Annotated in this window: 93 protein-coding genes and 1 riboswitch; of the genes, 56 read left to right on the top strand and 37 right to left on the bottom strand. The window is 70.0% G+C overall.

The genetic code is table 11. The features are described from left to right. Positions 1-527 precede the first annotated feature (527 nt). The 8 genes from Aple_RS19710 to kdpF form a co-directional block, all read right to left on the bottom strand. Entirely contained in the window at positions 528-1,187 is a 660-nt protein-coding gene (locus tag Aple_RS19710) for a class I SAM-dependent methyltransferase (RefSeq protein ID WP_170321565.1), read from the bottom strand. 136 nt (positions 1,188-1,323) lie between these two features. Then, on the bottom strand, positions 1,324-1,650 hold the full coding sequence (locus Aple_RS19705) for a hypothetical protein (RefSeq protein WP_155346096.1): 327 nt from the start codon (positions 1,648-1,650) through the stop codon (positions 1,324-1,326). A gap of 252 nt (positions 1,651-1,902) precedes the next feature. Beyond that, positions 1,903-3,729, bottom strand: coding sequence for an APC family permease (locus Aple_RS19700; protein ID WP_155346095.1), 1,827 nt, complete (start codon positions 3,727-3,729; stop codon positions 1,903-1,905). A gap of 277 nt (positions 3,730-4,006) precedes the next feature. Further along, on the bottom strand, positions 4,007-6,571 hold the full coding sequence (locus Aple_RS19695; protein WP_155346094.1) for a DUF4118 domain-containing protein: 2,565 nt from the start codon (positions 6,569-6,571) through the stop codon (positions 4,007-4,009). A gap of 5 nt (positions 6,572-6,576) precedes the next feature. Then, entirely contained in the window at positions 6,577-7,452 is an 876-nt protein-coding gene (locus tag Aple_RS19690) for a potassium-transporting ATPase subunit C (RefSeq protein ID WP_155346093.1), read from the bottom strand. Further along, positions 7,452-9,572 carry a potassium-transporting ATPase subunit KdpB gene (gene kdpB, locus Aple_RS19685; RefSeq protein ID WP_155346092.1) on the bottom strand — a complete coding sequence of 707 codons (2,121 nt, stop codon included), beginning with the start codon at positions 9,570-9,572 and terminating at the stop codon, positions 7,452-7,454. The genes Aple_RS19690 and kdpB overlap by 1 nt, the downstream gene beginning before the upstream one ends. 1 nt (position 9,573) lies before the next feature. Continuing rightward, the gene (kdpA, locus tag Aple_RS19680) at positions 9,574-11,235 is read right to left on the bottom strand and encodes a potassium-transporting ATPase subunit KdpA (RefSeq protein ID WP_155346091.1); all 1,662 of its coding nucleotides are present in this window, start codon (positions 11,233-11,235) and stop codon (positions 9,574-9,576) included. Further along, the gene (gene kdpF, locus Aple_RS19675) at positions 11,235-11,324 is read right to left on the bottom strand and encodes a K(+)-transporting ATPase subunit F (protein ID WP_155346090.1); all 90 of its coding nucleotides are present in this window, start codon (positions 11,322-11,324) and stop codon (positions 11,235-11,237) included. The genes kdpA and kdpF overlap by 1 nt, the downstream gene beginning before the upstream one ends. A gap of 303 nt (positions 11,325-11,627) precedes the next feature. On the opposite strand from kdpF, the gene Aple_RS19670 reads away from it, so the two are divergent. The 6 genes from Aple_RS19670 to Aple_RS56310 all read left to right on the top strand — a co-directional run bounded on the left by Aple_RS19670 (position 11,628) and on the right by Aple_RS56310 (position 22,971). After that, positions 11,628-12,071, top strand: a complete 444-nt coding sequence (locus tag Aple_RS19670) for a CBS domain-containing protein (RefSeq protein WP_155346089.1) — start codon at positions 11,628-11,630, stop codon at positions 12,069-12,071. Next, entirely contained in the window at positions 12,068-13,360 is a 1,293-nt protein-coding gene (locus tag Aple_RS19665) for an ArsB/NhaD family transporter (protein WP_155346088.1), read from the top strand. The genes Aple_RS19670 and Aple_RS19665 overlap by 4 nt, the downstream gene beginning before the upstream one ends. 591 nt (positions 13,361-13,951) lie before the next feature. Then, positions 13,952-21,841 carry a LamG-like jellyroll fold domain-containing protein gene (locus tag Aple_RS55570; RefSeq protein WP_155346087.1) on the top strand — a complete coding sequence of 2,630 codons (7,890 nt, stop codon included), beginning with the start codon at positions 13,952-13,954 and terminating at the stop codon, positions 21,839-21,841. A gap of 8 nt (positions 21,842-21,849) precedes the next feature. Further along, positions 21,850-22,251, top strand: a complete 402-nt coding sequence (locus tag Aple_RS19655; protein ID WP_155346086.1) for a hypothetical protein — start codon at positions 21,850-21,852, stop codon at positions 22,249-22,251. A 178-nt stretch (positions 22,252-22,429) separates the two neighbouring features. Next, complete coding sequence (locus tag Aple_RS55565) at positions 22,430-22,552, top strand: hypothetical protein (RefSeq protein WP_281361581.1); 123 nt, start codon at positions 22,430-22,432, stop codon at positions 22,550-22,552. After that, positions 22,549-22,971 (top strand): hypothetical protein, encoded by a 423-nt coding sequence (locus Aple_RS56310; protein ID WP_155346085.1) that lies wholly within the window; start codon positions 22,549-22,551, stop codon positions 22,969-22,971. The genes Aple_RS55565 and Aple_RS56310 overlap by 4 nt, the downstream gene beginning before the upstream one ends. Here Aple_RS56310 and Aple_RS19645 read toward each other — a convergent pair. Genes Aple_RS19645 through Aple_RS19635 form a run of 3 tightly spaced genes read right to left on the bottom strand, consistent with a single transcriptional unit; the run spans position 22,917 to position 25,503 of the window. Then, positions 22,917-23,768: a metal ABC transporter permease gene (locus tag Aple_RS19645; protein WP_155346084.1), complete on the bottom strand. Its 852-nt coding sequence runs from the start codon at positions 23,766-23,768 to the stop codon at positions 22,917-22,919. The two genes, Aple_RS56310 and Aple_RS19645, sit on opposite strands and share 55 nt — an antisense overlap. Next, positions 23,765-24,574 carry a metal ABC transporter ATP-binding protein gene (locus tag Aple_RS19640; RefSeq protein ID WP_155346083.1) on the bottom strand — a complete coding sequence of 270 codons (810 nt, stop codon included), beginning with the start codon at positions 24,572-24,574 and terminating at the stop codon, positions 23,765-23,767. The genes Aple_RS19645 and Aple_RS19640 overlap by 4 nt, the downstream gene beginning before the upstream one ends. Further along, positions 24,571-25,503, bottom strand: coding sequence for a metal ABC transporter solute-binding protein, Zn/Mn family (locus Aple_RS19635; RefSeq protein ID WP_155346082.1), 933 nt, complete (start codon positions 25,501-25,503; stop codon positions 24,571-24,573). The genes Aple_RS19640 and Aple_RS19635 overlap by 4 nt, the downstream gene beginning before the upstream one ends. A gap of 104 nt (positions 25,504-25,607) precedes the next feature. Between Aple_RS19635 and Aple_RS19630 the strand changes: the two genes are divergently transcribed. Then, positions 25,608-26,042: a Fur family transcriptional regulator gene (locus tag Aple_RS19630; RefSeq protein ID WP_170321564.1), complete on the top strand. Its 435-nt coding sequence runs from the start codon at positions 25,608-25,610 to the stop codon at positions 26,040-26,042. 84 nt (positions 26,043-26,126) lie between these two features. Here the strand turns inward: Aple_RS19630 and Aple_RS19625 are convergent, their stop codons facing one another. The 3 genes from Aple_RS19625 to Aple_RS19615 are packed head-to-tail and all read right to left on the bottom strand — an operon-like array spanning position 26,127 to position 28,550. Further along, positions 26,127-26,912: a MerR family transcriptional regulator gene (locus Aple_RS19625; RefSeq protein ID WP_155346080.1), complete on the bottom strand. Its 786-nt coding sequence runs from the start codon at positions 26,910-26,912 to the stop codon at positions 26,127-26,129. Between the two features lie 45 nt (positions 26,913-26,957). After that, positions 26,958-27,719 (bottom strand): ABC transporter permease, encoded by a 762-nt coding sequence (locus tag Aple_RS19620; protein ID WP_155346079.1) that lies wholly within the window; start codon positions 27,717-27,719, stop codon positions 26,958-26,960. A 9-nt stretch (positions 27,720-27,728) separates the two neighbouring features. Beyond that, entirely contained in the window at positions 27,729-28,550 is an 822-nt protein-coding gene (locus tag Aple_RS19615) for an ABC transporter ATP-binding protein (protein WP_218038416.1), read from the bottom strand. Positions 28,551-28,833: 283 nt separating this feature from the next. Between Aple_RS19615 and Aple_RS19610 the strand changes: the two genes are divergently transcribed. The 5 genes from Aple_RS19610 to Aple_RS19590 all read left to right on the top strand — a co-directional run bounded on the left by Aple_RS19610 (position 28,834) and on the right by Aple_RS19590 (position 34,968). Next, positions 28,834-29,889: a LacI family DNA-binding transcriptional regulator gene (locus Aple_RS19610; protein WP_155346078.1), complete on the top strand. Its 1,056-nt coding sequence runs from the start codon at positions 28,834-28,836 to the stop codon at positions 29,887-29,889. Between the two features lie 155 nt (positions 29,890-30,044). Further along, complete coding sequence (locus tag Aple_RS19605) at positions 30,045-31,007, top strand: ABC transporter substrate-binding protein (RefSeq protein ID WP_218038415.1); 963 nt, start codon at positions 30,045-30,047, stop codon at positions 31,005-31,007. Positions 31,008-31,014: 7 nt separating this feature from the next. Beyond that, positions 31,015-32,544, top strand: coding sequence for a sugar ABC transporter ATP-binding protein (locus Aple_RS19600; RefSeq protein WP_155346077.1), 1,530 nt, complete (start codon positions 31,015-31,017; stop codon positions 32,542-32,544). Continuing rightward, positions 32,537-33,550, top strand: a complete 1,014-nt coding sequence (locus Aple_RS19595) for an ABC transporter permease subunit (protein ID WP_155346076.1) — start codon at positions 32,537-32,539, stop codon at positions 33,548-33,550. The genes Aple_RS19600 and Aple_RS19595 overlap by 8 nt, the downstream gene beginning before the upstream one ends. Positions 33,551-33,597: 47 nt before the next feature. Then, positions 33,598-34,968 (top strand): hypothetical protein, encoded by a 1,371-nt coding sequence (locus tag Aple_RS19590; protein WP_155346075.1) that lies wholly within the window; start codon positions 33,598-33,600, stop codon positions 34,966-34,968. A gap of 6 nt (positions 34,969-34,974) precedes the next feature. Here Aple_RS19590 and Aple_RS19585 read toward each other — a convergent pair whose 3' ends face one another. From Aple_RS19585 to Aple_RS19545, 9 genes are all read right to left on the bottom strand, one after another. Then, positions 34,975-35,736 (bottom strand): carboxymuconolactone decarboxylase family protein, encoded by a 762-nt coding sequence (locus tag Aple_RS19585; protein ID WP_155346074.1) that lies wholly within the window; start codon positions 35,734-35,736, stop codon positions 34,975-34,977. Positions 35,737-35,752: 16 nt separating this feature from the next. After that, positions 35,753-36,541 carry an SDR family NAD(P)-dependent oxidoreductase gene (locus tag Aple_RS19580; RefSeq protein WP_155346073.1) on the bottom strand — a complete coding sequence of 263 codons (789 nt, stop codon included), beginning with the start codon at positions 36,539-36,541 and terminating at the stop codon, positions 35,753-35,755. A gap of 13 nt (positions 36,542-36,554) precedes the next feature. After that, positions 36,555-37,334, bottom strand: a complete 780-nt coding sequence (locus tag Aple_RS19575) for an N-acyl homoserine lactonase family protein (protein WP_155346072.1) — start codon at positions 37,332-37,334, stop codon at positions 36,555-36,557. Further along, complete coding sequence (locus Aple_RS19570; RefSeq protein ID WP_218038414.1) at positions 37,331-38,260, bottom strand: DUF6282 family protein; 930 nt, start codon at positions 38,258-38,260, stop codon at positions 37,331-37,333. The genes Aple_RS19575 and Aple_RS19570 overlap by 4 nt, the downstream gene beginning before the upstream one ends. Next, positions 38,257-39,345 carry an ABC transporter ATP-binding protein gene (locus Aple_RS19565; RefSeq protein ID WP_155346071.1) on the bottom strand — a complete coding sequence of 363 codons (1,089 nt, stop codon included), beginning with the start codon at positions 39,343-39,345 and terminating at the stop codon, positions 38,257-38,259. The genes Aple_RS19570 and Aple_RS19565 overlap by 4 nt, the downstream gene beginning before the upstream one ends. After that, positions 39,342-40,127 carry an ABC transporter permease gene (locus Aple_RS19560; RefSeq protein ID WP_155346070.1) on the bottom strand — a complete coding sequence of 262 codons (786 nt, stop codon included), beginning with the start codon at positions 40,125-40,127 and terminating at the stop codon, positions 39,342-39,344. Before Aple_RS19560 ends, Aple_RS19565 begins: the two co-directional genes overlap by 4 nt. Continuing rightward, positions 40,124-41,023 carry an ABC transporter permease gene (locus Aple_RS19555; protein WP_155346069.1) on the bottom strand — a complete coding sequence of 300 codons (900 nt, stop codon included), beginning with the start codon at positions 41,021-41,023 and terminating at the stop codon, positions 40,124-40,126. Before Aple_RS19555 ends, Aple_RS19560 begins: the two co-directional genes overlap by 4 nt. Before the next feature lie 3 nt (positions 41,024-41,026). After that, positions 41,027-42,079, bottom strand: coding sequence for an extracellular solute-binding protein (locus Aple_RS19550; RefSeq protein ID WP_155346068.1), 1,053 nt, complete (start codon positions 42,077-42,079; stop codon positions 41,027-41,029). An 84-nt stretch (positions 42,080-42,163) separates the two neighbouring features. Next, positions 42,164-42,931: an IclR family transcriptional regulator gene (locus Aple_RS19545; RefSeq protein WP_170321562.1), complete on the bottom strand. Its 768-nt coding sequence runs from the start codon at positions 42,929-42,931 to the stop codon at positions 42,164-42,166. Positions 42,932-43,176: 245 nt separating this feature from the next. Between Aple_RS19545 and Aple_RS19540 the strand changes: the two genes are divergently transcribed. From Aple_RS19540 to Aple_RS19480, 13 genes are all read left to right on the top strand, one after another. Continuing rightward, positions 43,177-43,941, top strand: coding sequence for an HpcH/HpaI aldolase family protein (locus Aple_RS19540; protein WP_155346066.1), 765 nt, complete (start codon positions 43,177-43,179; stop codon positions 43,939-43,941). 31 nt (positions 43,942-43,972) lie between these two features. After that, the gene (locus Aple_RS19535; protein WP_155346065.1) at positions 43,973-44,884 is read left to right on the top strand and encodes a cupin domain-containing protein; all 912 of its coding nucleotides are present in this window, start codon (positions 43,973-43,975) and stop codon (positions 44,882-44,884) included. Next, the gene (locus Aple_RS19530) at positions 44,884-45,453 is read left to right on the top strand and encodes a carboxymuconolactone decarboxylase family protein (RefSeq protein ID WP_155346064.1); all 570 of its coding nucleotides are present in this window, start codon (positions 44,884-44,886) and stop codon (positions 45,451-45,453) included. Before Aple_RS19535 ends, Aple_RS19530 begins: the two co-directional genes overlap by 1 nt. Then, on the top strand, positions 45,443-46,894 hold the full coding sequence (locus tag Aple_RS19525) for a flavin-containing monooxygenase (protein WP_155346063.1): 1,452 nt from the start codon (positions 45,443-45,445) through the stop codon (positions 46,892-46,894). Before Aple_RS19530 ends, Aple_RS19525 begins: the two co-directional genes overlap by 11 nt. Before the next feature lie 4 nt (positions 46,895-46,898). Further along, the gene (locus Aple_RS19520; protein WP_155346062.1) at positions 46,899-47,672 is read left to right on the top strand and encodes an N-acyl homoserine lactonase family protein; all 774 of its coding nucleotides are present in this window, start codon (positions 46,899-46,901) and stop codon (positions 47,670-47,672) included. Between the two features lie 32 nt (positions 47,673-47,704). Further along, positions 47,705-48,547, top strand: a complete 843-nt coding sequence (locus tag Aple_RS19515) for an SDR family NAD(P)-dependent oxidoreductase (RefSeq protein WP_155346061.1) — start codon at positions 47,705-47,707, stop codon at positions 48,545-48,547. Continuing rightward, the gene (locus Aple_RS19510; protein ID WP_155346060.1) at positions 48,544-49,425 is read left to right on the top strand and encodes an NAD(P)-dependent oxidoreductase; all 882 of its coding nucleotides are present in this window, start codon (positions 48,544-48,546) and stop codon (positions 49,423-49,425) included. The genes Aple_RS19515 and Aple_RS19510 overlap by 4 nt, the downstream gene beginning before the upstream one ends. After that, positions 49,422-49,811, top strand: a complete 390-nt coding sequence (locus Aple_RS19505; RefSeq protein ID WP_155346059.1) for a cupin domain-containing protein — start codon at positions 49,422-49,424, stop codon at positions 49,809-49,811. The genes Aple_RS19510 and Aple_RS19505 overlap by 4 nt, the downstream gene beginning before the upstream one ends. Next, complete coding sequence (pcaC, locus tag Aple_RS19500) at positions 49,808-50,203, top strand: 4-carboxymuconolactone decarboxylase (protein WP_155346058.1); 396 nt, start codon at positions 49,808-49,810, stop codon at positions 50,201-50,203. Before Aple_RS19505 ends, pcaC begins: the two co-directional genes overlap by 4 nt. Then, positions 50,200-51,051 carry an NAD(P)-dependent oxidoreductase gene (locus tag Aple_RS19495; RefSeq protein WP_155346057.1) on the top strand — a complete coding sequence of 284 codons (852 nt, stop codon included), beginning with the start codon at positions 50,200-50,202 and terminating at the stop codon, positions 51,049-51,051. Before pcaC ends, Aple_RS19495 begins: the two co-directional genes overlap by 4 nt. A 99-nt stretch (positions 51,052-51,150) precedes the next feature. Next, on the top strand, positions 51,151-54,153 hold the full coding sequence (locus tag Aple_RS19490; protein ID WP_155346056.1) for an AfsR/SARP family transcriptional regulator: 3,003 nt from the start codon (positions 51,151-51,153) through the stop codon (positions 54,151-54,153). 156 nt (positions 54,154-54,309) lie between these two features. Beyond that, positions 54,310-54,951 carry a M15 family metallopeptidase gene (locus Aple_RS19485; RefSeq protein ID WP_155346055.1) on the top strand — a complete coding sequence of 214 codons (642 nt, stop codon included), beginning with the start codon at positions 54,310-54,312 and terminating at the stop codon, positions 54,949-54,951. A gap of 95 nt (positions 54,952-55,046) precedes the next feature. Beyond that, positions 55,047-55,646 (top strand): hypothetical protein, encoded by a 600-nt coding sequence (locus Aple_RS19480; protein WP_174889850.1) that lies wholly within the window; start codon positions 55,047-55,049, stop codon positions 55,644-55,646. On the opposite strand, the gene Aple_RS19475 is transcribed toward Aple_RS19480, so the two are convergent. The 3 genes from Aple_RS19475 to Aple_RS19465 form a co-directional block, all read right to left on the bottom strand. Continuing rightward, positions 55,647-55,970: a DMT family transporter gene (locus Aple_RS19475; protein WP_155346054.1), complete on the bottom strand. Its 324-nt coding sequence runs from the start codon at positions 55,968-55,970 to the stop codon at positions 55,647-55,649. Between the two features lie 16 nt (positions 55,971-55,986). Further along, a riboswitch (guanidine-III (ykkC-III) riboswitch) is annotated at positions 55,987-56,043 on the bottom strand. Between the two features lie 92 nt (positions 56,044-56,135). Next, the gene (locus Aple_RS19470; RefSeq protein ID WP_155346053.1) at positions 56,136-56,927 is read right to left on the bottom strand and encodes a hypothetical protein; all 792 of its coding nucleotides are present in this window, start codon (positions 56,925-56,927) and stop codon (positions 56,136-56,138) included. Positions 56,928-57,024: 97 nt separating this feature from the next. Continuing rightward, complete coding sequence (locus Aple_RS19465) at positions 57,025-59,505, bottom strand: cation-translocating P-type ATPase (protein WP_155346052.1); 2,481 nt, start codon at positions 59,503-59,505, stop codon at positions 57,025-57,027. A gap of 189 nt (positions 59,506-59,694) precedes the next feature. On the opposite strand from Aple_RS19465, the gene pflA reads away from it, so the two are divergent. Together pflA and Aple_RS19455 are read left to right on the top strand one after the other, a co-directional pair. Continuing rightward, complete coding sequence (gene pflA / locus Aple_RS19460) at positions 59,695-60,486, top strand: pyruvate formate-lyase-activating protein (RefSeq protein WP_246264618.1); 792 nt, start codon at positions 59,695-59,697, stop codon at positions 60,484-60,486. Positions 60,487-60,511: 25 nt separating this feature from the next. Beyond that, a complete protein-coding gene (locus Aple_RS19455) occupies positions 60,512-62,176 on the top strand; it encodes a SulP family inorganic anion transporter (protein WP_155346051.1) in 1,665 nt (554 codons plus the stop codon). Here the strand turns inward: Aple_RS19455 and Aple_RS19450 are convergent, their stop codons facing one another. After that, positions 62,177-63,034, bottom strand: a complete 858-nt coding sequence (locus tag Aple_RS19450) for a universal stress protein (protein ID WP_155346050.1) — start codon at positions 63,032-63,034, stop codon at positions 62,177-62,179. It abuts the gene before it with no gap. A 146-nt stretch (positions 63,035-63,180) separates the two neighbouring features. Between Aple_RS19450 and Aple_RS19445 the strand changes: the two genes are divergently transcribed. Next, positions 63,181-63,612: a pyridoxamine 5'-phosphate oxidase family protein gene (locus Aple_RS19445; protein ID WP_155346049.1), complete on the top strand. Its 432-nt coding sequence runs from the start codon at positions 63,181-63,183 to the stop codon at positions 63,610-63,612. A gap of 7 nt (positions 63,613-63,619) precedes the next feature. Then, entirely contained in the window at positions 63,620-65,881 is a 2,262-nt protein-coding gene (pflB, locus tag Aple_RS19440; RefSeq protein WP_155346048.1) for a formate C-acetyltransferase, read from the top strand. A gap of 9 nt (positions 65,882-65,890) precedes the next feature. On the opposite strand, the gene Aple_RS19435 is transcribed toward pflB, so the two are convergent. Both Aple_RS19435 and Aple_RS19430 read right to left on the bottom strand, forming a co-directional pair. Further along, positions 65,891-66,667 (bottom strand): caspase family protein, encoded by a 777-nt coding sequence (locus tag Aple_RS19435; protein ID WP_170321561.1) that lies wholly within the window; start codon positions 66,665-66,667, stop codon positions 65,891-65,893. Further along, on the bottom strand, positions 66,667-70,461 hold the full coding sequence (locus Aple_RS19430) for a caspase family protein (RefSeq protein WP_155346046.1): 3,795 nt from the start codon (positions 70,459-70,461) through the stop codon (positions 66,667-66,669). The genes Aple_RS19435 and Aple_RS19430 overlap by 1 nt, the downstream gene beginning before the upstream one ends. A 125-nt stretch (positions 70,462-70,586) precedes the next feature. Here Aple_RS19430 and Aple_RS19425 point away from each other — a divergent pair, with 125 nt between their 5' ends. The 8 genes from Aple_RS19425 to Aple_RS19390 all read left to right on the top strand — a co-directional run bounded on the left by Aple_RS19425 (position 70,587) and on the right by Aple_RS19390 (position 80,631). Further along, the gene (locus tag Aple_RS19425) at positions 70,587-71,273 is read left to right on the top strand and encodes a vWA domain-containing protein (protein WP_155346045.1); all 687 of its coding nucleotides are present in this window, start codon (positions 70,587-70,589) and stop codon (positions 71,271-71,273) included. Further along, positions 71,270-72,145 carry a protein phosphatase 2C domain-containing protein gene (locus Aple_RS19420; RefSeq protein WP_155346044.1) on the top strand — a complete coding sequence of 292 codons (876 nt, stop codon included), beginning with the start codon at positions 71,270-71,272 and terminating at the stop codon, positions 72,143-72,145. The genes Aple_RS19425 and Aple_RS19420 overlap by 4 nt, the downstream gene beginning before the upstream one ends. A gap of 8 nt (positions 72,146-72,153) precedes the next feature. Then, positions 72,154-73,761: a phosphotransferase gene (locus Aple_RS19415; RefSeq protein ID WP_155346043.1), complete on the top strand. Its 1,608-nt coding sequence runs from the start codon at positions 72,154-72,156 to the stop codon at positions 73,759-73,761. An 84-nt stretch (positions 73,762-73,845) separates the two neighbouring features. Further along, complete coding sequence (locus Aple_RS19410) at positions 73,846-74,664, top strand: glycerophosphodiester phosphodiesterase (RefSeq protein WP_155346042.1); 819 nt, start codon at positions 73,846-73,848, stop codon at positions 74,662-74,664. Between the two features lie 59 nt (positions 74,665-74,723). Continuing rightward, the gene (locus Aple_RS19405) at positions 74,724-75,068 is read left to right on the top strand and encodes a PadR family transcriptional regulator (RefSeq protein WP_155346041.1); all 345 of its coding nucleotides are present in this window, start codon (positions 74,724-74,726) and stop codon (positions 75,066-75,068) included. Next, the gene (locus Aple_RS19400) at positions 75,065-76,261 is read left to right on the top strand and encodes a hypothetical protein (RefSeq protein ID WP_155346040.1); all 1,197 of its coding nucleotides are present in this window, start codon (positions 75,065-75,067) and stop codon (positions 76,259-76,261) included. The genes Aple_RS19405 and Aple_RS19400 overlap by 4 nt, the downstream gene beginning before the upstream one ends. Positions 76,262-76,304: 43 nt before the next feature. Continuing rightward, positions 76,305-79,403, top strand: coding sequence for an ATP-binding protein (locus Aple_RS19395; RefSeq protein ID WP_155346039.1), 3,099 nt, complete (start codon positions 76,305-76,307; stop codon positions 79,401-79,403). A 34-nt stretch (positions 79,404-79,437) separates the two neighbouring features. Beyond that, positions 79,438-80,631 (top strand): FAD-dependent monooxygenase, encoded by a 1,194-nt coding sequence (locus Aple_RS19390; protein ID WP_155346038.1) that lies wholly within the window; start codon positions 79,438-79,440, stop codon positions 80,629-80,631. A gap of 5 nt (positions 80,632-80,636) precedes the next feature. Here the strand turns inward: Aple_RS19390 and Aple_RS19385 are convergent, their stop codons facing one another. Continuing rightward, on the bottom strand, positions 80,637-80,996 hold the full coding sequence (locus Aple_RS19385; protein WP_155346037.1) for a VOC family protein: 360 nt from the start codon (positions 80,994-80,996) through the stop codon (positions 80,637-80,639). A 9-nt stretch (positions 80,997-81,005) separates the two neighbouring features. Next, on the bottom strand, positions 81,006-81,809 hold the full coding sequence (locus Aple_RS19380) for a MerR family transcriptional regulator (RefSeq protein ID WP_155346036.1): 804 nt from the start codon (positions 81,807-81,809) through the stop codon (positions 81,006-81,008). A 166-nt stretch (positions 81,810-81,975) separates the two neighbouring features. Between Aple_RS19380 and Aple_RS19375 the strand changes: the two genes are divergently transcribed. The 3 genes from Aple_RS19375 (at position 81,976) to Aple_RS19365 (ending at position 83,278) form a co-directional block, all read left to right on the top strand. Beyond that, entirely contained in the window at positions 81,976-82,320 is a 345-nt protein-coding gene (locus Aple_RS19375) for a winged helix-turn-helix transcriptional regulator (RefSeq protein ID WP_155346035.1), read from the top strand. A 49-nt stretch (positions 82,321-82,369) separates the two neighbouring features. Then, positions 82,370-83,014, top strand: coding sequence for an NADPH-dependent F420 reductase (locus tag Aple_RS19370; RefSeq protein WP_155346034.1), 645 nt, complete (start codon positions 82,370-82,372; stop codon positions 83,012-83,014). 96 nt (positions 83,015-83,110) lie between these two features. Further along, complete coding sequence (locus tag Aple_RS19365) at positions 83,111-83,278, top strand: hypothetical protein (protein ID WP_155346033.1); 168 nt, start codon at positions 83,111-83,113, stop codon at positions 83,276-83,278. A gap of 35 nt (positions 83,279-83,313) precedes the next feature. On the opposite strand, the gene Aple_RS19360 is transcribed toward Aple_RS19365, so the two are convergent. Both Aple_RS19360 and Aple_RS19355 read right to left on the bottom strand, forming a co-directional pair. Further along, the gene (locus Aple_RS19360) at positions 83,314-84,471 is read right to left on the bottom strand and encodes a thiolase family protein (protein WP_155346032.1); all 1,158 of its coding nucleotides are present in this window, start codon (positions 84,469-84,471) and stop codon (positions 83,314-83,316) included. A gap of 25 nt (positions 84,472-84,496) precedes the next feature. After that, positions 84,497-85,660 (bottom strand): acyl-CoA dehydrogenase family protein, encoded by a 1,164-nt coding sequence (locus tag Aple_RS19355; RefSeq protein ID WP_155346031.1) that lies wholly within the window; start codon positions 85,658-85,660, stop codon positions 84,497-84,499. Positions 85,661-85,730: 70 nt separating this feature from the next. Here Aple_RS19355 and Aple_RS19350 point away from each other — a divergent pair, with 70 nt between their 5' ends. Together Aple_RS19350 and Aple_RS19345 are read left to right on the top strand one after the other, a co-directional pair. Continuing rightward, the gene (locus Aple_RS19350; protein WP_155346030.1) at positions 85,731-86,336 is read left to right on the top strand and encodes a TetR/AcrR family transcriptional regulator; all 606 of its coding nucleotides are present in this window, start codon (positions 85,731-85,733) and stop codon (positions 86,334-86,336) included. 67 nt (positions 86,337-86,403) lie between these two features. Continuing rightward, entirely contained in the window at positions 86,404-87,561 is a 1,158-nt protein-coding gene (locus tag Aple_RS19345; RefSeq protein ID WP_155346029.1) for a CaiB/BaiF CoA transferase family protein, read from the top strand. A 267-nt stretch (positions 87,562-87,828) separates the two neighbouring features. On the opposite strand, the gene Aple_RS19340 is transcribed toward Aple_RS19345, so the two are convergent. The 4 genes from Aple_RS19340 to Aple_RS19325 form a co-directional block, all read right to left on the bottom strand. Further along, positions 87,829-88,785: an LLM class flavin-dependent oxidoreductase gene (locus tag Aple_RS19340; protein WP_155346028.1), complete on the bottom strand. Its 957-nt coding sequence runs from the start codon at positions 88,783-88,785 to the stop codon at positions 87,829-87,831. Then, complete coding sequence (locus Aple_RS19335) at positions 88,782-89,864, bottom strand: CaiB/BaiF CoA transferase family protein (protein WP_170321560.1); 1,083 nt, start codon at positions 89,862-89,864, stop codon at positions 88,782-88,784. The genes Aple_RS19340 and Aple_RS19335 overlap by 4 nt, the downstream gene beginning before the upstream one ends. Before the next feature lie 104 nt (positions 89,865-89,968). Beyond that, complete coding sequence (locus Aple_RS19330; protein WP_155346026.1) at positions 89,969-90,787, bottom strand: enoyl-CoA hydratase/isomerase family protein; 819 nt, start codon at positions 90,785-90,787, stop codon at positions 89,969-89,971. Between the two features lie 31 nt (positions 90,788-90,818). Continuing rightward, complete coding sequence (locus tag Aple_RS19325) at positions 90,819-91,634, bottom strand: FadR/GntR family transcriptional regulator (RefSeq protein ID WP_155346025.1); 816 nt, start codon at positions 91,632-91,634, stop codon at positions 90,819-90,821. Positions 91,635-91,759: 125 nt separating this feature from the next. Between Aple_RS19325 and Aple_RS19320 the strand changes: the two genes are divergently transcribed. From Aple_RS19320 to Aple_RS19255, 14 genes are all read left to right on the top strand, one after another. Then, positions 91,760-93,271 (top strand): class I adenylate-forming enzyme family protein, encoded by a 1,512-nt coding sequence (locus Aple_RS19320; RefSeq protein ID WP_170321559.1) that lies wholly within the window; start codon positions 91,760-91,762, stop codon positions 93,269-93,271. Positions 93,272-93,333: 62 nt separating this feature from the next. Further along, entirely contained in the window at positions 93,334-94,137 is an 804-nt protein-coding gene (locus tag Aple_RS19315; protein WP_170321558.1) for an enoyl-CoA hydratase/isomerase family protein, read from the top strand. Next, positions 94,134-95,330 (top strand): ABC transporter substrate-binding protein, encoded by a 1,197-nt coding sequence (locus Aple_RS19310; RefSeq protein WP_155346022.1) that lies wholly within the window; start codon positions 94,134-94,136, stop codon positions 95,328-95,330. The genes Aple_RS19315 and Aple_RS19310 overlap by 4 nt, the downstream gene beginning before the upstream one ends. Positions 95,331-95,361: 31 nt before the next feature. Continuing rightward, positions 95,362-96,231 carry a branched-chain amino acid ABC transporter permease gene (locus Aple_RS19305; protein ID WP_155346021.1) on the top strand — a complete coding sequence of 290 codons (870 nt, stop codon included), beginning with the start codon at positions 95,362-95,364 and terminating at the stop codon, positions 96,229-96,231. Beyond that, positions 96,228-97,271, top strand: coding sequence for a branched-chain amino acid ABC transporter permease (locus Aple_RS19300; protein WP_155346020.1), 1,044 nt, complete (start codon positions 96,228-96,230; stop codon positions 97,269-97,271). Before Aple_RS19305 ends, Aple_RS19300 begins: the two co-directional genes overlap by 4 nt. Then, the gene (locus Aple_RS19295; protein WP_218038413.1) at positions 97,268-98,008 is read left to right on the top strand and encodes an ABC transporter ATP-binding protein; all 741 of its coding nucleotides are present in this window, start codon (positions 97,268-97,270) and stop codon (positions 98,006-98,008) included. The genes Aple_RS19300 and Aple_RS19295 overlap by 4 nt, the downstream gene beginning before the upstream one ends. 2 nt (positions 98,009-98,010) lie before the next feature. Continuing rightward, a complete protein-coding gene (locus tag Aple_RS19290; RefSeq protein WP_155346104.1) occupies positions 98,011-98,814 on the top strand; it encodes an ABC transporter ATP-binding protein in 804 nt (267 codons plus the stop codon). Next, on the top strand, positions 98,811-100,370 hold the full coding sequence (locus Aple_RS19285; RefSeq protein WP_155346019.1) for an AMP-binding protein: 1,560 nt from the start codon (positions 98,811-98,813) through the stop codon (positions 100,368-100,370). Before Aple_RS19290 ends, Aple_RS19285 begins: the two co-directional genes overlap by 4 nt. Before the next feature lie 9 nt (positions 100,371-100,379). Continuing rightward, positions 100,380-101,171 carry an SDR family NAD(P)-dependent oxidoreductase gene (locus tag Aple_RS19280; RefSeq protein ID WP_155346018.1) on the top strand — a complete coding sequence of 264 codons (792 nt, stop codon included), beginning with the start codon at positions 100,380-100,382 and terminating at the stop codon, positions 101,169-101,171. Then, complete coding sequence (locus Aple_RS19275) at positions 101,158-102,357, top strand: acyl-CoA dehydrogenase family protein (protein WP_155346017.1); 1,200 nt, start codon at positions 101,158-101,160, stop codon at positions 102,355-102,357. The genes Aple_RS19280 and Aple_RS19275 overlap by 14 nt, the downstream gene beginning before the upstream one ends. Continuing rightward, positions 102,354-103,361, top strand: a complete 1,008-nt coding sequence (locus tag Aple_RS19270) for an acyl-CoA dehydrogenase family protein (RefSeq protein ID WP_155346016.1) — start codon at positions 102,354-102,356, stop codon at positions 103,359-103,361. Before Aple_RS19275 ends, Aple_RS19270 begins: the two co-directional genes overlap by 4 nt. After that, complete coding sequence (locus Aple_RS19265; RefSeq protein WP_155346015.1) at positions 103,358-104,530, top strand: acyl-CoA dehydrogenase family protein; 1,173 nt, start codon at positions 103,358-103,360, stop codon at positions 104,528-104,530. The genes Aple_RS19270 and Aple_RS19265 overlap by 4 nt, the downstream gene beginning before the upstream one ends. Then, positions 104,530-105,474: an acyl-CoA dehydrogenase family protein gene (locus Aple_RS19260; RefSeq protein ID WP_155346014.1), complete on the top strand. Its 945-nt coding sequence runs from the start codon at positions 104,530-104,532 to the stop codon at positions 105,472-105,474. The genes Aple_RS19265 and Aple_RS19260 overlap by 1 nt, the downstream gene beginning before the upstream one ends. Positions 105,475-105,606: 132 nt before the next feature. Then, the coding region (locus tag Aple_RS19255) for a thiamine pyrophosphate-binding protein (RefSeq protein WP_246264616.1) at positions 105,607-106,214 on the top strand (608 nt) is incomplete at its 3' end.

The following is a 106,214-nucleotide window of genomic DNA, read 5'->3' as shown; positions in this document are numbered from 1 at the left end:
TCATGGACCCTTTCTCCATTGATCGTGACAGGGCCTCCCGAGAAGGAGAAACGAGGTCATCGACATGGCGAGAGCGTACGCGTGCCCGCTGTGTCCCTTTCTCGCCATACCCACCGCGCACCGGGAGGGCCCTGGGCGCCGTTCACGTATTCGTGATCACGGCGCGGCGCGAGTTGCCGTCACAACGGCACCAGCTCGTCGCCTGAATGAGTTTCCCGAATTTAAGGGAGGCGACATCGAGCGGGCCTGAGAAGAGAAGAATCGCAGCTTCGCATTGTCATTCTTCCTCCTCTCCGGATGCCCTACCCGGTCGATGAATCCACTATGTCGGCTGACGATCCGCACGGCAAGTGGAATTGACGCCGCCCTGACGCGCGAGCATCAATAATCCGTCAAGGTCTGTAGCGCGGCCGTAGGAAACGCGTGCGCCGGCGCATTTCTATTGATTGTTGACGCGCCTGGTTATCGGGGCACATGATGGCGGCCTTCGGTTCACCACCGCGGAGGCTCCACCGCAGGCCCGAGAATTACTCGGGCCTGGCATTTCCAAGGGCATGGGTGACACCGTGGAGAGGGAAACGATCGAGGCGCTCGATGGTGAATCCCGCGCGCTGGATGGCGGCCACGGTGTCACGGGCGAGGCGGCAGCCGCCGCAGACGCGCGACCAGATCGGGGTCATCACCCGCTCGGCCAGGACGAGGACCGGCTTGGGCGACGGCTGGTGCTCGTAGAACCGCAGCTCACCGTTCGGACGCAGGACGCGCCTCACCTCTGCCAGCGTCGTCTCCAGGCGCGGCGAGCAGCACAAGATCAGTGAGCAGACGACCGCGTCGCACGACGCGTCTGGCACCGGTAGCCGCGTGGGGCCGCCGTCGAGGATCCGCACGCTGGTCGCGACATTGGGCGCGGCGAGGCCGGCCGCGGCTCGCAGGAACGGATCCGGCTCAACGAGTGTGATCTCTTCGACACCGGCGGGATAACAGGTGACCTTGACCCCGTCGCCGGCACCGATCTCCAGCACCGAACCCGTGAGGCCGGCCAGCAGTTGATCTCGTTGAGCCGTCGGGCGGAAGTAGCCCCGGCCCCCGACACGCACCGGCCGCGGATGATGGAACTGCTCCATTCCACGACCCAGACGGCCGCTGGTATCCGGGGGTTCGTTGGACTGGGATACGAGCGCCACCATGGTTCCTCCTATGTCGGGAGTTCCACTCTCGGACATCATCGGAGCGGCCGGGGCAATCGATATGAGACTCCTACGCGTTAAGCGCCGATCCGTACGCGTTCTTGACGGCCTCTACAGATCACCGCCGATATGATCTTTATTCTTCCGTGACAGCGAGGGCGATGGCAGCGAAGGCCGCGCGCCGGCGGGCCCGGACCCCATACGCGCCGCCCGTGATCGAGGCCCCGAGAAGTACGGTGAGCCTGATGAAGTCCTGACCCACGAAGGTCAGCAGTCCAGCGGCGTTGACCAGGAAGCCGGTGGCGAAGAACCAGGCCATTACGGCCGTCACCAACGCCGCACCCATGTGCCGTGCCCAAGCTCCGAACAGCCCCACGACCGCCGCTATTACCGCGACACGCGTTCCGATCTCAGTAGCCGGAATCCCCAGCGCAACCGTCGAGCATGCCAGAATCACCACCACGAAACCTATAGTGATCAGGAATCCGAACGGCAGCCGCGAACCTGGCCTACGAGGGAGCATCGCCTTTCCTTCACGTGAATCGTGCCCGTAGCCAATCAAAGCGCACCGAAGTCGACGCATCGCACTTCTATATGCCTTTGCTACGGTTTTACCTCGGGCCTTGATGGATTATTGACGCGCAAACCGGAGGACATCGCGTCAGGGGATCGCCCGCCATCAAGTACGGGAATCATCGGGAAGATGACGCGGCCGTCAGCGCCTTGGCAGGGCCAGGTCCGCCGTACGTGCCGCCACCCGGAAACGCATCCGGCACACGACCACGTCGGTACGGCGGCGCAGCGCGCGAGCCAGGACCGCGCCGCGCTGGTTCTGCAGCACGCGCTGCCAGGCATGCTCCGGCTCGACCTCGGGGATCAGCACGAAAACGTGAGCCTCGGGAACCCGGCTGAGGTAGTCGATGAGGGGTTCGTCCAAACGCCGGTGGGCGTCGAAGAGCTGCACCAGTTCGACGTCAGGCTGCCAGCGCTCCCAGGCTTCGATGAACCGGCGGGCCTCCTGCTCGTCCTCGGGGTGGGTGACGTTGACCGCCACCACCCGGTCGCCGAGGGACAGCGCGGCGGCCAGGGCCTCGCACGTCAGCCGGTTGACCGCGTGCACGGGAACCACCACCAGGGAACGCCGGGACCGGGGCGGAACCGGCGTCCTGCCCAGTTCCAGGCGCTGCCCGATGCGCGCGTAGGACCGGTTCACTCGCTCCATCACCAGCACCATCAGCGGCAGCGTGACCACGATCAGCCAGCCGCCCTCGGTGAACTTGGAGATCGTGACGACGATCGCGGCCAGAAAGGTCAGCAGAGCGCCGAAGCCGTTGAGCGCGGCACGCCACTTCCAGCCCGCCGGACGCGCGGTCACCCAGTGTTTGACCATTCCGCTCTGGGAGAGCGTGAAGCCGACGAAGACGCCGATCGCGAACAGCGGCACGAGGAGGTTCATGTCGCCCTGTGCGAGGACCAGCAGCGCGGCCGAGGTGACGGTGAGGAAGGCGATGCCGTACCGGTGCACGTGCCGGTCGGCGCGCAACGCGAAGAAGTGCGGCAGGTTGTTGTCGGCGGCCAGGAGCTGGGCAAGCACCGGCAAACCGCCGAAGGAGGTGTTGGCCGCCAGCGCGAGCAGGATCACGGTGGAGAACTGGACCAGGTAGAACAGCGGTCCGTCGCCGAGGGAGGCCTGGGTCACCTGCGCCAGGACCGTGACGCCTTCCACCGGCGCGATCGCGAACTTCTCGATCAGCGCGGCGATCCCGACCAGCATCACCGCCAGCAGCGCCCCGAGCGCGACCTCGGCCCGCTGCGCCCGCTTCACCCGCGGCTTCCGGAAGGAGGGCACGGCGTTGGCGATGGCCTCGACGCCGGTCAGCGAAGCGCAGCCATTGGCGAAAGCCTTGAGCAGCAGCAGAACCCCGACGGTCTGCAACCCCGTCACCTGCGCCTGGGTCACCACGGCGGGCCCGGTGCGAACCAGACCCGCGACGATCACCAGCAGGATCGCGCCGACATAAACCGCCGTCGGCACGATGAAAGCGCGGGCACTGCCCGCGATCCCGCGCAGATTGACGCCCGTGACCAGGGCCAGGACCGCCAGACAGAGCCACACCGTGTACGGCAACAGCTCCGGAAACGCCGACGTGAGCGCCGCCACCCCAGCGGCCACCGACACCGCCACATTCAGCACATAGTCGATGATCAAGCTGGCCCCGGCCACCAGCCCGGCCCGCCGGCCGAGATGGGTCTTGGCCACGCCATAAGCGCCGCCCCCTTCGGGGAAGGCGGCGATGACCTGCCGGTAGGAGAAGGTCAGCACCGCCAGCAGGGCGGCGATGGTGAGCGTCACCGGAACGGCGAACCCCAGACCGGCCCCGCCCGCCACGGCCAGCACCAGCACGATCGCCTCGGGACCGTAAGCGACCGACGCCATCGCGTCCAGCGACAGCGCGGCCAGACCGCCGAGCACGCTCAGCCGATGCCTGTCCCGGGTATCCGGGGGCTCCTTGGCCGCAGGGGTGGTGAGCACCGCGGACATTAAGTCCTCCTATAGGGGTAGATGTCCCCATCGTCACCCCATGTCGGCCCCGTCACGGCCCTCCCATACGACACCCATACGGCGGGAACCAGAATCCTTACGCCTTCCTGACGGGCGTGAACCGGTAGCCCCCCTGCCGGGTGTGAAACCGATGGCTTGAACTGGTGGCCCCCTGACGGGCGTTTACCGGTGGCCCTGGGTTTGAACTGATGGCCCGCTGCGGCTCGTGATCAGGTGGGTGGGAGCGCGCGGGCTCGAGTTACTCACGGGGTCCGTGTTATGCCATGTCCTCGGCGGGGACGGCGTGCGCTCGTGAGAAGAGTGGCAGCGTGAGGATCATGGTGAGGCCGCCCCCCGGTGTCTCCTCGGGGAGCAGGGTGCCGCCCATGGCCTCCGCGAGTCCCCGGGAGAGCGCGAGGCCGAGGCCGACCCCCGCGTGGTTGTCTCTGTCGCCGAGCCGCTGGAACGGCATGAAGACCCGCTCGTGCGCCTCGGACGGGATGCCGGGACCCCGGTCGATGATCCGGATCTCCGCCTGGTCGACGTGCCAGCTCGCCGTGATCAGGACCTTCCGGTCCGGCGGGCTGTAGCGGACGGCGTTGGACATCAGGTTGGCCAGGATCCGTTCGAGCAGGGCCGGGTCGGCGACGATGTCGGGAAACTCGGCGGAGATCTCGCCCTCGACGCGGTCCCGGAGCGGCCCAAGATCGTCAATTGCCCGGGGCAGAACGTCGGCCAGAGCGACAAGTTGCGGAGCCGGGCCGAGCACGCCCGACTGCAGGCGGCTCATGTCGAGCAGGTTCTCGACCAGGCGGCCCAGCTTGATCAGGGACTCCGCGGCGGTGGCGAGCAGTTCTTCCCTGTCGTCGACGGACCACACGATGCGGGTGTTGCGCAGGCTTTCGACGGCCGCCCTGGCCGAGGCCAGCGGGGTGCGCAGGTCGTGGCTGACCGCGGCCAGCAGCGCCGTACGCATGCGGTCGGCCTCGGCCAGCGGTTTGGCCTGCTCGGCTTCGTCCCGCAGCCGCTCCTGGCGCAGAGCCACGGCGACCTCGGCCGCGAAGGCCTCCAGCACCCGGCGGTCGGAGGCGTCCAGGAGCCTCCCCCGCGCGACCAGGACGAGCGTCTCGTCGATGACCACGTCGGTGTCGGCGACGGCGGGGCAGGTGCACGGCTCTCCCCCGGCGGTGGCGAGGATGCGCCACGCCCGCGGGTCGGACTGGTCGTCGGGCATCTGCCCGGCCTCGGGCCGCCGCTCCAGGACGGTGACCGAGCGGAAGCCGAAGCTCTCGCGCATCCGGGCCAGCAGGGAGGGCACCGCCGCCTCCCCGCGCAACACGTGGCCGGCCAGCGTGGACAGCAGCTCGGCCTCCGCTCCGGCCCGCGCGGCCTGCCTGGTACGGCGCGCCGCCACATCCACGATCATGCTCACCATGACCGCGACCAGCACGAACACGACCAGGGCGAGAATGTTCTCGGGATCGGAGATCGTCCATTCGTGGATGGGCGGAGCGAAGTAGTAGTTCAGCAGCAGCGACCCGCCGACGGCGGCGGCGATGGCCGGCCACATGCCGCCGATCAGGGCGACGCCGATGACCATCAGCAGGAACAGCAGGGTCTCGCTGGGCAGCGCCAGCGCGTCGCGGGACGGGATGAGCGCGGCGGTCAGCGCGGGCATTCCGGCGACGGCCACCGCCCAGCCGGCCCGCCTGCGCGTGCGGGTCAGCGCCGCCCGGGACCGCGAGGGCCGCCGCCGTCCCCGCTTGGCCTCGTCATGGGTGATCATGTGGACGTCGATGGTCCCGGACATCGCGGTGGTCTCCACGCCGACGCCGCGGGACAGGATCTGGGCGAACTTCCCGCGCCGGGAGGCGCCCAGGACCAGCTGGGTGGCGTTGACGCCGCGGGCGAAGTCGAGCAGCGCCCGCGGGATGTCCTCGCCGATCACCTGGTGGTAGGTGCCGCCCATGCTCTCCACCAGCGTGCGCTGCCTGGCCAGGCTCGCCGGGTCGCCGCCGGCCAGCCCGTCGGCCCTGGTGACGTGGACGGCGAGCAGGTCGGCGCCCTTGGTCCTGGCGGCGATCCTGACCGCCCGCCGTACCAGGGTGTCGCCTTCGGGGCCGCCGGTCAGGGCGACCACGACGCGCTCGCGCGCCTCCCAGGTCGTGGCGATGCCGTGCTCGGCGCGGTAACGGTCGAGCTGGTCGTCGACCTTGCCGGCAACCCACAGCAGGGCCAGCTCGCGCAGGGCGGTCAGGTTTCCGACCCGGAAGTAGTTCGACAAGGCGGCGTCCACCTTCTCCGGCGCGTAGACGTTGCCGTGGGCCAGCCTGCGGCGGAGCGCCTCGGGCGACATGTCGACCAGCTCGACCTGGTCGGCCCGCCGTACCACCTCGTCCGGCACGGTCTCCCGCTGCGGGATGCCGGTGATCTGCTGGACCACGTCGTTGACCGACTCCAGGTGCTGGACGTTCACCGTGGAGACGACGTCGATCCCAGCGGCGAGGATCTCCTCGACGTCCTGCCAGCGCTTGGCGTTGCGCGAGCCGGGCACGTTGCTGTGGGCCAGCTCGTCGATGAGCGCCACCCGGGGGCGGCGGGCGATGACGGCCTCGACGTCGAGTTCGGTGAAGGTGGTCCCCCGGTGGACCATCGTCCGGCGGGGGACCACTTCCATGCCGTCCAGCAGCTCGGCGGTGCGGGGGCGGCCGTGCGTCTCGACGAGACCCACGACCACGTCCCTGCCACGCTCCAGGCCGCGCAGGCCCTCGTTGAGCATCGCGAAGGTCTTGCCGACCCCCGGCGCCGCCCCCAGGTAGACCCTCAGCCGCCCGCGTGGCACGGTTCCTACCCCCGGTCCAGCGCCAGGTTGAGCTGGAGCACGTTCACGGCGGGTTCGCCCATGAAGCCGACCGCGCGTCCGGTGGTGTACTCCTCGATGAGCGCTCGCACCTTGGCCACGTCGACTCCCCGTTCCTTGGCCACGCGGGCCGCCTGGAGGTCGGCGTACGCGACCGAGATGTGCGGGTCCAGGCCGGAGGCACTGGCGGTGACCGCGTCGGCGGGCACCTGGACATCGGTGACCTCACCCCGGACCGGCACGGTACGGCCCGCCGAGTAGTCCTCCCCCGGCTTCCCGCACTCCACCGCGACGCCCTCGTACGCGGCGACGAAGGGAGCGGCGGGGCAGGCCTGGTTGACGCTGACCACCCGGGCGGGAGCGCCGACGGCGGGGAACACCTTCAGCACGGCGCCGACCCCGTCCCCGGTGCAGAACGGGCGGGCCCCGGAGACGCCCTCCAGCTCGCCGACTGCCTTGGACCGCGCGCAGACGGTGGTCAGCAGGCTCTGGCTGCCCTCGTCAGGGTTGCCATCCTCGTCGGTGGCCCCCGGAACCGCGAGGGTGTCCACGACGTCCTCGGGACCGAGGTTGCTCGCCGCGGTGGACAGCAGGTCATACCCGTCGCCCGCCGCGGACGGCCGGCTCTGGAAGTACTGCTTGACCGGGTTTCCGTCGGCGTCGGTGAAGTTCTGGCCGATGAGCGCGCTGCCCACGGTCTTGCCGTCCTTCTCCACCAGCGAGCCATTGGCTTTGGAGTTGAACACGGCCTGGGCCACGCCGGTGGCGGCCAGAGGATAGATGACACCGGTCACCACGGTGAGCACGAGCAGCGCCCGTACGGCGGCGAGATGCTGGCGGAGCCAGCCTGGCAGACGTTCCATTACGACATCCCTGGAAGGAACTGGATGAGAAGGTCGATCAGCTTGATGCCGAGGAAGGGCACGACGATGCCGCCCAGACCGTAGATGTAGAGGTTGCGGCTGAGCAGCTTGGACGCGCCACCCGGCGTGTACCGCACGCCCCGCAGGGCCAGCGGGATGAGCGCGACGATGATGATCGCGTTGAACACGACCGCGGACAGGATGGCCGACTGCGGGCTGGCCAGGCGCATGACGTTGAGCGTGTCCAGGCCCGGGTAGACCGCGGCGAACATGGCCGGGATGATCGCGAAATACTTGGCGATGTCGTTGGCGATGGAGAACGTGGTCAGCGCGCCCCTGGTGATGAGCAGCTGCTTGCCGATCTCGACGATCTCGATGAGCTTGGTGGGGTTGGAGTCGAGGTCGACCATGTTCCCCGCCTCCTTCGCCGCCGACGTGCCGGTGTTCATGGCCACGCCCACGTCGGCCTGCGCGAGCGCGGGGGCGTCGTTGGTGCCGTCGCCGGTCATGGCAACCAGCCGCCCGCCCTCCTGCTCGGTCCGGATCAGGGCAAGCTTGTCCTCCGGCGTGGCCTCGGCCAGGAAGTCGTCCACCCCGGCCTCGTCGGCGATGGCCTTGGCGGTCAGCGGGTTGTCCCCGGTGATCATCACCGTTCTGATGCCCATCCGGCGCATCTCGTCGAATCGTTCGCGCATGCCTTGCTTGACGACGTCCTTCAGGTGGATGACGCCCAGCACGCGGGCCTTGCCGCCGGTGACCTCGCCGACCACCAGCGGGGTGCCGCCCGAGGCGGAGATGCCGTCCACCAGATGGCCGACGCCCTCCGTGGCCTGGCCGCCGTTCTCGCGGACCCACTTCATGACCGCCGTCGCGGCGCCCTTGCGCACCTGGCGGCCGTCCATGTCCACGCCGGACATCCGGGTCTGGGCGGTGAACTGGACCCACGCGGCGTGGGCGAGCTCGCCGGGCTGGCGCTCGCGCAGGCCGTAGGCCTGCTTGGCGTACACGACGATGGAGCGGCCCTCGGGTGTCTCGTCGGCGAGGCTGGCCAGCTGGGCGGCCTCGGCCAGCTCGTCCGGGGAGACACCGGCGGCGGGGACGAACTCCGAGGCCTGCCGGTTGCCGAGCGTGATCGTGCCGGTCTTGTCCAGCAGCAAGGTGCCGACGTCGCCCGCCGCCTCGACCGCCCGCCCGCTCATGGCCAGCACGTTACGCTGCACCAGCCGGTCCATCCCGGCGATGCCGATGGCCGACAGCAGCGCGCCGATCGTGGTCGGGATCAGGCAGACGATGAGCGAGACGAGCACGATTCCGGTGACGCCGTCGCCGGTGAGCGCGATGGAGTTGGGAATCCCGGAGTTGACCTCCTTGGCGAAGATCGCCATCGGCTGCATGGTCGCCGTCGCCACCAGGAAGATGATCGTCAGCGCGGCCAGCAGGATGTTGAGGGCGATCTCGTTGGGCGTCTTCTGCCGGTTCGCGCCCTCGACCAGGGCGATCATCCGGTCGATGAAGCTCTCCCCCGGCTTCTGGGTGATCTGGACGACGATCTGGTCGGACAGCACCCTGGTGCCGCCGGTCACGGCCGAGCGGTCGCCGCCGGACTCGCGGATCACGGGGGCGGACTCGCCGGTGATGGCCGACTCGTCGACGCTGGCGATGCCCTCGACCACGTCGCCGTCACCGGGGATGATCTCCCCGGCCTCGACCACCACGAAGTCGCCCTGCCTGAGCTCGGGAGCGCCGACGACGTCCCAGTCCAGCGAGGTGCGGCTCCGCAGGCGGCGCGCGGTGGTGTCGCGCTTGGCGGCGCGCAGCGTGGCGGCCTGCGCCTTGCCCCGGCCCTCGGCCACGGCCTCCGCCAGGTTGGCGAACACCACCGTCAGCCACAGCCACACCACGATGGCCCAGGCGAAGAACGACGGCTCGGTGATGGCGAGCACGGTGGTGAACAGCGCGCCGATCTCGACGATGAACATGACCGGATTGCGCCAGAGCGTGGCGGGGTTGAGCTTCTTGATCGCGTCGGGCAGCGATCTGATCATCTGCTGCGGGTCGAGGAGGCCGGCGCCGACCTTCTGGGGAGCCCGGCCCGGCGCTTGGAGCACTGGGGTTGACATGTCAGAACAGTCCTTCTGCGATCGGGCCGAGCGCGAGAGCGGGGAGGAACGTCAGGGCGACCAGGATGACCGTCACCCCGACCACCATGCCGACGAATTGCGGCCGGTGCGTGGGCAGCGTGCCGACCGAGGCCGGGACCGGCGACTGCCTGGCCAGGGAGCCGGCCAGCGCCAGCGCCAGGACGATCGGCAGGAAGCGGCCCAGCGCCATGCACAGGCCGAGCGTGGTGTTGTGGAAGTCGGTGTTCACGCTGACCCCGGCGAACGCGGAACCGTTGTTGTTGGAGGCGCTGGTATAGGCGTAGAGGATCTCGGAGAACCCGTGCGGCCCGCTGTTCAGCATGGCCGACCTGCCGGTCTCGGTGGCCATCGCGACCGCGGTGCCGACCAGCACCAGGATCGGCGTGACCAGGAAGTACATCGAGGCCAGCTTCATCTCCCTGGCGCCGATCTTCTTGCCCAGGAACTCGGGGGTGCGGCCGACCATCAGGCCCGCCACGAAGACCGTGATCACGGCCAGGATGAGCATGCCGTACAGGCCGGCGCCGGTGCCGCCGGGGGCGACCTCGCCGAGCAGCATGTTGAAGATCAGCATGCCGCCGCCGAGCGCGGTGTAGGAGTCGTGGAAGGAGTCCACCGAGCCGGTGGAGGTGAGCGTGGTGGAGGAGGCGAACATGGCCGAGTTGGAGACGCCGAAGCGGGCCTCGCGGCCTTCCATCGCCTGGCCGATGGCCTGCGGCACGGTCCCGGCCGAGGACAGCTCGGCCCAGTTGGTCAGTGCGACGCTGAGGGTGAAGATGGTCGCCATCACCGCGACGATCGCGTAGCCCTGCCGGTTGTCGCCGACCATCCGGCCGAACGTGCGCGGCAGGCAGAACGAGATCACCAGCAGGAGCATGATCGTCAGCCAGTTGGTCCAGGCGGCCGGGTTCTCGAACGGGTGCGCCGAGTTGACGTTGAAGATGCCGCCGCCGTTGGTGCCCAGATCCTTGATGGCCTCCTGGGAGGCGACCGCGCCGGGGGTGAAGGTCTGCTCGCCGCCGGTCAGGGTGGTCCACACGTGGTGGTCGCCGAGAGTCTGGATCGCGCCACCGGCGACCAGCAGCAGCGCGGCCACGAACGCGATCGGCAGCAGGATCCGGAGGGTGCCGCGGACCAGGTCCACCCAGAAGTTGCCGAGTTGGTCGGTCTTCTTCCGGGCGAAGCCGCGGACCAGGGCGATGGCCACGGACATGCCGACCGCGGCCGAGACGAAGTTCTGCACGGCCAGGCCGGCGGTCTGCACCAGGTGGCCCATCGTGGCCTCGCCCGAGTAGGCCTGCCAGTTGGTGTTGGTGACGAAGCTGACGGCGGTGTTCCAGGCCAGCGCCGGGGAGACGGAGTCCATGCCCAGGCTGAGGAGCAGGTGGTTCTGGAGGCGCTGCAGGCCGTACAGGAAGAGGATCGAGACGAGGGAGAAGGCCAGCACGCCGCGGGCGTAGACGCCCCAGGTCTGCTCGGCGTCGGGCCGGACGCCGACCAGACGGTAGATCCCCCGCTCGACGCGCGAGTGCCGGGTGCCGCTGTAGACGCGGTACATGTAGTCGCCCAGCGGCTTGTACGCCGCCGCCAAAACGAGCAGGAGGGAACCGATGAACAGGATCCCCGCCAGGGTGGAGGACATCAGAAACGCTCCGGGAAGAGCAGGGCCACGATCACGAAGATCACCAGGCCGGCGGCCAGGACCAGACCGACGGCGTTGACGGCACTCACAGCCGTTCCACCGCCTTGACGGCGAGCCCGAGGATCACGAACACCGCGACCGTCAGGACGACGAAGATGACGTCAGCCATCCCTACTCCTCTTCGGAAACATGCCTCGGGCCACCCAGACGGGCGGCCCGATCAGTAGCAAAGCGCGATATCCGGGGCTTTTTGTCCGCCTTGACGGCTTACCTACGGTTTGGGAGGGAATATTGACGCGATCCATACGGTGCCCGCGCTTGATAGGTTGTCCTCAGGTGCGCCGGGAAGTCTGGTCGGCAGGTTCTGTTGTCGATCATGAAGGCTGGCGGTCATGCGAGCGCGCGATCTGATCACCGATTTCCCGAGGGTCACCCCTGACACCCCCGTCGTCGAGGCGGCGCGGCTCCTCGCCACGCACGATCTGCCCGGCCTGATCGTCGTCGACGAGCACGGTCTGCCGGTCAGCATCCTGCCCGGCACCCAGGTGCTGCGCATGGCGGTGCCCAGCTACTGCCTGGACGACCCGGCGCTGGCCGGCGTCATCGACGAGGAGCACGCCGACGCGTTCCTGCGCACGCTGGCCGGCCAGCCCGTCCGGGACGCGCTGCCGGCGCGGCCGCGGGAACTGCCCGTCACCGACCCGGACGCCACCGTGCTGGAGATCGCGGCGCTGATGGCGCGCACCCACAGCCCGCTGGTCGCCGTCGTCGGCGACGGGCGCCTGCTGGGCGCCGTCACGCTGAAGACGCTCCTGAACCGGGCGCTCCCGCAGTGACCGCACTCGCCTGGCTGTCCCTGGCGGTCTTCCTCGGCGCGTACGCGCTGATCGCGACCGAACGGATCCACCGGGTCGCCGCCGCGCTCGGCGGAGCGGGGATCATGCTGCTGATCCACGCCACCGACGCGGGGGCGGCGTTCTTCGCGGAAGAGACCGGGATCGACTGGAACGTCATCTTCCTGCTGCTCGGGATGATGATCATCGTTGGGGTGCTCAAGCAGACCGGCGTCTTCGAGTACCTGGCCATCTGGGCCGCCAAGCGGGCGCGCGGACGGCCGTACCGGCTGATGGTGCTGCTGGTCGTCCTCACCGCCGTCGCCTCGGCGCTGCTGGACAACGTCACCACCGTGCTGCTGATCGCGCCGGTCACGTTCCTGGTGTGCGAGCGGCTGGCGTTGCCGGTCGTGCCGTACCTGATCGCGGAGGCGATGTCCTCGAACATCGGCGGCGCCGCCACCCTGGTCGGCGACCCGCCCAACATCATCATCGCCAGCCGCGGCGGGCTGTCGTTCAACGACTTCCTGATCCACATGGCGCCGATGATCATCCTCTTGCTGATCGTGTTCCTCGGGATGTGCCGGATCATGTTCCGCAAGTCCTTCACCTACGATCCGGTACGGGCCGCCGAGATCATGCGCCTGGACGAGCGCGAGGCGATCGCCGACCCGCGGCTGCTGCGGCAGAGCCTGGCCGTGCTCGGCCTGGTGACGGCCGCGTTCGTGCTGCACCCGGTGCTGCACTACGAGCCGTCGGTGGTGGCCATCCTGGGCGCCGGGATCCTGGTGGCGGCCACGCCGGTCACCACCGAGCAGGCCCTCGCCGAGGTCGAATGGCCGACGCTGGTGTTCTTCGCCGGCCTGTTCGTGATGGTCGGCGCGCTGGTGGAGACCGGCGTCATCGGCCAGGTCTCGCAGCTGGCCGTGAACGCCACCGAAGGCCGGCTCGGCCTGTCCGCGATGGTCCTGCTGTGGGCGTCGGCCGGGCTGTCGGCGATCGTGGACAACATCCCCTACGTGGCCACTATGAGCCCGATCGTCGCCGACCTGGTCCAGGCCAACGGCGGCAACGAACACGCCCAGGTCCTGTGGTGGGCCCTCGCCTTCGGCGCCGACCTGGGCGGCAACGCCACCGCCGTCGGCGCCGCCGCCAACGTCGTCGTCCTCGGCATCGCCGCCCGCAACCGCCACCCGATCAGCTTCTGGGAATTCACCAAGTACGGCCTGATCGTCACTTTCGTCACCGTGCTGCTGGTAACGCCCTACCTGTGGTTGCGGTACCTGGCCTGACGTCAGCGGCGTCCGAGCAGGTCCTGGCGGGGACGTTGCCCATCGACGTGATCCTGGACTTCGTCCCCGCGCATGGCGTCAGGCGCGCGACTTCTTCCGCTGCTGCCAGCGTTCGATGTATTGACGATATTGACGGCGAAGGGCCAACGGTCACACGGTTGCGGGATGGCGTGGTGGCGGCTTCGCCTCGCGGGTGGCGTCTCGGCGCAATTCGCGGGCCAGGGCCCGCGACGCCTCATCTCGGTGGGACGGTCATTTGGCGGCATCACCGCCCGGCATTCCATTGCCGCGTTTCCCGCTGGCCATCGCTATGCAGGGCTGGTAGCTCGCTGAAGAGCACTGGTAGCACCTCTGCGCTGATGTGCAGGATCGTTCCCCTGGCTAGAGCGCTCAAAGTGGTCTGGTCAGCCTGCCCAAGCCAGCAGGGCTTTGGCCAGGCGGGCGGGAGCAATTTGGCCGATGTATGCACTTTACGAACATTTGTCATATCTGTTAGACATGTGTTGATCGTTCTTATGTTGGCCTTATAACCCCCTGTCGGCGGGCCGCTGCGCTTCAGCTTGCCCTGGTTGTCTTTCTGGAGTGTGCGGCGTGGCCGTTCGGCGTACGCGGATCTTGTTGTGTGCTGCCGTCACCGGGTTGGTGGCGACCCTGTTGATCTCTGGCGTCGGAGTTCCGGCTGGGCTGGTGCCCGAGGCTGCCGGTGCCGCGATCGAACCGGCCAAGGAGCCCTCGATCACCGGGCGTCCGGTTTCGCCTGTAGCGGTCGAGCACGGGGCGGAGGACGTGCAGAAACCACTCGTTCGCCGTCCGGTGGTGTGGCCGAAAGCCGGGTCGGCCCAGGTGAGCCTCCCGCGAAATGCCCAGCGCGTCGCGGCTGGGACGCTGCCGGTCAAGGTCGGGCAGCCCGGGCCGGTGCGAAGCGTGGTGACCTCCCCGGTTCCCGAGGGGACAAGATCAGCTTTCAGCGGCCGACCGCAGGATATCCCGGCTACGGCTCCTGCGGAGGTCACGGTCGACGCCTTCGACGATGCGGTCGCCCGCCGGGCCGGTGGGCTGGGGTTAGCGGTGCTGGTGACCCGCGCCGACGGCGGCACGGCCGCTGGTCAGGCGACGATCACGGTGGATTATTCGGGGTTCCGTGACGCTTACAGCGGCGGGTTCGCATCCCGGTTGACGCTGGTGGAGCAGCCCGCATGTGTGCTTGAGGCCGATCCCTCGCAGGCATGCCTGGCCTTGGCGACGCGGACGCGGCGTCAGGTCCCGGTAGTCAACGACACCGCCGCGGGCACGTTGACGGCGGTCGCCGCGGTCAACCCGGCACCGGCGGGCGCCGCCGGCCCCGCTGCGGCGGGCATGCGGAAACTCGGCACTCGCGAAAGCACGACAGGGTCAGCGGCCGGTGCGGCGGTGGCGTACGTGGTGGCCAGTTCGGCCAGCGCGACCGCCGGCGACTCCACCGGGTCTTTCGAGGTCACCGACCTGAAGCCGTCGGGGACCTGGCAGGTCGGCCTGTCCGGCGGCGGGTTCTCCTATTCCTATCCCATCCCCGTACCGCCCGCCCCATCCGGTGCCGGCCCGGTGTTGTCTTTCGACTATTCCTCCACCTCGGTGGACAGCCTGATGGACGCCACCAACAACCAGGCCTCGGTGATCGGCACGGGCTGGGAACTCAACCAGGGCTTCATCGAGCAGGCTTTCGTCCCGTGTGATGACGGGACCGACCGGTGCTGGGCCTCCAGCAGCGACCCGACCTTCCGTGACCTGACGCTGTCGGTGGGCGGGCGTTCCTCCCACATTGTCAAGGACGCCACCAGCGGGGACTGGAAGACGGTGGAGGACTTCGGCTGGAAGATCGACTTCGTGAGTTCCAGTCCGTCTTCGGGCCAGCCGTACTGGACGATCATCACCCAGGACGGCACCCGCTACCGGCTGGGCTACCAGCGCGACGCCAGCCTGCAGATCCCCTTCCAGGGCGACGACACCGGGGAGCCGTGCCACAACCTGTGGGTGCCGGTGGCGACCGGCGGGGCGACCTCGATGTGCAAGGCGCCCTACCGGTGGCTGCTGGACCAGGAGGTCGACCCCAAGGGCAACGTGATCGACTACACCTACCAGCGCGACACCAACGGCTACTGCTCGATCCGGATGACCTTCGGCACCTGCTGGCAGACCTACGACCGCGGCGCCTACCTCACCCAGGTCTCCTACGGCTCCAACCTGAACGTGGCCGGATCGGAGGCCACCGCGCGGGTGCTGTTCGCCATAGTCGACCGCACGCTGAACGGTCTCAGTGATGTGCCGCTGGACCTGCGCTGCGAGGTGCCCAGCAGCCAGTGTCTGCTGAACGGGCCGGCGTTCTTCATCTCCAAGCGGCTGGCCTCGGTCACCACCCAGACCTTCAACCCGGCCACCTCTGGCTGGGACGATGTGGTGCGGCTGGAGTTGGGGCAGGACTGGCTGGGCGGCCAGTTCTCCGGCGGCGAGACCCAGGGCATGTTGTTGTGGCTGGATTCCATCCGCCGCGTCGGCCTGGCCGGCAACGGCCCCGACATCGCACTGCCGCCAGTTGGGTTCGACGCGATCCTGCTGGACAACCGCAACGACTCCAACGGCAGCGACCGGCCGGAGGCGCTCTTCCCGCGCATCTCGGCGATAACCAACGAGATAGGCGGCCGCACCGAGGTCACCTACGGCCAGCCGTCTGGCTGTGACATCACCGCGGAAACGCGGGCGGTCGACCGGGACAACGAGGGCAGCGACTGCTACTGGCTGTACGCCGACAACTACACCGACGTCAACGGCGTCTTCCACCTGGTCGGCTCGGTCTGGAACAAGTTCATGGTCACCCGGATCGTCGAACGTGACCTGGTGGGCGGATCGCCTGACATGGTCACCGCCTACCAGTATCTAGGCACCCCCGCCTGGGCCCGGTCCGGCGTCTACGGCATCCCCGGCCCGTCCTGCTTCGACCCTCCGGTCCGGCCGCCGCAGCCGCCGTGCGTGAACTGGTTCGGCGACTGGAGTGAGTTCCGCGGCTACGCCAACGTCCGCACGCTGAAGGGCAGTGGCACCGACGCCTCCCAGTACAGCGTCTCCACCGCGACGTTCTTCCGCGGCCTGTATGAGGACAAACTGGCCAACGGCACCCAGAAGAACACCACGGTCACCGACTTCGAGAACAACACCGTCAACGACCTGCGCGTGCTGTCCGGCCGCATCCTGCAGGAGCAGACCTATGCGGTAACCGGTTGGACCACTCCGACTCAGCAGTGCCAGTACAGCCCGTGGTCGGCCTCGATCACCTACTCCTTCGGCGACCAGGTCTCCCGTAACAACCACCACTGGATCTCCATCCGCAACAACAACACCGGCCAGACGCCCTCCAACTCCTCCACCTACTGGGACGACCGCGGCCCTTGCCCGACCATCCCGGCCACCATGATCTTCGACGAACAAGCGGGCACCCGTCACGAGTACGCCAACGTGACTACCGGCAACGGCCCCGGCATCGCCGACCCCCACTTCATCAACCAGACCCGGCAGGTCAGCCGGAACAAGGTGACCTCCGGCTGGCGCTACACCGAGGCCGTCACCACCTACAACTCCGACGGCCTGCCGATCAAGGTCAACGACTACGGGCAGCGAGGCCTGGCCGCCGACAACACCTGCACCGCCACCGCCTACGCACACAACACCGCGAGCGGGGCGTGGATGATCTCCTATCCGGCCAGCGAGGAACGCCGGGCGGGTGACACGTGCACCTCGGGCACCCTCCTGGGCCGCACCGTCACCCTCTACGACGGAGCCACCAGCGAGGCGGCGAACGCGCCTACGCTCGGGAACGCCACCCAGACTCGCACCTACACCAGCGGCAGCGACTACACCACGGTCGTGATCGGCTACGACGGGTACGGGCGCTCGGTCTCCTCCACCGATCCGCTGGGCAAGACGACCACCACCGCCTACACCCCCGCCACCGGCCTGCCCGTGGGTGGCATGGCCGTCACCAACCCCTTAGGTCATGTGGTCACCACCTGGAACGCGCCCTGGGGCGGCGTCGTGGGTACCCGCGATGCCGACAACCGGGACGTCAACATCGACTATGACGCGCTCGGCCGTGCGATCGCGCTGTGGACCCCGGCCCAGCCCAAAACGGGAGGGGTCGCAGCCACGACGATCTCCTACACCATCCCGGTCAACGGCAGTGACGTGGTCACCGGTCCCGTAAGGACCGCCGTCTCCACGCTGCAATCCGGCTCCGCGTACGTGACGACCCACTTTTACGACGACGGCCTGGGCCGGCCGCGTGAAACCCAGGTCGCCTCCCCGGCGGGGGGCAGGATCGTAAAGGCCGTCACCTACGATCCGCGCGGCCTGACCGCTGCCACCGGCGGCCCGGCCCACAACACTGCGGCACCGGGCAGCGGCCTGCTCAATGCCGCCCCCACCAGCTTCCCGCAGTGGACCAAGAACGTGACCGACGGCTTGGGCCGGGTCACCGCCACGGTCGAGATGAGCGCGAGCACCGAACTGCGCCGCACCAGCACCGCCCACTTCGGGGAGCGCACCGAGACGACCCCGCCGACCGGCGGCAAGACGGTTTCCTACACAGACCCCGAGGCACGGGTGACCAAGGTGGAAGAGTGGAAGGACGCCACCACCCACTACGACACCCTGTACGACTACGACCTCAACGGCGCGTTGACGAAACAGACCGACGCCAACGGCAACGTCCGCACCTTCACCTACGACCTGCTCGGCCGCCGCACCGCTGCCCACGACCCGGACGCGGGCGACTCCAGCCAGGCCTACGACGCGGCCGGGCGGCTGCTGTGGGCCATCAACGGCAACGGCGAGAAGACCTCCTTCGTCTACGACGACCTGGATCGCAGGACCGCGCTGTGGGCGGGTGAGGTCGAGACTGGCACCAAACTCGCCGAATGGGTCTATGACACCCTGTCCAAGGGCAAGCTCACCTCGGCGACCCGTTTCACCGACGGCCAGGCCTACGTCGATGCGATGACCGGTTATGACGTGATGGGCCGCCCGACTGGTTCCACCCTGACCGTCCCCTCCAGTGATGGCCTGCTGGGCGGGTCCTACACCTTCACCACCGGCTACAACGCCGCAGGTCAGGTGACCCACTACGGCATGCCCGCCGTAGGTGGCCTAGTGGCCGAGACGGTCACCTCCAGCTACACCTCGCTCGGGCTGCCCGACCAGTTGACCTCCCCGCTGGCCACCTACGTCGACGCCACCGTCTACACCTCCACCGGGCGCCTCTCCCAGCGCGGCTACAGCGCGGGTGGCAAGATCAAACGCACCCTGGACTGGAACCCCTCCACCGGCTGGCTCGACCGCTCCACCGTCCAGACCGCCGCCGATACCTCTACCCCCGCAACCGTCCAAGACGACCGCTTCACCTATGACGCCTCCGGCGAAATCCAGCGCATTCTGGACGCCGCCACCGCGATCGGCGGCAGCCCCGGCCAGTCCGAGTGTTTTAGCTATGACGGGCTGCACCGCCTGTCGGCCGCCTTCACCACCACCGGCGTCAACTGCGCGGCGGGTCCGGACAATCTGGGCATCGACCCCTACCGGCAGACGTTCGCCTACGACGCGGTCGGCAACATCACCACCCAGACCAGCGGCGACCAGACCGCCACCTACGCTTACCCCGCCTCCGGCCCGACCGCCGTCCGCCCGAACGCGGTCACCTCCATCACCCGCACCACCCCCGGCAGCGGCAACCTCACCCAGCAAGGACAGCAGGGACAGGTCCAGCAAGGATCAGGCCAACAGCGCGCAGCCGAGCGAGGCCCTCACCACGCCGCCAAAACCGGCACCGCAACCGCCAAAACCGGTACCACGGAACAGCCGGCCACCCTACCGGCTCCCGCGCGACCACCCGCCGCGCCGCTGACATCCTCCGTCCAGGACGGGCCGCAACTGGTGGCCGCCTACGGCATGAACGAAGGCACTGGCACCACCGTCACCGACAGCTCCGGCCAGGCCAACCACGGCACCACCCTCGACACCACCTGGACCACCGGCAAATACGGCCAGGGCCTCAACTTCAACGGCGACACCAGCTGGGTCACCGTCGCCGACGCCGCCTCCCTCGATCTGACCACCGGCATGACCCTCGAAGCGTGGGTCAAATCCGACGACAACCTCGGCTACCGCACCCTGATCCAGAAAGAAAACGGCGACGACCTCTCCTACGGCGCCTTCACCAGCACCTTCAGCGACCCGCCCAGCGCCTGGATCGTCGACCCCAGCGGCGACTCTACCGGCTCCGCCGCCACCACCAACCTGCCCATCGGCCAGTGGGTGCACCTGGCCGCCACCTTCGACGGCGACAGCCTCGACTTCTACTACAACGGCGTCCTGGCCCACTCCGAACCCACCGACCTGACCATCGACACCGGCACCGGCCCCCTCCGCATCGGCCACAGCGGCATCTGGGACGAACCCTTCGACGGCGTCCTCGACGACATCCGCATCTACAACGGCGCCCTCACCGCCGAGCAGATCCTCGCCGACATGAACACCCCCATCGGCGCGACGCCCTCCCCATCTCCCTCGCCCAGCCCATCGCCCTCGCCCTCGCCGTCTCCTTCGCCCAGCCCGAGCCCATCCCCGTCACCTTCACCGTCGCCGAGTCCGTCCCCCACCCCGCCCGGTGACGGCGTCGACACCTACACCTACAACAACGCTGGCCAACTCGCCACCCGCATCGTCGACGGCAAGGATGGCGACTTCGCCTGGAACGCACTCGGCCAGCTGGAGAAGGCCACCATCGACGGCGACGACACCACGATGATCTACAACGCCGACGGTGAGCGCCTGATCCGCCGCGACCCGGATGGAACCGCCACCCTCTACCTGGGCTCGATGGAAGTCCAGGTCAAGGGTGAAGAGATCACCGCCACCCGCTATTACACCGGCCCTGACGGTGCCGCCGTCGCCATGCGTTCCACCAGCGACGGCCAGACCGGCGGTATCAAATGGCTGACGTCAGGCCTGCATGGCACCACGCAAATAGCCGTCGACGACTCCACGGGGCAGGTCAGCAGAGAGCGCTATCTGCCCTTTGGCCAACGCCGGGGCGCCGATGACCTGCCATTCACCGACCACGGCTTCCTCGGCAGAACCGAAGACGACTCCACTGGCCTGACCTATCTGTCGGCCCGCTACTACGATTCCGGCATCGGCCGGTTCATCTCCACCGACCCTCTCGTCGACTTACGCAATCCTCAATGGGCTCATCCCTATAGCTACGCAGGCAACAACCCCATCGGCCTGTCCGACCCGACGGGCCTGGCACCAGTGCATTCCTGTGAAGATGACAAGAAAAGAGGACTGCGACAGACAAAGGAATGCGTGGAGCGAGAGACATGGGCGGACCTGGATCGCGCAATCTGCGTCGAATTGGATAAATGTGCCAGCCCGGAACTCTCGGAAAGTCAGAAGAAGAAGCTCATGAAATGGGCGGAGGACCATGACTGCATCGGGCTGAAAACGAAATCATGCGAAGCCGCATGGGCTGTACTGCTGAGCGGGGGGAGTTTCACATCCGCAGCCGCAATTCTTAACGATTACTGTAAGTACTTGATCTGCGAGAACGGAAGGGTCGAGCTTCCCTGGGAGAGCAACCGGATCGGATCCGTCCTTGAGGACGCCCTCAGCGCGTGGGGAGGAGCAAAGGGAATAAAAGGTCTGGCCAGGGCGGCGAGACGCTTCTTCGGCGGCTGCGACAGCTTCGTCCCCGGAACTTTAGTTCTGATGGCGGACGGGAGCCACAAGGCCGTTGAGGCCGTCGAGATCGGAGATCGTGTTCTGGCGTCGGATCCGGTGTCCGGCGAAACACGCGACCAGGTAGTGATTGACGTGACCAGCGATTACAGCGAGGAAGAGCTGGTTACCATCACCCTCGATACGAGCCGTTCTGGGAATGGCAAGCCCGGAGTTCTCATCTCCACAGCGAATCATCCGTTCTGGGCGGCACAGGAAAGCCGATGGTTTAACGGCCGAGATCTGCGCGCAGGCATGGCCCTGCTGACGAACGATGGCGGCTTGGCGCGGATAACGGCGCTGGGAAGCCTCCACAAGAGGCAGCAGACACACAATCTCACGATCGCAGAATTCCACACCTACTACGTTGTGACGTCTGGGCTTCCGGTACTTGTTCACAACAGAGACGATGAGGATGATTACTGTGCTCCCGCGCCGCTCGGCCGCGGTCACACAGGACGCTTCACACCACGCTCTGTTATGGAACAAGTCGCCATGGACGAGGCGATGGACGATCCTCGCCAAGGATCTGTGATTCCCGTGGCCGGTGGCATGAAAGATCAGCGATGGCCGGGCAGTTCGGGATGGGTTAAAATGGAAATTATCATCAACGGCGTCGTCATCCACTATGTATATAATCAGGTAACCGGGCAGGTGGATGACTTCAAGTTCAAAGATTAGGGACGAATGTGAAAGCTGTCGCCAAATGCGCGCGTGGCAGTGATCTCTCCGCGAATACCCTCACTCGGCTAGGGGTCACCCCTCGCATTAATTTTCACCTGACCATCGGGCGGGAATATATCGTCTATGCGATGCTGCTATCCAATACTGGGTTGAATTTCCTCGTGATGGAGGACAACGGGCTTCCGCGCTGGAAAGCAATCGAACTATTCGATGTGATCGACGGAAAGATTCCACCCCATTGGGAGTTTCTGAGCCTTGAGGACCAGGGTCAATACCAGCAAGTCTTCGCACTATGGGCCTATCCGGCTATGATTCAAAACCGGGATCATTTCGACGCGCTGGCAGAAGGAGAAGGATGGGCTTTGGCTGAGTTCAAGAACGAGGTGGACAGCAGGCTTGGCACGTAACGGAAGACCGCGGACACGGCCACTGCCGCGACGATCGCAGACAACTCGCTGGCTCTGATGTCTGGGTCGGATACAGGATCCATTCGCCTTCGTACTCGACCTCAAGGAGGCCACCGCATGAAACTCAACTTGCCGTAGCGGTTACGGCCGCTCCGCGGAATTCTGGGAGTATCGGCACATGTCTGAGCGGGTGGCGGTTGGTGCCTCCCAGGAGATTCCGCCTTCGGAGTGGGGGCGGCGAACGGCGGTGGGGCCGTGGATATTCGCCTTGGTCGTCGGGCTGATGGTGGTCCTGCTGTGAACCGGCTGGCGCAGAGCATGATCCTGGTGTTGCTGGGCGGGGCGGTGTTGCGGATCACGACGCTGTCCACCACGTACCTGAACTACGTGAAGCCGGGGTTCCGGCCGTTCCTGATCGCGGCGGGCGCGCTCGGCGCGTTCTCCGCCAAGTCGGAGGAGGCTCCAGCCCAGCCGCCGGTCGCCGAACTCGACGTCTTTAAAGCGCTTCCCGCCGGGAAGGTCAACGACATGACCATCGGCGGCCATTCTGGACGCCGCCATGCCGCCGGAGAACACCTGGGTCGAGGTGACGGGCACCTGGCGGGTGCCCAAATCCGGCAGGCTCTCGGCCGGGACCGTCGCCCCCGAACTGGATGGCATCTCGGTCACCGAGATCCCGCAACCGGTCGAACCCTACGAATGACCCGGCAGCCCAAGTAGAGGGCGAAGGAGATGGTCGTGACGTACGGGCTGATCGGGATGCTGCTGCCCAGGGCGAGCAGGATGCCGCCGACCACCGAGGTGACGGCGAACAGGACGCTGAGCAGCGTGACCAGGACCGGCGCGGCGGTGACCCGCATGGCCGCTGCGGCGGGGGTGACCAGCAGGGCCAGGACCAGTAGGGCGCCGACGACCTGGATGGAGACGGCTACCGAGAGGCCGAGGAGCAGCATGAAGATGGGTGACAGGATGCGGACGGGAACGCCTCTGGCGGCGGCGACCTCGGGGTCGAGGCTGGCGAAGACCAGAGGGCGCCACACCACGGCGAGGCCGAGCAGGACTACGGCGGAGGTGCCGACCAGCCAGCTCATCTGGACGGTGTCCACGGCCACGATCTGGCCGGTGAGCAGGCCGAACTTGTTCGCGGCTCGGCCTTTGTAGAGGGCCAGGAACAGCACGCCGAGACCGAGGCCGAAGGGCATGAGCACTCCGATGACCGAATTGCGATCCCTCGCTCGTACGCCTAACGCGCCGATGATCAGCGCCGCGACGATCGATCCGGCGAGGGAACCCGCGGCGACGTTCACGCCGATCAGGAGTGCCGCCGAGGCGCCCGCGAAGGACAGTTCGGCGATGCCGTGTACGGCGAAGGCGAGGTCGCGCATCATGACGAAGGTGCCGATGACGCCGCCGACCAGCCCCAGGACGGCTCCGGCGATCAGCGAGTTGCGGACCAGGACCAGGAGTTCGCCGTAGTTGTCGAAGTTGAAGAGCTGTTGCCAGATGTCGCCGGTCATGCCGAGGGTTCTCCGCCGTGGTCGTGGGAACCAGGGGCGCCGACGACCACGAGTCTGCCGTTGACGTGGAGCACGTCGACGGGGCTTCCGTACAGGCCGGACAGGCTCGCGGAGGTCATGACCTCCGCCGGGGTGCCGAAACGGAACCGGCCCTCGGCGAGGTAGAGCACGCGGTCCGCCATCTCCAGGATGGGGTTGATCTCGTGGGTGACGAACACCACGGTGGTGCCGTGGGTGAGCCGCCGGTCGTTGACCAGGCCGGCGACCACCTTCTGATGGTGCAGGTCCAGCGACAGCAAGGGCTCGTCGCAGAGCAGGAGGGCGGGGTCGGTGGCCAGGGCCTGCGCGACGCGGAGCCGCTGCAGCTCGCCGCCCGAGAGCAGGGCGAGCGGGCGATCCGCGAACGCCGTGGCGCCTACCGCTTCCAGCAGTTCGTCCACCTGGCGGCGGACGTTTCCGATGGGCAGGCCCCAGCGGTGGCCGTCCAGGCCCAGCCGGATCAGGTCGCGGCCACGCAAGGGAGTTTGCGGAGCTACCGCCCGATGTTGCGGAATGTAGCCGAGCAGCGGACTGCCCCGGCGGGGCGGCCGCCCCTCGATCAGCAGGGTGCCCGCGGTCAGGCTCTGCTGCCCGAGGAGCACGCGCAGGAAGCTGGTCTTGCCCGAGCCGTTCGGGCCGAGGACGGCGATGAACTCGCCCCGGCCCAGCTCCAGGTCCAGGCCCTGCCACAGGATCCGGTCGCCGAAGGCGAGCTCCGCGCCGCTGAGGCTGATCACCGTGTCAGTGCCGAGTGCGGTGGCCGTCATGGGATGAGGGCGGCCTGAAGGGCGTCGAGGGTGGCCGTCATCCAGGCGATGTAGTCCTTGCCTTCCGGCAGGGTCTCGGTGACCGGGACCACCGCGACGCCGTTGTCGGTCGCCGCCTTCTTCAGCTGCTCGGTCTGCGGGCCGCTGGTCTGCTCGTTGTAGACCAGGGCCTCCACCTTCTTGCCGGTGAACAGGGCGATCGTCTCGGCCAGGACCTGCGGGGAGACGTCGTCGCCTTCCTCGATGGCCTCGCTGAACTCCTCGGGGGTGAGGTTCTTGAGCCCGGCGGCCTCCAGCAGGTAGACCGGGACCGGCTCGGTGATCGCCACGGCGGTGCCGCCCGCCTGGGTTGCGATCGTGGCCGTGCGGTCCTCCAGGGGCTTGAGCTTCTGCTTGAACGCCTCGGCGTTTGCGGTGAAGGCGGCGGCGGAGGCGGGGTCGGCCTTGGCCAGGGCGGCAGAGATCTGATCGGCGATCTTGGCCACGGACGGCAGGTCGTACCAGACGTGCTCGTTGAGCTCCCCGCCGGCGGGGGCCGTCCGGCCCGAGACGGTGACGGCGTTGACGACCTCGACGGCGGTGTTGCCGCTGGCCTTGAGCATGGTGTCGACGAAGTCGTCGTAGCCGCCGCCGTTCTCCACCACCACCTTCGCCTTGGAGAGGGCGAGCTGGTTCTGGGTGTTGGCCTCGTAGGAATGCGGGTCCTGACCGGGGTCGGAGATGATCGAGGTCACCTGGACCCTATCCCCGCCCACCTGCTGGACGATGTCGCCGTACACGTTGGTGGAGGCGACGACGGTGATGGGCTCGGCAGACGCGGCGGAGGGCGCGGCGGAGGTTCCGGTCGTGGCCGCCGGAGTGGTGGTGCCGCCGCATGCGGCGAGCAGCAGAGCAAGGGTACAGAGGGCGGCAGAGCGCAGGGGATGCATGCCGGACCTTCCTAGATCAGTAACGGTTTTCATTCCAACCTGGTGCTTTCGTGGACAACCATGTAGAAAACGAAAACCATTGTCAAGCTGTGATGGTGACCGACATGCCCGAAATATTGCGATGGCACGCCCAGCTCAGCGGGGCCGGCGTGCGAGCAACTAGGAAACGCGTGCTGGTACTGGAGGTGCTCATCGCCGAACCCCGCCCGATCACCGCCCGGCAGATACACGCCGAACTGCTCAACCAAGGCGAGCCGATCGGCCTGACCACCGTGTACCGCGCCGTGTCCTCCCTCGTCGACGCCGGCCTCGTACACGCCTTCACCCAGGCCGGCGAGGCGACCTACCGTGTCTGCGGCACCGCCCGCCACCACCATCTGATCTGCCGATCCTGTGGCCTGGTCCTGGAACAGACGGCCGAGCCCCGCACAGACGGCTTCGAGGTCGAGGCGGTGTACGGCGTCTGCGCCCCCTGCGCGCAACGAGCGCTACCGGAGCAGCAGCGCGACCAGCCACACCGTCCCCAGAAGCGCCCCTGACGGGCCAAAGCCGTTGCTGCCGGGGCGGGGTCCGCGAGGCTTGCACGCTTGGCTGTACGCGGCTGTGTACGCCGACGCCGAAGGTTAGCCGGGCGGTTCTGCCTGCCGCTCCGGCCGCCAGATCCAACTGGCCCAGCCGCGCTCGCGCATCAGGTCCAGCAGGCGCTCCACCCGCGGGTCGGACTCGACGGCAAGTGCGTCCAGAAGGTCAAACGGTAGATGGTCGTGCGTCATCTCGCCGAGGTCGGTCTCGCCGGAGGTGGCTGCCTGCTCGGCCAGGCCGGCGGCCATGAGGTCGGCGACTTCCTCCAGACGCGGGTCGTCGCCTGCGTCGCTTTCCGACATCTCCGACAGGACCCGATAGAGCCAGACGACTCGCGGGTCATCGAGCTGCGCGAATTTCCCGGGCATGACCTCGCGGATGGAATCGGGCCAGCGAGCCGCAACCAGGATCCACCCGTCCCGCTCGCCCTCCACCACTCGCTCTGACACCCCGATCTCCCGAAGCCGATCGAGATAGGCGACCACCTCCGGCGGGAGCGCCAGACTGTCTCCGGCAGCGAGCTGCGCGATCTGCTTGCGGCTGGCCTCAAGCCGTTCGATCTCCTCGCCCAGGTGGCTGTCGATCCTTTGGACCGCTTCGGCGAAGGTCGATGCGTCGGCTCCGAGCATCTGACCGATCTGAGACAGCGGCACGCCGGCGTTGGCGAGGGTGCGGATCTTGATGAGGGACACGACTGCCGTCGCGCCATACCGCCGGTACCCCGCAGCATCCCGCTCCGGCTCGGGCAGGAGTCCGATCTGGTGATAGTGCCGGACCGCCCGTACCGTGACGCCGGCATACGCCGCCAGTTGACCGATCGTCAGCATGCTCTGATCCTGCCCTCAACTTGCCCAGACCCTGTCCCACCCGGCTCAGGAGATCCTGCGACGGTAGGAGATGTTGGCGAAGATGTAGGCGACGATGAGGATGCCGACGCACCAGGCGAGGGCGATCCAGATGTCGGTGCCGACCGGCTGCTGGGTGAACAGGTCGCGGAGGGCGTTGACGATGGAGGTCACCGGCTGATGTTCGGCGAAGGCGCGCACGGGGCCGGGCATGGTGTCGGTGGGCACGAAGGCCGAGCTGAGGAACGGCAGGAAGATGAGCGGGTAGGAGAACGCGCTCGCGCCGTCCACGGATTTCGCGGTGAGGCCGGGGATGACGGCGATCCACGTCAACGCCAGGGTGAACAGGATCAGGATGCCGGCGACCGCGAGCCACGCCGGCACTCCCGCCGCCGAGCGGAAGCCCATGAGCAGGGCGACGAGCACGACGACCACGAGCGAGATCAGATTGGCGATTAGCGAGGTCAGCACGTGCGCCCACAGCACGGACGAGCGTGCGATCGGCATGGACTGGAATCGCTCGAAGATCCCGCCCTGCATGTCCGCGAAGAGCCGGAATGCGGTGTAGGAGATGCCCGAGGCGATCGTGATGAGCAGGATGCCGGGCAGCATGTAGTTCACATATGAATCCGACCCTGTGTTGATCGCACCGCCGAACACGTAGACGAACATCAGCATCATGGCGATCGGCGTGATCGCGGTCGTGATGATCGTGTCCAGGCTGCGTGTGACGTGACGCATGGTCCGTCCTGTGAGGACGGCGGTGTCACCTAAGAGATGCGTGGCCATTGTTGTTCCTTACTTCTTGTTCGACCTGGTCGTGCGGTCTTGGCTGCCCTTATCGGCGTCGCCGACGACCGCGAAGAAGACGTCTTCGAGAGAGGGCTGCTTCTCGACGTATTCGACCTTGGCGGGCGGCAGCAGCTGTTTGAGCTCGGCCAGGGTGCCGTTGACGATGATCCGACCCTGGTGGAGGATCGCGATCCGGTCGGCGAGCTGTTCGGCCTCGTCCAGATACTGCGTCGTGAGCAGCGCGGTCGTGCCGCCCTCGGCGAGCTCCTTGACGGCCTGCCACACCTCGATGCGCGCCTCCGGGTCCAGCCCGGCCGTCGGCTCGTCGAGGAAGATGACCGGCGGATTCCCGATGAGACTCATCGCGATGTCCAGGCGGCGGCGCATGCCACCGGAGTACGTCGCTACCCTCCGGGTGCCCGCGTCGGTCAGCGAGAAGCGCCTCAGTAGGTCATCCGCGATCGCGCCCGGGGCCTTGAGGTGCCTCAGCCTGGCGATCAGGACGAGGTTCTCCCGCCCGCTGAGGATCTCGTCGACGGCCGCGAACTGCCCGGTGAGACTGATGGACTCGCGTACGTCGGCGGCCTGCGTGGCGACATCGAAGCCGTTGACTCGGGCAGTCCCCGCGTCGGCTTTGAGCAGCGTGGACAGGATTTTCACGGCCGTGGTCTTGCCCGCCCCGTTGGAGCCGAGCAGGGCGAAGATGCTGCCCCGCGCCACCTCGAAGTCCACGCCGCGCAGCACCCGCAGCTCCTTGTACGACTTCTCCAGGCCCCGCACGTGGATCGCAGGCCCTTGGACCTGATTGGTTGTTGGAGGGATGCTCATGACCGCCAGCATGGAGGGTTGACGCAGCGTCAGGGTCAAGTCCGCAGGGCAGCTTCGACATCGCCACACCGACCCGAGTCCTGCGCACCATGCTGGCCACCCTCGCTCCTGACCGGCACCGCACACGAGGAGTGACCTCTCCTTGTGGCTGGGCGGATTGTGAGGTTGTGGACACGCCCTATTGACGCGCAGGTCACCGGCACCTAGCATCACCCTAATCGTTTAGGAAAGCAGGGCCTGAGCGAGAGCGGTCCCGCGAACCTAATCGTTTAGGAGGTCCTTGGTGGCACGGAAGCCAACTCTTCGTGACGTGAGCCGGGCGGCGGGACTGTCGGTCTACACGGTGTCCCGCGCCCTCAGCAACGGCGACGACGTGTCCGCGGCGAGCCGGGAGCTGGTGCTGAAGGTCGCGCGCGAGCTTGGCTATGTGCCCAACCGGGCGGCGCAGGAGCTGCGCAAGAACACGCGCAGCTCGGTCGCGGTGGTCACCGCCAGCACCTCCAACTACTACTACATCGACCTGATGAAGGGCATCCAGCGCACGTTGCGCCAGTCCGACCGGACCGCGATCGTGGCCGACATCGCGGCCGAGGGCGTCTACACGCCCGAGCTGGAGGACGCGACCATCCAGGACCTGATCCAGTCACGCACCGCCGGAGTGATCGCCACCCTCACGCTCGCTCCGCACAACATGAAACTGCTCGAAGACTGGGACATCCCCGTCGTCTTCGTGGACTCGATCCCGCACGAGTCGGCGACCCGGGTCCCGAGCATCACGACCGACAACTTCTCCGCGAGCATGAAGGTCGGCGCCCACCTGGGTGAGCACCACTACAGCGACTGGCTGTTCCTGGTCTACCCGGCGCGCTGGTCCACCCGCGCGGAGCGCGAGCGCGGCATCCGCGCGGCGGCGCTGAAGTACGGCGCCGATATCGAGGTGTTAGAAAGTGAAAACGATGTTGAGTCCGCCTACGCCACGCTGACGGCCTACCTGGACGCCCCTGGCCGCGCCCTGCCCCGGGCCATCGTCGCGGGCAACAACCCGATGCTGCACGGAGCCCTGCGCGTGCTGCGCGCCAGAGGTGTGCGGATACCGGACGAGGTCGCGGTCGTCGCCTTCGACGAGTTCGCCTGGGCCGAGCTGCTGGATCCCCCGCTGACCGTGCTGAACGAGGACAGCGAGACCATCGGCGTCATCGCGGCGCAGACGCTCACGCGGATCGTCGACGACCAGATCAAGGCCGAGCTGCGGGGTGACCCTTCCGCCCCGGTCTACCGGCCAGAAGACCGCCGCCAGCTCAGCTCCGATCTCGTCGTCAGGAGATCGTGCGGCTGCTGACCCGCACCCCCGGACCGTACGCGATCACCCCCTGACAGTCCGCTCCCCCACCGCGGGGGCGGCTCACGATGCCACCTGCCCTCTCACCATGACCGATGGTGATCATCCCGCTACCGGTCCCGCGCGCCTTTGTCATGCAAGAGGAGAGATTCGAAATGCAGTTCACCCCCCGATGCCGCCACACGCTCGCCGCTACCACCGCCGCCGTCGCGATGCTGGGCCTCACCGCCTGTACGTCCGGCGACACCGAGGCCGGCGAGACCCCGCAGAAGATCGAGCAGATCGGCCTGATGGTCCAGGACATGTCAAACCCGTTCTTCTCCGCCATGGACAAGGGCGCCAAAGAGGCCGCCGCGAAGATCGGGGCCACCGAGAACACCCAGGACGCGCAGCTCGACCTGGCCAACCAGAACAACCAGATCGACGCGTTCATCCAGCAGGGCGTCGACCTGATCGTGATCAGCGCCGTGGACGAGAACGGCATCGAGCCCGCGATCGCCCGCGCCAAGCAGGCCGGCGTCATCGTCATCGCCGTCGACACCCCGGCCAAGGGCGCGGACGCCGTCATCATGACCGACGCCGTGCAGGCAGGCGAGAAGTCGTGCGACTACCTGTTCAAGGAGATGGCCGGCCAGGGCAACGTCCTGCTCGTGGACGGCACGCCGATCCAGACGATCCGCGACCGCATCGCCGGGTGCAAGAACGTGCTGAAGAACTATCCGGGCATCAAGGTCGTGGGCCAGCAGGCGTCCAAGAACGACCGCGCCTCAGGGCTGGCCGTCACCACGGACATGCTGACCGCCTCCCCGGACGTCCAGGGCATCTTCGGCATGAACGACCCCTCCGCGCTGGGCGCCGTCCTGGCGGTGGAGCAGGCGGGCAAGTCCACGCAGGTGAAGGTCACCGGCGTGGACGGCAGCCCGGAGGCCGTGGCCGAGCTGGGCCGCTCGGGCTCGCCCTTCATCGGCACCGCCACCCAGAACCCGGCCGAGATGGTACGCCGTGCCGTGCAGGTGGCGCAGGACATCATCGCCAAGAAGCCGCCGGCGCAGCAGACCATTCTCATCCCGAGCGAGCTCGTCACCCGCGACAACGTCAATGAGTACCAGGGCTGGTAGTGGCGCGATGAGCGTACCCGGCGTACGGCCGCTGCTGCGGCTGGAGGGCGTGACCAAGCGCTTCGGCTCCACGCTCGCGCTCGACGGCGTGGACTTCGACCTGCGCGCCGGCGAGATCCACGCCCTGATGGGCGAGAACGGCGCCGGGAAGTCCACGCTGATGAAGATCCTCGCGGGGAACATCCAGCGCGACTCGGGCCGGATCCTGCTGGACGGCGCGGAGGTCGAGATCCGCGCCCCCGCCGAGGCGAAGGCGCACGGCATCGCGATCATCCACCAGGAGCTGAACACGGTACCGGCGATGACGGTCGCGGAGAACCTGGCGCTCGGCCGGGAACCGCGCAACCGGTACGGCGCCCTCGACCGGCGGGCGATGCTCGATTCCGCCCACGAGAAGCTCGCGCGGATCGGGGCGGGGATCGACCCGCGCCGCAAGCTGGGCGAGCTGAGCGTCGGCATGCAGCAGCTGGTGGAGATCGCCCGCGCGGTCAGCGAGGACGCGCGGATCCTGGTGCTCGACGAGCCCACCGCGGCGCTCTCCCGGGGCGAGGCCCTGCACCTGTATGACGTCATCGAGGAGATGCGCGCGGCGGGCGCCGCCCTGGTCTACATCTCCCACCGGATGGAGGAGGTCTGGCGGCTCGCGGACCGGGTGACCGTCTTCCGTGACGGCAGGTACGTCGCGACCCGGGACCGGGCCGAGATCGCCCCTTCCGACGTCGTGTCCATGATGGTGGGCCGCGACCTCGACGACCTCTACCACCGAGGGCCGCGTACGCCGGGCGAGGTCGTGCTCGACGTACGCGACCTGACCGACGGCGGCCGGGTCGGGCCCGTCAGCCTCCAGGTGCGGGCCGGCGAGGTGGTCTGCCTGGCCGGGCTGGTGGGCGCCGGCCGCACCGAGGTAGCCCGGATGATCTTCGGCGCGGACCGGGCCCTCGGCGGCACGGTGGCCGTCAACGGCGCCCCCGTCACCGCGACCGGCCCCAGGCGGGCGATCGCGGCGGGAATCGCCATGGTCCCCGAGAGCCGCAAGGAGCAGGCGCTGTTCCTCGACCACTCGGTGGAGGACAACATCGCACTCGGCTCGCTGGAGCGCTTCGGCGGTGCCGGCGTGCTCAGGCGCGGCCGCATCCGGGGCGCGGTCAGGGACCAGATGCGCCGGCTCCGGCTGCGCCTGTCCGCCCTGGGCCGGCCGGCCGGGGAGCTGTCCGGCGGCAACCAGCAGAAGGCGGTGCTCGCGCGCTGGCTCCTGCGGGACGCGGACGTGCTGATCCTGGACGAGCCGACCCGGGGCGTCGACATCGGCGCCAAGAGCGAGATCTACGAGATCGTCGCCGAGCTGGCGGCGGCCGGCAAGGCCGTGCTGGTCGTCTCGTCCGACCTGCCGGAGGCCATCGGCATCAGCGACCGGATCCTCGTCATGCGCGAGGGCCGCGTCGTGCGCGAGCTGGACTCGCGCACCGCGACCGAACAGGACGTGATGCTCCACGCCACGGGAACCCTGGCGCGGACGGCTGGAGGACCGAATGACTGATCACACGATCGCCGGCGAGCGCCACGAGAGCGCGTGGCGTGACGGCGGGCCGGAGCGCGGGCCGGGATTCGCGTACTGGTGGGACCGGCTGGGCATCGTCGCCGTCCTGATCGTGCTGGTGGCGCTGATGGCCGTGATCGCCCCCAATTTCGCCACCGTCGACAACCTGCTCAACATCGCGCGGTCGATCTCCATCAACGCGATCCTGGCCGCGGGCATGACCTTCGTCATCCTCACCGCCGGCATCGACCTGTCGGTGGGCTCGATCGTGGCCGTGTCGGGGGTCGTGGCGGTCCTGTCCGCCGTGGCGGACGTCCCGGCGCCGCTCGCCATCGTGGCCGGGGTCCTGGCCGGGGCGGTGGCGGGGCTGCTGAACGGGCTGCTCACGTCGTACCTGGCGCTCGCCGCGTTCATCGTCACCCTGGGCACGATGACCTGCCTGCGCGGGCTGGCGTACACGATGACGGACGGGCAGCCGATTGTGTCCAACACGCTGAACTTCCGCGACATCGGCAACGGCTACATGCTCGGCGTCCCGGTGCCGGTGGTGGTCATGGCCGTCGTCTATCTTGTCGCCTGGTTCCTGCTGGAGCGCACCAGGTACGGCCGGCACGTGTACGCGGTCGGCGGGAACGCCGAGGCCGCCCGGCTCGCGGGGGTGAACGTCCGGCTCGTCACGACCTCGGTGTACGTACTGGCCGGCGCCTGCGCGGGCCTGGCCGGCGTCATCTTCGCCGCGCGCGTGGTGTCGGCGCAACCCACGGCGGGCACCGGATACGAGCTGGACGCCATCGCCGCGGTCGTCCTCGGGGGCACGAGCCTCATGGGCGGGCGCGGCCGGATCCCCGGCACGCTGGTCGGCTCGATCATCCTCGGCGTGCTCAGCACCGGGCTGATCCTGATGAACGTCCCCTTCTTCACCCAGCTGCTCGTCAAGGGCGTCGTCATCATCCTCGCCATCGGGATCGACAGCCTGAAACGGCGCCCGCCGCGCCTGTCCCGATGACCCGCCACTCACCACGTCACCACTCACCAGAAACGAAAGGACGGACCTTGGCTCCGCCTACTGTCGTCGTCAGCGACGTCGTACCAGGTCGCCGCGTGTGCGAACCGGTGATCTTCACCGTCGAGGGAGATCTCGGCGGCGACCTGTGGCTCGCCAGAACCGACGCCGGGGACGAGGTGACCTGCCAGCGGCTCGCCTCCCGGTCCACGCCCGGACGGACCGCCTTCGCCGCCGTCGTCACCTTCGAGAAGCGGGTGGACCTGACCCTGACAGGCCCGGCGGGGGAACCGCGCGGGGGGCAGCGCTACGGCATCCGCGAAGGCCGGACGCGCGAACCGGACGCGTTCGTCCGGCTGGACACGGGCTACTTCGACCTGGAGATGTGCACCGGCACGGCCGGCGGCACCGGCTCCTCCAAGTGGGGGCTGCGCCACTTCGGCGCCGTCGCGGAGGGCGTGGACCTGCTCCCGTCCGGCGACAACGCGATAGGCGGGTTCTACGGGCCGTTCTTCACCCCGGAGAACGGGCTGATCAACCCGCCCGAGCACACCACCGTGGACGTCGAGGTGGTGGAGCGGGGTCCGGTCATGCACCACTACCGGATGCACGGGACCGTGCCCGACGGCCTGCTCGACGAGCTGAAGGGCAAGCGGTTCGCCATCGACTGGATCTTCACGTACGGCACCCCGTACTTCACCCGGGTCTACCACGTGGACGACTTCCAGACCGTAGTCAACGGCAGGTCGATCACCAACAAGATCACGGTCGGCGACGAGTTCGAGGGCGGCAAGGGCGAGCTGCTCTTCGACCGGTTCGCGGCCTATGGCGGCACCCGCTACCGGGCGGGCGACCCGTACGCCGAGGAACTGGTCACCATGGTCGCGGAGACCATGGCAGCCCCCAGGCGCGGCGCCGCGCCGAAGTTCGAGGAGTTCCGGCGGCTGCTGACCGGCGACATGCGGTCCGCGCACTGGGATCTCTACTGGCGCCTGTTCTGCGCCTGGGAGGGGGCGCTGGACGACGAGGAGATCCGGGAGCGTCTCGCCCGCGTACGTGCCGCCGCCCATGTGCGCGCCGACCTGCCGGACCGCGTCTGGACGCTGGCCGGCGAGCCGGTCGAGGTGTCCGCCGTCCCGGACGAGACCATCTTCCCGGGGCCGGCGTCGAAGACGGCGGAGTTCCACACCGGGACGGGCCGGGCGATGGTCTGGTGGACCTCGGCACCGTCGGGCGCCTTCCAGATCGTGCAGCGCCGCCAGTCCGGCTGGGTCAACTGGGGGACCAACGGCGAGAACGAGTGCCCGGAGCTCCCGGTAGGCGTGGAGATCAAGACCGCGTACGGGATGTTCCGCGACACCTGGGCGGACGTCGCCGACCAGCTCGCCACCCCGCCGCAGGTGACACGGGACGCGCGATGATCACCGTCAACTCCCAAAGAACGCGGTGAGTTCCTCGGTGAGGATGGGGGCGGCGACGGTGGCGGCGTGGATGCCGATGACGCTGACGATGGCCAGGACTTCCATGATTTCTTCGGGGGTGGCGCCGTGGCCTAGGGCGTTGCGGATGTGGAGTTTGAGGCCGGGGGCGTACAGGTGGGTGGCGGAGGCGTCGAAGGCGATGTAGACGAATTCTTTGATCTTTGGGGGGAGGGTGCCGGTGGTCCAGGGGACGCTGGAGAAGTCGAGGTAGGCCTCGAAGAGGTCGGGGTCGAGTTCCAGGAGGCCGTCCCAGAAGGTGTGCCAGTAGCCGCGGCGGTCGGTGAAGGACGCCTTCAGTGATTGTCTGCGGTCGTCGAGGGGGGTGGGGGCGGTGCGCAGGCCTTCTTCCTCGAGGACTTCCAGCAGTAGGGGGACGCCGATGTTGGCGGCGTGGATGCCTAGGGTGCTGGTCAGCTCCAGGACTTCCATGATCTCCTCGGCGGTGGCGCCGTGGGAGAGGGCGGCGCGGATGTGCTGGCGAATGCCGGGGGTGTAGAGGTGGGTGGCGGCGGCGTCGGCGGCGATGTAGATGAACTCCTTGACCACGGGGGGCAGGATGTCCCTGCGCCATGGCACGGACGACAGGCGTAGGTAGGACTCCAGGAAGCCGGGGTCGAGCCGCAGGATGCTCTCCCACGCGTCCCCCCATGTGCCCCGAACCCGCGTGAACTCGTCCTTGATCTCCTGCTGGCGTGGCGTGAGCGCCATCGTGTGCCTCTTTCTGTCAGTCCTGTGGTGTCCAGGCGCCGGAGCCGCCGGAGCGGACCACCGTGTTGACGATGAACGCGCCGCCGTCGGCGGACACGACCTCTCCCGTGACGTACGAGGAGTCGTCGCCGAGCAGGAAGGCGACGACGCCGGCGATCTCGTCGGCGGTGCCGAGGCGCCGCATCGGGATGGTGCCGCCGCGCCGCCCCAGGGTGTCGGTCCTGCCGGCGAAGATGGCGGTGGGGATCAGTCCGGGGGCCACGGCGTTCACCCGGATTCCCCGGGGAGCGCCGTACATGGCGGCGCCGTGCACCAGGCCGAGGACGCCGTGCTTGGAGGTCTGGTACGGCAGCTGGTCGTCGGCGCCGCGCAGCGAGGAGATCGACGCGGTGAGGACGACGGCGCCGCCGCTGTCCTGCTCGCGGTAGCGGCGGAAGGCGGCGCGCAGGCCGAGGAAGGGGCCGCGCAGGTTCACCGCGATCACGTGGTCGAAGTCGGCGGGGTCGACGTCGGGCAGGGGCGCCATCGTGCCGAGCACCCCGGCGTTCAGGTGGTGCAGGTCGATCCGGCCGAAGCGGTCCACGGCCGCGCGGATGTAGGACTCCACGCCTTCCTCGGTGGAGACGTCGGCGGCCACCGGTTCCGCCTCCCCCGGCAGCTCGGCCGCCACCCTGGCCGCCGACTCGCCGTCGATGTCGGCCACGACGACGCGCGCCCCCTCCAGGGCGAGCCGCCGCGCGCTCGCGGCGCCTATCCCGCTGCCGCCGCCGGTGACGACGGCGACCTTTCCGGCGAGGTTTCCCATGGCGTGCTCCTTCTCAGGCGATGCGGGCGATCTGGCCGTCCGAAGGGAAGCGGCGCATCACGTCCGGGTCGTGGCCCGCGACGAGCACGCGGCCTGGCTCGGCGGCCAGCTCGCGCAGCAGCTCGTAGGCGCGGTAGGTGCCCTCCAGGTCGGTCAGCCAGGTGAACGGGCGGTCCAGCTCGATCTCCTCGTAGTAGTGGGCGGCGTCGGAGGTGAGGACGGCCTGGCCGGTTTCGGTGGCGATGAGCACGATGAGCTGGCCGGGGGTGTGCCCGCCGACGGGGATCACCTCGATGCCGGGGGCGACGGTCGTTTGCCGGTCCACGAACGTGGCGCGTCCCTGGTCGCGTATCTCGCGCAGGTGGGTCAGGTCGGTGGGCTCCGTCGTGTACGCGAACTGCTGCCGCCGCGCGTACGGCCCGGTCCAGAAGTCGAACTCGGCGCGGCCGATCACGATCTCCGAGTGGGGGAAGCCGGAGAGGTTGCCGATGTGGTCGTAGTGCGCGTGGGTGGCGATGACCTGCGGCGCGCTCTCGGGGAGCACGCCCAGGTCGGCCAGCGCGGCCATCGGCTCGGCGAGTTCGGCGCGCCGTTTCCGTCCGGTACGGCCCGCCGCGCCGTAGCCGGTGTCGATCACGACGGTGTGGTCCTCGTTTCTGGCCACCCAGAAGTAGAAGTCCATGTCGATGGGGGTGTCCGGTTCGCCGTACACGTGGTGGTTGAGGAACATGGCGGCGCGCGAGGTGGTACGGGTGGCGTACCGGATGGCGAGCACCTCGTAGGCGGCGGTCATGGGAAGAGCAGTCCCGCGGCGTTCGCGCCGAGCATGCGGCGGATGTCGCCGGTGGGCAGGCCGGCGTCGAGCAGGCCGCGGGCCCCCCGCCGGAAGAGCGTGACCGGGAGCGGGTTGTGCTTCTGGCCGGAGTCGGAGGACAGCACGGTCCGCTCGGGACCCGCGGCCTTGATGAACGCCAGCAGTTCGGCGAGGTCCCTGCGCCGCTCGGAGCGGCCGAAGTACATCACCAGGCAGTGCTCGATGTGCGCGCCCTGGCGGGCCCACTCCCCGGCCTGCTCGGTGGACGCGCCGACCACGAAACAGGGGTGGTTCACCAGGATGCGGTCCACCCCTTCCTGCTTGGCCGCCGTGATCAGCTTGCTGGTCTCCTCGACGCCCAGGTGGCCGCAGGTCAGCACGGCCCGCTCGCTCGCGATCACCGACAGGATGTCGCGCACCTCGGGCAGCACCGCGCCGTCCTCGCCGAGGATGGAGATCACCTTGTCGGGGCGAAGCGCCATGGTCGGGGTGGGGAAGCCGGTGTCGTGCCCGGCGTGGTGCTCGATGTGCGCGGCCGACGACAGGGTGGGAAACCAGACCACCCGGCCGCCCATGCGCAGGGCCAGCTCGACCGCGTACGGATTGAGACCGCCGACGGAGTTGTTCAGCGCGACGCCGCCGCGCACGACGACGGGCAGCTCGTCCAGCCCGGCCGGACCGAGGGCCAGGATGTCGGTGACCATGCTGTGGTGGTGTGACTTGGCGACGATGGCCTTGAACCCTGCCGCGGCAGCGTCGCGTGCCGCGTCGAGGATGGTCATGCGTCTCGGGAAAGGGCTGGGGCCGGGGTGCTGGTGCAGGTCCACGGCCCCCACGAGCAGGGCGTCGGCCTCCGGGTCGGCGTCGTTCCTGTCGCCGTCCAGCTGGGGGTCGAGCAGGGTCATGCGTTCTCCTCGTTCGGTCTGGTCACCAGGACCTGGTGGGCGGGGTCCCAGTAGGCGGTCACCCCGCTGCCGGGGCGCAGGTCGGCGCCGACGGCGTCGGGCGGGAGCACGGCGCAGCCCGCGGGGCCTTCGCCGTAGTCGAGTTCCACCCGCTGGTGGGTGCCCTGGAAGTAGAGCCCGGCCACGGTGGCGGGCACCTGGTTGGCGTCGGCGGGGACCTCGCCCGGCGTGGTGGCGATGCGCAGCCGCTCGGGGCGTACGACCAGGTCGTACTCCCCCGCGGTGCCGTCGGCGGCCCACTTGTGGCCACCCCACTCGTAGACGCCGCCCGGCAGCGACCGCCCCTCGAAGAGGTTGGACTCGCCCAGGAAGCGGGCCACGAACCGGGTGCCGGGGTTGCGGTAGAGGTCGGCGGGGGTGCCGATCCGCTCGACCCGGCCGTTGTTGAAGACCGCGATGCGGTCGGAGAGCGACATGGCCTCGTCCTGGTCGTGGGTGACGAAGACGAAGGTGAGCTTGAGCTCCTCGTGCAGCCGCTTGATCTCCTGCTGGAGGCTCTGCCTGAGCTTGCGGTCCAGCGCGCTGAGCGGCTCGTCGAGCAGGAGCACGCTGGGCGAGAAGACGACCGCCCTGGCCAGCGCGACGCGCTGCTGCTGCCCGCCGGACAGCTCGTCGGGGCGGCGGCCGCCCATGCCGCTGAGGTCCACCAGCTCGAGCACCTGCTCGACCCGCCGCGCGATCTCGGCTTTGGGCACCTTGCGCTCGCGCAGCGGGAAGGCGATGTTCTGCGTCACCGTCATGTGCGGGAACAGGGCGTAGTTCTGGAAGACCATGCCGAAGTCCCGCTTGTGCGGCGGGAGCGGCGCGATGTCGCGCCCGCCGAGCCGGATGCGGCCCGAGCTGACCTCGGTGAACCCGGCGATCATGTTGAGCGTGGTGGTCTTGCCTGAACCGCTGGGGCCCAGCAGGGTGACGAACTCGCCGGAGGCGATGTCCATGGTCACGTCGTCCACGACGAGCGGGCCTGAGCCGTACCGCTTGGACAGGCCGGTCAGTTCGATCCGGCCGGGGGCGGGAGTGGTCATTTTCCTCTGCTTCCTCGGCGCGCGCCGATCACCTGGGCGAGCAGGATGGGCACGCTGACCACCAGGACCATGAGGCTGGACGCCGCCGAGATGGTCGGGTCGATCTGCACGGTCACGCTGTTGAACATCTGGACGGGGAGGGTGATGGCCGTGGGCGACTGCAGGAACAGCGAGATCACGACCTCGTCGAAGGAGCTGATGAAGGCCAGCACCGCGCCGGAGAGCACGCCCGGCATGGCCAGCGGGAGGGTGATCTTGCGGAAGACCGTGAACGGGGGCGCGCCGAGGCTGCCGCCCGCCTTGCGCAGGGCCGGGTCCATCCCCTGCAGCCGGGCCGTCACCGCGATCACCACGAACGGCAGCGCCAGGGCGGTGTGCGCCAGCGCGATGCCGAACAGGCTGCCGGTCAGGCCGATCCGCAGAAAGGTCGTGAAGATCACCAGGGCGATCAGGATGTTGGGGATGATGATCGGCGACAGCAGGAAGCCGGTGGCGAGCCCCCTGGCGCGCTCGCCCAGCGTGGTCACGCCGATCGCGGCGGCGGTGCCGAGCACGGTGGCGAGCACCGCCGTGATCACCCCCACCTGGAGGGAGTTCACGATCGCGGTGGTCCATTCCGGCGAGGTGAACAGGCGCTCGTACCACTCGAAGGACCAGCCGTCGGGCGGGAACCTGAAGGTCTTGGCCGACGAGAAGCTCATCGGGATGACGACCAGCGTGGGCACGGTCAGGAAGAGCCCGACCAGCACCGCGACGATCTTCAACCAGGGCCGGGCGGTCATCGTTCGTTCCCCCCGACGATCGCGTGGGCCGCGCCGGCCGCGCCGCCTGGCCCGGACAGCCGGCGGCTGGCGGCCAGGACGGCGAGCGTGACGACCAGCATGAAGACGCCCATCGCGCCGCCGCCCCCGAAGTCGAGCAGGTCCCGGGTGCGTACGCTGATCACTTGCGCGATCATGGAACTCTGCGGCGAGCCGAGCAGCGCGGGGGTGACGTAGAAGCCGAGGGCCAGCACGAAGACCAGTGAGGCCCCCGCGGCGACCCCCGGCAGCGAGAGCGGGAAGTACACCTTACGGAACGCGGAGAAGCGGCTCGCCCCCAGGCTCTGCCCGGCCAGCGTCAGCCGCCGGTCGATCTGCTGCATGACGCTGAACATCGGCAGCACCATGAAGGGCAGCAGCACCTGGGTCATCGAGATGGTCACCGCCGTGGTGGTGCCCAGCAGCGTGATGTCCCCCAGCCCGACCAGGCCGAAGACGCCCTGCACCACGCCGCCGTCCTGCATCAGAACCATCCACGCGAAGTTGCGCGCCAGCATGCTGGTCCAGAAGGGCACCAGCACGACCGTGACCATCACGGCCCGCACCGAAGGCCCGGCCAGGGTCATCATGTACGCGTAGGGATAGGCCAGCAGGACCCCGGCCACCGTGACCACCAGCGCGACCAGCAGCGTGCGCCCCAGCACCCGGAGGGTGTAGCCGTCGGTGAAGAGCGAGGCGTAGTTGCCCAGGCCGGGCTCGGGGTCGGTGACGCTGTCCACGACGATGCTGAGCAGCGGCAGCACGAAGAACAGCGTCAGCGCGACCAGGGCGGGCAGCAGGAGCAGCAGGCCCCCGACCCGCCGCCGCCCGGTGGGTGACAGCGTGCGCTTTGGGGGCGCGGCGGTGTCGGCGGCCATCGGCTAGCTGACCTTCCAGCTCGTCCAGCGCTTCACCAGGGCGTCGGTGTTCTCGATCCACCACGGCTTGTCCTGCTCCAGGAGCCGGCCGCGGTCGGGCAGGAAGGCGTTGAAGGCCTTCTGGATGTCGCTGTAGGCGATGGTGGAGATGTCCACGTCCGAGCGCGCGGGGGCGGTGCCGGTCAGCTCGGCGTACGCCTTGGCCTGGGCCGGTTCGGTGACGAAGATGAGGCCCTGCTGGGCGAGGGCCTTGTGCGGCGCGCCCTTGGGGATGACCAGGGCGCCGATGTCGGTGGTGGTGAAGTCCCAGACCGCCTTCAGGTTCGCGCCGCTCTGGGCGGTGACGATGGAGCGGGCGGTCACGGTGATCACCATGGAGCCCTGGCGGTCCACCAGCATCTGCTGGACCGCGCCGTAGCTGGGCGCGAAGACCAGTGACGACTTGATGGTGTCGAGCTTGCGGAACGCCCGGTCGACGTCCAGCGGGTAGATCTTGTCCGGCGGCACCCCGTCGGCGACGAGGGCGGCTTCCAGCAGGCCGTTCTTGGGGTAGTCCTGGACGATGCGCTTGCCGGGGAAGCGCTTCACGTCGAAGAAGTCATCGATCTTGGTGGGGGGATCGTCCTTGTAGTCGTCGGCGTTGTAGCTGAAGACGTTCGCGTACCGGTAGGTGGGCACGAAGCAGTCGTGGGTGGTGCCCGGGGGGAACTTGCTGCGATCCAGGCCGGGGTCGTCGAGTTTCTCGTACAGCTCGCCGCAGTACGCGCCCGCGTAGATCCAGCTCATGTTGGCCAGGTCCCACTGCGTCTTGCCCGACGCGACCATGGCCTTGACCTGGGCTGGGTCGGCGGGGCTGACGTTGACGAACGTGGTGCCCGTCTTGGCGGTGAACGGCTGCTGCAGGGCTTTCTTCTCGTCCTCCTGGAACTGCCCGCCGGTGCTCGCCCAGGTCAGGGTCTTCTCCTCGGCCGTGGACGTGCCGCCGCTCCCGCAGGCCGCCGTGGCGGCGAGGAGCGTACCGGTGATCAGCAGGGAGCGTAGGTGTGTGTGCCTCATATATGTGCCTTTCTGAGTGATGGATCACCGCGCTCCGAGGACGCGCCGGATCCCGGGTTCACCCCCGCCACCCGCTTACCTGAATTAGTCGCCCGCGACTTCGAGCGAAGCCCGCAACGCCTGGGTGATCGCCCGCGAGCCGTCACGCAGGACCATGACGACATCGCTGTCGTCCTCCTCCGGCACCAGTGAGGTCACGCCGACCACGGCCATGGTGGCGACGACCATCCCGTCGGCGTCCCGGACGGGCACGGCGACCGCGCGCACGCCTTCCGAACCGCTGGACCGGATCGCCACGCCGGTCCTGCGCACCTCCTCAAGACCGCCGACCGAATCCTGGGCGAGATCCACCGGCCCTTCGCGGTAGCGGCGGTGGAAGGACTCGTCCTGGAACGCACGGAACACGCAGTCCTGGGCGGTCCCGGGCCGCAGCGTGCTGCCGACCCGGATGACGACGTGCGCGGTGCGGCTGCTGTCCTCGTGCACCTGGGCCACCACCGGGCAGCGGCCGTTCCAGATGCTGAGCACGACGGTGTGCCGGACCCGGATGCTGACCTGCTCCATCACCGGCCGGGCCAGGTTGACCACGCCGAGCCGGGACAGCGCCATCGTGCCGAGCTCGGCGAGCAGGGTGCCAAACTCGTAGCGGTTGCGGCTCCTGCGCTGCAGCAGGCCGTGGTTCTCCATGGAGGCCAGGTAGCGGTGGGCCGTCGACTTGCCGACGCTCAGCTCCTGGGCCGCCGAGACCAGGTCGATGCTCCCGGCCTCGCCGAGCAGCCGCAGCAGCTGCACCACCCGCGCGACCACCTGGATGTCGCCACTGGGAATGTCCAGCCCTTCTTGGGATGCCACCGCGCGGGTCCTCTCGTGTGCTGTCCCGGAGTACGGGGTCAGCCGTCCACTCATCCGATACGCCGGACTGTAGGCCACAGTCTTCGGGGTCCGTCAAGGTTTCCAGCACATTTCATCCATAACAACTTCCGTGATGAAAGGGCCTCTTGACGCAGTTCGCCCGAAATGCCTACGGTCAACCAGATCCCGCTATGCAGGATGGAAATCCCGGATAGCGGAGCCAACTCACGGACGAGGAGACCTCCATGCGCATGCTCGAACGGCTCCGCGGCGCCGACCGGTGCCTGGTCGGCACCTGGGTCAAGATCCCGGCACTGGAGACCGTCGAACTGCTGGCCCGCGCGGGCTTCGACTTCGTCGTGGTCGACATGGAGCACAGCCCGATCAGCCTGGAGTCGGCCTACCGGGCCGTCGTCGTGGCGCAGGGCCTCGGCGTGCACGCCCTGGTCCGGGTGCCCGACGCGGGCGGCAGCCATCTGCAGCGCGTGCTCGACATCGGCGCCGACGGCATCCTGGTGCCGCACGTCACCGGCAGGGCCGACGCCGAGCGCGCGATGAGCGGCATGATCTTCCCGCCACACGGCACCCGGGGTTCCGGCAGCACCTCCCGCGCGGGCGCCTGGGGGCTCGACGGCAACGCCGAGTACGTCCGGCGCGGTAACGAGGAGACCCTGCGCATCCCCCAGCTGGAAGACCTGAGCGCGCTGGAGGAGGTCGAGGAGATTCTCGACACCCCCGGCCTGAACGGCGTCTTCCTCGGCATGGGCGACCTGACGCTCTCCACCGGCCTGAAGGCCGACGACCCCGGCCTGCGGCGCCACGTTGACCGCCTGCTCGCGGGCGCGAAGGCCCGCGGCCTGCCGTGCGGCGTCGCGGCCCGCGACGCGGCGGCCGCCCAGGAGGCGGCTCGTGACGGCTTCTCGTTCGTCATGATCAGCAACGACGCGAGCATCTTCGGCCGGGCGGCGGCCGAGCTCCGCGCCGCCACCGGCCCGCTCCCCCTGCACTGACTCCCCCGCCCAATCAGAGGAGAACGTTCCCATGCCCTACGACCCGAGCGACGCGCGTTCCGCGCTGCCGGGAACGACCGCCACCGCGACGCCGGCCGGTCCCGCCGCCGACGCCGACCACGTCAAGTTCTACGAGCTGCCCCCCGCCGTCACCGAGGGCGAGTCCCACACCTGGTACGGCCGCAGCCAGCACCTCGTCATCGGCTACACCGACCTGGCCGGCGAGGTCGAGTTCGCGCTGCCCGGAGGCGCCGACGAGTGCGCGGTGCTGATGCCGGACACCTCCACCACGGCGCTGATCACCCTCGACGGGGAGGCCACCAAGGTCGCCGGCGGGACGCTCACCTTCGTCCCCCCGCAGGCGGGCACCGTGCGGCTCAGCGGGGAGGGCCGGGTGGTCACGATCTTCACGGCGCGTACCGCGCCCGCGTGGGCCAGGGCGGCCAACGCCGAGTCGTACCTCGAGCCGCATCCGACCGTCGGGCCCCTGGTCGCCTGGCCGGACCCGGTCGGGGGCCCGCGCCTGCGCACCTACGACCTGGACGTGCCCGGCCTGGCCGAGCCGCCGTTCCGGCTCTTCCGGTGCTCGACGTTCATGGTGAACTACATCCACCCGCGCGTCGGTCCGCGCGACACCACGCGGATGTCGCCGCACCTGCACGACGACTTCGAGCAGTGCTCGCTGCTCCTGGAGGGAGAGTACATTCACCACCTGCGCTGGCCGTGGACCACGGACCTGAGCGAGTGGCGCGAGGACCAGCACGAGCCGTGCGGCAGCCCGTCGCTCACGATCATCCCGCCGCCGGCGCTGCACACCAGCCAGGCGGTCGGCGAGGACGTCAATCATCTGATCGACATCTTCTCCCCGCCCAGGATGGACTTCTCGAAGATGGACGGCTGGGTGCTGAACGCGGCCGACTATCCGATGCCGGGTGAGGTCTGATGAGCAGGCTCAGGCTCTTCGAGACCGGCGAGCTGAACGCCCGGCAGTGGGCGATCCACGAACGCCTGACCACCGGGCGGCGTGTCGGCAGGACGCCCTATCCGATCGTCGACGATGAGGGCCGACTGCTGGGGCCCACCAACGCGTGGCTGCTCAGCCCGGCCATCGGGGAGGCGTTCGAGCTGCTTGGCGGGGCCATCCGGTTCGACCTTTCGGTCAGCCACCGGATCCGGGAGATCGTCACACTGCAGGTCGCCCAGCACCGCGACAGCCCGTACGAGCTATACGCCCACCGCCTCACCGCGCCCGGCGCTGGCCTGTCCGAGACCGAGCTCGAGGACCTGTGCGCGGGCCGTGACCCCGGCCTGACGGACGAGCGGGAGCAGGTCGCGTACACGGTCACCCGGGCCCTGATCGACTCCGGCGACCTCGGCGACGACGCCTACGAGCAGGCGGTCGCCGTGCTCGGGGCCCAGGGCCTCTTCGAGATCACCGTGCTCGTCGGCTGGTACCAGCTCACGGCCACGCAGCTCGCCGTCTTCGGCGTCGAACCGCCTCATGCCCGGTAACACGATCGCGATCATCGGCGGCGGCTTCGGGGGCATCGCCGCGGCGGTCAAACTGCGCAAGGCCGGAATCGACGACTTCATCGTCTTCGAGCAGTCGCCGGCCCCCGGCGGCACCTGGTGGGACAACCGTTACCCCGGCTGCGAGGTGGACATCCCCTCCCACGCCTACTCCTTCTCCTTCGCCCCGCGCGACTGGCCGCGCACCCACGCCACCCAGCCGGAGCTGCGTGACTACGCCGAGTCGGTGGTGGAACAGTTCGGGCTGCGCCCGCGTTTCCGTTTCGGCGTCCGGGTCGAGTCGGTGACCTGGGAGGAGACGGGCGGCTGTTACCGGGTGCGCACCAGCGACGGCGCGGAGGAGGCCTACCGTTTCGTCATCAGCGCGGTCGGCCTGCTGAACGTCCCGCGTTATCCGGCGTGGCCGGGCATGGACACCTTCGAGGGGGTCAGCTTTCACACCTCCCGGTGGGACGAGGAGGTGGATCTCACCGGCAAGCGGGTGGCCGTCGTCGGCACCGGCTCGACCGCGGTGCAGATCGTGCCGGCCATCGCGCCGCAGGTCGAGCGGTTACAGGTGTTCCAGCGCGAACCCGGCTGGGTGGAGCCCAAGGGCGAGCGGGCCTTCACGCCCGCCGAACGTGCCCGTTTCCGGCGGTTCCCCGCGCTGCGCAGGCTCTACCGGTTGAAGCTCTTCCTGCAGTCGGGGCGCCGCTTCAAGGCGTACGACCTGGGCGGGCGCGAGCAGCGCCGGATGCGGGACCTGTGCCTGGACTACATCGCCACCGCCATCGACGACCCGGCCGTGCGCGCGGCGGTGACGCCCTCCTACCCGTGGGGCTGCAAGCGCCCGATCTTCGCCAGTGGCTTCTATCCCGCCCTCAACCGCCCGAACGTCGAACTGGTCCCCCAGGCGATCAAGGAGGTCACCCCCAAGGGCGTCGTCGACGAGCTCGGCGTCGAGCATGAGGCCGACGTGCTCATCCTGAGCACCGGCTTCCAGCCGACCCGCTTCCTGTCCCAGTTCACGGTGACCGGCCGCGAGGGTACGGACATCCAGGATTTCTGGGGCGACCGCCCGCGCGCGTTCCTCGGTGTCACCGTGCCGGGCTTCCCCAACTTCTTCATCCTGTACGGCCCGAACACCAACGGCGGCTTCTCCATCATCGCCCAGTTGGAACGGCAGGCCGAGGTGGCGGTGCGCGCGATCCGCACCGTGCTGCGCAAACGCGTGCAACGTGTCGACACCCGTCCGAGCGCCCTGGAACAGCATGTGCGCTGGGTGGACCGGCAGCTGGCCAAGCACGCCTCGGCGATGGACGCCGGCTGCCACAACTACTACCACTCGCCGTCGGGCGCGAACGTCACCCAGTGGCCCCGCACCCACTTCGTCTACTACCTGCTGTGCCGGACCCGGCCGCGGTCCGCGCTCATCTACCGGTGATGCCATGAGCTACGAGGTGCTCGCAATCCGCTACGCGACCCGGGAAACGCGGGCCAGCGACCTGTACGCGAACCACACGACCTACGGCGAACCCGACCGGGACGTCAGGATGGACTATTACTTCTGGCTGCTGCGCGGCAACGGCCGGACCATCCTGGTGGACACCGGCTTCACGCCCGAGGTCGGCGACGCGCGCGGCCGGACCACGCTGTGCGCCCTGCCCGAGGCGCTCGCCCGGCTGAGCGTGGAACCCGCCGACGTCGGCACCGTGATCGTCACGCACGGCCACTACGACCACACCGGTCACGTCGGCCTGTTCCCGCGTGCCGAGATCGTGATCAGCGACCGGGAGCTGGCGTTCTGGACCGGCCCATACGCGCGCCGAACGCAGTTCGCGCACGCCGTCGAAGCCGCCGACATCGACACGCTGACCCGGCTCGACGCCGCCGGGCGGGTGACCAGGATCCGCGACCGGCACCAGGCCGCCCCCGGCGTCGACCTGATCGAGGTCGGCGGGCACACCCCCGGCCAGCTGATCGCGCTGGTGGACGGCGAGGACGGGCAGGTGCTGCTCGCCTCCGACGCCGTGCACTACTACGAGGAGCTCGACCTGGACCGGCCGTTCGCCGTCTTCGCGAACCTGACGGGGATGTACCGGGGCTTCGACACCGTCCGCGAGCTCGGCGGCGCCGTGGTCGCGGGCCACGACCCCGCGGTGCTGACCCGGTTCACCCCCTGGGATCGGGCCGATCCCGGCTTCGCGGTCCGGGTGGGCTGACGCATGATCCCCCTACCAGCAAGGAGCAAGGCGTGAGATTCAAGGGTGCTGTCGCCGTGGTGACCGGCGCCGGTTCTGGCATCGGCGCGGCCACGGCGCGGCGGCTGTCGGCGGAGGGGGCGTCGGTGGTCGTCGTCGACATCGCCGAGCCGGCCGCCCGCCAGGTCGCGGAGGAGTTGCCCGGTCCCGCGCTGGCGGTGCGGGCCGATGTGTCGCGCGAGGACGACACGGGGGCTTACCTGGCCGCGGCCGTGGACCGGTTCGGCCGCGTGGACCTGCACCATCTGAACGCGGGCGTCGTCGGCACCTTCGACCGGCTGCCCGACATCGCGATCGAGGACTTCGACCGGGTCGTGGCGGTCAATCTGCGCGGCGTCTTCCTTGGCGTGCGGGGCGCGTTCCGGCAGTACGCGGCGCAGGGCAGCGGCGGCGCAATCGTCATCACGGCGTCCATCGCGAGCCTGCGCGGCAGTCATGACCTGCTGCCGTACGAGTCGTCCAAGCACGGGGTGCTCGGCGTGATGCGCGGCGCCGCCATGTACGGCGGGCCGCAGGGCGTGCGGGTGAACGCCGTCGCGCCCGGCCTGGTGCCGACCGGACTGTTCGCGGGCTCCGGCGGGGCCGCGGGTGCGGGAGACGACCTGCTGCGGCGGGGCGCGACCGTGCCGCAGCGGCGTACCGGCACTCCGGAAGAGGTCGCCGCCGCCGTCGCGTACCTGCTCAGCGACGACGCCTCCTACGTGAACGGCGAGGTGCTGTCGGTGGACGGCGGCTCCGCCTGGGTGAACACCGTGCGCCCCGGCGGCGGGGCGGGCGCCTGGGATCCGGAGCCGGTCGACGCGGCCGCCCGTGTGATCGCGGGGCGGGCCCGATGATCGGCTTCATCGGGCTCGGGAACATGGGCGGCCGGATCGCCCGGCGGCTGGTCGATGCGGGCCATCCTGTGCTGGGGTACGACCCGGTGGCGGGCGCGGCGGGCACGACCCCCGCCGCCGACGTCGCCGAGGTGACGCGGGAAAGCGACCAGGTGCTGCTCTCCCTGCCCGACAGCCGGGTAGTGGAAGCTGTCATGCTCGGCGAGGACGGCGTGCTCGCCCACGCCAGGCCCGGCCAGATCGTCGTGGACCTCAGCACCGCGGCCCCCGACTCGACCCGGCGCGTCGCCGCCGCGCTGGCCGCCCGCGACGCCGCCTACCTCGACGCCGGTGTCTCCGGCGGCGCGGCCGCGGCGGAGAAGGGCACCCTGACCCTCATGGTCGGCGGCGAGGAACAGGCCCTGGACCGGGTGCGTCCCACGCTGGCGCCGTTCGCCGCGAAGGTCTTCCATCTGGGTCCTTCCGGCGCGGGCCACTCGGCCAAGCTGCTGAACAACTTCCTGAACGCCGTCAGCCTGGCCGCCACCAGCGAGGTCATGGTGGCGGGCCGCAAGGCCGGTCTTGACCTGCGCACGCTGCTGGAGGTGCTGAACTCCTCCAGCGGCGCGAACTGGGCCGTCGCCAACCGCTTCCCGCACATCGTCGAGGGCGACTACCTGGAGGGCGGGCTCACCACCACCCTGATGACCAAGGACCTGGTCCTCTACGTCGACCACCTGCGCGGCCTCGGCGTGCCGTCGCTGAACGCCGCGGGACCGCTGGCGAGCTTCGGCCTCGCGGCCAACCTGGGGTACGCCGACCAGATCAGCAACCGCGTGGTGGACGCGATCGGCGACATCGCGGGCGGGGTACGCCTGCACGAAGGGGATCAATCATGAGAATCGTGCGCGGCCACGCCGAGGGCACGGCGTCCGTCCTCAAGTCCGACACCTTCGTGGGCACGGTCTGGGCCGACTCGGTCCTGCCGACGACGGACGGCACCACCATCAACGTCGTGACGTTCACCCCGGGGGCCCGTACCAACTGGCACGAGCACACCGACGGGCAGATCCTGCAGGTCCTCGCCGGGCAGGGTTGGGTGTGCGCCGAAGGGGAGCGGCCCCGCGCGCTGCTGCCCGGCGACACCGTCTGGGTCCCGCCGGGCGAGCGCCACTGGCACGGCGCGACCAAGACCACCCTGATGACCCACACCGCCATCTCCATCGGCCCCACCCGCTGGTACGAGCAGGTCCGTGACGAGGAATACCCGGAGGAGTCCCGATGAGCACCGAACGTTTCGAAGCCGGTCTGGAGATGCGCAAGAAGGTGCTGGGCGCCGAGCACGTCGAGCGCTCGCTGGCGGCGGTGAGCGACTTCAGCCGCCCGGTGCAGGAGCTGGTCACCGAATACTGCTGGGGAGAGATCTGGACTCGGGAGGGCCTCGACCGGCGCACCCGCAGCCTGCTGAACCTCGCCATGCTGACCACGCTCAACCGGGGGCACGAGTTCGCCGTGCACGTGCGCGGCGCGGTCGCCAACGGCGTCACCGAGTCGGAGATTCAGGAGGTCCTGCTGCAGGCCGCCGTCTACGCGGGCGTGCCCGCGGCGCTGGAGTCGTTCCGGATCGCGGAGCGGACGCTCGCGGAGCTGCGCGAGCAGGGGGTGACGATCTCGTGACCGTGGTCGGTTTCGTGGGGCTGGGCAAGATGGGCTTGCCGATGGCGGCCAGGCTGGTCGCGGCCGGGTATCGCGTCAGGGCGTACGACATAAGCCGCCAAACCATCCCCGAGGGCATCGACGTGACGGAGGACGTCACGGCGGTGGCCGAGGGCGCCGAAGCGGTGGTGCTGATGTTGCCCGACTCCGACGCGGTGGAGGCGGTGCTGGACGGAGCGGGCCTGCTCGCCGCCCTCGCGCCCGGCACCGTGCTGATCGACATGGGCTCCTCGCAGCCGCTGCGCACCCGCGCGCTGGCGGCCCGAGCCGCCGAGCGGGCGGTGCGCCTGGTCGACGCGCCCGTGTCCGGCGGCGTCAAAGGCGCGGTCGACGGCACCCTCACCATCATGACCGGCGGCGACCAGGACGACCTGGACCGGGTGCGCCCCCTCCTGGAGACGCTGGGCGGCCGGGTGCTCCGGCTCGGCCCGGTGGGGGCCGGGCACGCGCTGAAGGCGCTGAACAACCTGATGTCCGCCACCCACCTGCTCATCACCGCCGAGGCGCTGCTGGCCGGGCAGCGTTTCGGCCTCGACCCGGAGACCATGCTGGCGGCCGTGAACGGCTCCAGCGGGCGCAGCGGCTCGACCGAGAACAAATGGCCGAACTTCGTCCTGCCCGGCACCTTCGACTCGGGCTTCGGGCTGCGGCTGATGCTCAAGGACATGCGCATCGCGGTGGAACTCGCCGAGGCCACCGGCGTCGCGCCGCGCCTCGGCCGCGCCTGCGCCGACCTGTGGTCGGACGCGGCCGAGCACCTGCCGCCCGCCGCCGACCACACCGAGATCGTCCGGTGGCTCCAGGAGTAAAACGCCTATTTTCCAGGACGTATACCTCGCCTATACCCTCCTGCGGGATGATCAGCCCGACCCTTCCCGGCTTTAGACCAGGAGCTGAGGTGATCGGGAGTGGAGTTCCGGCTGCTCGGGCCGATAGAGGTGAGCGCCGCCGGGGTGGCGGTTCCGCTCGGCGGAGCCAAACCCCAGACGCTGCTGGCGGCGCTGCTGCTGGAGCACGGGCACATCGTGCCGACCGCCCGGCTGATCGACATCATCTGGCCGGACGATCCGCCGGAGACCGCCAAGGCGGCGATCCAGACCTACGTCAAGACGCTGCGGCAGGCGCTGGCCCGGCACGGCGTCGCGGATGTGATCGTCACCCGCGCGCCCGGCTACCTGGCCCAGATCCCCGCCGGATCGCTGGACGTGGACCGCTTCGACCAGCTGCTCGCCCAGGCCCGGGAGGCGTCCACGCCGCAGGAGACCGCCGACCTGCTCGGCGCCGCGCTGGCCCTGTGGCGCGGGCCCGCCCTGGCGGGATCGCACACCTCGCTGCTGGCCGGAGAGGTGACCCGGCTGGAGCAGCTGCGACTGACCGCCACGCAGGAGCGCATGGCCGCCGAGCTGGCGCTGGGCCGGCACGGCCAGCTGGTGGCCGAGCTGGCCGCGCTGGTCGGCCGCCATCCCGCCGACGAACGGTTACGCGGGCAGTACATGACCGCGCTGTACCGGCTCGGCCGCCAGTCCGACGCCCTGGCCAGCTTCCGGGAAGGCCGCCAGGTGCTGGTCGAGGAGCTCGGCGTGGACCCGGGACCGGAGCTGGCCTCCCTCTACCACGCGATCCTGCGCGGTGACCCCGTCCTGCTGGCGTCGCCGTCCGGCGAGGCGGCCCGCGTCGTGCCGGCCCAGCTGCCGCTGGCGCCCGCGGACTTCACCGGCCGCGTGCTCCAGACCTCCGCCCTGGTCGCGGCGCTGACGACGGGACCCTCCGTCGTCCAGGTCATCGCGGGGCGCGGCGGCAGCGGCAAGTCAGCCCTGGCCGCGCATGTCGCCCACCAGGTGGCGACGGCGTTTCCCGACGGGCAGCTCTACGCCGAGCTGCGCGGGCTGAGCGAGACCCCCGCCGAGGCGGGCGAGGTGCTGGGGCTGTTCCTCAAGGCGCTCGGCGTGGAGCCGGCCGCCGTCCCGGCCGCCACCGCGGAGCGGGCCGAGCTCTATCGCCGCCTGCTGGCGGGGCGCCGGGTGCTGGTGCTGCTGGACGACGCCGCCGACGAGCGGCAGGTGCGGCCGCTGCTGCTGGGCGGCGGCGGCTGCGCCGTGCTGGTCACCTCGCGCAACCGGCTGGGCGGTCTTGCGGGCGTGCGCCGTACCGACCTGGATGTGCTCGACCCCGATGAGGCGGTCGAGCTGCTGGTACGGATCGTCGGGGCCGACCGGGTGGGCGCGGAGGAACCGGTGGCCCGCGAGATCGCCGAACTGTGCGGGCGGCTGCCGCTGGCGATCAGGATCGCCGGGGCCCGGCTGGCCACCCGCCAGCGCTGGCCGCTGCGGCTGCTGGCCGACCGGCTGACCGACGAGCGGCGCCGTTTGGACGAGCTGGCGATCGCCGACCTGGAGGTGCGGGCCGGTTTCGAACTCAGCTACCGGGGGCTGGACGCCGACGCGCGCCAGGCGCTGCGGCGGCTGGGCCATCTGGGAGTGCCGGAATTCGCCTCGTGGGTCCTCGCCTGGCTGACCGGCACCCCCGAGAAGGTGGCGGAGGACCTGGTGGAGCGGCTGGTCGACGCGCAGCTGGTGGACTTCAGCCGGGTCGACGACCTGGGCACGCCCCGGTTCCGCGTGCACGACCTGGTGCGGATCTACGGGCGGGAGCGGGCCGAGGCGGAGGAACCGGCGCAGGCGCTGGCGGCGGCCGTGGGCCGGGTGCTCGGCGGCTGGCTGACCCTGGCCGACCAGATGGCCGGAGACGCTCCGTCCTACGAGATCGCCCGGCCGCGCCCCGCCCCGGCGGCCTCCCCGGTCTCCGCCGAGCTGGCCGCGCGGGTGCTGGCGGCCCCGCATGACTGGTTCGACATCGAACAGCCCGCGCTGGTCGTCGGCCTGGAGCGGGCCGCCGCGCTGGGCCTGCACGACCTGGTCTGCCAGTTCACCTCGGCCCGGCTGGGACCGTCGTTCCTGGGCGTCAACAGGTTCGAGTCCCGGGAGCGGATCAACCAGGCCGCGCTGGCCGCGGCCCGCCGCGCCGGCGACCGGTACGGCGAGGCGACCATGCTGGCCGAGCTGGGACACCTGCGCTACGACCAGGATCATTTCCCGGAGGCGCGCCGGGTCCTCGACGAGGCGCTCGGCGCCTTCCGCGAACTCGGCGACGCGCGAGGCCAGGCCGTGGCGCTGTCCGGGCTCGGCGTAATCTGCCGGGAGGCGGGCCGCCTGGTAGAGGCGCTGCACTTCCTGGATGAGGCCGGCGCGCTGCTCGATGAGCTCGGCGATGACGCCGGGATCGCCTACTCGCGGCGCTTGGCGGCTTCGGTCCGGCTGGAGCGCGGTGACTATCCCGCCGCCTGGTCCGGCCTGGAGGAATCCCTGGCCGCCTACCGCCGCGCCGGCAGCCGCCGCGGCGAGGGCGTGACCTTGCGCACCATGAGCCTGTTTCACCGGGCGACCGGCCAGTACGCCCCGGCGATCGAGACCGCCGAAGCCGCGAGGGCCATCTTCGCCCGGCTCGGCGACAAGCTGATGGAGGCGTATTCGGTCCGCGCGTGGGCCAAGGCACAGCTGCGCCTGGGCCGGACCGAACAGGCCCTGGCCCCGCTGGAAGGGGTGCTGTCCACCTGCCAGGCGATGGGTGACCGCTGGGGTCTGGGGGTGACCCTGCGCACCCTGGGCGAGCTCCACCTGGCCGACGGCCACCTGCGGGACGCGGCCGCCTGCCTGACCGCGGCGATGGAGGTGTGGCAGGACATGGACGCCCCGCTCTGGCGCGCCCGCACCGAACGCGACCTCGCGCTGCTGCACGAGGCCCGCGGCGAATCCGGGCGGGCGGCGGAGATCCTGAACCGGGCGCTCAAGGTCTTCCGCGACCAAGGCGCCCGCGAGTACGGCGAGCTCACCGGTGGCGCGGCCACGTTCTGAAAGCCCGCCCACCACGAATTTCAGCGAAGTTTCAGCGCCTCATTCGAACCTTCTGGTGTCAGCAGGAAGACACTCCCCCGGGTGACTCCGAATGGCCGTCCGGTCTCCGACCGGGCGGCCTACAGCGCTATCCAGACTCAATTCGAAGGACAAGAAATGATCGTGCTCTCCGATCCCGTGATCAGCCGAATGCCGATAGAGGAGTCTGGCGAGGTACTGATCGATCTCCACACCGTCCAGGCCCTGCGCCTCGATCCGCGCATGGCCGACACGGGGGCCTCCTACGCCCATCTCCGCGTCAGCGTCGTGGACCGCCTGGTCACCGCGCAGACCCTGCTGCCACCTGGACTGTATTTCCTGATCATCGAAGGTTTCCGGCCAGTGGAACTGCAAGCCCGGTATTTCGACGAGCACGTCGCCCGGCTCCGGATCGTCCACCCGGGCCAGGACGACGCGTGGTATCGCCAGCGGGCCAGCCGCTACATCTCCCCACCCGAGGTCGCCCCGCACGTGGCCGGCGCCGCCGTCGATCTGACCTTGTGCGACACGGACGGCAACGAGCTCTGGCTGGGCACGGAGGTCAACGACACCGACACCGAGGCCTGCCACACCGACAGCGTCGCGATCCCCGCCGAGGCCAGGCGACACCGCCGCGTCCTCAGCGACGCCCTGTCCGCGGTCGGCCTGGTCAACTACCCCACCGAGTGGTGGCACTGGTCCTACGGCGACCGCTACTGGGCCTGCGTCACCGGCGCATCAGTCGCCCGATACGGCCCGACGACACTACCCGCCTCCTGACGACCGCCGTGGGGGCTACCGTGAACACCCGTCCACGACAGCCCCCATCGCATTGTTAACCTAGAAACACCTTAAAAAAGATCACTGGGAGATGCGTGCGCACAGCGGGAATACGGCTGCTGACCTGGATGACCATGCTCTCAACCGTGGCGGCATGCGCCCAGGAACAGCCGGCCACCCAGGCGACCGTCACTCCCTCGTCACCCGCCCCGCAAGAAACCCCCAAGAACACCGAACCCCGTGGAAGCGATTATCAGGGGCCGGATTCCAGCTGGTACGAGGCGAAACTAACACTCGCGGACGGCCGCCAGGTGGCGATGCACTACCGGCGCGGCAAAGGACTCTACGAACAGCACACGCAAGTCGGCGGATGGACCACACCCCACCTGATCTACCGCACCAAGACCGACGCCTGCCAGGGAATCACGCTCCAGTCCAGCGGCGACACGGTCACCGCGATCGCGGACTTCGGCGTCTACTGCTCGGACGGCGAACCCCCAACGGAGTCCATCGCGGCGGTGGCCGTAGGCGACCTACGCAAATGGGATCACCACCTCACCAAAAACTTCGACGGCTGGAAACGCGCCACAATCACCGACAGAGGCAGAAAAGCCACCTTCCGAGCCGGGCGCAGCACACTCACCTGGACCTCGATCAGCGGCTTCTCGGACCCGGTGCACAAGTATCCCGGCTGATCAGTGGCCGCCGCCCGCCAGGTTGAGGCCGATGACGCCGCAGAGGATGAGGAGGATCGAGGCGATCTTGATGGCGGAAGCGTTCTCGCCCAGGAAGATCATGCCCAGGGTGGCGGTGCCGATGGCGCCGATTCCCGTCCAGACGGCGTAGCCCGTACCGACGTCGAGGGTCTTGAGGGCGAGGGCGAGGAGGCTGAAGCTGATGGCGGCGGAGGCGATGAAGGCGATGGTCGGGAGCGGTGCGGAGAATCCGTCGCTGAGTTTGAGTGAGTAGGCCATGACGACCTCGAACAGACCTGCGGCGATGACCATGAGCCAAGCCATGACGGCTCCTTCCTCAGGAGCGTCGTCTTTGGCAGGCCGGGTACGGCGCGTCTCGTCCGGGCGGGCCCTGGTCGTGGGTCCGCATAGGTGACAACGGCGGCGGTCTCGGGCGAATTCCCGCCGCCTCACGGCGCCCCACCCGGAGGGGTGAGGCGCCGTGGGTGGTTAGAACCTCTCGATGGTCTCGCAGGAGACAGGCTCGGGGTCGAGGCCGGCCTTGTCGATGACGATCTCGTCGACGCCCGGGCCGCAGTCCAGGTCGCTGTCCTTGGCCTGGTCCTTGGCGAAGAGCTGGTCCTTGCCGCCGAGGCCGAACAGCTTGTCGCCGGAGCCGCCGGCGTCCTCGATCCGGTTGTTGCCGTCGCTGCCGATCAGGAAGTCGCCGCCGAGGGCGGAGCCGACGATGTTCTCCACGTCGTCGCGGACGTTGTCGGAGTCGATGTTGCGGCCGTCGTTGGCCCTGTTGTCCAGGCTCACCCGCACCGACAGGTCGCTACTCCGGTAGGAGACGGTGTCGGTGCCGGTGCCGCCGATCCAGGTGATCGCCCGGCCGGTCGGCGAGGTGCTGCCGGCGATGAGGTTGTCGTTGCCGTCTCCCCCGTTGACGGTGCCCTTGAACGACACTCCGACGCTGAAGGAGTCGTTCATGTCACCGAGGTTGGCGGCGAATTCGCCGGCCGACGTCCCGCAGGTCGCCGCACGCGGGGTGAGCTTCTCGCACCCGGGGAGCGCGGTGAGCGGCTCGGTGTCGAAAACGGTGATCTTGCCGTTGAAGACGGTGATGGACGCGCTGTTGATCCCGCCGACACCCGCGGTGTAGGTGATCTTCCCGTTGCTGAGGCCGACCGTGCCGGTGGAGGCGGCATGGCTGGGGGCGGCAAGGGAGGCGGCCAGCGTGGCGGACGCGAAGGCCAGCAGCGACGTCCGGGCCAGGTTCTTCTTCAGGGTGGTACGCATCTCATGTCCTTGATCGTGATAGTGGGTTCGGTCTTTTCACCCACCCGGTACGCCCCGGCTTGAGCGGGGAGTTCCGCTGTTGGTCAAAGGACACACATCACCGGCGGCGGGTCGCCGCCAGCACCAGGCCCGGGATCACCGCCAGACCGCAGGCGAGCAGCAGTTCACCCGCGCCGAGCGGCTCGATGCGCAGGAGCTGCCGCATCGGCTCCAGGTACATAGGGGCGACCTGGAAGATCAGCGCCGTCACGACGGCCAGGTCGAGGAAACGGTTGCGCCGCCGGTGGTCGGCGGGCACCGGAGCGCGCACGGCCAGGGCGACGCCGAGCTGCGCGAGCCCGAGCGTGATGAAGATCATGGTCTGCCAGGGGCGGCCGGTCGCCCACGCCCACGCGCCGAGCCCGACCGCGATGGCCGCGATGGCGGCGCCGGTCCCCGCGATCGGCGCGAGCAGGCCGCCGAGGATGGACTGCCGCAGCGGGCGGGGCGGGCGGCCCATGGCCTCCGGATCGGCCGGTTCCGCTCCCATGGCGACACCGGGCAGGCCGTGGGTGAGCATGTTGATCCAGAGGATCTGCGCGGGCTGCAGCGCCACGGCCGGGCCGAAGAACGGCATGGCGAGCATGACGAGCAGCTCGGCGAGGCCGCCGCTGAGCCCGTACCGCAGGAAGCGGCGGATGTTGGCGTAGATGCGGCGGCCCTCCTCGACCGCCGACACCACGGTCCGCAGGTTGTCGTCGGTGAGCACCAGGTCGGCGGCCTGCCGGGCCACCTCGGTGCCGCCGCGGCCCATGGCCACCCCGATGTCCGCGCGGCGCAGCGCCGGCCCGTCGTTCACGCCGTCGCCGGTCATCGCCACCACGTGACCGTCCCGCTGCAGGGCCTGGACGATGTCCAGCTTCTGCTCCGGCAGCGTACGGGCGAAGACGCGGGCCCCGGCGAGCCGATCCGCCGGCACGCCCTCGGCGAGTTCGGGTCCGGTGACCACCTGGTCGCCCGCGGCCGGAATGCCGACCCGCTCGGCGACGGCCCTGGCGGCGGCCGGGTGGTCGCCCGTGATGAGCCGGAGCTGGATGCCCGCCCGCATGCAGGCGGCGACCGCCCCGGCGGCGTCGGCCCGGGGCGGATCGGTGATCGCCACCAGTCCCAGCAGCCGCAGCTCGCCCTCCGTGGTGGGCGGCGTGTCGGACATGTTTTCGGCCACGGCGATCACCCGGTACCCCGACGCGGCCAGTTCCGCCGCCTTGGCCAGGGCGGCCGCCGAGTCCCCGATCACATCGGGAGCGCCCTTGCAGGCTACGAGCCAGCCGCCGGCGGGGGTGCGGTGAACGGTGGTCATGCGCTTGCGGGAGCTGTCGAACGGCACTTCCGACACTCGCGGGTACTCGCCCCGGCACACCGCCGGGTCCATCCCGGCCTTTCCGGCCAGGGCCAGCAGGGCGGCCTCCAGCGGATCACCGGCGGCGCTCCACTCGCCGTCCCGGCCGGGCGGCACCAGATGGGCGTCATTGCACAGGACCGCGGCCCGCAGCAGGGGGGACAGGTCATCGGGGTCCGGCCTGATCTCGCCGACCGGGGCGTACCCGCTGCCGGTGACCTCGTATTCGGCTCCCGAGGCGGTCCAGACGCGCGTGGCCACCATCCGGCCCTCGGTGAGGGTGCCCGTCTTGTCCACGGCGAGTACGGACACCGAGCCCAGCGTCTCGACGGCGGGCAGGCGGCGCACCACGGCCGACCGCTGCGCCATCCGGCGCGCTCCCAGGGCCAGCGCCAGCGTCACCACCGCGGGCAGCGACTCCGGCACGACCGCCACGGCCAGGCTGACCCCGACCAGCAGCATTTCCAGGACCGGCTCGCCCCGGAGCACGCCCAGGACGAACACCAGCGCGCTGGCCGCCAGGACGCTCAGCGCCAGCAGGCGGCCCAGGCGGGCCAGCCGCGTCTGGAGCGGCGTCGGGCGGGGGCGCTGACCGGCCAGCGACGCCGCGATCCGGCCCAGCGAGCTGTCCGCCCCGGTGCCGGTCACCGTCGCGGCGCCGCGCCCGTGCGTGACCACCGTGCCCGCCCAGACCCGCCGCTCGTCCGGGCCCAGGGTCACGGCCTTGTCCACGGGCACCGACTCGCCGGTGAGCGCCGCCTCGTCGAGCTGCAACTGCACCGCTTCGGCCAGCTCGGCGTCGGCGGCCACCACGTCACCGGCCGTGAGGATCATCAGATCCCCCGGCACCACCTCGGCGGCCGGTATCACCCGGTCGGCGCCGTCCCGCCGGACCCGGGCCGTGGGCGCGGCGAGGTCGGCCAGGGCGTCGACCGCGCGGGCGGCGCGCAGTTCCTGGAGCACTCCGATCGTGGTGTTGACCGCGATCACCAGGCCGATGACCAGGGCGTCCACGAGGTCCCGCATGGCCAGCGCGATCGCGCCCGCGGCCAGGAGCAGGACGATCATCGGGTCACGCAGCTGGGTGAACAGGCGGTCCCAAAGATGCCGGCCGCGTCGTATCGGCACAAAGTTGGGGCCACAGGTAGCGCGGCGATGCTCGGCCTCGGCCGATGTCAGGCCTTCGACAAGGGTGCTCATACACGTCCTTTGATCGAGCCAAGAAAGTCGGGGCGCCCACGTCCAGGTTCTGATCTCCGGCGGCGATGCGGCACCTGGCGAAAGTCCCGAAATCACCGCCGAAGGGTTCTCATAGGAGGGCTTTGGTCCCGGCGGTCGGGGACTTCCGGACGCTGAGCGGAGCACCGCTCTGCCGCGACAGTGGGATGTGTGAACGGGCGAAAGAGCGTGCTGGCCGAGGCGGCGGGTGAACTGCGCCTGCCGGCTCCGGCGCCGGGCACCGGCGTCATCAGTTCCTGGGATCTGTCGATCGGCGTCGACGGGCCCGGGACACGGTTCGTGGTCTTCACCGCAGGGTGCGCGCTGCGCTGCCTCTACTGCCAGAACCCGGAGACATGGCGGATGCGCGACGGCCGCCGGGTCACGACCGACGAGGTCATGGCAGAAGTCGGCAAATACCGGCGGTTCATCGCCGTGGCGGGCGGCGGGGTCACCGTCAGCGGCGGCGAGCCCCTGCTCCAGCATCGCTTCACCGCGGACCTGCTCCGGCGCTGCCACGAGATCGGCCTGCACACGGCGCTGGACACCTCGGGCTTTCTCGGCGATCGCGCCACCGACTCCCTGCTGGCCGACACCGATCTGGTGCTGCTCGACATCAAGTCCGCGGATCCGAAGGCGTACCGCGATCTCACCGGTGTCGAGCTGGAACCGACCCTGCGGTTCGCCCGCCGCCTGGCGGAGCTGGGCCGGCCGACGTGGATCCGTTTCGTGCTCGTGCCCGGCCTCACCGATGATCCCGCGCACGTGGACGCCCTCGCCGCCTTCATCGCGGATCTGGGCAATGTGGACCATGTCGACGTGCTGCCCTTCCATCGCATGGCCATCGAGAAGTACGAGCGGCTCGGCCTGGCCTTCCCGCTCGCCCACGTCCAGCCGCCGGATCAGGCGCTGCTCGACCGCGTCCACGCCCAGTTCCGAGCCCACGGCGTGGTCAGCGTCTGAGCCATGAACTGCCACACTGGCGGTCATGATCCAGCTACCCGCGCTCTTCGCGGATCTGCGGCGCTACCGGCGTACGTGGCTGCGCGGCGATCTGCTCGCCGGGCTCACCGTGGCGGGATATCTGGTGCCCCAGGTCATGGCGTACGCGACGGTGGCCGGGCTGCCGCCGGTGGCCGGGCTCTGGGCGATCCTGGCGCCGCTGGCCCTCTACGCGGTGCTCGGGTCCTCCCGCCAGCTGTCCATCGGGCCCGAGTCCTCCACCGCGCTGATGACGGCGGTCACGATCGGGCCGCTGGCCGCGGGCGATCCCGCGCGGTACGCGGCGCTCGCGGCCACGCTGGCCGTCCTGGTGGGGGTGTTCGCGACCGCCTGCTGGGCGCTCCGGCTGGGTTTCGTCGCCGACCTGCTGTCCCGGCCCGTCCTGGTCGGGTATCTCGCGGGGCTCGCCCTCACCATGATCGTCGGGCAGCTGGGCCGGGTCACCGGGGTGCCGGTGTCGGGGAACGAGTTCTTCGCGGAGCTGGCCTCGTTCGCTCGCGGGCTGCCGGGGATCCACGGGTGGACGCTGCTGTTCGCGGTGGCCGTGCTGGCCTTCCTCTTCCTGGTGCGGCGGCTGTTTCCCGCGCTGCCGGGCCCGCTGCTGGTGGTCCTGCTGGCCACCGCCGCCGTCGCGGCCTTCGGCCTGGAACGCTTCGGGATCGAGGTCGTCGGCCCGATTCCCGGCGGGCTCCCGGCGCCGGGCCTGACGATAAGCGGCCTGGGCGAGCTCGTGCTGCCCGCCCTGGGCGTCCTGCTGGTGGGTTACAGCGACAACATGCTCACCGGCCGGTCCTTCGCCGCGCGCCACAACCAGCAGATCGACGCCAACCAGGAGCTCCTCGCCTTGGGCGCCGCGAACGTGGGGGCGGGGGTGTTCCAGGGATTTCCCGTCAGCAGCAGCGGGAGCCGTACCGCGCTGGCCGACGCGGCGGGCAGCCGTACCCAGCTGTATTCCCTGGTCACACTGCTCGTGGTGGTCCTGGTGCTGCTGGTGGGAGGGCCGCTGCTGGCCGGGTTCCCGCTCGCGGCCCTCGGCGGCATCGTCGTCTACGCCGCCCTCCAGCTGATCGACGTGGCCCAGTTCCGCCGCCTGTTCGCCTTCCGGCGCAGCGAGCTGCTCCTCGCCGTGGCCACCTGCGTCAGCGTCCTGGTCCTCGACATCCTGTACGGCGTGCTCCTCGCCGTGGCCCTCTCCGTCGCCGAGATGCTCGCCCGGGTGGCCCGCCCCCACGACGCGATCCTCGGCATCGTCCCCGGCCTGGCCGGCATGCACGACATCGACGACTACCCGCAGGCGCGGACCATCCCCGGGCTGCTGATCTACCGCTACGACTCCCCTCTGTTCTTCGCCAACGCCCAGAACTTCCGCCGGCGCGCGCTGGCCGCCGTGGACAGCCAGGACCGCGCGATCCGGTGGTTCGTCCTCAACGCGGAGGCCAACGTCGAGGTCGACATCACCGCGCTGGACGCCCTCGACTCGCTGCGGTCGGAGCTGACCGCCCGGGGCATCGTCTTCGGCATGGCCAGGGTCAAGCAGGACCTCCGCGAGTCCCTGGACGCGTTCGGCCTGACCGCCGCGATCGGCGAAGAGCGCCTGTTCCCCACTTTGCCCACCGCCGTCGCCGCCTACGAGGAGTGGCGGTCCGGATAGTCAGGCCCTGGGGCGTACGACGGCGACCGGGCACCGGGCGTGGTGCAGCACGCCCCGGCTGACCGAACCGAGCACGACGGCGCCGAGGGCGCCGCGGCCGTGGGATCCGACCACGAGCAGGTCCGCGCCGCCGGAGGCGTCCACGAGCGCCTCCACCGGATGCGCGGAGTGCACGTCCTCGATGACCTTCACGTCCGGGTATTCCTCCCGATACCGGTCGAGCAGGCCGGTCACGACCGCGTGCTGGGCGGTCCTGATCTCGTCCATGTCGTAGCTGATCTCGGGCGCGAAGGCGTGCACCGGGACCTGCCAGGCGTGCAGGGCGCGCACCGCGCTGCCGCGCAGCCGGGCCTGCTCGAAGGCGTAGGCCAGGGCGGGCCGGCAGGCCGGGGAGTCGTCGACCCCGACGACGACCTCGCCGCGGGTCGTCTCGGGCAGCCGGTTCACCACGACCACCGGTCCTGGCGCGTGGCCGGCCACGTGCGAGCTGACGGAGCCGAGGATGGCCCGGGCGAAGCCGCCCATGCCGCGGGTGCCGACCACCAGCTCGGCGGCGCCGGCCGCCAGCTCGCGCAGCACCTCGGCGGGTCTGCCCTCGATGATCTCCCTGGTGAAGGCGATGCCCGGGCTGCGGGCGAGGGCGGTTTGCTCGGCCTTGTCCAGGATGCGGGCGGCGCCGCGGGCCAGCTGGTCGCCCAGGTTGTGGTCGGGGAACCTGGTGATCTCGTACGGGTAGCGGTCCAGGACGAACACAATGCGCAGCGCCGCGCGGGTGCGGACCGCGTCGTCGGTGGCCCATTCCACGGCCGCGAGCGAGGCGGGCGAGCCGTCCACGCCGACGACGATGACATCCTTCATGACTCCTCCTTCGTCCCCTCCATCGCATCGCCCGGCGGCCTGGCGGCCCAGAGCCGAAGGTCCCACCGGACCAGGCCCATCGGCCATGTCGTCCCGGGCCGCCGCCGGGAAGACTCGGAACCAGGACGACGAGGAAGGACGATCCGATGGCGGAGACGACGAACGCGGCCGAACTCCACGAGCTCGGCGCGGCGGAGTGCCTGAGCCTGATCTCTCCCGGGGGCGTCGGCCGGGTGGCCTTCAACGGCTCGGACGGGCCGACCATCCTGCCGGTGAACTACCGCGTCATCGACGGCGCGATCGTGTTCCGGACCCGCGCGGGCGGCGCGATGGACGAGGATCTGCGCACGGGCATCGAGGACCTGGAGATCAAGATCGCTTTCGAGGTGGACGAGATCGACGTCATCCGGCACGAGGGGTGGAGCGTGCTGGTGCAGGGTCCCGTCCACCACGTCGCGGACGACGAAGTGCGCGGGGTGGCCGATCCGGGGGTCCAGGCCTGGGCGGGCGGCACCCGTGACCACTACGTCCGCATCATCCCGCAGCGGATCACCGGCCGCCGCATCCAGGCCCTGTGAGGTTCCGATGACGGTCACCATGGACCGGGAGCCGATGGCCCCGGTCATCGCCTGGCACGGGTTCCAGGGGACGGCCTGGCGTGCGGCCATCGACGTGCGCGCGTTCATCCAGGCCAACTACACGCCGTACGAGGGCGACGAGACCTTCCTGACCCCGGCGACCGACCGGACCCGCGCCGTCTGGGGCAAGATCGCCGGCCTGCTGCCCGAGGAGCGGCGGCGCGGCGTCCTCACCGTGGACGCCTCGACGCCGTCCTCGATCACCGCCCACCGGCCCGGCTACATCGACCGGGAACGGGAACTGATCGTGGGCCTGCAGACCGACGCGCCGCTCAAGCGGGCGATCATGCCGCAGGGCGGCCTGCGGATGGTCGAGAACGGCCTGGCCGCCTACGGCTACCCGCTCGACCCCATGGTGAAGGAGATCTTCACCAAATATCGCAAAACCCACAACGACGGCGTCTTCGACGCCTACACCGCCGAGATCCGCGCCGCGCGCCGCTCGGGGATCATCACCGGCCTGCCCGACGCGTACGGCCGGGGCCGCATCATCGGCGACTACCGCCGCGTCCCCCTGTACGGCGTGAACCGCCTCATCGAGGCCAAGAAGGACGAGCTGCACAGCCTCGACCGGGCCTTCTCCAGCGACCCCGTGATCCGCGACCGGGAGGAGCTGGCCGAGCAGATCCGCGCCCTGGCCGACCTGCGCGAGATGGCCGCCTCCTACGGCTGCGACGTCTCCCGTCCCGCCGCCACCGCGCGCGAGGCGATCCAGTGGCTCTACCTGGCCTACCTGGCCGCGATCAAGGAGCAGAACGGCGCGGCCATGTCGCTGGGCCGCACCGCCACCTTCCTGGACGTCTACCTGGAACGCGACCTCGCCGACGGCCTCATCACCGAGGAGCGCGCCCAGGAACTGATCGACGACTTCGTCATCAAGCTGCGGATCGTGCGCTTCCTGCGCACCCCCGAATACGACCAGCTCTTCTCCGGCGACCCGACCTGGGTGACCGAGTCGATCGGCGGCATGGGCGAGGACGGCCGGACCCTGGTCACCCGCACGAGCTTCCGCTACCTGCAGACCCTGCGCAACCTCGGCCCCGCCCCCGAGCCGAACCTGACGGTGTTCTGGTCCCCCCGGCTGCCCGAGCCGTTCAAACGCTTCTGCGCCCGGCTGTCGATCGAGACCAGCTCCATCCAGTACGAGAGCGACGACCTGATGCGCCCGTGCTTCGGCGACGACACCGCGATCGCCTGCTGCGTGTCGGCCGCGCCCGTCGGGAAGCAGATGCAGTTCTTCGGCGCCCGGGTCAACCTCGCCAAGACCCTGCTGTACGCCATCAACGGCGGCCGCGACGAGATGACCGGCGACCAGGTCGGCCCCGCCGTCCCGGCGTTGACAGGCGAGTACCTGTCGTATGAGGAGGTCGCCCCCGCCTTCGACCGGATGATGGACTGGCTGGCCCGCACGTATGTCAACGCGCTCAACGTCATCCACTACATGCACGACAAGTACGCCTACGAGCGCGTCGAGATGGCCCTGCACGACTACCCGGTCAAGCGCACCCTGGCCTGCGGCATCGCCGGCCTGTCCGTCGCCGCCGACAGCCTGTCGGCGATCCGCCACGCCCGCGTGCGCGTGCTCCGCGACGCCTCCGGCATGGCGGTCGACTACGTGGTCGAGGGCGACTACCCCGCCTTCGGCAACAACGACGACCGGGTGGACTCCATCGCCGTCGACCTGGTCCGCTCGTTCATGGCCAAGGTGCGGCGGCATCCCGCCTACCGGGGCGCCGAGCACACCCAGTCGGTGCTGACCATCACCTCCAACGTGGTGTACGGCAAGCACACCGGCAACACCCCCGACGGCCGCCGCGCCGGCCAGCCGTTCGCCCCGGGCGCCAACCCGATGAACGGCCGCGACCGGCACGGGATGATCGCCTCGGCCCTGTCGGTGGCCAAGCTCCCCTACGCGGACGCCCGCGACGGGATCTCGCTGACCAACACGGTGACGCCCGAAGGGCTCGGGCGTACCGAGGCGGAACGGGTGCGGAACCTGGTCGGCGTGCTGGACGCGTACGTGGACGCCGGTGGCTTCCACATGAACGTCAACGTGCTGACCCGCGCCATCCTGCTGGACGCGATGGAGCACCCGGAGAACTACCCGCAGCTGACCATCCGCGTCTCCGGGTACGCGGTGAACTTCGTCCGCCTCACCCGCGAGCAGCAGCAGGACGTGGTCGACCGCACCTTCCACGGATCGCTGTGAAACCGTCCTCTAAGGGGCAGACCAGACATTGGGGAAGCGGGCGTAGCTCGAACGGCCGTAGATGATCGGGTTCTGGTTCTTGCGCGACCAGTCCCGGACCGAGCGGGCCACATGCTCATAAAGCGAATGCAACCCCACCGTATCCTCCCCCGACGCGGCCGGACCCTTGACCAGAAAGTGCGTGAACACGCCACCACCGACAGCCGCCGACTCCTCGGCCATCTCGTCCTCCCCGCAGGCCGTAATGATCAGCTTCCCCTCCCCGAGATCCAGATCCTTCAACGACAAGGAGATCGGCGCGCGGCTCCCGGCACGGCTGCGCTTCAATTCCGGCCCCACGAAAGTACGACCGCCGGCACCCCCGCTGAAGCACGAGTCGATCAGCAGAAGCACCAGTTTGGGCCGGTCGATACGCTCGAACCAGCGATTGATCTCATTGTCGAAGTCGATGGCCGTCGCGTAGATGTTGTCCTTTTCGGTGTCGTGCGTCACCAGATATCTAGCCACATCATCAGCAAGTGGACCCTGTTCCGGGCTGCCATGCCCGGCGAAGTAGATCAGAACCACATCATCAGGACCGGCCTGCCCGCGGAGCCGCACCCCGATCTCGGTCATGATGGCGTGTTTGGTCGCCTCTTCGTCGAGCAAGAGCCGGATGTCCCGTTCCGCGGGATCGATCCGGGTCAGCAGCCGGGCGAGGGCCTCGGCGTCGGAGCGGGCGAAGCGCAGGTTGCGGATCCTCCGATCCCGATAACGGTCAATGCCGACCAGCACCGCGTAGAGCATCAGTCTCTCCTTCTGGAGTCGCGCAGGGCGGCGATGGCGTCCAGGACGTCCTGCTGCGCGAGGTCCACGACGGGCATCGAACCGCTCTCGGTGAAGAGCGGCGCCCATTCCGGCTCCAGCTCCCGACTGATGACGAGGACGTCGTCCTCGGAGGCCGGCTCGAACGCCTCCAGGACCTCGCGGACATGGGCGATGAAGCCGAGCAGCGCGAGCGCGTCTCGGTCGATGGGGATCACCGGTTCGCCGGTCATGCCGGGCGGCTGGGTCGACATCGTGTCCACGAGGAGCCGGAAACCCTCGGCCGTGCGCAGCTCGGCCAGGACGTCGACCAGGCGGTTCACGGTGAGGATGCCGGGGTCGGCGCGTTGCAGGTCCGCGCAGAGGGCTTCGACCATCAGCCGATCCCGGCGGGCCTGCCGCCAGGGGCGTACGTACCTGGCGGTGCCGATCGGCACCACGATGAGGAAGAAGAGCACGATGCCGCCCACCACCAGCCGCGCGAAAACGGGGTTGCGGTCCATCTCAGCGGAGATCCACGGCCTGGCGGCGAAGAACGCCGCCGCGGCCACTCCACCAGTGATCTTCAGCCATCGGTAGCGGCCGCCGTAGATCCGGGCGAGCGCGGGACCGAGCACGGATGGGCGGAGCCATTCCGGCCACCACTGGCGTGGGGTGACCAGCCGTTTGGCGCTGCGGCGCGCCCGTGCTCCCACCGGATACCCCACGAAGCGGAGCCAGTCGGCCGGGCGCGGGCCGACGTGCCCGTGCAATGCCCCTTCTCGTACGGCCGACGGCCAGATCCCGACGAGCACGGTTACCACATACGCCCCCAGCCAGCCGAAGACATGGGTGATCGGGGTGCCCGCCAGATACGCGTACAGCAGGCCCGGTGTTCCGGTCAGGATCGCGGCCGCGCCGATCATGTGCCTGATCGACAGGGCGTAGTCGGGGAAGAAGTCGGGCCCGAACTCGAAGGCCGCGAATCTGCGCTCCCACCAGAGGCGGCGCGTTCCCGCCGCTCCCGGCCAGGCGCCGCGGCGAAGCCCGGCCCGGTAGCCCAGATGCAGGACCATCATCACGACACTGAAACCGATCGGCGCCGCGGGCTCATCTATGTCGGCGATGAGATAGAGCGTGGGCCCGAGAGCGAGACACACCAGCAGGTCGATCGCCTGGCCCACGCGGAGCAGCCGGACGGTGTTCAGCAGTGTCGGTTCCCGGCCCGAGCCGCGCAGCTGGGCCCGGATCGTCCGCCGCCTGGCCCGCAGGCGGCGTTCCACCTCCAGGGTGAGCAGGGTGCGCCGCAGCTGCGGGAGCACCGCCGCAGGGACGACCGGACGGGAGACCGCCTGGCGGAAGGCGGTGTCGCGCAACAATGTGCCGTGGGCGTGGAAGGCCCGGCCCAGCAGCTCGTTCTCGGTGTCCGGATCGGCGGCCGAGGCGAAGCGCACGACATCGACGCGTTCGGCCGTGCCGGCCTTCGGCCAGACGTCCAGGAGCCGATGCCCAACCTGTACGCGCAGCGCGTCCGGGAGTTGGTGCGGCGAGGGCGGCGCGAAACCGTCGGCAAGCGTGGCGAGCAGGTTGACCGTGGTCTCCCGCCACGGCGTGTCGTCATCGTCAGGGAGGTCCTCGCGGGCCAGCAGGGTGCCGGCGATGCCGGTGAGCTCGCCCACCACCTCGCTCGACCGGCGGCGCAGCAACGACACGGCGGCCGGATGCCAGCGGCTCTCGGTGAGCAGTTCTGCGGCCGGCACCCGATGGGGGCGCGCGAGCAGCGCGACCGTGACGAAATACTCCTGGACCGCGCGGTGCACGAAGCTGAACCGCCGCTCCCCTCGATCGGCCGCGAGCGCGGTGTACGCGCCGAGTTTGGCGCTCTGCAGCGATTCGAGCAGCATCTGGATCATGTCGGGCGCCGGACCGGCGCCGCCCTCCGGGGTGAGCGCGGCGCACAGCTCCCGGATCGACGGGTTCAGGCTCAGGCTCGGATGGTGGGACATGGCCAGCGCGATCTCGGCGGCCGCCGCCATGACCGAGGGCGCGTCGCCCAGCTGCTCGCGGACATAGTGATCGAGCACGTCGTGCCGGTCGGTGGGAAACCATCCGCCGGGATCGGCGGTCACCACCCGGTAGAGCAGGCTGAGCAGCAGCGGATTGTCGGCCATCTCCTGAATCGGGATCGGCGCCGTGGCCAGCCGGCTCTCCAGCCGCCTGCGGGTGGCGGGGCTCGACCCGAACCTTTCCAGCAGCTGGCCGCGCACCCGCTCGCTCATCGGCAGGATCCGCAGCCTCGGCACCGCCTGGAACGCGGTGTATCCGGCGATGTCCCTGGTCGCGACGACCGCGCCGCACGGGGTGAGATCGTAGAGAAAGGCCAGGATGGCCGCCGCGTGGTGTTCCGCCGCGGCGGCCGGGTCGTGCGCGCTGAGCAGAGCGGGGATCTCGTCGAAGGAGTCGAACAGGAACTGCCACCAGCCCAGCTTCAGGCCGTGGTCGAACCAGGTGTCCACGAAGTCGGCCACCGCGCCGGAGCCGCCCGCCTTCATCGCGGCCAGCACCTCCGCCCGTACGGCGTCCGCGGTGACAGGCCCAGACGGGCGGAACCCCCGCAGATCCACGTAGACCGGAACCATCGGCGTCTCGGCCTGGGGAGCCGCGAAGGCGTCGCGAACCAGGTCGAGCAGGGCCGTGCTCTTGCCGGAACCGGGGCCGCCGGTCAGCAACACGACCCTGCGCCGCTCCTCGGCGGAGGTCCGCCGCCCGGTCGCGGCCAGGGCCGGCCGTAGCGTCAGCACCTGGCGGCGATGCGGCCGGCCACGGTTCAGGGACTGGCCGAGCCGGGCCTGGTCGTCGGGTTCCCGGAGTTCGGCTTCGAGGTCGGCCCGGCCGTCCATGACCGATCCGTACGAGGCGGTCCTGGTGTTGAACGCGAATTCCGCGACCTCCCGGTATTCCGCCCACTCCGCGGCGGTGGGACCGCTACCCGGAGGGCTCCGGCGCGGCGCGGGCGCGGGCGCGGCCGACTGCGCCGGGTTCGCGTGATGCTCCTCACCGGCCGCGTCCCGGTAGTGCAGCCACCACGGCTGCTGGGAGCCATCCGCCATCCGGGTGTGGACCTGCTGGAACACCTCCCGCATGTCGGCCGGCCCGGCGGTGTCCAGCACGTCCATCAGCGCGGTGGAGAACCGGCCGGAACCGTTCTCCGAATAGGCTTGCCCCCCGGCCCTGGCCGCGACGATCACGGTCTGCTCGCGCGCCGGACGGCCGGGACCGGCCGGCGGGGCGATCGAGGACCACTCGGCCGCCCGCGCGCTGCCCGGCATCGTACGGCAGGCGTCGACCAGGAAGATCTGGCGCGGGATCCGGACGAAATCGGTGCGGTAACTGCGCAGCAGCGCCCCCAGGTTCAGGTTGCGGCCGTTGTCGCGGTCTTTGTCGGCCAGGAACAGCCGCTGGTTCTCGTCGGTGCCCTCCGCGCCGTGCCCGGCCCAGTAGAACCAGAGCAGGTCGCCCTCCAGGTCGCGGGCGCGCTGGGTCAGCAGGCGGTCGATGATGTAGTGCGTGGGCGGCCCGTCGATCAGGCCGAGAGCCGAGCGGGCGGCGGTGGATTCGTCCAGCAGCGAGGCGTAGCACAGGATCTGCTGGTTGGGCACGCCGCAGCGGCGCAGCCAGGAGACAAAGCGGGCGGCATCATTGCCAGGGCCCGGTAAATCCCAGCTTTTCCCCGCATCGTACTGTTCAACGGCGACCACGATGGCCCATGTGCGTTCGGGCGAAATGTACTGATCCACCCGGTTCTCTCAACTCCCGTCCACTCCCGTACGGGAAATCTTAAACAACATGAGCATGTAGCGAAATATCATCTTTACGATCAGAATAGGGATGAGGAGTGTGGATTCCCGCTGGAGGATCGAGCATGGCGCAGTTCGCCGATACGGAGAGCCATCCGGTTTTCCCCGTCTATCTGCTGACAGACGTCTCGTATTCGATGGCGGGAGCGCCCATCGCGGCCGTCAACGCCTCCCTCCCCGAGCTCAAGCATGTCATCGACGAGGACCCGATGGTCGGTGAGCTGGCGCGGGTGTGCATTCTCTCCTTCGCCGAGGACGCCCGGGTCGAGTTGCCCCTGGCCGATCTCCAGTACGCCGAGCTCCCCCTGCTGGAGTCCCGCGGCAACACCAATTTCGCCGCCGCGTTCGCCCTCGCCCGTACCGAAATCGAGGCGGGCATCCGCGCGCTCGGCACCGGGACACGTTTCTACCGGCCGGTCGTCTTCTTCATGAGCGACGGCATGCACAACGCAGTCGAGGACTGGCGAGACCCACTACGTGCACTCATTGACCGTAATTGGCCGTTCTTTCCTGAAATAGTGTCGTTTGGTTTTGGGGATGCCGACGCTGAGGCGCTGGGCACCATCGCCAGCCGGTACGCCTTCAAGGCCAATGGCGAGGACACGACCGCCCAGGTGCGGGAGATCATGTCCACTCTGGTGCGGAGCATCCAGCGGACCTCGGGGTCGATGGGCTCCGGCGGGCAGGGCGAACTCGTCGTGGACGTGGAGCCGTCCAAGTACACCCCGCTCCCGATCCTTGAGGTCAGATGACCCGCGCCGAGCCGGTCCCGCCCAGACTGGTCCGTGACGAGGACACCACCGCCCCGACTGTCGGCCGCGCCGCGCCCGGCTTCCGCGCGTCGCTGGACCCCGCCAACCCGTTGCGGGTGCCGAGCGTGGTCGCGGACGCGGGTCAGCTCGGGCCGTACTGGGTGGCCGCCGCCGCGCTCACCGGCCTGTCCCATCTGCACACCGGCACGACCGGCCAGGACCGCTACTCCTTTCACGCCGACGCCTCGACCCAGGCCGTGGCCGTCACGGTCTGCGACGGGCTCGGCTCCCGTCCGCGCACGGCCCAGCTCGGCGCGGACACCCTCGCGCGCACGCTGTCCCAGTCGCTGGCCGCGACGCCCGGCGCCGCGTTCGGCGGCGACCCCTACCCGGCGGTCGCGGCGGCGGTCGCCGTCGCCAACGAGCGCCTCCGCGCTGCCGCCGATCTCCGGGAGCCCGGGGATCTGGCGTCCGTTTTCGCCACCGCCTGGTTACCGGAATCCGGCGGGCCGCTGGTCGTCGCCCGGGTCGGGGATTGTTCGGCGTTCGGCCTCGGCCTAACCGGATTTTTCCCGATATTTGGTGAGAAGGATGGCGCGCTGAACGAGCCCGGGGCGTATCTGCCCGCCGACGATCCGCTGGCCGGGCTGGAACTCCGTACCGTTCCCGCTGGGGAGTGCCGCGCGCTCGTGCTGGCCACCGACGGGCTGGCGGAGGACCTGCGCGGCTCGCCCGCGATCCGCGGCTGGCTGGCGGCCCGCTGGGATCAGCCCTGCCACACGATGTGGATGCTCAACTCCCTGCGCTATCGCCGCCAGGGCTCACAGGACGACCGGACCGCGCTCGTGGTCTGGTTTCCGCCGTTCGGGTAGGGGAGACCATGCGGCTGGTTGGCCGGTTCGGGGCGTACGAATGCGAGGACGCGCCCTTCGCCCGCGGCGGCACCGCCGCGCTTCACCTCGCCGAGGGCGGGACCCTGGTCGGCAAGTGTTACGACCAGCCGATCGTGGATCAGGCACGGATCCGGATGAGCGAGGAACTGTGCGCGCTCGGCCGCAACACCCTCCGTGGCGGCGTACCGGTCGGCACCACGGCGGCGACCTCGCTGTGCTGGCCGATCGACGTGATCGACGGCCCGGACGGCGAGGTCACCGCGGTGATCCTCCCCGCCCTGCCCGACGGCTTCCTCCGCCCCAACGGAACCCCGCGCGGCCTGGACTTCCTGCTGATGCGCCGGGCCACGCCGCCACCCGCCGAGATCCGGGTACGGATTCTCCGCCGCCTCGCCGAAATCTTCGCCTGGCTGGACGAACTCCGCCTGGTGCACGGCGACCTCGCCCCCAAGAACGTCGTCTGGACCTCCGACCCCGAGCCCGCCGTCTGCGTCATCGACGTGGACGGCATGAGCCCGCGAGCCCCCGCCACCGGCGTCGCCACCCCCGGCTGGATGGACCCGCGGCTGGTGGAGGGGCAGATCCCGGCCCACGACCACTTCAGCGACCGCTACGCGCTGGCCCTGGCGATCTACCGCGGCCTGTTCCTGATCCCCGGCAACCTGGACCGCCGTACGGACGGAACCTGGCCGGAGCCGACCGCCATCCCCGAAGGCACCCCGGCCGGCCTGCGCGCGCTGCTGCCGGCCACCCTGGGGAACCCGCTCGCGACCGAGAACCGCGCCAGCCCGGACGACTGGGTGCTCGCCCTCGACTCGGCCTTCTTCCGAGGCGACGGAACCCCCGACAGGCACGCCCTGGACTGGCTGGACGAAGCCACGGCCTACAACGAGATCCCCCCGACGCCGCCTCCCCCACCCACCCCGCCGCCACCGGTTCCCGCGCCGCGTCCCAGCGGAGCCGCCCGCATCGCCCGGAGCCCTGCGGGAATCGCCGTGAAATGGCTGGCCAGAGTGGTTTTCGGCCTGCTGCTCCTGGTGACGTCCTTCGTCCTGCGCGTCGCCCCCTCGCTCCGCCGCCGCTTCGACGACGTGCCGTGGATCGCGAGGGAAATGCGATATGCCACCGACGGCCTGAAAACGGCGTTCTTCGTCGGCATCGGCCTCCTCTTCGCCTACGGCTTGGGCTCGGCCGTCATAAGCGGCGTCTACGAATTCTTCGAGTTCGACCTCCCCGCGGGCCCCAAGAGCACCGCCAACCTCGCCCTCGGCGACTGCGTCTTCTACCACCCCGGCCGCGACATGATGGCCGCGGTCGTGGTCGGCGACTGCGACGACCCGCACTGGGGTCAGGTATTCGCCACGCCGGTCATCATCAACCCTCCTGTGGTAACGGAACAGACCGTCAGCGACGCGTCCCAGCAGGCCTGCGGCGAGGCGTTCGCGGCTCCGCCCACAGAATCCCGGCAAGGCATGGTCTACTTCACCTTCTATCCCAATATCTACAAATGGGATCCCGCGCTACCGCACCGCGCCACCTGCCTGCTGACCCGGCCCGACGGGATCCCCTGGACGGACAGCCGCGTCGACTCCTGACGGCCCGCAGGTGTGAGCTTAGAGTAATGGGATATCTACCCTCCGTAAACGCTGCAGTTCAGCGTAGACGGAAGGGAAGACATCATGCTCCTGCCGCTGCTCGCCGGAGGTGTGCCGCGGACCGTTCGGCCGGTGCTGGCGATCTCCTCGCTGGCGCCCCTGCTGTTCAGCCCGAGCGCCGCGGCCCGCGACCTCACCCGATCGCCTCAGTCGGCGTGCGAGGTGCCCGGCCTGATCTCGCACCGGGGCTGGGGAACGGAGAACACGCTGACCGCGTTCCGGCGGGCTCTGGATGCGGGTTCCGACCGGGTCGAACTGGATGTGCGGTTCACCAAGGATCACCATCCGGTGCTGATGCACGACGCCACGGTCGACCGCACCACCACGACCGGCGGACGGGTCTCCGACATGACGCTGGCGCGGTTCCGCACGCTGCGCACCTCTGACGGCCAGCACCCGCCGACCCTCGGCCAGGCCCTGCAACTGCTGCGGGGCAGGACCAAGGAGACCCTAGTGGAGCTGAAGGAGGTTCCGGACGCCGCCGACCTGCGCTCCTTGCGGGAGCTCTACCAGCGGTTCTCGGCCTCGGCATGGGCGAGCCTGACCTCGTTCCTCCCCTCGGCCCTGCGCGCGGTGGACTCCATCCCGGCCCGCAAGGGCCTGCTGTCGGTATCCGCACCGCCGGTCACCACGGCCAAGGAGTTCTCCTTCGTCGCGGTCCGTTACGACAATCTGAGCCGTACGCGAGTCCGCGCGTACCGCGCGGCTGGCGCGACCATCTACGCGTGGACCCCCAACAGCCCCCGCGCGTGGGAACGCCTGGGCGAGTACGGCGTGCACCAGATCGTCACCGACCAGACCCCCGACTACCTGGCCTGGGCCGCGCAAAGCTGCCAGTTGTGAACTAGCGGGCGGGCGTAGGCGCCGTTGACCCCATAAATCTGAATATGTAGAGTTAACGCATGACCCGCATCCGACGCCCCTCCGCCCAGACCACGGCGGTGGTCCTGGCCCTGGCCGAGGAGCCGACCGCCTGGCGGTACGGCTACGAGCTGTGTCAGCAGCTGGGCCTCAAGCCCGGCTCGCTGTACCCGATCCTGGTGCGGCTGGCCGACCGGGGTCTGCTGGAGACCACCTGGGACACCGACGTCCCCGCCGGCCGGCCACCGCGCCACCTGTACCGGCTGACCGGCTCCGGCCGGGCGCTGGCCACCGAACTCGCCGCCGCCGCCGCGGCCGCTGCCGCCTCCACCGGCGCGACGGCGATCCGGCGGTCCGGTCCGAAAGAGGGGTGGCAGGGCGCATGAGGTGGACCCGACGCAGGTTCCAGACCATCACGACCTGGGTGGTCGTGGTGGCGTGGCTGGTGTTCTACGCCGTCGCTGTCGCGACCGCCGACCCGTTACCCCCGCTGGAGACCGCCATCGCGTGGCTGATCATGCCGCCGCTGCTGTGGGTGATCGCCGCCCGGCTCGTGCTACACCACTGGTGGGCGGGCTCCCGCGTGTCCGCGATCGACCCGCCGGGGCGGTTGCTCGCGGTCGCGGTGGCGGCGCTGCCCGAACGCCGGCGTGAGTGGGGCAGGGCGATGACCGCCGAACTGGCCGAGGTCCAGGGGCGGTCGGCCAGGTGGCGGTTCGCGCTCAGCAGTGTCGGGGGCCTGCTGTTGCTGCCGCCGGCGGGCGGCTGGCCGGTGCTGGCGCTCGTGGCCGGGGTGGTCGTGGCCTCGGTGGCGGCGGCCGGGTCGGCGGCCGGCGCGGCGGTGCCCGGGCTGAGGGTGTTCGCGGTGACCTTCACCGCCCTGGCCGGTGCCATGGTGGTGCTGGCCGTCGCCCGCTGGCGCCGGCCGCGGCTGCCCGTGCCGGCTCCGACCGTCCTGGTGACCGGTGCCGTGGCCGCCTCCATCGCGGTAACCGTGATCTTCCTGCGCCAGGAGCCGGGCGCGGCGCAGTACCTGCCACCGGCGGCGGCGATCTATCTCGCCGCGGTCCTGGCCGGCTGCCTGTGGATCGCCCTGGCCGGGCCGCGATGGCTGGGCGCCAACCGGCTCGCACCCCACCTCGGCGCCGCCGCCGCTGTCGTGTTCGCGGCATGGTTCCTGTTGATAATCCGCACCGAGGCGACGGAGCCCCCGCTCCCGCTCGTGCTCGTGCTCGCCGTCGTGCTCCCGCTCACCCCGCTCGCCGTCTTCCTCGTCCCGGCGTTCGCGGCGGGGCGAGCCGGCCGGTCGTTCCGTTCGGGCCTGCGGGCCGCCGTCTGGACCGTGATCGCCGTCATGCCGCTCACGTACGCCGTCTGGCTGCCCGAAGGGCTGCGTCGCCACGCGATCGACGGCAGAGCGATCGACGGCGAGCCGGTGGCCGCCGTCGGCGTGAACCTGGCCGACGCCTTGGTCTTCTGCGTCGGCATCTTCCCCGTGCTCGGCCTCACGCTCGGGGTGATCGGCGCCGGCCTCGGCGCGCTGACCGCCCGGCACGCCGTCCCCGGCGATCCGTCCTAGCGGCGTCCGCGGTCGTCTCCCGAAGCGGGAGATGATGGGACGTATGCGGATCGGGATCCTGGGGGTCACGCGGGTATGGCGTGATGACGGGAGTGAGGTGGCGCTGGGCGGGCCGGTGCGGCGGGCGCTCCTGGCTCTGCTGTCGGTCCGCGCCGGCGAGGCGGTGCCGCTCGACCGGCTGATCGACGATCTGTACGGCGGGCAGGCCCCCGACGGGGCGGCGCACGCCGTGCAGTCACAGGTGTCGCGGCTCCGCCAGGCGCTGCGCCCCGATGCCGCGATCGAGTTCGTCCCCGCCGGTTACCGCCTGCTGGCCGATCCCGAAGACGTCGACACCCGCCGTTTCGAGCGGCTGGCGGACGAGGGGCGGCAGGTCCTCGGGCGGGGCGACCCCGTACGGGCCGCGGAGCTCCTGCGCGCGGCGCTCGACCTGTGGCGCGGTCCCGCGCTCGCCGACGCCGCCGACGCCGGCTCGGTACGGGCCGAGGCGGCGCGGCTCGACGAGCGCAGGCTCGGCGCCCTGGAGGACCGGATCGAGGCCGAACTCCAGCGGGGCGGGCATCGAGCGGCCGTCCCGGAGCTGCGGGAACTGGCCGCCCGGCACCCGCTCAGGGAACGGCTGTGGGGCCTGCTCCTGCGCGCGCTGCGAGCCGACGGCAGGCAGGCCGAGGCGCTGGCCGCGTTCGAGGAGATCCGGACGCTCCTGGCCGACGAGCTCGGCGCCGACCCCTCACCCGGGCTGGCCGCGATCCACCGTTCCCTGTTACGCGGCGACCCGGTCGCGCCCGCGCTCCCCGCCCAGCTCACCACCTTCGTGGGCCGCGCGGACGACCTGGCCGGTGTCACCGGCCTGCTGGCGCGAGCCCGCCTGGTCACGCTGCTCGGCGCCGGCGGCGTGGGTAAGACCCGCCTGGCCATCGAGGCCGCGAGCGCGGAGCTCGAGGTGTGCCTGGTGGAGCTGGCGCGGGTGCGGGACGGGGCGGAGGTGCCCGCGGCCGTGCTCGGGGCGCTCGGCCTGCGGGAGAGCGGCTTCCATGCCGGGCAGCCCGGGGTGCGGCCGGAGTCGCGGCTGGTCGCGGCGCTGGAGGACCGGGCGGTGCTGCTGCTTCTCGACAACTGCGAGCATCTGGTCGACGCCGTGGCGGCGCTGACCGAGCGGCTGCTGAAACGCTGCCCCGCGCTGCGGGTCCTGGCGACGAGCCGAGAGCCGCTGGGCATCACCGGCGAGAACCTGTGGCCGGTCCGGCCGCTCCCGCCGGTCCCGGCCGAGCGGCTGTTCGCCGACAGGGCCGCCGCCGTGCGGCCGGGCTTCGTCGTGGACGACGCCAACGCCGGGACCGTACGGCGGATCTGCCAGGCCCTCGACGGCCTGCCGCTGGCGATCGAGCTGGCGGCGGCCCGGCTGCGCACGCACGAGGTGGCGGAGCTCGCCGCCGGTCTTGACGACCGGTTCCGGCTGCTGTCGCGGGGCAGCCGCACCGCCGAGGCCAGGCACCAGACGCTCCGCGCGGTCGTGGCGTGGAGCTGGGATCTGCTGCCCGAGAACGAGCGGGAGATGGCCAGGCGCCTGACCGTCTTCCACGGCGGCGCCACCGCCGAAGCGGCGCGGCGGGTCTGCGCGCTGCCCGGCGCCGAGGACGTGCTGGACTCCCTGGCCGGCAAGTCCCTGATCGAGGTCGCCGGCGGGCGCTACCGCATGCTGGAGACGATCCGCGCCTACTGTGCCGAGCAGCTGGAGGAGGCGGGCGAGGCCGACGCCGTACGGCACGCGCACGCCGACCACTTCCTGCGGCTGGCCAGGACCGCCGACCCGCACCTGCGGGGCCCCGAGCAGCTCGGGTGGCTGGCCACGCTCAAGGCGGAGGAGGGGAACCTGCACGCGGCGCTGCGGTGGACGGCCGAGTCGGGCGAGACCGGGATGGGGCTCGCACTGCTCGCGTCGATGGCCTGGTACACCTGGCTGAGCGGCACCCGCGCCGCGGTGACGCCGTGGGCGACCGCGCTGCTGGACGCCACGCCACCCGCGGGGCTGGAAACCGACTACGTGCTCGGCGCGCTGATCGCGGCCGCCGGTGGCGGACCGGGCGTGTGGGAGCGGTGCCGACCGGCGGTCGAGTCGATCATCGATCGGCCGCTGGGCCATCCGGCCATCTCGTTCCTCTGGCCCGTGATCAATACCCCGATGGGCGATCCCAGGGTGGTGATATCGGTGATCGCACGTGGGCGTGCGGCACCGGATCGGTGGCGGGCGGCGATCAGCAACGTGGTGTGGGGCTACTCGCAGCTCATGATGGGCGGGTTCGCGGCGGCCGAGGAGGCGTTCGCCACGGCGGCCGAGACCTTCCGGGTGCTCGGCGACCGATGGGGGGCGGCGCTGGCGCTGGACTCGCTGGCCGGTCTGGCATATCTGCGCGACGACCCCGACAAGGCGATAGTCCTGACCGGCGAGGCCATCGCCCGCACCGAGCGGCTCGGCGCCATGGAGGACGTCGCCGACCTGCTGTGCAACCGAGGCGACTATCGCGTCCATCGCGCGTCGGCGGGCGACCTCGCCGCGGCGCGCTCGGACTATGCGCGGGCCGCCGAGATCGCACGCCGCGCGGGCAGTCCCACCTACCTCGCCGCCGCGATGACCGGCTTCGGCGACATCGCCCGGCTGGGCGGCGACCTGGCCGGGGCGCGCCGGCTGTACGAGCAGGCGCTGGAGCGATTCGAGACCCACTGGCTCAAGAGCGGCAGGAGCCGTCTCAACACGTTCCTGGGGCTCGGCAAGGTCGCCGAAGCGTCCGGTGCGCCCGGCGAGGCCCGGGTCTGGTACGTGCGCGCCGTCGAGACGGCGCTGGCCGGCCCGCTCCCCGAAGGCGCCCGCGCGGTCGAGGCCCTCGCCGGGATCGCGCTCGCCGGGGACGACGCGGCGCGGCTGCTCGGTGCGGCCACCGTCCTGCGGGGAAGCGCCGCCGGGCCCGATCCCGATGCCGCGAAGGTCGTCGCCGCCGCGCGGGCCGCGCTGGGCGACTCGCCGTACGAGGCCGCCTTCCAGGAGGGGGCGCGGATGTCCCTGGCCGACGCTTTTCGCCTGGCGGGGGTGCCGGAGTCCGCCATCGAAATCCTGGCCGTGAGCAGGGCGGTGAGCCAGCGGTGAGCGGCCGGTGAGCGCTGCCGGACACGCTCGTGGCATGACAAGCAAACACATTCTGATCTCGGGGGCGAGCATCGCCGGGCCGGCGCTCGCCTACTGGCTGCGCCGGCACGGGTTCACTGCCACGGTGGTCGAACGGGCCCCCGCCCTGCGCGACGGCGGCTACGCGGTCGACTTCCGTGGCGACGTCCACTTCACCGTGCTCCGGCGGATGGGCATAATGGCCGACGTCGAGCGCCTGCGGACGCACATGGGCGACATGTCGCACGTCAACGCCGCAGGGAAGAAGGTCGCCACCATTCCCTCCGGCATGTTCAGCGGCGACCTCGAAATCCTGCGCGGCGACCTGGCCCGCATCCTGTACGACGCCACCAAGGACCACACCGAATACCTCTTCGACGACTCCATCACCGCCATCGCCGAAGACGCCGACGGTGTGGAGGTCACCTTCGAGCGGGCCACGCCCCGGCGGTTCGACCTGGTCGTGGGCGCCGACGGGCTGCACTCCAACGTACGCGCGCTGGCCTTCGGCCCCGAGCGGGATTTCATCGAGGACCTGGGCGTCTACCTCGCGATCTTCACCCTGGACAACCATCTGGGTCTTGACCACACCGGGCAGATGTACGGCGTCCCCGGCAAGATGATCGGCGTCTACAGCGCCCGGCACAACACCGAGGCCAAGGCCCTGCTCTACTTCGGCTCACCCCCGCTTTCCTACGATCGCCGCGACGTCGAACAGCAGAAGAAGATCGTCGCCGAGGCGTTCGACGGCGTCGGCTGGGAGACTCCCCGGCTGCTCGCGGCCATGGGCGACGCGCCCGACTTCTACTTCGACTCGATCAGCCAGGTCCATCTGGACACCTGGTCGCGCGGCCGGGTCGCGCTGCTCGGCGACGCCGCCTACTGTCCCTCGCCGCTGTCGGGCATGGGCACCGGCCTGGCCGTGGTCGGCGCGTACGTCCTGGCCGGCGAGCTGGCCGCGGCCGGCGGAGACCACCGCGCCGGCTTCGCCGCCTACCAGGAGGCGATGCGCCAGTACGTCGCGGGCTGCCAGAAGGCAGGCCAGGGAGTGGCCAAGTGGACGATCCCCGAGAGCAGGTTCATGGCCTGGTTCCTCAACCAGAACTACCGGCTGCTGCCCTACATCCCCTGGAAGGGCCTCATGATCAGGAGCGTCAGAAGGACGGCGAGCGCCATCACTCTGAAACCGTACGACCGCGGCCGCGCGTGACAGGATCAGGCCTGCCCTGTGCCGATGTCGAAGAGGTTCCCCTCCGGGTCGGCCAGGGTGGTCCAGACCGCGCCGTACTCGGCGAAGTCGGCGACGTGCTTGGCCCCCAAGCCGATCGCCCGGGCGACCTCGGCCGCCACGTCCGGTGCGTGCAGATCCAGATGAATGCTGTTCTTTCCCGCAGTGCGGTCCGGCACTTGGATGAACATCAGCACCGGGTGGGCGCCGCTCTCGCGTCCGACGGTGGCGAAGAACTCCGTCGCTCCAGGGTCGACGCTGCGGTCCAGCAACGCCGCGTAGAACCCGGCGAGGTCGGCCGCGTGGGCGCAGTCGGTGGTGACGTGGCCGATGGCAAGCTCAGTCATGTGCTCTCCTTAGTGGATGGGCCAGCAGATCTCGGTCTGGAACTGGTTGGGGTCGTTGGTGTGGTCGGGCCCGACGAGGTAGACCTCGACGATGGGGTCGGCCAGGGCGATGTCATGCGCGGCGACGTGCGCGCCGAGCCACCCGTAGGTGAGGTCGCAGTCGCTGAACGGGCCGGTGTGCAGGGCGACCGCGAAACGCTGCCGCGGCAGCACGGTGAACCGGTCGTCGCCAGGGGGCGCCGACTCGGGCAGCACCGGCACGAACGCGACCACCTCACCCTCGTCCTGCTCGAAGAACTCGGCCGAGTACGTCGCACCCGCGGCCCCAGCCGGATCCAAGCCGTGGCCGGCCAGGGTTCCGTACAGCCGCGGGTAGGCCTGCCCGAACCACTCGGACACCTGGGTCCGGGCAAGCCGGGCGCTCATCCGCAGCACGGTCGACACCGGCGACTGGCGGTGGCCGACCGGCACCTGTGGTGGAGCGCCGAGCAGTCGCCGCAGCGAGACCACCACGTCCCGCGTCCGGGTGAGCTCCGCCTCCATCCGATCCAGGTGCCGGGCCAGCGCGCGCTCACGCGCAGCCTGGTCAGGCTCCCCCAGCACTTGGCGGATCTCGGCCAGCGGCATGTCAAGGTCACGCAGCCGACGGATGAGATGCGCGTCGGCGACTTGCCCAACCGAGTACCGCCGGTACCCGGTACCGGCGTCGACGGCGTCGGGAACCAGCAGCTCGATGTCGTGGTAGTACCGCAGCGTCTTGGCACCCAGGTGACACAGCCGCGAGAACTCTCCGATCGAGACATCTGATGTCATGAGTCCAGCCAAGACCTTCCAGCGACGGGAAGGTCAAGCTACCGTCAGCGGCAGGCCCAAGCGTGGCGGGCCGCCCGGCACCTGGCGACAGGGTGGATCCTAGTTGGCGTGAGCCAACCGCCCCCGAACGTTAAAGCGTCGTGCAAGACGTGGAGATCGTCGTCATATGAGTGACTACGACGTGTTCCTCGAAGACTGTCCCGCCCGCACCACACTGGATCTGGTGGCCGGCACCTGGTCGGTCGTCGTGGTGTTCGGGCTGGGAGGCGGTCCGCAACGCTACAGCGACCTGCGCGACCGAATCGGCGGGATCAGCAAGAAGATGCTCACCCAGACGCTGCGCAAGCTGGAGCGCAACGACCTCGTGGAAAGGCGGGTCTTAGCCACCGCGCCCGCGGGGGTGGAGTATCGGCTGACCGAACTCGGGCAGAGCCTGCTCGGGCCGGTGTCGGCCCTCGCCCGGTGGGCCGAGGAGCACGCCGAGGAACTCGCCGGCGACGACAGCGCCTGACCCGGCAGGGGAACCGGATGGTTCCCCACGTCCACCTAGCGTTGCCGTCATGAAAATCGGTGTTCTTGGTGCCGGGGTAATGGCCGACGCGCTCGGCACGCGGTGGGCCGCCGCCGGCCACGATTTGATGGTCGCCGGGCGGACGGCGGGCAAAGCCCAAGCATTGGCCCGTAAGTGGGGCGGACGTGCCGGCAGCTTCAAGGAAGTGGCCGAGTTCGGAGACATCGCCCTGATCGCCGTGCTCTACCAAGGGATGGCGACCACGCTGGCCGAGATAGGCGACGCGCTGCACGGCAAGCCGATCGTCGACTGCAACAACCCGGTCGAGATCGAGAACTTCACACTGGTCACAGAACCCCGCCGGTCGATGGCGCAGGACATCGAACAGGCGACCGGCGGACACGTCGTCAAGGCGTTCAACCTCTGCCATGCACGCGTCTGGCAGCTGAAACCACCAACGTTCGACGGCCGCCGTCTGGTCGTGCCCTACTGCGGTAGCCACCCCGGCGCACAAGAGATGACGCGGCACCTGATCGCCGACATCGGCGGTGAACCGCTGCCGATCGGCGACCTCCAGCAAGCCCACCACCTCGAAGCGATGGCCGCGATCGTGATCTCGTTGCTGTTCGGCGGACGTGACCCGCACACGGTCTTCAACCTCGTCGACCGCGCCACAGTCACCACGAACACGTAACCGAATCCGCCGGAGATCGCCATTCGGCACGAGCGCTCGCGCGGAGCGAGGACGCTGCGCTGCGCTGACGCACTGGACCTCCTCGAGTCACTGCGGGTGGCCGACGGCTGGCCTGCCCACGCCCGTTACTACCGGGTGTCCGCGAACATCGCGCTGCATCACGACTCCGTTGACTGGGGCGGCACGAGTACCCGCCGCGCCAACCCGTGGGTCACCGCGGACGCCCTCGCCGTACTGCGCGCCGTCGGCCGCCTCCGGCTGTAAGAAGCGTCGAGGGCGTGGCGGATCGTCCTGATGGGTCAACGGCGTGGCAGGAGTTCGAGCAGGGTCGCGTTCGCCTGGCCGCCGCCTTCGCACATCGTCTGGAGGCCGTAGGAGATGTCGTTGTCTCGCATGTGATGGAGGAGCGTTGTCATCAGGCGGGCGCCGCTGCCGCCGAGAGGGTGGCCGAGGGCGATCGCTCCCCCGAGCGGGTTCACCCGGTGGGGCGGGGCTCCGAGCTCGATCATCCAGGCGAGGACCACGGACGCGAACGCCTCGTTGATCTCCACGGCGCCGATGTCGTCCAGTGACAGCCCGGAGCGCTTCAGGAGTTTCCTGGTCGCCGGGATGGGAGCCGTCAGCATCGGCATCGGCGCGGCTCCGACCACGACGGAGGTGTGCACGCGCGCGATCGGACGCAGGCCCAGTTCGGCCGCCTTCGCCGAGGTGGTGATCAGCAGAGCGGCGGCGCCGTCGCTGATCTGTGAGGCGTTGCCCGCGGTCACCAGGCCGTCCTCCCGGAAGGCGGGGCGCAGCTTGGCCAGCTGCTCGATCGTGCCGCCGCGCCGGACACCCTCATCCTCGCTGATCACGGTGCCGTCGGCGAGTTCCACCGGGAGGATCTGGGCCGCGAACCGGCCTTCGTCGGCGGCGGCCGCGGCCTTGGCATGTGACTCGAGGCTGAACTCGTCCAGCTGGGTGCGGGTGATGCCCCACTCCTGGGCGATCATCTCCGCGCCGATGCCCTGGTTGGGGAACTCCGGGCCGTACCGCTCGATGTAGCGGTCACCCAGCGGGAAGCCGCCGGCCTGGGAGGAGCCCAGGGGGACGCGGGACATGACCTCCACTCCCCCGGCCACGGCCACGTCGTAGTGACCGGCGATGACTCCGGCCGCCGCGAAGGAGACGGCCTGCTGGGATGACCCGCACTGCCGGTCGACGGTCACGCCGGGGACGTGCTCCGGCCACCCCGCCGACAGCACGGCGGTGCGGGCGATGTCGAAGGACTGCTCGCCGACCTGGCCCACGCAGCCCCAGATCACGTCATCGATGATCGCGGGATCGATCCCGGCGCGCTCGCTCAGCCCCGTCAGCACCGCCGCGGAGAGATCGGCGGGGTGGACGGAGGACAGGCTTCCGCCGCGCTTCCCGATCGGGGTGCGGACCGCTTCGACGATGACCGCGTCTCTGTTCATGGCTGCTCCTTCGGCTGGGGGCCGATCATGTGGTGATCGTTCCGCCGGTGTTCCCGGCGAGCGCGCGGCTGATGACCAGGCGCTGGATCTGGTTGGTGCCCTCGAAGATCTGCATGACCTTCGCCTCGCGCATGTAGCGCTCGACCGGGAAGTCGCGGGTGTAGCCGTAGCCGCCGAGGACCTGCACGGCGTCGGTCGTGACCTTCATGGCGTTGTCGGTGGCGACCATCTTGGCGATGGCGGCCTCCCGGCTGAACGGGCGGCCCTGGTCCTTCAGGCGGGCGGCGTGCAGCGTCGTCGCGCGGGCGCTCTGGACGGCCGCCTCCATGTCGGCGAGCAGGAACGCGAGGCCCTGGTGCTCGATGATCGGCTTTCCGAAGGTCTGCCGCTCCTTCGCATACTCCACCGCCTGGTCGAGCGCCCCCTGGGCCAGGCCGGTGGCGACCGCCGCGATTCCCAGCCGGCCGGAGTCGAGGCCGGTCAGCGCGATCTTGAGGCCGTCGCCCTCCGCGCCGATCCTGCGGCGGGCGGGCACGCGGACGTGGTCCAGGCGCATGGTGGCGGTCGCCGATCCGGTCAGGCCCATCTTGCGCTCGGGCGGGTCAGCGCTCAGGCCTTCGGCGCCGGCCGGGATCAGGAAGCAGGAGATGCCCTTACGACCGTCCGAGGTTCGCGCCATGACCTGGTAGAAGTCGGCGTGCCCGCCGTGCGTCGTCCACGCCTTCGCGCCGTCGAGCACGTAATCGTCCCCGTCCCGGACCGCGCGGGACCGCATCGCGGCGGGATCCGAGCCCGCGTGCGACTCGCTCAGGCAGTACGCCCCGAGCAGGTCGCCGCCGAGCATGCCGGGCAGCCACTCCCGCCGCTGCTCCTCGGTGCCGAATTCGACCAGCCCGAAGCAGGACAGCGCATGCACGCTGACGCCGACCCCGACGCTCGACCAGATTGCCGCGATCTCCTCGAGCACCTGCAGATACACCTCGTACGGCTGGCCCCCGCCACCGTACTCCTCCGGATACGGCAGGCCGAGGACGCCGGCCGCGCCGAGGATCCTGAAGACCTCGCGCGGGAACTCCTCGTCGGCCTCGGCCCTGGCCGCCCGGGGCGCGAGCTCCTTGCCGGCGAGTTCCCGGACGAGGCCGATCAGGTCGGCGCTCTCACTGGTGGGCATGACACGTGACGCGGGCATGGACAATCCTCCGAGAACCAAACTCAGTACTACAGTATCAGTTCTGGTACTCTGCCATAAGGTCGGCGTCATGCCACTTCCAGGGAAAGCTCGCGCGCGCCGCGAGGAGATGCTGGTTCAGCTCCGCGAGCTGTTCCTGACCGAGGGATTCTCTTCGTTCAACATCGGGGACCTGGCGGAACGGCTGCGCTGTTCGAGAACCACTCTGTATGCCGTGGCCCCGAGCAAGGAGCAGATCGTTGTCGCAGTCGTGCGCTCGTTCTTCAAGACCGCGGCGGAACGCATCGAGGCCCGGGTCGCGGCCTCCGCGGACCCGGCCAGGCGGCTGGCGATCTACCTGGAAGCCGTCGCCGCGGAACTTCAACCGGCCTCGGCCATGTTCTTCGCCGACGTGGCCGACTTCGGCCCGGCCAACGACGTCTACCAGGAGAACACACAATACGCGGCCCGCCGGGTCCAGGCTCTCGTGACCGAGGGAGTGCGCGCCGGAGCCCTGCGCCCCGTGCACGCGTCATTCGTGGGGGCCGCCGCGGCCGAGGTCATGGGCGCGATCCAGCGCGGGACGATCCAGGCCACCACCGGGCTGGACGCCGCCGAAGCCTACCGCCAGCTCGCCGACCTGGTCATGACCAGCCTGACCGATCCGAAAGAACGGACGCGTGAGGGGGGCCGATGAAGGAGCATGACCAGCCTGGCCGATCCGGAAGAGCGGACGACCGAATCACCTACCGCGAGGGGGGCCGATGAAGGAGCGTGACCAGCCTGGCCGGTCCGGAAGAGCGGACGACACCGTGAATGCCGATACCGGCCCGCTGGCGGGCTTGCGCGTCCTGGAACTCGCCGGGCTGGGACCAGCCCCGCACGCGGCCATGGTGCTGGCGGATCTCGGCGCCGACGTGGTCCGGGTGGACCGGCCGAAGGGACGGGGGCTGCAGCTGGGGAACCCCGGCGAAACCGATGTCGTGCTGCGCGGCCGACGCTCTATCACCGTCGACCTGAAGGAGCCGGAGGGGCGCGCGCTCGTCCTGGCTCTCGCGGAGCGCTCCGACGTCATGATTGAGGGCTTGCGCCCCGGCGTCGTGGAGCGGCTCGGAGTCGGGCCGAAGGAGTGCCTGGAGCGCAACCCCCGGCTGGTCTTCGGGCGGATCACGGGATGGGGTCAGGACGGGCCATGGGCCCAGGACGTCGGTCACGACATCAACTACATCGGGCTGACCGGCGCGCTGCACGCCATGGGCCGAGCCGGTCACACGCCCGCTCCCCCGCTCAACCTCGTCGGCGACTTCGGCGGCGGCTCCATGCTGCTGCTGGTCGGCGTGCTGGCCGCGCTCTGGGAACGCTCCCTGTCGGGAAGGGGGCAGGTGGTCGATGCCGCGATGGTCGACGGGACCGCTCTGCTGAGCCAGATGACCCTGGCCCTTCGCGGCATGGGCGAGTGGCGTGACCAGCGGCAGGGCAATCTGCTTGACGGCGGCGCCCCGTTCTACGACACCTACGCGTGCGCCGACCAGCGGTACGTGGCGGTGGGCGCGCTGGAACCCCAGTTCTTCTCGGCGCTGCTGGACGGGCTAGGCATCGACGCGACCGAGTTCGGGGAGCAGCACGACCGGGCGTGCTGGCCGGAGATGAGAAGGCGCTTCACGACCACGTTCGCGACCCGCACCCGCGAGGAGTGGGCCGCGCGTTTCGCGGGCACCGACGCGTGCGTCACCCCTGTGCTCACCTTCGCCGAGGCGGCCGGGCATCCCCAGCTGGCGGCACGCGGCACGTACGTCGAGGTGGACGGCGTGGTTCAGTCAGCGCCCGCACCGAGGTTCTCCAGAACTCCCAACGCACCGCCGACGCCGGTCGACAGCCTGACGCTGAGCGCGGAGGAGATCCTCACGCGATGGGCGCGCTGAGACGCGGTGTAGCCGCCCGCACCTAGGTTCTCCAGAACTCCCAACGCGCCACCGGCGCCGGTCGACAGCCTGACGCTGAGCGCGGAGGAGATCCTCACGCGGTGGGCGCGCTGAGACGCGGTGTAGCCGCCGCCCTCGCCGGTCCATACATCGCTGTATCCGAGCGAGGGCAGCGCCTCGACGATCTCCCTGTGCTGGTGCGGCCCGAGCCCCGGCATCGGCATCGGCATCGGCATCGGCATCGGCAGGGTGACGCCAACGCCCTGCTCACTCATTCGAGTTCGGCTGCGCGACAGCGTCCTCGATCTGCTCGGTCAGTAATTCGGCGAGCCTTGCCACCCGTTCGACGGCCTCGACCGCCTCGGCCGCCGGAACCGAAATGCTCAGCCGGGTCGCGCCGGCCGCGACGTACTCCGCCAGCCACGCGGCGATCTGGGCATCCTCCCCCGCGCCACACAGGTGGAGTAGGCGAGAGGCGGCAGGGCCGAACCAGCGACCGAGGCTCGATTCGAGCTGTTCCTTGGAGGACGCGCACCAGACATTGAGACCGAACCAGTCCGGAGCGGGACGGCCCAACGCCGCCGCACGCTGGACGATCTCCCGGCGTGTCTCGCGGTACCGGCGCGGCGTGCACAACAACCCCAGCCAGCCGGATCCGTAGGTGGCAGCGCGCTCGATAGCCGCCTTGCCGGATCCGGCGATCACCAGGGGCGGGGTGGGACCCGTCGGCGAGATCGACGCCTGCTCCAGGTCGAAGTGCGCGCCATGGTGGTCGATCACCTCGCCGCGCATGAGCCGGGTCAGCACGTCGAGGCTCTCGTTGAGGCGCTCGCCGCGGCGGCGGGGATCGACGCCGCAGTTGGAGACCTCCCTGGGGTCGTCGCCGCCCGCCCCGACGGCGAGGACGAGACGTCCAGGCGCGAACGAGGTCACGGTGGCGAGCTGCCGAGCGGCGACGAGGGGGTGCCGCAGTGCCAGCTGGAAGGCGCCGACGATCACGCGGAGCCCGGGCCCGGCCGCCAGGAGCGCCGCCGCCGCGACGAGACCGTCGATACCCTGGCCGCCCCGATAGCTGACGTGGTCACCCACCGACACATGGTCGAGGCCGGCGTCGCGGACGGCCTGGGCGAACCGTGCGAGATCGGTGGCGGTGAGCAGGTCCGGCTGGATCGCGATCCCCACCGCGCAGGCCCTGCGCGGCGCGGTTCCCCCCGGAGCCTTCATCGGTCGGCCTGAACCGGATCGAGGCCGTAGAGCTCGTTGTGCTCGCCCAGCGCCGGGACATCGGGACACGCCGTGATGGCCTGGCCGTCGAAGAGCAGCGGTTGCCGGACGGACCGGTGACCTGACGAGAGGTCGAGCAGGAGCCGCCGTGCCTTGACCTGCGGGTCGTCGAACACGTCCGAGGGACGGCGCACGTGGCCGCAGCTGACACCCCGTTGTTCGAGTCGGCGAATGACGTCACCAGATTCTCGCGTGGCTAGCGCACGGCTCAGGAGCGTACGCAACTCGTCGGCGCGACTCTCCCGTTCGCCAGTGCGAAGATCGCCGAGATCGCCCAGCTCCAGCACGTCGCAGAGCGCGGCCCACTGCGGATCCTCACCGGCGATCGCGAGCGTCACCTCACCGCCGTCCCCGCACCGGAACACCCCATACGCCGGTTCCCGAGGCGGATAGCCCGTGGTCTCGTCATCCGTCAGATGTCCGGCCATCCGCACCGCCTGCCAGGCCACCAGGCAGTCGAGCATCGAGACGTCGACATGCGACCCGCCGCGAGCGTGACGTGCGACCAGACCGCTCAGCACCCCGATGACAGCGAAAACTCCCGCCACAAGATCAGCCGTCGGGACCACGCCGACACCGTCGGGAGCCCCATCAAGCAACCCGGCCCGTCCCTGCACGGTGAGGTCGTGGCTGCCGAGTTCACGATCCGGCCCGGTCTGACCATAACTCGACACCGATGCGATCACCAGATCCGGGAAATCACGCCGAAGCTCTTCCGGCGGGATGCCCAGTCGTTTCATCACTCCGGGCCGGAAGCCCTCGATCAGCACATCGGCGTCCGCCAGCAACGACCGCAGGGCCGCCTGCCCCCGAGGGGTCTTGAGATCGAGCGCGATGGACCGCTTGTTGCGGTTCAACGCCCGGAAGAGCGCCGTGTGCCGCCGAGTGGGGTCACCAGAAGGCCGCTCGACCATGGTCACCCGCGCGCCGAGATCGGCCAGCACCATGGCGGCGAAGGGCCCGGGATACTGCTCGGCCAGGCTGACGACGACGACTCCCGCCAGAGGTCCGGAACCCATCCGACCGCCAGAAGTCCGGCGCTCATCCAACCCGCCAGAGGGTCCGGAACTCGTCCGGCCGCCAGAAGTCCGGCGCTCATTCGATTCGCCGGCGGGTCCGGAGCTCATCCGGCTGTCCACCGGGGTTGACGGCGTTCGGCGAACGCGCGCGGGCCCTCCACGAAATCCGGATGCGACCAGTGGGATCGCACGAGCGACCAGCCGTACTCGGCGGCCTGGGAATAGGGCATCTCCGTCGACGCCCACACGGCCTGCTGGGAGAGGGAGACGGCCTGCGGCGAGTTGGCGGCGATGTCCCGGGCGATCTGCAGCGCCGTCTCCATGAGCTGATCGGGCGCGGTCAGCTCGTCGACCAGGCCGAGCTGGTAGGCCCGTGCCGCGGGGAGGCGGAAGTTGCGCCCCTGGAGCGTCATGCGGAGCGCCGTGCCGAGCGGGAGCCGCCTGGCCAGGCCGGTGTTCTCGATGCCGCCCACCTGCCCCACGTTCACATGGGTGTCGAGGAACTCCGCGTGTTCGACGGCGACCACGATGTCGCTGTCGACGACGAAGTGCAGGCCGCCGCCGGCCACCAGCCCGTTGACCGCGCAGATGACCGGCTTCCACACGCGGTTCTGCCGGGAGGTGAAGTGCAGCTCGTCGGAGATGTTGCCACTGCCCATGGCGACCCGCCCGGTCTCCGCCACGGAGTCGACGTCGACGCCGGTGCAGAAGTGCCTGCCGCCCGCGCCCGTGATGATCACGCAACGGATCTCGGCGTTCATCCGCACCTCCTCCCAGACGGCCCGGAACTGCGGGAACATCGCCACGGTGAGCGAGTTGCCACGGGCGGGACGGTTCAGGGTGATCCGCGCGATGCCGTCGGCGACGTCGAACAGCAGATCGGCGTCGGCATCCTCGGGCAGGGCGCCGAACGGCACAGGCATGGGAACTCCTCGGTGGTTCTGGTTGGTACGCCTAACGCCCGGTCGCCCTGGAATGCGTCAGCGGCGTGACCGGAAGGTGCTCCCGCTCCGCCAGGACGTGGTGGTGCGACGCCAGGGAGTGCGCGCGCATCAGCGTCGTCGCCTGGTGCCTGTCACCCGCCGCGATGGCCGCGATGATCATGCGGTGGGTCTGCAGGACGCGGCGCTGCTGCTCCAGCGCGGGGTAGCTGGCCGTGATGGCGACGACGTCGGCCCACTCGAGCTCCTGGGTCGACCAGAGGCCCGCGAGCGCTCCGGCCGTCAGCGTGAGCGTCGCGTTCCCGCACAGCCGGACGAGCGTCTCGTGGAACTCCCGGCCGATGAGGGTGAACTGGTGCGCGACACCGAGCGCGCCCTCCTGCTTGTCCACCAGCTCGTTGAGCTGCGGGACGACTTCGCGCTGCCGGTCGGGACGGGACGCCGCGACCCCGGCGCAGAGCGGTTCGATCTCGCTGATGGCGTCCGCCAGGTCGCCGACGGTGACCTCATGGAAGCGGAGCAGGAGTCCTAAGCTGTAGGTGGTGCTGATCTGGGACGGCGCGTGGACCACCGCCCCGCCCTGGTTCCCGCGCCGCACCGACACGAGTCCTTCCGCCTCCAGGATGCGCAGCGCCTCCCGATACGACGGCCGGCTCACGTTGAGCTCGCGCATCATCTCCTCCTGCCTCGGCAGGAGCGAGCCCTCCGGCAGTTCCCCGCTGATGATCTTGTTTCGGATCAGATCCGCCACCATGTCCGCGATGGCGGGCTGCGCCATCTGCGGGAGGGTTCCGACAGGCTGCCGGACTAGGTCGGAGTCGCTGCTCACGCAGCCTCCTTCTGCTTTCCTCGGTCTTCCACCGTCACGGGAACTTACTGTACAAAGATAACACAGTTAGCGTGTTGTGGTGGACCAGTCAGGAGACGATGATGACGACTGAAGGTTGCGCTCAGATGACCTTCGCGCACGCGTTCTGGCAACGGTGTCGCGAGCACCCTCACCGTACGGCGCTCGCCACGGCGGAGGCGCAGCTCTCCTACCGGGAGCTCTATCGCCGGGCGGGAGCGGTGGGCCGGGCGCTTCGCGAGCTCGGGGTCGGGCGCGGTGACCGGGTGGCGGTGCTCGCCCCGAACCGGCTCGAGGTGGCGCTGCTCATGGTGGCCGCGGCCACGGCCGGCGCCGTCGTCGCGCCGGTGAACTGGCGGCTCTCGGCCGAGGCGGCCACGGCGGTCGTGGCGGATCTGGCGCCGAAGGCGGTCTTCGCGACGAGCACGTTCGCCGAGGTGGCGCGGGCCGCCACGGACGTCGCGGTGGTGGACCTCGACGAAGGCGATCCCCGGTGGCTGGGGCTCGGCGCGTCCGGGGCGAACGGGATCGACCCGCACGCGGTCCGCGGCTCCGACCTGATCACCATCATGTCGACCAGCGGATCGACGGGGCGGCCCAAGGGCGTGGCGATCTCCCAGGCCGCGATGGTGGCCCGCGCGCTGGTGCTCCACGCCGAGCTGGGCGTCGAGCCGTCCGACGCCTTCATCGGCTGGGCGCCGCTCTTCCACATCTCCTCGGCCGACTACCTGTACGCCACGCTCGCCCTGGGCGGCACTTTCGTGCTCCTCGAACGCTTCGACGCCGACATCATCGCGACTGAGCTGGTCACCCGCGAGGTGGGCTGGCTGTTCCTGATCCCCGGCGTGATCGACGACGTACTCCGCGCGCTGGACGGCCGACGCCCCCGCTCGCTCAGATGCGCCGGGGCGATGGCGGACCTGGTCCCCGCCGAGCAGCTCCGCGAAGCGGAGCGCCGGTTGGGGGCGCCCTACCTGAACACGTTCGGGAGCACGGAAGCGGGCCTGGTCCCCGGCGCGTCGAGGCTCACCTGGGACGGCGACCAGCCGATTCTCGACAAACGCCCCACCCTGTTCTGCCAGCACCGCGTCGTGGACGCCGACGGCGCGGACGTCGAGCCGGGCTCGGCCGGTGAGCTCTGGCTGCGCGGCCCGACGCTGTTCAGCGGCTACTGGTCGGACGGCGGCGTGTCGAGGGCGGAGTTCGCGAACGGCTGGTTCAGGACCGGAGACCTCGTCCGCGCCGGGGCCGACGGCGCCCTCTCCTTCGTGGAACGGCGCGGGCGCATGTTCAAGTGCGGCGGCGAGAACGTGTATCCCGCCACCATCGAGCGGGCCCTGCTGAGCCATGAGGCGGTCGCCGAGGCGACGGTCGTCCCGGCGGCCCACCCGCGGTTCGGGCAGGTGCCGGCGGCCTATGTGGCGCTGGCCCACCAGGCCGACGCGCGCGAGGTGCTGGAGTCCGCGACGGCGGCGCTCGCCCGCTTCGAGCGCCCTCAGGCGGTGCACGTCCTGGCGGCGGAGGAGTTCCCGAGAGGCGTGACCGGCAAGGTCGAGCGAGGCCTGCTCGCCGCGGCGCACCCGGCCTGCGGACCCGGCTGCTTCATCTCCAGCCGTTGACTATCTTCTAAAAGATAGCTTAGATAGCCGTCACCAACCTCACAAGTCAGGAGAGCCGCATCGTGATATCCAGGCCGTCGTCGACCTTCGTCCGCGTCGAGGTGGCGGATCGTGTCGCGTGGCTGACGCTCGACCGCCCGCGGGCGAAGAACGCCCTCAACCGCGAGATGTACGCGGCGGTGCGCGATGTGGCCCGCGCCGTGCGCACCGACACCTCCATCGACGCCCTCGTCGTCCAGGGCTCGTCCGGGTCCTTCGCCGTGGGCGGCGACCTCAAGGAGATGCTGGCGCTGCTCTCGTCCGCGGACCCCGCGGCGATCCTGTCGTACGAGGACGACCTGCCGTTCGAGGCGCTGCGGCAGGTTCCGAAGCCGACCGTCGCGGTCATCGACGGCCTGTGCATGGGCGGCGGTCTCACCCTGGCCATGATGTGCGACCTGCGCCTGGCCACGGCGACGTCCACCTTCGCCATCCCGGAGGCCCGGGTGGGGATCGTGGACGGGCACCTCCCGCGCCTGCTGCGGGGGCGGGTTCCGGACGCCGTGCTGCGTCGCTGGATGTACACGGGTTCGCCGTTCACGGCCGAGGAGGCCATGCGGGCCGGGCTGCTGTCCGAGGTCGCCGAGGACGCCGGCGACCTGGACGCACGGGTTCGCACCCTGCTCGACCAGCTCAAACAATCCTCGCAGGCGGCCATCGCGAAGCTGAAGTCGATCTTCAACGAGGCGATGCCGCTGCCGTCCATGAGCGATGCCTACGACTCGCTCCTGAGCGAGGAAGCACGACTTCATCTCCACAGGTTCGGGGCGAGAGTGAAGCCGGATGTCCCACAAGTTCCACCAGGTGATGAAGGGAACGACCAGTGATTCACAAGAAGACGAGGACCGCTGCCGCGGCATGCGGCCTCGCGGCGACGATGGTTCTGGCGGGCTGCGGCGGCGCGTCCGAATCCTCGTCCGAGGGTGACTACCCCATCGGGATGTCCATGGACCTGTCCGGCGCGATCTCCTTCAACGGCAAGCCGGCGGCGGCGGGATTCAAGGCCTACGTCGCCGACCTCAACAGCCGAGGCGGGGTGCACGGCAAGAAGATCGACCTCAAGGTCCTCGACGACGGCTCCGACGTCGCCAAGGGCCGGGCCAACGTCCAGCAGTTCGTGTCCGAGAAGCGGCTGGCCACGTTCGGCTTCATCCTCTCCAACCTCAGCCTGGCCACGCTGCCCGTGGCCGCCCAGAGCAAGATGCCGATCGTCGGTCTCGGCGGTCCCGCCAGCCTCTTCGACCCGGTCCAGTCGTACTACTTCTCCTACGAGCTCCGGGCGGAACGCCTGGAGTCGGCCATCCTGAACTACCTCGCCACGCGCGCGCAGGAGGACGGGATCGAGAAGCCGCGCATCGCCGTCTTCTCCGTCGACACGCCCTCCAACCGCGACATGGTCAAGCTCGCGACCCAGGACATCGCCGCTCGGGGCTGGACGGCCGCGACGGTCCAGTACATGCCCGTCGCGCCGACGGACGTGACCGCGCAGGCGTCCGAGATCAAGGCGAGCAACCCCGACTACGTCCTGATGAGCCACAACGACGCCGGATCGCTCGTCGCGGTGCGCGGGCTGCGCGCGCAGGGCGTGGACGTGCTCGTGGTGAACCAGTGGGCGGGCTCGTCCGACGCCACCCTGAAGCAGCTCGGCGACAAGTACGCGGCGTTCCGCACCTACGCGAGCCCGACCGAGACGGGCAATTCCGCCGTCGACGCGATGAAGGCGGCGGCGACCAAGGCGGGCGAGGCGAACAACATGACCAATCCGTACTTCACGCAGGGCTGGGTGGCCGGCTCCCTGCTGGAGAAGACGCTCCAGGCCTGCGGCGCGCAGTGTTCGACCGGGGAGAGCTTCCGGAACGCCATGGAGAAGCTCGGCGACATCGACACGAACGGCCTTTCCGGGCCGCTGCAGGTGAGCGCCGACAGCCACGAACTGGTGAAGACCGTGCGCTTCTTCACCTGGGACCAGAGCGCCGACCAGGCCAAGCCGCTGACGGACTGGGTCAAGGCCGTCTCATGATCGTCTTTGTCTCGCGGCGGAGGGTCCGCCGATGCTGACCCTCCTGCTCGGCGCGCTGACGCTGTCGGCCATCTACGCCCTGGTGGGCTTCGCCTGGGTGCTGCTGCGGCGGACGAACGGCATCCTGAACCTGGCCACCGGCGCCCAGCTGGCGATCGGGGCGTTCATCTTCAACCAGTTCGCGACCAGCTGGCAGCTGCCGTGGCCGGTGGTGGTGCTCGGCACCCTGGCCACCGTGGCCGCGCTCGGCGCCGTGACGCACTGGGTGGTGTTCAAGAAGCTGTCGGGGCAGCCCGAGTTCGCGCTGGTGGTGGCCACGCTCGGTCTGGCGAGCGCGCTCAAGGGGGTCAGTTCCCTCATTTGGGGCACCGAGGCGCGCGTCATGCGGGAACCGGTGCCGACCCAGGTGATCACCTTCGGCGATCAGATGACGACCACCCTGTACGGCCTGTGCGGGCTCGGGGCCGCCGTCCTGGTGTTCGCCGCGGCGCACACGTTCTTCAAGTTCTCGATCGTCGGGATCCGGATGCGGGCGGCGGCGGAGAACCCGGTGCTGTCCGCGCAGGGCGGCATCGCCGTCGACTGGGTCTACGTGCTGGGGTGGGCGATAGCGCTCACCGTGGCGGCCATCGCGGGGATCATGTACGCGTACCAGACCGCGCTGAGTTTCCACGGCGTGGAGGCGCTCGGCATGCGCGGTCTCGCGCCGGCCCTGATCGGCGGCCTCACCAGCGTCCGGGGCGTGATTCCCGGCGCCCTGATCGTGGGCCTGGCCGAGACGTTCGGCACCAAGGTCTTCGGCGGCTCGTTCCAGGACGTGGCCGCCTGGATCGTCATCCTCGTGGTGCTGCTGATCCGGCCCCAGGGACTGTTCGGAGACAAGCAGGTGCAGCGGGTATGACGACGGTACGGACCTTCTTCGACACCGCCGCGACCACGAGCCGGGGCCCGGCGCTGCGGCGTGTCGCGATCCTGGCCCTGGTCTGCGTCCTGCCGCTCGCGCTGCGGGACTACCAGCTCTCCCTGGTGACCACCGCCCTGATCGCGGCGCTGGGCGCGCTCGCCCTGACGCTGGTCACCGGGTTCGTCGGCCTGGTGACGGCGGGAAACAGCGCGCTGCTGGCGCTGGGCGCGTACGGCGCGGCCATCGGAGCCGTCCAGCTGGAGCTGCCCTTCCTGGTGGTGCTCGTCGGCTCGGTGCTCGTCGGAGCGGTGGTCGGGCTGCTCGCGGGCCTGCCTGCGCTCCGGGTGTCGGGCATCTACCTGGCCATCGCCACCCTCGCCCTGCACTTCATCCTCATCTTCGTGTTCAACGAGTACCAGACCCGCGCGGTGGGGTCGGCGGGGTTCTTCCTCCCGACGGCCTCGATCGGCGGCCTGCTCATCGACAACGCCATCAAGTGGTACGCGGTGCTCGTCGTGGTGGTGCTCGCCACCTGGCGTTTGGTGGAGAACCTCAAGAAGAGCAAGTTCGGCCGCGCGTGGATGCTGATCAGGGACACGCCGCTGGCGGCGGCGAGCCAGGGCATCTCGCTGCCGGCCTACAAGCTGGCGGCCTTCGTGGTCTCCTCCGCGATCATCTCGATGTCGGGAACGTTCCTCGCCTACTACCAGCAGGCGGTCTACATCGAGAACTTCACGCTGGAGCTGGCCATCCAGTACATCGCGATGGTCATCATCGGCGGCATGGGCTCGAGCGGCGGCGCCATCGCCGGCGCGTGCTTCGTCGTCCTGCTGCCGCCCATGTTGTCCCGGGCGATCGCGCTGCTGCCCTCCGACGCCGTGGTGGCGGGCTTCCTCCAGCAGAACCTGGGCGACTTCCAGCTGATCATCTACGGCACCCTGGTCGTGGTGTTCCTGGTCTGGCGGCCGGACGGCCTGGCAGGTCTCGGCCAGCGGGTGGCGGCCCTGCGGATGCCGTCCAGGAAGGGCGCGCGATGAACGGCCCGCTGCTGGAGGTCCGGTCCCTGACCGTCTCGTACGGCGGTGACAGCGTCGCGGTGGACGGCGTCGACCTGGTCGTACGCGAGGGCGAGGTCTGCCTCGTGCTGGGCGCCAACGGGGCGGGCAAGACGTCCCTGCTGCGCGGGATCGGCGGGTTCGCGTCGAGCGAGCCGGGACGGGTGCGCGGCGGGCGGGTGACGTTCGCCGGCGCCGACGTCACGGGCCTGTCGCCGCGCGCCATGGCCAGGCGCGGGCTGGCGCTCGTGCCGGAGGAGGCCAAGGTCTTCGCGAGCCTCACCGTGGACGAGAATCTCCGGGCCGTCCCCATGTCCGGGAGCAGGGCGGTGCGGCGGGCGCTGGTCGACGAGGTCACCGCGATGTTCCCGTTCATCGCCGAGCGGCTGAACCTGCCCGCCGGTCAGCTCAGCGGCGGGGAGCGGCAGCTGCTGGGCATCGCGCGCTCGCTGCTGCTGAAGCCGCGGCTGCTGATGGTGGACGAGGCTTCGCTGGGCCTGTCGCCGATCGCGGTCGAGCTGGTCTTCGACATGCTGCGCTCGGTGGTGGCGTCCTGGGGCACGACCTTGCTGGTGGTCGAGCAGAACGTCCGCGCCGCGCAGAGCATCTCGGACAACGCGTACGTGCTGGAGACCGGTTCCGTGGTGCTGAGCGGCCCGGCGGGCGACGTGCTCGGCAGCGAGCGGGTCCGGCAGACCTACCTCGGCCTGGAGATGTGACGATGTCGGCTGAAGCGAAGAACGACGCGGTGCGTACCGAGGGACTCGACGTCTGGCTGGGCGGCACGCACGCCGTGTGCGGCGTCACCGTGGCGTTCGCGGCGGGGCGGACCTCGGGCCTGGTCGGCCCCAACGGCGCGGGCAAGAGCACGCTGCTCAACTGCGTCAGCGGGCTCGTCCCCGCGAGCTCGGGCGAGGTCTACCTGTACGGCGACCGGACGACCGGCATCAAACCCCACCAGCTCGCGCTCCGGCGGATCAGCCGGTCCTACCAGGGCGCCCAGCTGGTCGGCGAGCTCCCGGCGGTGGACAACGTGATGGTGGGCGACCATGTGGGCCTGCGTACCGGCCTGGTCTCGGCGGCGCTCGGCCTGCCCAGGGCCCGCAGAGCCGAGCGCGCCGCGCGGGAGCGAGCGCTGCACGCGCTCGAACGGGTCGGCCTGGCGCAGTATGCCTTCCGGCCCGTCAAGGAGCTTCCTTACGGCATCCAGAAGCGGGTCGACCTGGCCAGGGCACTGGTCAGCGACCCGCGCTGCATCTTCCTGGACGAACCGGCGGCCGGGCTCTCGCGCGCGGAGAAGGAGGAGGTGGTGGAGGTCCTCGCGGGTCTGCGGGTGGCGGGCGGGCCGACGCTGGTCGTGGTGGAGCACGACATGCGTGTGATCAACCAGCTCTGCTCGGAGGTCGTGGTCCTGGCGGCGGGGGCCGTGCTCGCCGCCGGGCCGCCGGAGACGGTGCTGAACTCGCCGGAGGTCGTCGCGGCCTATATCGGGCGCGGCTCGAAAGAACAGGTGGAAAGCGAGTGAATCCCCTTCCGCGGCTTCTGGACACCTGGCTGGGCGGCGACGCCGGCCTCCGGGTGGATGGCGCCGACGTGCGGAAAGCGTCGTTGATGGGGCGGGTGAGCGCCGTCGGCGAGCAGTTGCGCTCGCTCGGGGTCGGCAGCTCGTCCCGGGTGGCGACCTACATGGACAACAGCGAGGAGGCGATCGCCGTCTGGTTCGCGTCGGCGCTGCTCGGCTGCCTGGAGGTGCCGCTCAACACGAACTACCGCGGCGAGCTGCTCACCTTCCTGCTGCGCGATTCCGGCGCGCAGGTCGTCTGCTGCGACGCCCAGCACCTGGCCACCGTGCTGGCGTGCGTCGAGGGCACCGACGTCCGCCATGTCCTGGTGTCCGGCGCGGCGGAGGAGGTCCTGGGGAGAACGACGGTCCATCCGCTGGCTCCCGCGTCGGGCGCGGCGGACTACGGGAAACTGGTCTCGGCCACGTCGTCAGGCGTGGTCCTCTACACCTCCGGCACCACCGGGCCGTCCAAGGGCGTGCATCACTCGCAGGAGTCGTGCGTGGAGCTGGCCCGCGCCGTCGCGCGGCTCAACGGCTACGGTCCCGGCGACGCCCTGCTCAACTTCTTCCCGCTCTACCACCAGAACGCCCGGTACACGGGAGTCACCGCCGCGCTCGTCGCCGGGTGCGGCTTCCAGCTCGACCGCGCGTTCAGCAGCTCGCGCTTCTGGGAGATCTGCCGCGCGGGCGGGATCACCGCGTTCAACTACCTGGGCTCGGTGCTGGGGATGATCCTCAAGGCGTCGCAGGAGCTCAGCGCCGCGGAAGCACGTGATCACGCGGTCAGGCTCGCCTGGGGTGCCGGGGCGCAACGCGAGGTCTGGGCCCAGTTCGAGGACCGCTTCCGCGTGGCCATCACCGAGGTGTACGGGCTGAGCGAAGCGCCGATGGCGACGATCAACCGGTCCTCCGACCCTTCCCCCGTCGGATCCGTCGGCCGTGAGGGCGATCTCTTCGCGGTGCGGGTGATGCGGCCCGACGGCCAGGAGGCGGACCCGGGCGAGGTCGGAGAGATCTGTCTGCGTCCGAAGCGGCCGGACATCTTCATGCGGGGATACCTGGGCAGAGCGCAGGACACCGTGAAGGCCACCCGGGACCTGTGGTTCTGGACGGGCGATTCGGGCTGGCTCAACCCGGACGGGGACCTGTTCTTCAGCGATCGCATCAAGGACGCGATCCGGCGCAAGGGGGAGAACATCTCGGCCTGGGAGGTCGAAACCGTCCTGCTCGCGCAGGCCGAGGTCCTCGACTGCACCGTGTACGCCACCCGCCCGGACACCTCCGACGAGGACGAGGTAATGGTGGCCCTGGTCCTGGCACCGGGAGCCGACCTGGACGAGGTGATCGCCCGCGCCGCCGAGGACATGCCCCGGTACGCGCTCCCCCGCTACTGGCGCGTGCTCCCGACGCTGCCCCGGACGCCGACCCACAAGGTGGAGAAGGCGCGCCTGCGGGCGGAAGGTCTGACCGCCGACGTGGTGGACCGCCTGACAAGCAACGATTCAACCGACAGGTGAGTGAACTAAGTGGACTTGGACATCAAGGGCAGGGTGGCGATCGTCACCGGCGGCAGCAAGGGCATCGGCCTGGCCGCCGCCGAGGAGCTTGGCCGGGCCGGCGTCAGGCTGCTCCTGTCGGCTCGGGGGGAACCTGAACTGACGGCTGCGGTGGCCCGGCTGCACGAGGCGGGAGTCGACGCCGTCGCGCACGTCGCCGACGCCGCCGAGCCCGGTGCCGCCGACGGCATGTACGAGGCCGCGGTCGCCGCGTACGGGCAGGTGGACATGGCGGTGTGCGTGGCCGGCGGCGGGCACGGCCCGCTGCGCACCTTCGACTGGCGGGACTGGATCCGGCTGTACGAGCTCAACGTGCTCAGCGCCGTGGCCCTGGCGATGAAGTGCGTGCCCGCCATGCGCGAGCGCAAATGGGGGCGCGTCGTCTTCGTGGGTTCGACGGCCGCGCGGGAGGCAGACCCGCGCTGGGCGGCGTACGGATCGTCGAAGGCCGCGCTCCTCCACGCGGCGAAGTCGCTGGCCCTCGCCTACGCGAAGGACGGGGTCCTGACCAATTGTGTTCATCCTGGCCTCACCCGGACTGAGGGAATCGTGGCGGGCTACCAGGCGCAGGCGGAACGCCTCGGATCGACCCCCGAGGAGGTCGAGCGCCGCATGCTCGAACTGCAGCCCATCGCGGCGGGACGGGTCGGCGAGGCCCGCGAGATCGCGGACGCCATCGCCTTCCTGTGCTCGGAACGGGCGTCGTGGATCGCGGGCGCGTCGCTCCAGGTGGACGGGGGAACGATCCGTGTCACTCCCTGAACGGAACGGCCAAGGGCCGGGGCGGCCGGGGCACGGCCCGGCCGATCTCGCCGAGGAGGTGCGAACCTGGTGCCGGTCCGAGGACGCCGCCGGCTGGCGTGAGCGCATGAGCGCTTCGAACCCGGCGGAGCGGGCCGAGCTGCAGCGGGAGTGGTTTCTCCGGCTGGCCGGGCAGGGCTACGCCTTCCCGCACTGGCCCGCCGCCTGGGGTGGCGGGCGCTCGCGAGCCGATCAGCTGACCATCGCTCGGGAGCTCATCCGGGCCGGCGCGCCACGCCTCGATCTGCACTTCGTCGCGCTCTACCACGCCGCGGCCACGCTCATCACCGCCGGATCGGACGAGCAGCGGACGGAATACCTGCCCGCGATCCGCGCCGGGCAGCGGTGGTGCCAGGGGTTCTCGGAGCCGGGCGCGGGCTCCGACCTGGCGAGTCTGCGCACCCGCGCCGAGCGGCGCGGCGACCACTACGTGCTCAACGGCCACAAGACGTGGTCCAGCGGCGCCACGCAGGCGGAGATGTGCCTGCTGCTGGCCCGCACGGGGGGTCCGGGGCGAGCGGGCATCTCCTACTTCCTGCTCGACCTCTCGGCCCCTGGCGTGTCGGTCCGGCCGATCCGGAACGCGAGCGGGCACGAGGAGTTCGCCGACATCTTCCTCACCGACGTCGTGATTCCGGTGACGGCCCTGGTCGGCGCGGAGAACGAGGGCTGGCGGACCGCGAACGCCACCCTCGGCGAGGAACGCGGGCTCACCATGCTCGAGCGATCCGAGGAGATGGTCGCCGGCCTGCGGTACCTGACGCTGGAGGTGGCCGCGCTGCCGCCCGGCGAGCGGACCGCCGCCCTTGAGACTCTGGGGTGTTACGCCGAGCGGGTGGAGTCGTTCCGGCTCCTGGTCGCCCGCGTCCTGGACGCGTCGATCGACGGGACGGACACCGCCGCGGCCTCCATCCTCAAGCTCGTCTACAGCGAGCTGCTGCAGGACATGAGCAAGGATGGGTTGGCCCTGGCGGGGCTGGCCGGGCACGAAGGCGAGCACGGCCGGTCGGGAGCGTGGCAGACCGGTCACTGGTTCGACGACTACCTGAGCTCGTGGGAGTGGACCATCGGCGGCGGCTCCAACGACGTGCTCCGCAACGTCGTCGGCGAGCGCATCCTGGGCCTGCCCAGAGGAGGCTCCCGATGACCGCCGAACGTGCGAGCTTCCGGCAGGTCGTGCAGCGCGTGCTGGCCGACTCCTGGCCCCCGCTCGCCGAGTACGCCTCCAGCGGCGCGCTTCCCCCCGACGCGGTGCGCCTGCGCCAGGTGTCCCACGGTCTGGGCTGGTGGGACCTCGAGGACGAGGACGACGGGTTCGCGTTCGCGTCGATCGCCATCCAGGAACTGGGCGGCGCCCTCGGCCCCGGCGAGCTGCTGGCGGGCCTGTGCGTCAATCCGGTGATCCCGGCGGATCCCGGCGGGGTCGCGTGCTCGTGGGGCTCCGATCCGCGACGGGACGCGCCACCGAAGCTGGCGGATGTGCGCGTCTCGGGTGAGATCTCCTGGTGCCTGGGCGACGTAGAGCGGGTGCTGGTCTTCGCGGAGGACGACGGCGAGCCCGTCGCGGTCCTGGTCAGGTCGCATGGACAACGGCTGGAGGAGATGAGCGCCTCCGACCCGACGCGCAGATTCTGGCGCCTCGTCATGGACGACGCTCCGCTCGACACCATCCTCGCCCGAGGTGATCAGGCGACCGCTCTGAAGCTCGCGGTCGAGCGGCGAATCTCCGTGGGCCTCGCGCTCGACAGCCTTGGAATCGCCAAGAGCGCGCTCGCGCTCTCCGTGGCGTACGCGAAGATCAGAGAGCAGTTCGGGGCGCCGATCGGTTCCTTCCAGGCGGTCAAACACCACTGCGTGAACATGTTCGTCCTGGTCGAGTCGGCCGATGTCCTGGTGGAGGCGGCGGTGGCGCAGTCCAGCGACACGTCGATCGCCATGGCCAAGGCGGCCAGCTGTGACGCGGCGGCCGAGGTCACGCGGCTGGCCCTGCAGATCCACGGAGGCATCGGCTACACCTGGGAGCACCCCTGCCACCTGCTCGTACGACGAGCCAAGCTCAACCAGGCCCTCGGCGGCAGCACCCGCTCGCTGCGGCGCTCCGTAGCCGAAGGCCTGCTCCAGGACATCCCATCGCCCGGTGAGAGGAGATGATTGCCGTGCTCGACTTCACCATGGGAGAGTCCGCCGCCGAACTGCGTGGCAGATTGCGGCGAATGGTGGCCGACTTCTTCCCACCGGACTTCCTGGGCGCCTTCACCGACGACCCGGCCGACCTGGCGATGACGCAGCGCTTCTCGCGCCTGCTCGCCGACGAAGGACTGCTGACGGTGGCCTGGCCCCGCGAGTTCGGCGGCTCCGACGGCTCGGTCTGGGAACAGACGGTGGTCCGCGAGGAGATGTGGGCACACCACGAGCCACGAGGAGCCCAGTACATGGGCCTGAACTGGGTCGGCCCCGCGATCATGGCGTACGGGACGGCGGAGCAGAAGGCCCGGCACCTGCCCCCCATCGCCACGGGCGAGGCGATCTGGTGCCAGGGGTTCAGCGAGCCGGGAAGCGGCTCCGACCTCGCCTCCCTCCAGACGCGCGCGACGCGGGTCGGCGACCATTGGGAGATCACCGGCCAGAAGATCTGGACCTCCTACGCCGGCATGGCCGGCTGGTGCGTGCTCGCCGCCAGAACGGGCGCCAAGGACAGCGGCCGGCGGGGCATCTCGCTCTTCCTGATTCCGATGGACCGCGAGGGCATCACGGTCCGGCCCGTCCACAGCATGCTCGGCCCGCATCACCTCAACGAATGCTTCTTCGACTCCGTCGTCGCGACCGACGGCGAGATGCTCGGCGAAGTCGACTCGGGCTGGGGCGTCATGCGGGCGGCTCTCGCCCACGAGCGCGTCGGCATCGCCAGGTACGCGCGCTGCGAGCGCCTGCTGTGGCTGCTGCGAGACATGCTCCGCCACGAATGGTCCGATCACGACGAAGGGCTCAGAAACGACTGGGCCAGCGCTCTGGTCCAGGTACGGGTGGCGCGCCTGCTGGCCTATCGCGCCGTCGAACGCCAGGAAGGAAACAGAATGGTCGACCTGGAAGCCAGCCAGGCGCGAATCGCGGCCACCACCTGCGACCAACAGGTCGCCGAAGTGGTGTCCCAGCTCCTCGGCCCGCGTTCCCTCCTCGGCCCGGCGGCCAACGCCCCCTCTCACGGAGCGTTCGAAGACCACTGGCGATACGCCCAGGCCGCGACGGTCGCATCCGGAACGATCGAGATCCAGCGCGAGATCGTGTCCCGCGAGCTGCTCGGCCGCCAGGCGGTGGCCTGATGCGGATCGAACTGCCGGAGACGGCACTCGACTTCGGACGAGTCGCCGACACCGCCCTGCGCGGCGCGGGAGGCGTGGATCTGGCGCGTGACGCGGAGTCCGACCCGAGTGCCGCCGCCAAAGCGGAGGAGTGCCTGGCGAGCATCGGCCTGTACGACATCGACCCGCGCGACGGCCTCGACGACGCCGTCGCCGCGGCCGAGCTGTGCCGGGTGGGCGGCAGCCACGCCGTGCCGTTCCCCCTGGCCGCGGTCCTGCTCCGCACCTCCCCCGGAACGCCTTTCGCGCTCGTCGACGCCCACCATCCCGTCATCGACCACGCCCTGACCGCCGGAACCTGGACGGCCGCGACCCTCACCGGAGACCTGTTCGACGCCGAACCCGTCGCCGCCGTCGACTCGAAGGTCGCGCCGTTCGCGATGACCGTCCGGCTGCGGCCCACGGGCGGCACGGCACCCGTGCTCGACCGGCGGCTCAGCCTGGTGCTCGGGGCCTATCACCTGCTCGGGATCGGGCAACGAGCGCTCAAGCTCGCGATCGCCCACACCAAGGTCCGCAAGCAGTTCGGTCAGCACCTCAGCGACTTCCAGACCATCCGGCACAGCCTGGCCGACCAGTCAGTCGGGCTGGAGGGCTTGGACCTGCTGTGCCGCTTCAGCCTGTGGAGCACGTTCACCGACTCCTCCCCCTCGCTGGTCGACGCCCTGAGCGTGCGCCTGGAGGCGCAGCGGGTCGTCAAGCTCGCGTTGCGCGTGGCACAGCAGCTGCACGGCGCGTCCGGCTTCGCCGACGAATACGACATATCCGTTCTCGTACGCCACGCCCAGCCGGGACTCCGCCTCCCCACGGACCGGGGGGCGACCCTCGCCCTGCTACGCGCCGCCATCGAGGAGTTCGGCTTCGCCGGGCCCTTCTCCCTCGCGGAAAAGCAGGGCGCAGGCTGAGCCGGTCCGCTCCGCGTGCGGCGTCCGTACCAGGGCGGCGCTCCGGTCAGGTTGATCGCGCGGCGGAAGGCACCCACGTATGGGCTCCCGCTGCCCCGTTCGATGCAGTTCGCTGGAGAAAGGTCGACAACCGTGAATTCGTTCCACGCGGAGCTCGCTCGGGTATGCGCCGAGCTGGAGACGCCGCTCTTCGGCGTGACGGGCGACAGTAACCTGTTCTTCGTCGACTCGTTCGTTCAGCGCGGGGGACACTACGTCGCCGCGACCCACGAGGGTGCCGCGGTGCTGATGGCGGCGGGGTACGCGAGCGTCTCGGGCCGGGTGGGCCTCGCCACCATCACGCAGGGAGCTGTCACCAACACCGTCACAGCGCTCGCCGACGCGACCCGATCGCACCTGCCGCTGGTGCTGTTCGCCGGGGAGACGCCGTCCTGGGACCACGACAACGTGCAGCGCGTCCCCACGGACGCGATCGTGCGCTCGTCTGGAGCCGAGTACCTGCGGCTCGACCACCTGGCCGACGCGGACGACGTCCTCTCCCTCGCGTTCCGCCGCACCCGCCGCGCCGCGCAGCCCGTCGTCGTGGGCATCCCCACCGACTACGCGCACGAGCCCTGCTCCCTGTCCACGTCTCTGTCCGCGTCTCAGTCCACGTCCACGTCCACGTCCACGTCCACGTCCACGTCCCCGTCCACGTCCACGTCCACGTCCACGTCCACGTCCCCGTCCACGTCCACGTC

Origin of the sequence: Acrocarpospora pleiomorpha, assembly GCF_009687885.1 — a bacterium.
Classification (GTDB): domain Bacteria; phylum Actinomycetota; class Actinomycetes; order Streptosporangiales; family Streptosporangiaceae; genus Acrocarpospora; species Acrocarpospora pleiomorpha.
This window is presented reverse-complemented; position numbering and strand designations above follow the sequence as displayed.

Bases quoted from the DNA above. Each gene is read 5' to 3' on its own strand.
- Aple_RS19335 (WP_170321560.1), bottom strand. From the start codon at position 89,864: ATGGGTTCCGGACCTCTGGCGGGAGTCGTCGTCGTCAGCCTGGCCGAG.
- Aple_RS19390 (WP_155346038.1), top strand. From the start codon at position 79,438: ATGACAAGCAAACACATTCTGATCTCGGGGGCGAGCATCGCCGGGCCG.
- Aple_RS19475 (WP_155346054.1), bottom strand. From the start codon at position 55,970: ATGGCTTGGCTCATGGTCATCGCCGCAGGTCTGTTCGAGGTCGTCATG.
- Aple_RS19415 (WP_155346043.1), top strand. From the start codon at position 72,154: ATGCGGCTGGTTGGCCGGTTCGGGGCGTACGAATGCGAGGACGCGCCC.
- Aple_RS19520 (WP_155346062.1), top strand. From the start codon at position 46,899: ATGAGCTACGAGGTGCTCGCAATCCGCTACGCGACCCGGGAAACGCGG.
- Aple_RS19435 (WP_170321561.1), bottom strand. From the start codon at position 66,667: ATGCTCTACGCGGTGCTGGTCGGCATTGACCGTTATCGGGATCGGAGG.
- Aple_RS19600 (WP_155346077.1), top strand. From the start codon at position 31,015: ATGAGCGTACCCGGCGTACGGCCGCTGCTGCGGCTGGAGGGCGTGACC.
- Aple_RS19370 (WP_155346034.1), top strand. From the start codon at position 82,370: ATGAAAATCGGTGTTCTTGGTGCCGGGGTAATGGCCGACGCGCTCGGC.
- Aple_RS19380 (WP_155346036.1), bottom strand. From the start codon at position 81,809: ATGACATCAGATGTCTCGATCGGAGAGTTCTCGCGGCTGTGTCACCTG.
- Aple_RS19385 (WP_155346037.1), bottom strand. From the start codon at position 80,996: ATGACTGAGCTTGCCATCGGCCACGTCACCACCGACTGCGCCCACGCG.
- Aple_RS19635 (WP_155346082.1), bottom strand. From the start codon at position 25,503: ATGCATCCCCTGCGCTCTGCCGCCCTCTGTACCCTTGCTCTGCTGCTC.
- Aple_RS19620 (WP_155346079.1), bottom strand. From the start codon at position 27,719: ATGGCCACGCATCTCTTAGGTGACACCGCCGTCCTCACAGGACGGACC.
- Aple_RS19445 (WP_155346049.1), top strand. From the start codon at position 63,181: ATGGCGGAGACGACGAACGCGGCCGAACTCCACGAGCTCGGCGCGGCG.
- Aple_RS19425 (WP_155346045.1), top strand. From the start codon at position 70,587: ATGGCGCAGTTCGCCGATACGGAGAGCCATCCGGTTTTCCCCGTCTAT.
- Aple_RS19410 (WP_155346042.1), top strand. From the start codon at position 73,846: ATGCTCCTGCCGCTGCTCGCCGGAGGTGTGCCGCGGACCGTTCGGCCG.
- Aple_RS19375 (WP_155346035.1), top strand. From the start codon at position 81,976: ATGAGTGACTACGACGTGTTCCTCGAAGACTGTCCCGCCCGCACCACA.
- Aple_RS19455 (WP_155346051.1), top strand. From the start codon at position 60,512: ATGATCCAGCTACCCGCGCTCTTCGCGGATCTGCGGCGCTACCGGCGT.
- kdpB (WP_155346092.1), bottom strand. From the start codon at position 9,572: ATGTCAACCCCAGTGCTCCAAGCGCCGGGCCGGGCTCCCCAGAAGGTC.
- Aple_RS19300 (WP_155346020.1), top strand. From the start codon at position 96,228: ATGACGACGGTACGGACCTTCTTCGACACCGCCGCGACCACGAGCCGG.
- Aple_RS19585 (WP_155346074.1), bottom strand. From the start codon at position 35,736: ATGGCGCTCACGCCACGCCAGCAGGAGATCAAGGACGAGTTCACGCGG.
- Aple_RS19540 (WP_155346066.1), top strand. From the start codon at position 43,177: ATGCGCATGCTCGAACGGCTCCGCGGCGCCGACCGGTGCCTGGTCGGC.
- Aple_RS19550 (WP_155346068.1), bottom strand. From the start codon at position 42,079: ATGAGGCACACACACCTACGCTCCCTGCTGATCACCGGTACGCTCCTC.
- Aple_RS19645 (WP_155346084.1), bottom strand. From the start codon at position 23,768: ATGACCGGCGACATCTGGCAACAGCTCTTCAACTTCGACAACTACGGC.
- Aple_RS19295 (WP_218038413.1), top strand. From the start codon at position 97,268: ATGAACGGCCCGCTGCTGGAGGTCCGGTCCCTGACCGTCTCGTACGGC.
- Aple_RS19710 (WP_170321565.1), bottom strand. From the start codon at position 1,187: ATGGTGGCGCTCGTATCCCAGTCCAACGAACCCCCGGATACCAGCGGC.
- Aple_RS19330 (WP_155346026.1), bottom strand. From the start codon at position 90,787: ATGCCTGTGCCGTTCGGCGCCCTGCCCGAGGATGCCGACGCCGATCTG.
- Aple_RS19555 (WP_155346069.1), bottom strand. From the start codon at position 41,023: ATGGCCGCCGACACCGCCGCGCCCCCAAAGCGCACGCTGTCACCCACC.
- Aple_RS19690 (WP_155346093.1), bottom strand. From the start codon at position 7,452: ATGGAACGTCTGCCAGGCTGGCTCCGCCAGCATCTCGCCGCCGTACGG.
- Aple_RS19290 (WP_155346104.1), top strand. From the start codon at position 98,011: ATGTCGGCTGAAGCGAAGAACGACGCGGTGCGTACCGAGGGACTCGAC.
- Aple_RS19700 (WP_155346095.1), bottom strand. From the start codon at position 3,729: ATGTCCGCGGTGCTCACCACCCCTGCGGCCAAGGAGCCCCCGGATACC.
- Aple_RS19670 (WP_155346089.1), top strand. From the start codon at position 11,628: ATGCGAGCGCGCGATCTGATCACCGATTTCCCGAGGGTCACCCCTGAC.
- Aple_RS19350 (WP_155346030.1), top strand. From the start codon at position 85,731: ATGCCACTTCCAGGGAAAGCTCGCGCGCGCCGCGAGGAGATGCTGGTT.
- Aple_RS19465 (WP_155346052.1), bottom strand. From the start codon at position 59,505: ATGAGCACCCTTGTCGAAGGCCTGACATCGGCCGAGGCCGAGCATCGC.
- Aple_RS19640 (WP_155346083.1), bottom strand. From the start codon at position 24,574: ATGACGGCCACCGCACTCGGCACTGACACGGTGATCAGCCTCAGCGGC.
- Aple_RS19560 (WP_155346070.1), bottom strand. From the start codon at position 40,127: ATGACCGCCCGGCCCTGGTTGAAGATCGTCGCGGTGCTGGTCGGGCTC.
- Aple_RS19450 (WP_155346050.1), bottom strand. From the start codon at position 63,034: ATGAAGGATGTCATCGTCGTCGGCGTGGACGGCTCGCCCGCCTCGCTC.
- Aple_RS19510 (WP_155346060.1), top strand. From the start codon at position 48,544: ATGATCGGCTTCATCGGGCTCGGGAACATGGGCGGCCGGATCGCCCGG.
- Aple_RS19355 (WP_155346031.1), bottom strand. From the start codon at position 85,660: ATGCCCGCGTCACGTGTCATGCCCACCAGTGAGAGCGCCGACCTGATC.
- Aple_RS19420 (WP_155346044.1), top strand. From the start codon at position 71,270: ATGACCCGCGCCGAGCCGGTCCCGCCCAGACTGGTCCGTGACGAGGAC.
- Aple_RS19565 (WP_155346071.1), bottom strand. From the start codon at position 39,345: ATGACCACTCCCGCCCCCGGCCGGATCGAACTGACCGGCCTGTCCAAG.
- Aple_RS19265 (WP_155346015.1), top strand. From the start codon at position 103,358: ATGATTGCCGTGCTCGACTTCACCATGGGAGAGTCCGCCGCCGAACTG.
- Aple_RS19530 (WP_155346064.1), top strand. From the start codon at position 44,884: ATGAGCAGGCTCAGGCTCTTCGAGACCGGCGAGCTGAACGCCCGGCAG.
- Aple_RS19270 (WP_155346016.1), top strand. From the start codon at position 102,354: ATGACCGCCGAACGTGCGAGCTTCCGGCAGGTCGTGCAGCGCGTGCTG.
- pcaC (WP_155346058.1), top strand. From the start codon at position 49,808: ATGAGCACCGAACGTTTCGAAGCCGGTCTGGAGATGCGCAAGAAGGTG.
- Aple_RS19580 (WP_155346073.1), bottom strand. From the start codon at position 36,541: ATGGGAAACCTCGCCGGAAAGGTCGCCGTCGTCACCGGCGGCGGCAGC.
- Aple_RS19400 (WP_155346040.1), top strand. From the start codon at position 75,065: ATGAGGTGGACCCGACGCAGGTTCCAGACCATCACGACCTGGGTGGTC.
- Aple_RS19535 (WP_155346065.1), top strand. From the start codon at position 43,973: ATGCCCTACGACCCGAGCGACGCGCGTTCCGCGCTGCCGGGAACGACC.
- Aple_RS19525 (WP_155346063.1), top strand. From the start codon at position 45,443: ATGCCCGGTAACACGATCGCGATCATCGGCGGCGGCTTCGGGGGCATC.
- Aple_RS19405 (WP_155346041.1), top strand. From the start codon at position 74,724: ATGACCCGCATCCGACGCCCCTCCGCCCAGACCACGGCGGTGGTCCTG.
- Aple_RS19470 (WP_155346053.1), bottom strand. From the start codon at position 56,927: ATGCGTACCACCCTGAAGAAGAACCTGGCCCGGACGTCGCTGCTGGCC.
- Aple_RS19320 (WP_170321559.1), top strand. From the start codon at position 91,760: ATGACCTTCGCGCACGCGTTCTGGCAACGGTGTCGCGAGCACCCTCAC.
- Aple_RS19360 (WP_155346032.1), bottom strand. From the start codon at position 84,471: ATGAACAGAGACGCGGTCATCGTCGAAGCGGTCCGCACCCCGATCGGG.
- Aple_RS19305 (WP_155346021.1), top strand. From the start codon at position 95,362: ATGCTGACCCTCCTGCTCGGCGCGCTGACGCTGTCGGCCATCTACGCC.
- Aple_RS55565 (WP_281361581.1), top strand. From the start codon at position 22,430: ATGTCTGAGCGGGTGGCGGTTGGTGCCTCCCAGGAGATTCCGCCTTCG.
- Aple_RS19615 (WP_218038416.1), bottom strand. From the start codon at position 28,550: ATGAGCATCCCTCCAACAACCAATCAGGTCCAAGGGCCTGCGATCCAC.
- Aple_RS19575 (WP_155346072.1), bottom strand. From the start codon at position 37,334: ATGACCGCCGCCTACGAGGTGCTCGCCATCCGGTACGCCACCCGTACC.
- Aple_RS19395 (WP_155346039.1), top strand. From the start codon at position 76,305: ATGCGGATCGGGATCCTGGGGGTCACGCGGGTATGGCGTGATGACGGG.
- Aple_RS19485 (WP_155346055.1), top strand. From the start codon at position 54,310: ATGATCGTGCTCTCCGATCCCGTGATCAGCCGAATGCCGATAGAGGAG.
- Aple_RS19340 (WP_155346028.1), bottom strand. From the start codon at position 88,785: ATGAAGGCTCCGGGGGGAACCGCGCCGCGCAGGGCCTGCGCGGTGGGG.
- Aple_RS19260 (WP_155346014.1), top strand. From the start codon at position 104,530: ATGCGGATCGAACTGCCGGAGACGGCACTCGACTTCGGACGAGTCGCC.
- pflB (WP_155346048.1), top strand. From the start codon at position 63,620: ATGACGGTCACCATGGACCGGGAGCCGATGGCCCCGGTCATCGCCTGG.
- Aple_RS19505 (WP_155346059.1), top strand. From the start codon at position 49,422: ATGAGAATCGTGCGCGGCCACGCCGAGGGCACGGCGTCCGTCCTCAAG.
- kdpA (WP_155346091.1), bottom strand. From the start codon at position 11,235: ATGTCCTCCACCCTGGCGGGGATCCTGTTCATCGGTTCCCTCCTGCTC.
- Aple_RS19630 (WP_170321564.1), top strand. From the start codon at position 25,608: ATGCCCGAAATATTGCGATGGCACGCCCAGCTCAGCGGGGCCGGCGTG.
- Aple_RS19595 (WP_155346076.1), top strand. From the start codon at position 32,537: ATGACTGATCACACGATCGCCGGCGAGCGCCACGAGAGCGCGTGGCGT.
- Aple_RS19605 (WP_218038415.1), top strand. From the start codon at position 30,045: ATGCAGTTCACCCCCCGATGCCGCCACACGCTCGCCGCTACCACCGCC.
- Aple_RS19570 (WP_218038414.1), bottom strand. From the start codon at position 38,260: ATGACCCTGCTCGACCCCCAGCTGGACGGCGACAGGAACGACGCCGAC.
- Aple_RS19345 (WP_155346029.1), top strand. From the start codon at position 86,404: ATGAAGGAGCGTGACCAGCCTGGCCGGTCCGGAAGAGCGGACGACACC.
- Aple_RS19625 (WP_155346080.1), bottom strand. From the start codon at position 26,912: ATGCTGACGATCGGTCAACTGGCGGCGTATGCCGGCGTCACGGTACGG.